Source organism: Hydrogenovibrio kuenenii DSM 12350, assembly GCF_000526715.1.
Taxonomy (GTDB): domain Bacteria; phylum Pseudomonadota; class Gammaproteobacteria; order Thiomicrospirales; family Thiomicrospiraceae; genus Hydrogenovibrio; species Hydrogenovibrio kuenenii.
Window position 1 is genome coordinate 519,044 of sequence record NZ_JAGP01000001.1, and the last position, 115,343, is coordinate 634,386.

Below are 115,343 nucleotides of genomic sequence, written 5' to 3' on the forward strand. Positions count from 1 at the left end.
CACGTTTTACCTCTCCTTGGAGTAAGGAATGTTCTGTGGATGTCTGGCGCTGTCGGTTTGAACCAGCGCCAGATGAAAGTGTTACCTCTGTGCCTATTAGGTTGACACTACAGTAACTAAGCTGAGTAGATAGATAAGGGCGATAGAACCAAATGTTAGGATAAGCCCCCATAAAATTGCTTTTAGACCGTTCATAATCTACTCCTTTCCTGCAGGATGCTTAGGCATCAGGTTTGCATAGTACTCTGCCAAGCCTTGGATTTCCGCATCGGTCAGATCATGTGTGAACTGCGCCATACCGGCATTGATATCATTACTGCGCTTATTATGCTTGTAGGCCTGCATGGTGCGGATGAAATAAGAGTGTACCTGTCCGGCCAGTGCGGGAGTAATACCTCGCCCCTCGGCATGTACGCCATGACAAGAAGCACATGGTGTAATCATGCGAGACACATCTCCCTTGGTCACTAGCTTTTTGATATTGGCTGGCGGTACATAGGTACCACTTGGGGCAGGTAGTTTTTGCGCAGCATAGTAAACCGCCAAATCCGCCATGTCTTGCTTGGACATCGGCGTTGTAGCAGCATGCATCACGCTAGACTTACCATTACCTTCATTACGCAAGCCAGACTGATAATCCAGTAGCGCTTTGTAGGTGTAGTCCACGGTATTACCCGCTAAATTGGGTGCGTTGCGTGCAGGTGCAATGCCTTGCTCACCATGACAGGTAATACACAAGCCATAACTGTGCAGCTTTTCACCGCGGGCATAATCGCCCTTAGGCATGTCTTTAGCCGTTTTGTCCCAAGAAATATTACTCCAGGCTTCAGCAGTCGGCATGCTATGCCCACTTGCTAAAGCGGTTGAGCTAATGGAAACAAGGCTTACTAGTAATAATTTTTTCATTCTTTTTCTCCTTGTATCCCTATCAACTAAAGATGTCTTTACGGAAAGTACGCTGCCAGTTTTTCGCAACTTCTGCGCGAATATGACGGTAGTACGGATTTTCCGTTGGATCGGACATGACGTAGCTTTCTTCATAGGCATGATGATTACCCGCGTAACGGAAAGTTTCCGCAACGGTCATCCCCCAGTCGTCAGCCGCCATGGCGACACAGTTGTTAGTGATGAAAGGCGTGCCAATTTCCTTGCCGGTCAATTCGGCTTGAATCGCTTTGGTGACAACCTTGGCTTGGTTACTGGCGATATACCCTGTTTTCGGCATAGGGTCTGCAGCAGCCGAATCCCCGATGATATAAACGTCTTTATCACGTTTGGTCGAGAAGTCTTGTGAGTTGAACGGTGCCCAATCACCTTTAGCTAAACCATTCATGCGCACGAAAGAGCCGGCCATTTCCGGTGGAATGATGTTGATGACATCCCCTTTATGCACCTGACCATCCGCAGTTGTAAGTGTGCGGTTTTTAGTGTCCAGCTTGGTGACGTGACCGCCCGCCTTTTTTGGAACCCATTCGATACGTGCATCAGCTGTGCCCAAGCCGTGTTCTTTTTTCCAGTAATCCAGATAGACGTCATGGAAGATGAAGTCGTCTTTGGAATCCAGAATAATCACCTTGGCTGTTGGGTTGGTTTCTTTCAACTTATTGGCGACGAAGGATGCGCGCTCATAAGGCGCCGGCGGACAACGGTAAGGGTCAACCGGTGAAGATATCAACACGGTTCCACCTTGTGGCAAGGCATTGATTTGATCTCTTAGCGTCAAGGTCTGTGGGCCTGCATGCCAAGCGGCAGGGAAGTCACCTTCCGCCAGCTGCTTGCTATAGCCTTCAACCGCACCGTACTTGAAATCCGGGCCAGGTGAAACGATCAGTTTGTCATAAGACAAAACGTCACCTTTTGCCAGTTTCAGTTTTTTATTCGCATAGTCGATTTCCGTTGCACGGTCTTGAATCACATTCACTGCATAACGTGACTTCAGGGTGTTGTAGTCAACCGTTAGCGTTTCAAGCGTATCAAAACCTGCAACCACTTCATTACTGCCAGGGCAGAAAATGTATTTTGGCTCCGGCTCGACAATGGTGATGCGTACATCAGGGTTTAATAAACGCATGTACTTAGCAGAAGCTGCACCACCGACACCGCCACCAACGATAACGATATGAGCACTCTGTTTTGCGAAAGCCAAGCTGGATGCGCCCATTAAGCCGGTGCTCAAAGCACCCGCGCCGAAGAGTTTGATCAGATCGCGTCGTGTAATCTTATTCATGGCTGTTCTCCTTGGTATTCGCTTTGATCGAAGCGTTCCAGTCAGGACGCGTCCATTCTTCTGGCTTCTGTTTGGCAAAGAAATCTGCCATGGCTTCGATTTCTTGATCCGAGAAAACATGCGCCACATCGTGCATTACGATGGATGGAAATTTGTTTGCACGATAATCCTTCATCAGTTTGATGAATTTGGCTTTGTCCATGCCTGCCAGTGGTGGCATAGCTTCGTTAAACTCTGCACCTTTGGTGCCGTGACAAGCCGAGCAGTTGTCGCCCAACATGTCACCGGAAGGCATTGGATACTCCGAACGCAGCTTGTCGTTTTCTTCTGCCGTGATTCCGCCTGAAATGGCGAAGCTAGCAGGTGCTTGCAGCATGCAGGTCAGACCGGTAATGGCACTTATTAATAATAATTTTTTCATAATCCGTTCCTTTTCCTATCTTGCCCAAATATAGAAGCCAACAACAAAGAACTGTAGTACCCATAGAACCACGATCCAGATAGATAGGGTTCCCAGTCTGTTGACGAATGCGCTAGGTGTGTAAACTCCAACGGTTTGACCTGCTTTCCATGCAATGGTTAGGAAGTAAGACAAAACCACACCACCCACGATTGCAAAAGTCAGGAAGAATAGACCAGTGGAATACCAATCGAAGACGATTTTGTAATCCCAGAAGTCGTAGTGGAAGAAGCCGTTTAGGATGTCGTAGCGCAGCATCTCACGGGAAATGGCAACCACTAAGCCGATAACCAAAGCCATTGGCAGTGCCATGTAACTACAAAATCTTGCTTCACCATTTAGGCGGATTTGTGCCCAAATCGCGTAGAAGATAACCGCTACGCCACCGGCAATGCCCCAGAAAGAGGTTGCAAAGTTCCTTGCTGTTTCTGGCAAAGTCATCATCCAACCAACATAAAGTAGGGTGGAAATCACAGAACCGACTTTGATCCATTTTTTACCAACTTCAGCAGCCCAGTTGAGGTAAGCCATATCTGCGTCTTCACGAACTGACTTGAAGCGACGGTAAGTCACCAACATGCCACCGGCAACCGGAATCGACAAACTGATAAAGAAGGCATAACGCCATAGGTTCCACTCGTGTAGCTTGTCACCGCTGTAGTCCAACATGCCGTTTTTCTGCAAGTACCAAGACTTCCACAACTCAGGGTGAAGGATTTGCGAGGTCAAACTGTGCATGATGAAGCCAACCACTAACATCAGTGCCAAGCTTGTCAACATAGACCAGCGTGCTTTAGGGGTAGCTGTTTTGTCTTTGTTGGCGCCGTTGACGAAGTAGTAGTAATACATTGCCCAGTAGCCCAAGATCAGCAATACGATAAAGCCGATAACCCAGTCTGCCGACAGCACGTTAGAGGTGTACCAATGTGGATCGTAAACCACCTGCACAAATAGCAGTGGCGCAACCCCGACCACGATGGCGACCGATACCGAGACCTTGGCGACTTCTAGCATGGCAGAGCCTAGGCGACGCCAGTAAGCGTTTTGGCTAAAAGCACCGACTAAAGTAATGACTGAGGTACCCAGCATCAGTTGCACGAACAAAATGTGCAACGCAAATGTCAGTACGCTTAACCCGACAAAAATGATTGGGTAGGTTGGCAGCCCGGCAGGGTTACGCAACGCATACATCAAATCGGTAATTTGAGTGACTTGAGAAGCATCCATTATTTAACCTCCTGTGTCATTGCAACTTTGCTTTCAGCCTGTTTTTCGGCATAGGCATGATTGCGGTCTTTGATTTCTTGTTGAATTGCTGCATCAACCGCTTTTTCACCACCTTTTTTGTTCATAACCAAGAAGGCAGACAACGCTTTGACTTCTGAATCCAGCATTGGCATTTTTGGCATGTAAGCGATATTGCCTGTTGTCAAAACACCCTTGACGTATTTTTCCATACGCGCTTCGGTGATATTGTCGGGAATATAGCGATGCAAAGGGCGAATCCCTGTTTTGCTAGGTGAGTGACAGTTAGAGCAATACACCATGGCAATAAACTTACCTGCCTGGATTTTGTTTCCGTCGTTGACCGTACGTAGATTGTCAGGTGTAAATGGATGTGCTTTCAAAATTCCTTCTTTTTCCAATAATGGAATTTGAGACTTGATACCCATACCAGGAACGTCACGACCAATCACTTGGTTCGAGTAAACATATTGACCCGCAACCCAAGGTTTACGCATCGATTCACGAGCGGTTTCTTCAGGCCACAAACCGGCCACCAGAATCACCACCGCCATGCCGCCAGCAAAAGCCTGTACCAGTACTTGTGGACGAATCATGGTCAAGATAAAGTAAGCCAAAGTCCCTGCCAACACCGCGATAATGCTTGGTTGGAAGTAGCTTGGTAAACGGTTTTCCATGACCAAAAGCGCTTGGTCGGGAACGGCTTTTAAATATAACTGGAAGAGTGCCGCACCGATGATGGTTGAAATAATCCCTAACCAACCCAGTTTGCGCGCCATTTCTTTTTTGAATGCCGGATCTTTGATGCCTGCAACAACGATACCCCCCACGACGGCTGTCATGGTGAACATGAATGCCATACGCATCGCCATTTGGATAAAGGTGTTTGTGCCATAGAAGCCGTTCAGATAACCGCCATCTTGGAACCAAGCTTCTTTACCTGGCAACATCATGAATGACAGGATACCGACGATAATCAGCATCGTTGCCAAGGACGCGACCCCGAAAATGACCGAGATTTTCATGTGGGTGCGTTTATCGACCTTGCCGACCAAATAGACGATCATATAGACACCAACCACCTCGATGACGAAGAACACCCATTCGGTTGCCCACTTCCAAACAAAGGAGTGAATCAAAGCTCCGATACCGTTCGGGCTGGCAACTGTAGTTGAGTACCAAATACCCGGCCCAGTGATAGAACCTGCCACATAGGTGAATACCAATAAAAACAAACCATACTTCTTAACGAAGTCCAGTAAGTCTTCACGGTCTTCACGGTAAGCTTTATGCGAGAGATAGGCGAAGAGGAGTGCAGCACCAACCGAAGTATGAGAAGCGAGAACATGGAAGGTTGCGATAAAGGCGACCACCCATCCCGATCCTACAGTTGGTTCGTACCAAGTTGGATACAAACTGATCAAGTCCATAATATTTTCCTTATATTAATACGTATTAATACGTTGTTTTGATCGGCATTTCTTATTATGCGTGTTTGGATTGTAGTGACTATGGAAAATGAATGGTATTCAAAAGATTTTATTTATACAGGTATAGAAAAATTTATACCTAAGTGTTCTAGTAGGTAGTTTTGGGTATTATCTAATTGAAATATAAGTGTTTTCTTATTATCTTTAAAAGGTTTGTGTTTTGTGTGAATGAGAAAATTACTAAGAAAAATTGTTGGTTTTTGTAAAAGATTGGGCGATTTCGATCAAATTGTCATCTGGGTCATGGATATAAACCGATAATATTTTACCTTGTGCACCAGTCCGTTCTATTGGCCCTTCGATGATTTTAACTTGGTTTGCGGCAAGCGTATCAATGATTTGCTGCATGGGTGTTTGACTAAGAAAACATAGGTCTGCTGAGCCGGGCGTAGGGAGTTTTGCCCGAGGTAAGATGTTATCGGAAGTTTGGTGTAAATTGATTTTTTGATTGCCGAAGTGAAGGGCAAAACGACCTTTGGCAAATTCAACCGCTTCAAACCCGAGAATATCACGATAAAATGCCAAGCTGGCCTCCAGATTGGAAACAGTCAGCACAAGATGATCGAGTTGTTGTATTTGTATCGCCATACTCTACAATAGCTTTGTAAATATCATTCATTATGTTAATCAATTAAGCCCTAGGAAACCAGCTTGAACTTGTCACCAAATTGTTTGCATATCACGGTCAATAGTCGATTAACGCAATTCTTGAAATCCTCATTCATTGCGCAGCAAGCGGAAAGGCGAGCTGGTGACCAGTCGATCAAAGTTGCGCTTACGCCTCAGGTGATGACTTGGATACAATGGTGGCAGACTTGGCAAGACGCTTTACTACTACGTGGTGAAGTGTCACTTGAGGCCTTGCCGAAAAAAGTGATTTCCGATTTTGAAGCACAAAATCTTTGGCATTCGTTATTGGAAGACGCTTGTGTGGAAGAAGGTCTGTTATTGCTCAATAAAGCGCAAACAGCTAAACAACTGCATCAGGCATGGCTTTACGATCATGAATATTTGTATGGACAGTTGGGGCAAGAAGATGTTCCCGATGCGCTGTTTTCAGACCTTTATTTAACCGAAGAAACACAACTCTATATTCATCTTAAACAACGTTACTTGGCAGTTTTGCAGCAACGTCAGTTGTGGGACTCAGCCTTGTTGATGCAGTATCGTTTGGATTGGTTTGATTCGATTGAACAAGCTCCTATGGACATCAAGCTGCAAGGGTTTGATATTGAACATTTGGATGATTTGCCGCCTTATATGAAACATTGGATTCAACTGGTTCGAGCCAAGGGTGGTCAAGTCGAGATGGCTGAAACAGAACCATCCATGACAGCGCCCCAGCAGCTTTATCGCGCGATGGATGAGGTGGATGAAGCGCAGCAAGCGGCAGCGTGGGCTTATGAACAATATCAAAATCTTTCGAGAGAAATTCAGGCACCTCGCATCGCCATCGTCGCCCCAGATATTTCGACAGTAGAGCCAGCACTCACTTGGGCGTTGGATGAACAACTGTTATTGCAAGAAGCCGAGCCTTTAAAGCTGTTTCAACCGCAGGCGACACCGTCTAAATTTTACAATGTTTCCTTGGGGCGCTCTTTGGCCGATGTGCCTCTGGTCAAAAATGCGCTTCAGGTATTAGAGTTTGCCATCAGCGCATCGTGCAAGGCAGGCGATGCCGCCAAGTTTGAGTATAACCAGGTTTCCGAATGGCTGATTTCACCCTATACGCCTGGCGATTTTGTTGAACGCCAGGCACTGGACTTTCGTTTGCGCACTTGGCAATGGGCGAAGCTGTCGCTTAATGAATTGCTCAAGGCGTTACAACCACCTGATGCTGTTAATGAAGCTGATGCGGATGCAGGGCCGGCAAAAAGTTTCGTTTATCCCCCAAAAGGTTTATTGAAAGCATTAAAGGCCATGGCCCAGTCTGGCAGATTTTTAAATCGACAAGCAGGCAAAGCTCTGAGCGCACAGGCGTTTTACGAGTTTGCCATCGAGGTGCTTGAAGCATCCGATTGGGCAACGACTTCAGCCGATGGCGCGTTGAACAGCGTTGAGTTTCAACAAAAACTGGCATTTTTAAAAGCGCTCTATCTATTTTCCGACCAACTTGTCCTGACGTCAAAACATGGGTCAAACCAGCTAGCGGCAACTGAATGGCTAGTACGATTGCGCCAATTTGTCGCAGAACAATTGCATCAGCCAGAATCAGTAAGCGATGCGCCGATTCAGGTCATTGGGATGTTGGAAGCCGGTGGGCAGCATTTTGATGCGCTTTGGGTCATGGGGATGACTGCCAATGCCTGGCCGCGGGAAGCCAAGCCCAACCCGTTTTTACCGATAGCGCTGCAACGTGAATACCAGCTTCCTCGTGCCGATGTCGCCCGGGAGTTGCGCTATGCCCAACGCTTGACCGAACGACTTGCGACATCCGCTCAACAAGTGGTTTGGTCTTATGCGCAACAGTCAGAAGGGCAGTTGAATCTCATCAGCCCTCTGGTTGAAAGTTATTTGCAAAAACAGCCGGAAGAATCGATGGAGTATGCCCCATTGCCTTACCAGTCTTTGGCTGAGGTGATGTTTTTAGAGAGAACGCCTGTCGAAATGGTTTTGGATAATAAGGCGCCAGCCGTTACGCCTGGTGACAAGGTGCCGGGCGGTTCAGCGATTTTAACCGCGCAGCAGAAATGCCCGTTAATGGCATTTTTCGATTATCGTCTCGGTGCCAAGTATCAATTGGAAACGGTTGAACAAGGCATGCAAAGCAATCATTTGGGAACGCTGGTGCATCAAGTGCTGGAGTGGTTTTGGCAAGAAGTGAAAAACCAATCAGCGCTGATCAGGTTAAGCGACGAACAACTCAAGCAAAAGCTTGATGACTTGTTGCAACAGGCGATGCAGACAATGGATCAGCATTTCAATGAGCACTATTTGGCTCTTGAGAAAAAGCGAATCGGTCACTTGTTGTTTGAATGGCTGCAGTTGGAGAAACAACGCCCGGCTTTCGAAGTGGTCGCTTTTGAACAGGCGGTGGAACTGGATTTGGCAGGCATAAAGCTGTCAATCAAGATTGACCGAATCGATCAATTGGAAACCGATGGCATCGGTCAGCCTCCGGTTTTTATTTTGGATTATAAAACCGGAAAAGCGACGATTAACGATTTGCTAAAGGTGCCTTTGGAAGCCCCACAGCTAGCGATTTATCTACATGCATTTGATGAAGGATTGCCCATGGAACAGGCAGAGGTGAAAGGTTTGGGCTATGGTATGATTCACAGTGATGATGGCGTCAAGTTTTCAGTTGTCGCTGAAAATGAAGCTTTCTTGCCAAATAAAAAGGCGACGAACTTTGAAGCACTCGCTGACAAGGTAGGCGAGTTTGAAGGAGCCAGTTGGGAAGCGTTTCTGCAACACTTGAAAGCGTCTGTTTTGGCGTTGGCAACGTCTGTCCAGCAAGGAAATGCAGACATGCTATTTGCTAAGCCTACTGATGTGCAATACGCTGCCAGTCTATTGGCATTGAGGTTGCCAGAAGCTCAAGCACTATTAGCGGATGGATAGGTAAAAATGTCATTCAATCCGATCGCAGACATCGTTATAATGAAATTTTGTACGGGTGCATTCCCCTTTTTTTAATAAGAGAAAACATTGAGTTCGCATAACGCTGCCCTTTATGAGGTTTATTATCAGGATCTGCCCGATAGCGAGGTAGAGAAGGATATTGTCTTTTCAATTGAAGAGGCGCAAGAGGCTGTACTCAATTTTTACAACGACTGTATTAAAAAATATCTTGCTGATGTGGTCGAACCCTTAATCTCTTATGGTGAAGTGGCACTGTTACAAAATCAATATGCCAGACAACTAAAGGGAAAAGCCTGGTTTGTCGCGGTGCAAGATCATGCGGCTTCAGGAGAAAGTGAACGACAGGACGCTTCTAGTGAATCCGCTAGTTCAGCAGAGAGCTTTGTTCCTTCAAGCGCACAGGCTGCCTATGCTTTAGCCGATGATGTCAGCCCCAACTTTTTTACTGCGCTAACGCAAAACTTGAAAGAAAACCTGATGAAAAAACGGGTTATCTTGACCGATAGCGAAATCCATCAAATTGTTTCAGACGCACTTTGGCGCGATGTAGCTGAAGCATCCCGTATGATGCAAAGTGAAGCCAGTTTGCGAAGTTACGCCGCTGCCGACCCAGACGTGTATTTGATTTTGGTCAAAGATGACGATGCGGCCGTTTACTTCGGTACGGAATATATCGATGCGGCTGACCAAGCCAATAATGACGACCTACAGGAAATTATCAACACAGCACAGATGCTGTCTGAAAAGTACCAAACCCAAGTCATCACCCATCATTTTATGGATATGCCGACCAATTGGAGTTGGGCAACAGTGGAGACGATCTTGAAGTCTAGCGGGATCATGCCCAGCGAAAAGCCGAATCTACTGACTGTATTGCATGATATTGAATCTTTACGCCTGTCAATCAACTCTCAAGCCGAGGTTTTAGGGTTTGAGTACCACCAGGAAGCTTTTGATGCCTATGTCAACCGCGGTGATGCTTCGCAAGCGGTTTTTAGCATTGATGTTAAACACTTTTCAGAACACGATCAGTTCAATTTGACGGTAGAAGAGGTTGTGAAGGCTGTCGAAATTGAACCCAATCGTTGGATTTGTGGTGATTTACTCTCTACTGAGCTGATGATTAACCCACGTAAATATTTCAATACCTCAGTTTACAACTTGGTTAGGTAATCGCTTTACGTAACTCGTTAAGTTGGTCATCGGATAGGTTTAGTACTTGTTGACTGCGCTCAATCATCTCTTTCAGTTCTGGTGTCATATACACTTGAAATACTTGTTCGCTGACCAGGCCGTTTGCCAGTTGAATCAAGGCAACCAACTGCTTTAATTCTGGGTTGCGGATGCTGTCAAGATTCGGCTCATGATGGAGAATCATGGTTTTCTTGAAAGGGGTATCCAATTCCCACTCATCTGCAACTAAAACCCCCACCAAGCCGTGAGAAGTTCGATAGGTATCAAGTTCAGCTTGGTTGGTTGAAAAAGGGGAAGACAAGCTTTTGGCAAAAATGTTTTCATAATTAGGGTCAAGTTTAGTCATCATGATCGCCCCAATGTTGTGGAATAATCCCAGTAGATAGGCCCCGTCGCCAGTGGTGACGCCCGTCATTTTGGCAATTTCCGCACAGGCTTCCGCTACTTTTATACTATGTTTGATGAGCTGTTTGTGGCCGAAATTTTCTAACCCTAGTTTCAGAGAAATGGCCGTCACTAGGTTTCTTAAGCGTCTAACCCCCAAAATATCAATCGCATCATGAATGGTGTGAATAACACGATAGTTTTTGCCATGCATGGACGGTAGGTTGGCGGCTTGGACAATTTCACCGGCTAAAATCGCGTTCTGACCAATGATATGCGCCATTTCCTGAGCGTTTGGAAACTCTTGCTCAGCAAGCAGTTGTCTAAGTTTTAAGACTTCCCTTGGGATGGAGATTTTTTCGGTTTTGTTAAGAAGTACACGTGCTTGAACCAGTTGATCTTTAAGTTCCATTAAGATTACCTGTGTATGGCTGTAAATGTATTCGTTTAGTGTTTTTTTTAGTTCGAATACATGAGTCTGCTATGATAGTTTTCACCGCCCTTAGCGAGAGTAAATCTAGTAATGATTATAGTCAAATTCCTTACAGAGTGGATATTTTTACGATGAGTATATCGGTTTTGCAGCATTTACAACCGGACACAGCGTTGGACGATGGGCAAGCACGTTTTGATGCGATTCAGCCACAGCATTCTTTTATCGTGCAAGCGCCAGCGGGTTCTGGAAAAACCGCTTTGCTCACCCAGCGTTTTTTGGCGCTACTTTCGCAAGTAGAGGCACCAGAACAGATTGTTGCCATGACTTTTACCAAGAAAGCTGCTGCCGAGATGCAAGAGCGTATTTATCATGCGCTGCAAGCTTCACAACACCCTTTGAAAGCTGATGCCGGCATCTATGAAAAAAACACTTGGTTGTTGGCGCAAGCCGCTTTGCAAAATAGTGAAAAACAGCAGTGGCAGTTGCTGGAAAACCCACAAAGATTGCGTATTCGTACCTTGGATTCTATGAACAGCGCCCTGGTGCAACAAATGCCGTTGCTGTCGAGATTTGGCGCTTCGGTATCCGTGATTACGGATGCCGAGGTTTTATATCGTCAAGCCGCTCGCGATGCGTTGAACGATCCTGATGCGGCTAAAGCCAGTATCACACTGATTGAAAAGGTAAACGGCAACCTTGGCCGCGCGGAGAATTTGTTGGTTTCGATGCTGAAAAAGCGTGATCAATGGATGCCATTATTGGCTGAGCTCGGCAATCTACAGGATAAATCACTGTTCGACCATGCCCTCAACAGGCTGGTGGTGTCGGAATTTGCCGCTTGGCATGCTGTGTTGAAACCACAGCTATCCTTATTGAAAGAGGCTTGTTCCATTTTGCTTTCCGTTGAGGAGGGTAATCGACCAGAGGGAAGTGAATGGTCTTTGTTGTCCTCGTTCGATATTGAGCAAAATCTGCCAGGCAGGGGGGCGTTGGATAATCAGCTTAATGCGTGGAAGCAGCTGGCAAATGCTTTGCTGACAGCAAGCGGCACCTTTAGAGCGCGTTTGACCAAAAAAGAGGGTTTTCCAAACGCTTCGGCAGAACAAAAAGATATCAAGGAGCAAATGTCTGAGGTTTTGTCTAGCTTGGCGGAGCAGGATGCGAGCGGACAATGTGCGCAGAGTTTAGCCGCGATTCGTGGGTTGCCATCGGCTGAATATACTGAAGATCAGTGGCAAGGTATTGTCGACTTGATGACGTTGCTGAAAACCGCGGCAGCTTATTTGAAAATCGGCTTTTCTCATGCCGGACAAACGGATTTTATCGAAGTGGCGCAAGCGGCTTCAGAAGCGTTGGGCGAGGAAGAACAACCGACTGATCTGGCGCAGCGCTTAGATTATCAAATTAAACACTTGTTGATCGATGAGTTTCAGGATACATCGGTTAGTCAGTTTAAATTTCTGAAAAAATTAATTGCCGGTTGGCAGGTCGATGATCAACACAGCTTGTTTATCGTTGGTGATCCCATGCAGTCAATTTATCGTTTCCGTGAAGCCGAAGTGGGTAATTTTTTGGAGGTTTGGTCGGGGCGCTTGGGGCAAGTGAGTTTGGCATGCCGACATTTGACTGTGAATTTCCGTTCAGATCAAGCGGTAGTTGATTGGGTGAATGACGTTTTCCCAAGCGTATTGCCAGCACAAAATCAAATTGAGCGCGGAGCGGTTTGTTATAGCCCGTCATTGGCGAAAAAAGAATCGGACGCTTTCAGTCAGGTGGTCACCCATTGGGCAATCAATCGCAATGATGAGCAAGAGTTGGTTGAGGTGGTTGACCTCATTAAAAAACGGGTGGGGGAGTTGGAGCCAGCAGAGTCAATCGGCATTCTCGGGCGTTCTCGTGGGCACTTAATGCCGATTGCGCGTACGCTAAAACAGCAAGGAATAGGGTTTAGAGCAGTAGAGTTGGAGACGCTTAGTGAGCGCCAGGAAATACAGGATGCGCAAGCACTGACACGGGCGTTATTGCACTTGTCGGATCGGCCTGCTTGGTTGGCGCTCTTGCGAAGCCCTATTGTCGGATTGAGCTTGTCGGACTTGTATGCTTTGCTGGGGGACGCAAAAAGTTTCAAACAACCTGTTTTGCAGCGATTGAATGATGCCGCGCTGGTGGCGACCTTATCGGACGAAGGGCAAAAACGTTTGGCGCATGCATTGCCCATTTTGTTGCGAGCGGTTTCGCAAGTGGGATATTTGGCGTGGTCTCGATTGATTAGAGAAACTTGGTTGGCGCTGGGGATGGCGCAATCTGTCGAATCTGAAACGGCTTTGCAGAACGTCAATGCTTATTGGCAAATGTTGCAAGATTTGGAAGCAGACTCGACGGAACCTTTGACATTTGAACGCTTGCAGTCAGCGGTGGATAATTTGTTTGCTGCGCCAGATGCTTCAGAAGGTGCTCAGACTGTTGAGTTGATGACCATGCATAAATCGAAAGGGCTGGAGTTTGATACGGTCATTTTGCCAGGGTTAGGCAAGGCGACGCGTGGCGATGAAAAGCCGCTAATGACTTGGTTGAACTTTAAGGACGAGCAGCAAGACTATTTGGTGATGGCGCCGTTGGATCAAAAAGGGCAAAGTACGTCAGATTTGGTTGGTTTTATCCAACGGTTTGAGGCTGAGAAGCAAGGCTATGAATTGGGGCGCTTGCTTTACGTAGCCGCCACGCGAGCCAAAACGCAATTGCACCTGTTTGCCAGTGTTGCGGTTGGTGAAACTAAGTTAATCAAAATCGAAGAAGGTAAAGCAGAGTTGTTGCCAGCAGAGAAATCGCTTTTAAGTGGTCTGTGGCAGAGCCAAAAACAAGCCTTTGATAAGCTGTTGAAAGACTATGTTTTTGAACAAGAAGCATTGGAAGAGGAAGTTGTTGCGCCTAAAGTAAGCCGTATGCCTTTGCAAGGATTGGTGAGTTTAGAAAATTGGTGGCAAAAACAGTTGGCAAAAGAAAGTATGACGTTGGTTACAGGAGATCTGATAACCAAGCCGCCAGCAAAATATTCAGCAACTGATAAAGCACAAATGGCAATATCCGAATCTGACGCTATGATGATTACGGCAATTGGCAATTTAGTGCATGCAGTGCTGGAGCAATGGGCGCAAACAGGTGCTTTGTTGCAGCAAGATTCAGTTAAGAAGTTTGAAGGACAAGCAGGTTATTACCGTTACTGGTTGGCTCAACAAGGTTTAACGGGCGAACAATTAAATACAGCGGTTGAGCGTGTAAATACTTCATTGAAGAATGTGTTACAAAGTTCAAAGTTAAACTGGGCGCTTAATCCTAAACATACAGAGTCGGCAACAGAATTGGCGCTCAGTTCTTTTGGTTTGGCTTTTGAGGAAGTGGACGATATTGAAGCAAGGGATAACGTAGAAACCTTTGGCGCAACACAACATCACATTGTCGATCGTACGTTTGTGGATGAGCAAGGTGTGCGTTGGATTATTGATTATAAAACTAGCTACTGGCATGATCAAATGAGTGTTTCTAGAAAGGATTTTGTTCAAAGTAAAGTCGATGAGTATCGCTCTCAACTGGAACGCTACGGGAAGTTGTTTTCTCAGATAGAACAACGCCCGCAAAAGCATGTTTTGTACTTTACCTATCTTGATGAGTGGGTTGAAGTTGCTGAAACTGCTTAAGAATAAAATAAGGAAACAGCATGAGTGATTTATCGAAAACACAAGAACAGATTCTAAGGCATCACGGTGGGGATGGCGCGTTTGCCAGGCAGCGTATCACCGAAACCTACGAGCGCAGACACGATGATGAGTTCTGGCATTTTTGGCAAGAAAAAGTGGCCAAAAACTACCAGGCAGGGGATGGCATTCTAGATATGGGCGCCGGTATTGGACAGTTTGTACAAGATTGCGCGCAACGTTATCCAGATGCACAAGTTTATGGAATTGAAGCGGCACCTTATATGTTGGAAGAACCTCTGGCTTTACCACAAAATGCTGAGATTCTGATTGATGACTTAAACGACCCCAAATCGAATATTGCCGAAAATTCGTTGTCTATGGTGATGGCAAATATGGTTGTTCATGAACTGGTTCAGCCAATCAAAATGTTTCGCGCAGCTTACCAATGGTTAAAGCCGGGTGGTCGTTTGTGTATTATCGATTTGGTAAGACAGCCTTTATCTGATTATCTTGAAAGACGTTACCCGGGAACAGCACTTTGGGATGAAGAAACGACTGTTGAAGACTTGGAAGATGCGTTTGAGCACTTTTTGGAGCACAACCGTTATCATGCCGACGACATCGAATTTATGCTAACGGCAGGCGGTTTTAAAGTGATAGAAAAATCGTTACAGCGTAATGGACGCTTTGTTTGGCTTGTGGTTGAAAAATAGACCATGAAAGTCTATTACCCCAGCCTGGCAGATTTTGGGTTGCTAGGCTTTTTGTCAATTAAATGGAATGGAATATGGCTGTAATCGGCAATTATTTTCAAGTTAAAGAGTTTTTCAAAACTAACAACAAACTTAATCAAGTGTTTGCGTACTTAGACGATGCGTTGGATCCAACATCGGAAGTTCATCAACGTATTTTCTCAAGTAAAGAACCAAGAGTACAAAAAAACGATATTGATGGCGAATGTTTTGCAATGGAGCAGGTTTACATGACTAAAGAGCGCGAGAGCTGCTTCTTTGAGTCTCATAAGAAGTATGTAGACTTTCAATTGATCTTATCAGGTTGCGAGCAAATGGAAGTAATCGATATTCGTCACTTGTCCTTCAAAAACTTTGAAGAAGATAAAGATTTTATTTCTTATGAAGACAGTACAAAAGCATCAAAGATTGTTATGCAACACGAGGATTTATCAGTTTACTTTCCTAATGACGCACATTTGGGGTTAGCGTTTTTTGAAACCAAACAATTGGTTTATAAAACGGTGGTTAAAGTACCTGTTGAATATTTTAGGTAGGTTTGTAATGTCCTCATTTTTAGCAACAATTTTTTGTAGAATTTAAGCTGCCTAGTAGCCTCGGAGGAGTTATTTTTACAGCAGAATTCGGACATTCATTGTTATATCCAAAGTAAATATTCTAGTGAATTTCGTCCTAAAAATCGAATGAAGTTACCCCAGCCTGGCAGATTTTGATGGCACGATTTTTAGTCGAGCCAAAAGGCGTTTTGAATCCAGTTGGGTGAGGTTTGCTCAGCAATAAAACTCAGTGTGTCAAATCGCATGGCATGATTTTGATATTCTGGATTCTTTTGTAGAAAGGTTTGGGCACAGAGAATGATTTTTCGCTGTTTGCTTTTATCGACAGCTTCTTCCGGCTGACCATAATTTGTTGTCTTTCTGTGTTTAACTTCAACAAACACCAAAATGATTTCTTCATTTTTGTGATTGCTAGTGTCTTTGTCTAAACAAATCAGATCAATCTCACCGCCTTTACAGCGATAGTTTTGATTGATGATTTGCAGTTGTTGAGACTGAAGGTAGGTAGCCGCATCCTGTTCTTTTTTCTGGCCGATAATTTTACTGAGTAATCCCAATGTTATAGCCAGATAAGCGTTTAAGGTGCAGGTGTCGTGTTAATCAAGAGATTATCGGAGTCTGTGGTAGGTGGTTGTGGTAAGTCGATATATTGATCGGTATTGGTATCAGTGTCTGCAAGTGGCACGACCTGACCTTTTGAATTGTATTTTGCCCACGACATTTTGTAATCAAATTGATTGCCTAGTTTGCTCAGTTTTCCCATCATGCCACCATTTAAGCAAATAGCTGGCCCTAAGCGGTATTTTTGTGTTGCTAAAGTGAAACTGTCCCAGCCATAGGCTTCAAGTGTGGAGCTAAGAGCGGTGGGTTCTAGTGTTGCTTTTAGGGTAGGGAAGATGACGTTAGACAAATCTTTATTTGGCGCTGTTTTGTCGAGATTAATCGGCGTGAGTTTTGAGGAACCATAAACGGGAAGTTTGAGTTCAAAAAAAGCAAACTGAGGTTTGAAAACAGCAACTTGTCTTGCATTACCCAAGAGGACGATGGCGTTTAAGTCTTTTCGAGTACGAGGGGTAAAAGAGAGGTGTTCTTTAAATAACCATTGAAGGTTGTTTTTTCTAGCTTGGCTATTGGTTTCGTTGATAACGCTTCCCAAAGCTTCACGTAATTTTGGGTGTTTAGCAGGGTAGCTTTTTAGACTAAGTCTATGGCCAGGTGTTTGTTGCCAATAGTCCGCAATTTGCACAGCTAAGCTGCTGTCTGCTGAGGTAGTGCTGGTTAAAATAGCAATGCTCTTATAGTGCTTTTTACAGAGTTTGGTCGCAATTTGCAGGGCTTCACTATTTGAAATGAAATTGAAGTGTTGCATGCCAAAAGCATCATTAAGGGCAATAACAGAGTTGTCGCCACCAATCGCATTGAGTTTTTTGGTTAGGATTTCAATGTTTTCTTTTTGTAATGGTCCGATAATGACATCAGCACCGTTTTGCTTTGCCGATTGATAAGTGGATAGAATTTGATTGGGTTCGCTCGGATTAAAGCGGGTGTTGTAAAAAGTGAGTTTAATGCCCGGTGCTTGAGTCAGTTGATTGCGGATAATGCCGTCACGGATTTGCATGGCAATGTTTTTATAAGGCCCTGTTAAGGGTAAAAATACCGCAACCTGGTGGACTTGGTTTGGTTTTAGTAGGTTTGTGCTTATGGCTTGATTTAAGTGTTGATTAAAAAGCGCAGTCGGGTTGAAACGCTTCAAGTCTGCTAAAGCAGGTTTTTGCCAAATGGGGTGTAATTCTGTTGTCTTTACAAAGGCAAGCCAGTCTTTTAGTTCTGGGGACGAATTATCGTCGATATCTAGCTTGTCTTTTTCTGATTGTGGCAAATCTTTGAGCGTTTGCCAGATTTGATATTCAATCGCCAATTGGTTATCTGGCGTTGTATCTGACCAAAGCAGTTGGCTAAGTTCTAAATAATTGTTCCAGGATTTTGCTTGTTTAGCTTCGCGTATTTCATCCTGTAATACTTGGCTAGCTGTTTTTTTTGCCGGACCAGTTTCCGTGCGCGGAGACTCAAGAATTGACTTTTGTTGGGTAACAGGCGTCGAGCTACAGGATGTTAAAAGGTTAGCGGTGGTTCCAAGTAATAAAAGCGTGATAAAAAGTTTGCCGAGGAATCTAGTCATGGCAATTAAGCGCTTTAGAAAGGTGGGAAGTGATAAAATCCGCTGAAACATGTGGTTAAGATGACCGTTTAAAATGATGCAAAAAATGAATGAAGTCATTATACATAAAAGCAAATCAGAAGTGCGATAGGGAAAAGCGTTAAATGAGCGGAAAATTATTTATTGTTGCAACACCTATAGGAAACTTGAAGGATATTACCCTTAGAGCGCTGGAAATATTGGAGACAGTCGATTGGATTGCTTGTGAAGATACGCGACATTCCAGAAGGTTGTTACAGCATTTTGGTATAAATAAACCCTTAGTTAGTTTGCATGATCACAATGAGCAGCATAAAAAACTGGAGTTGATTGCAAAGTTGCAAGCTGGAGAAAAAGGCGCGTTGATTTCCGATGCGGGTACACCTTTGATTAGTGATCCCGGGTATCATTTGGTTTCATACCTACGAGAAAATGACGTTGCAGTAGAACCCGTTCCTGGGCCATCCGCATTAGTGACAGCTCTGAGTGCGGCAGGCATGCCAACGGATCGTTTTACATTTGAAGGCTTTTTACCAGCCAAAGAACAAAAGCGTTTGAATGCTTTGCAAATACTACAAAATGAAACAAGAACCATGATTTTTTATGAGTCGCCTCATCGATTGATGGATTCTTTGAGTTCTATGGCATCTATATTCGGTGTAGAAAGAAAGGTTACTGTTGCTAAAGAGCTGACTAAGCAGTTTGAACGCTTTGTTTCTGGCAATTTTGAGGAAGTTGTTGAGCAGTTTGAAATGAATTCTGATTGGGTGCGTGGTGAGTTTGTCGTAATCGTTTCTGGCGATAGCGGGGTAGTTTCTGAGCAAGAAGATTATGATGGGCTTGTTAAAATTTTGTTGTCACAGAATCTTCCTGTAAAGCAAATATCTGAAATTGTTGGGGAATTTTATTCTGTGCCCAAAAAGGCTGTTTATCAACGGGTTTTGTCATTGAAATAATAGTGTCATTGAACTATTGTATTATCTCTTGTCTTATTTAAGGGTTGAATGGCTTGTGCATAGTGCGCCAACATTAAGAATAAAACCAGTTAAGATTTTTGATAAAATGCCAAAATAAGACATGAAAAAAAATAAAAAAAATGACAGACTGCTTGGGTTATAAGAATTAAATGTGTGGAATTGTTGGCGGAGTCGCCGAAAGAAATGTTGTTCCTATCCTTTTAGAAGGGCTTAGACGCCTCGAATATAGAGGGTATGATTCATCTGGTATTGCATTGTTAAATGCTTCCGACTCGGTAGGTTGTCAAATTCAACGCCTTAGAGCTGTTGGGAAAATTAAAGAACTCGATTCTAAAATCCAACAAAGTGCCTTGTTTGATGGTCAAGTTGGTATTGCTCACACTCGTTGGGCAACTCATGGTATCCCTTCCGAAAATAACGCACACCCTCATGTTTGTAATAATGAAGTTGCTGTTGTTCATAATGGCATTATTGAAAATTACCATTTATTAAAAGACGTCCAGTTGGCAGAGGGTTACCGCTTTACCTCTGAAACAGATACTGAAGTGGTTGCTCATGCAGTGCATCATGAGCTCAAAACCTCTCATTCTTTATTGATAGCAGTTCAGCAGGCGATTACACATTTTGAAGGCGCTTATGCGTTGGGTGTGATCAGTCCTGAGTTCCCTGATACGCTTATAGCGGCAAGAAAAGGCAGTCCTTTGGTGATCGGTGTGGGGATAGGTGAGTTTTTTATTGCCTCGGATGTTTCCGCTTTGTTGCCTGTTACTCAGAACTTCATGTTTCTTGAGGATGGCGATGTCGCAGAGTTAACTCGACATGGCGTGAAGATTTTTAATCAAGATGGTCAGGTGGTTGAGAGAGAGGTGAAGCAGTCATCTTTGAATATGCATTCAGTTGAGCTGGGTGAGCATCGTCACTATATGCATAAAGAGATTTTTGAGCAGCCACAGGCGGTTATCGATACGCTTGAAGGGCGTATTTCGCAAGAGCATGTTTTGCCTTCTGCTTTTGGTTATCAAGCCGAATCTACTTTTAAATCGATTAAACAAGTTCAAGTTATTGCTTGTGGCACCAGTTATCACGCAGGAATGGTGTCAAAGTATTGGTTTGAAGATATTATTGGCTTGCCTTGTTCCGTTGAGGTGGCAAGTGAATATCGTTACCGAAATCCGGTGGTTCAAGAAAATACATTGTTTGTCACGATTAGTCAGTCCGGTGAAACGGCTGATACCTTAGCCGCACTTCAGCAAATTAAGCGATTTGCCAAAGAAAAGAATGTTTCAACGCTCACCATTTGTAATGTTCCTGAATCTAGTCTAACGCGTGAATCTGATTTAACGTTCCTAACACATGCCGGTCCAGAGATTGGTGTGGCTTCTACCAAAGCGTTTACCACTCAGTTGGTTGCACTCTCATTGCTGGTTACTGTTATTGGTAAGGTTCAACAGCGAATTTCAGAGGAGCGAGAAACAATTATTGTTAAAGGTCTGCAAAAACTTCCAGGTCTAATTAGCAATGCGCTTGCACATGAAGAAAGAATCACTGAGATTGCAAAAACCTTTGCTGATAAAGAGAATGCCTTGTTTTTGGGGCGAGGAACCATGTACCCGATCGCTATGGAAGGTGCTCTTAAATTAAAAGAGATTAGCTATATTCATGCCGAGGCTTACCCCGCAGGAGAGCTTAAGCATGGTCCACTTGCCTTGATTGATGAAAATATTCCGGTTATTGCTATTGCGCCTCATGATGATTTGCTGGAAAAGCTCAAGTCAAACTTACAGGAAGTGAAAGCACGTGGTGGGCAAATGATCATCTTTGAAGATGAGCAATCTAATATAGGCTCTGAAGATCAATTGATGGTTGTAAAGTCGACAAAAAATGTTGGGCGTATTACTGCGCCAATTACCTTTAATATCCCATTGCAGTTGTTGGCTTATCATGTAGCCTTGATTAAGGGGACTGATGTGGATCAGCCTAGGAATTTAGCAAAATCAGTGACAGTTGAATAAATGAGTATGAAAGTAAAAACGGTAGAGGGAAAAGAGTTTTCTTCGGTTCAAGGTGTGGCTTTATTGGATTCAGCAATAAATGCAGGGTTGATTTTTGAGTATAGTTGTAAGAATGGGCAGTGTGGCGTCTGCAAAACAGCACTATTGGAAGGAGAGGTTAAGGAGTTAAAGCCGCAGCTTTCCCTTACTCAACAGGACTGTGAGAAAGGAATGGTTTTGAGTTGCTGTTGTGAGCCTGTTTCAGATGTGTTGATTGATGCTGAAGATTTGAGTGCGTTACACGGAATAGAAGTTAAAACCCTTCCCGCAAGAATTAATGCTATTGAGCAAAAGTCTGCGGGTATAGTGAAAGTTAAGTTGAGGCTACCACCTTCAGCAGATTTTCAATTTTTAGAAGGGCAGTATATTGATGTAATTGGTCCAAATGGTGTTCAGAGAAGTTATTCTGTTGCAAGTACGTCAGCGAATAAGGAGATCGCACTTTTAATTAAAAAAGTTGAAGGTGGGGTTTTGAGTGAGTATTGGTTTGAGGTTGCTAAAGAAAACGATTTGGTTCGCATAGAGGGGCCAAAAGGGACGTTTTTTGTAAGGGATGTAAATAAGCCGCTATTGTTTTTGGGGACAGGTACAGGGATTGCCCCAATTATTTCGATGTTGAAACGCTTGAATGAAGATAAAAGTTTTGTGCAAAAATTTCCGATATATGTGTTTTGGGGTAATAGGCATGTAGAAGATTTTGTTTGGAAACCTGTGTTGAAAAAGCTTAATGTTGAATTTTATCAAGTTTTATCTCGTTCTGATGAGGTTTGGGATAAATCGGTAGGTTATGTTCAAGATGTGGCTTTAGGTACAGTGCCTAGTATAAAAGAATTTCATGTGTATGCTTGTGGGTCAAACCAGATGATTCAGAATGCTAGGGAGCTGTTTTGTGGTGCAGGGTTGTTGGAAAAGAACTTTTTTTCGGATGCATTTGTACAAAGTTATTAATTTTTAAGAAAGTATGGGATGAATTGAATGAAAGCAGTGATTTTGGCCGGTGGGTTAGGAACCCGCTTGAGTGAAGAGACAAGTGTACGACCTAAGCCTATGGTGGAAATCGGCGGAAAGCCTATTTTGTGGCATATTATGAAGATGTACTCATCACATGGGATTAATGACTTTGTAATTTGCTGTGGATATAAGGGGTATGTAATTAAGGAGTATTTTGCGAACTATTTTTTACATCAGTCTGATGTGACATTTTGTATGAAAGAAAATCGAATGGATGTTCATGAAAAGCGCGCAGAGCCTTGGACTGTAACCCTTGTTGATACGGGGGATAGTTCCATGACAGGTGGAAGGCTTGGAAGAGTGGCAGATTATATTAAAGATGATGAAGCTTTTTGTTTTACATACGGCGATGGTGTTTCTGACGTAAATATTTCAGCATTGGTTGAATTTCATAAATCTCACGGAAAACAAGCTACGTTAACGGCGACTTACCCTCCTGGGCGTTTTGGGGCGTTAGATATTCAAAATCACCAAATTAAACAGTTTAAAGAGAAGCCTAAAGGTGATGGTGCAATGATTAATGGTGGTTTTTTTGTGCTTACCCCAAAGGTGTTGGAGCGAATCACGGGTGATGATTGTGTGTGGGAGCAAAAACCCTTAATGAGTCTTGCTGAGGAAGGAGAGTTGATGGCGTTTGAGCATGAAGGTTTTTGGCAGCCAATGGATACTCTTCGTGACAAAACTTATTTAGAAGAGCTTTGGGATTCCAAACAAGCACCTTGGAAAAGTTGGGAAGACTAGAGCCATGGTTGATCAGAGTTTTTGGCAAGGGAAAAAAGTATTTCTAACCGGTCATACTGGCTTTAAGGGGAGTTGGATGTCCCTTTGGTTGGCTGAGATGGGAGCGATAGTAAAAGGTTATGCATTGAGCCCGCCAACTAGTCCCAGTTTATTTCAAGAAGCCAAGATCTCCGGAAAAATAGATTCGCAGATTGGAGATATTAGAGATTTTGATGCACTCAAAGCAAGTATGTACGGTTTTAATCCCGATATCCTCATTCATATGGCTGCTCAACCCCTTGTAAGGTTGTCTTATAAAGAGCCTCTCGAGACCTATGATGTCAATGTTATGGGAACGGCTAAGGTACTTGAGGCAGCAAGAAGTTGTGAAAATCTTAAAGCAATAGTTAGTGTTACCACCGATAAGTGTTATGAAAACAAAGAGTGGGTTTGGGGGTATCGTGAGGATGAGCCAATGGGAGGGTTTGATCCATATAGTAGCTCAAAAGGTTGTGCAGAGCTTGTTACTTCAGCATATCGACGTTCGTTTTTGCAGTCTGAAAATGTAGGGCTAGCTTCGGCTCGGGCAGGTAATGTTATTGGGGGTGGTGATTGGGCAGAAGATAGATTGATTCCTGATATTCTACGTGCCTTTGAGAAAAATAATGCTGTAGTTGTTCGTAACCCTAAATCAACGCGTCCATGGCAGCATGTTCTTGAGCCATTGTCAGGGTATTTGGTACTGGCTCAAAACCTTTATCAAAATCCAGATAAGTATGCTGAAGGCTGGAATTTTGGTCCTAATGAGGAAGATGCAAAACCTGTTGATTGGATTTTAGACAAAATATCAGCGCTTTGGCCTGACTCTGAATGGAAGTTAGATGAAGGTGATCACCCGCATGAAGCAGGTTATTTAAAGCTGGATATTTCAAAAGCCAAGTCTTACCTGTATTGGCAACCTACTTGGCGTCTGGAGCAAACTTTAGAGCGGATTGTTAGATGGCACAAAGCATGGTTAAGTGAAGAAGATATGCAGCATGTGTGTTTAGAAGAAATTAATGATTACATGAGAGATATGAATAATGCAAACCACTGAATCAATTAGAAGCGAAATTTCTGAGTTAGTAAAGAAATATGCTGAACTACAGTACGCTGAAAAACCATTTGAGCCAGGAAAGTCGGTTGTGCCGCCCTCAGGAAAAGTCATTGGTGAACTGGAGCTTCAATATATGGTTGAAGCATCGTTAGATGGTTGGTTGACTACAGGGCGTTTTAACGAACAATTTGAAAAAGAATTGGCAGAATTTATTGGGGTGAACCACCTTATTACGGTTAACTCAGGTTCTTCAGCAAATTTGGTTGCCTTTGCAGCATTAACATCACCTAAATTAGGTAATAGGGCTGTTAAGAAAGGGGATGAGGTTATCGGGGTTGCTGCAGGATTTCCAACAACTGTTAACCCCATAGTTCAATTCGGTGCTATTCCTGTTTTTGTGGATGTAGATATTAAAACTCATAATGTGAATGCGGACTTGATTGAGGCTGCCATTACACCTAAAACCAAAGCAATTATGTTGGCTCATACTCTTGGTAACCCATTTGATATAGCCAAAGTAAAAGCAATATGTGAAAAGCATAATTTATGGCTGGTTGAAGATTGTTGTGATGCATTGGGTGCAAAGTATGATGGTCAGCATGTCGGGACATTTGGTGATATTGCAACTTGTAGTTTCTATCCTGCCCACCATATAACAATGGGTGAGGGAGGGGCGGTTTTTACTAAAAATCCACAGTTGATTGCGATTGCTGAATCATTTAGGGATTGGGGTAGAGACTGTTATTGCAAGCCTGGATGTGATAACACCTGCGGTACTAGATTTAATATGCAGCTAGGGGATCTTCCGCAGGGGTATGATCATAAATATACCTACTCTCACCTAGGCTATAACTTAAAAATTTCAGATATGCAAGCCGCTTGTGGATTAGCTCAGTTAAAGCGATTGCCTGAATTTATAGAAAAGCGCAATACTAATTTTGATTATCTGAAAAAGCGCTTAGCTTCTGTAACTGATTTTATCGAGCTAACAGAGCCAACAGAGGGGTCTAATCCTTCATGGTTTGGTTTTCCAGTTACGGTTAAAGAGTCAACGGGAATTAATCGCGTTGACTTAACAAAATATCTGGATCAACAGAAAATTGGAACAAGATTGTTGTTTGCTGGAAATTTAATTCGACAGCCATACTTTAAAGATATTGAGTATAGGGTCGTTGGAGATTTGACTAATACAGATGAAACGATGAATCAAACACTTTGGCTTGGTATTTATCCGGGTTTAGGAAAAGAGCAGCTGGATTATATAGCTGAAAAACTAGAAGAGTTTTTTGGTGTGAATTTCTAATTGAGCAATAGTTGGAATTATGCATATTATTTTTGATTTGGATGGGACTCTGATTGATAGCAGGCAGGGGATTTTAAATACGTTGGATGTTGTAAGTCAAAAGGTTATAGGATCAAAATTTCAGTGCAATGTGTCTCAAATAGGCCCTCCTATTGCGGAAATGCTGAAGTTGTTTTTTCCAGATGTTTCAGGTAAGGATATGAATCTTGCTCTTACTGAGTTTAGAGGACACTACGATAGTCAAGGTTGGTCAGAATATAAGCTATATGATGATATAAAGTCTGTTTTAAATAAATTGAAAAAGAAAGGCTATAAACTTTCGGTTGCAACTAATAAGCCGAAAATTCCAACCTGTAAAATTTTGAAAGACGCTGGGATCGAAAAAATGTTTGAAAATATTTTATGTTTTGATGCTGACAAGTATTTATCAAAGTCTTCTATGGTGACTGAAATTATTTGTGCTGGTAGAGATTCATATGTCATGGTGGGAGACTCGTATGATGACGGTAAGGCTGCTAAGGAAAATGGAATTAAATTTGTTTATTGTAGTTATGGTTTTGGTCTGGCAGAAGATTATGCCGCGAGAATTCAAAGCTTTAGCGAGCTGTTAGAGGTGGTGTAAATGAAGAAAGATTCAGTAATTTTTGACTGTACGATTAGGGAAGCTGGCTACCAGACAGGGTGGCATTTTGATAAGAAATTTGTTATTGAATGGTACCAGTTACTTTTGGCTTCGAAAATAGATTATATGGAATTAGGTTTCTTTCATGATCAGAAGCATGATCCGGGTCGAGGGATTTATCGATATTGTTCTCAAAGAAACCAGGAAATTAAGGATGTTCTTGAGCGGATAAAAAGTAGAACTAAGCTGTCATCTATGCTTGACTTGCAAAGACCACTTTCAGAAATCCTGCCACAGGAAGACACAATTATCGATACAATAAGGATAATTAATAGGTCACACGAAAATGATTTTAACGCATTAGCTAAAAAAGTTGAGGAGCTTAGTAATAAAGGTTACGAAGTTTGCATTAATTATACGAGTTCTGGCTATAACACAAGAGAAATGAATAGAGATTTTCTACAATTTTCGAAGGATTCTGGTGTTTCAGCTGTCTATTTTGCAGACACAGAAAGTGTGTTTACTGAAGATTATGTAAAAGAGCTAATTGAAGAGTGTGATGCTCTTGATGTGACAAATTATGGATTGCATTTTCATGATAAGAGAGGTTTAGCAAAAGACCTGATGACAATGTCATATGAGATGGGGTGCAGAAAATTCGATTCAACATTACTTGGATTCGGTGGGAAGTGGCATGATTGGAACTTAACATCAGAATTTATATTTGAGTTTTTTGAAATAAAACCTGATCCTGTTGAGTTTAATAATAGAAGAAGAGACTTGGTTCAGCAAATTATTAAATACAAACAATATGATACAACAGTTATTGAAGACTAATTTTTATGAATGTTTTGATAACCGGTGGTAATGGTGGGATAGGTTCTGCTATTAAAGAAGTTTTTTTAGATAATCAAGCTAACATATTTTCTCCTAGTAGCAAGGAAGTTGATCTTGTTTCCGAAGATTCTATTTACCGTTACCTTGAAAAATTGCCCGAGATTGATGTTTTTATACATTGTGCAGGGATAAATGAACCTGTTCCGTTTTTAAGTTTAGTAAAAGATTCTCTCAATGATACTTTGTCTGTAAATGTTCTTTCTGCCGTCGAAATTTCTCAGTATATGCTTACAAAAATGAAAAAAAGAAAGTTTGGAAGAATGGTTTACGTTTCATCGCTTTGGTCAACTCTTGGCAGAGAAGGTAGATCCTCTTATTCTATGAGTAAAGCAGCCTTGGACGCACTGATGAGAAATATTGCTGTCGAATTTGGTAAATACGATATTTTAATTAATTCTGTTGTCCCAGGATTTGTAGATACTCCCTTGACTAGGAAAAACTTGAGTCAAGAACGTATTAATGAAATTACAAATAATACGCCAATTAATAAACTTGTTTCAGCTGAAGAAATTGCTCAGATAACTTATTTTTTGTGCAGAAAGGAAAATCAGTCAATTACAGGACAGTCTATTTTTGTTGATGGTGGATATTCTATTTTAGGTTAAAAAGGTGTTTGAAGAATGAATACAATTGCGATTAATTCGGGCGAAAAGAATTATGAAGTTACAGTTTTAAATCAGAAAAGTTTACAAAGTGAATTTGATGGGATCGCTAATAAATATAGAAAATTGGTAATTTTAGTTGATGCCAATATTAAGGCTTTATATCCTGATATTGTAGATTATGAAAAATATGATTATCTGGTGCTGGATGCGACTGAAGAACAAAAAAGTTTTCACAACTTAGATTTGGTATTTGATTTTTATCAAAAAATTGGTATGCAGAAAAAAGATGTTGTAATAGCACTAGGCGGTGGAATTATTCAGGATATAGTTTCCTTAACAACAAAAATTTATTGGAGAGGCATTGATCACTATCTTGTTCCGACAACTTTGTTATCTATGGCAGATAGTTCAATAGGAGCTAAATGTGGTATTAATTATAGAGACAAAAAGAACCAGATAGCAGTTTTTTATTCACCTTCTGGTGTTATTCAAAATCTGGAGTTTTTGAACACACTCAAAGATGAAGATATTGTTTCTGGTGTTGGAGAGATTGTTAAGCTTTTAATTACTAGTAGTGAAGAAGATTTTATTTTTCTTGAAAATAACATTCTTGATGCTTTAAAAGATCGGTCAAGATTTGCAGAACTTATCATTAGAAGTTTGTTATCGAAGAAAGCTGTTATTGAAGAAGATGAGTATGAATCAGACTTAAGACGTGTGTTGAACTATGGACATACTCTAGGGCATGCTGTCGAGTCTTTAAGTAATTATGCAATTCCTCACGGTGTGGCTGTTTTATGGGGTATGGATATCATGAATTATGTTGCCAAACAAAGAGGGTATATGCCGGAAACTTTATATCAAAGAATAAATCACTTGATTGTAAGCATCTACGATATTTCAAAAATAACAGTTGGTGATTATGAAAAATTACTAAATTTAGTGAAAAGTGATAAGAAGGTTGAAGGCAGTAAAATTAATATTGTATACCCAGAAGCTCTTGGCAGATTAGTTATTAAACCAATCGAAATTGACAATAATTTTTTGCAAAATATTAAAGAATATTATGGTGAGTAACTGTCTTGTACATCGGAGTTGATTTAGGTGTTAGCTTCATTAAATTTGCTTTATTTGATGAAGACACAATTTTAAGTGTAAAGCGAGTTCCAGCACCAACTTCTAAGCATCAAGTAGGTTATTTGCATGAAACGGATGCAGAGCTTTTTTTTGAATTAGTTAAGTCAAATTTAGATGATTTTGCAAGCCGTTATGAATCCATAAAAGGAATTCTGTTTTCTACTCAAATGCATGGGGTTGTTTTGTTTAATAAGCAGAACCGTATAGCTTCAAGTTATATAAGTTGGAAAGATCGACGAAGTGAACATTTTTATGTTGGTGGTGGCAGTGCGTTAGAGCATTTGTCTAAAATAATCCCCTTAACTTCACTAAAGAAAACGGGAATGCCTCTTCGTTCGGGTTTGCCCTCAGTTAATTTGTTTGTAATAAATCGACAGGACAGTGAACTGGCCAAAAATAAGACTTTTGGAACCATTGCTGATTATGTTGTATGCAAATTGACTGAATCAGATATGGCAACAAGTTTAAGTAATGCGGCTGGGACAGGCTTATTTAACCTTGAAATAAATGATTGGAATTATGAATTAATAGAATTGCTTGGCCTTGAATTTGACTTGCCAGACGTAATGTATGGGCTGAATCAGCCTATTGGTCAGTATAAGGGGGTTGATGTTTTTTCTCCGATAGGGGATCAACAAGCTGCCCTTTATGGATTAGAGCAAAACCTGGATAGAAAAGCTGTTAGCAATATAGCGACAGGAAGTCAGGCTACAGTAGTGAGTTCCAAATTAATCATGAGTAGTGGTTTTCAGACCCGACCATTTATTGATGACTCATATCTATTTACAATCCCATTTATACCCGCAGGAAGAGTGCTAAACTCTCTAGTTGTGTTTTTTCAGAGTATTTCAAATGAGCTTTTCCAAGAAAATTTTTCATATGATCAAATTTGGAATTATTTTTCAAAATATATCAATTCCATTGAAGAAAACTCAAGCTTAGATTCTGAAAAGGAATTTTTGAAAGTAGATACAGACTTGATAGGCAGTTTCAGCTCTGATGGGGGTAGCATCAAAAATATTACAGAGAATAATTTTCATTTGAACGCTCTGGTGAAAGCCTTTTTATTTGATATCGTTGAAAATCACATCAAAGCGATTGAACAGCTAAAAGAAACTGGTGTCATAGAATCAATTTTACTGTCAGGTGGAATACCTTCAAAGCTGAATTTAATAGTTCGCATGTTTCAATTAAATCAGGATTTGCCAGTTTATTTACCAGAAGTCAAAGAGGATGCGTTAAACGGGTTAAGGTTGCTGGTAAAAAATAAAGTAAGAAGTTGGTAAATTAAATTTTTAGATTATTCAGTGTTATTGCTGTGAGGATTACTAAATGCGATTAAGCGATTATGTAGCGGATTTTTTTGTAAAGAAGGGGTGTGAGCATGTATTCATGGTTACCGGTGGTGGAGCCATGCATTTGAATGATTCACTTGGGAAATCCGATTTGACGTGTGTTTTTAATCACCATGAACAAGCATGTGCAATTGCTGCTGAAGGATATTATAGAGTTTCTAATAAAGTTCCATTAGTAAATGTTACTTCTGGGCCTGGTGGAACAAATGCTATTACGGGTGTTTATGGGGCATGGGTTGACTCAGCTTCAATGATTGTCATCTCTGGTCAGGTGAAACGTGAAACAATGGTGGGATATTATCCTGATTTGAATTTAAGACAACTTGGTGACCAAGAGTTAGATATTATTCCGCTTGTTGATAGCATAACGAAGTATGCCGTTACCGTATGGGATAAAAATCAAATTAGATATGTTTTAGAAAAAGCTTGGTTTGAGGTAACAAATGGAAGGCCTGGACCAGTTTGGATAGATATTCCTCTCGATATTCAAGGTGCTCAAATCGACCCTGAAACCTTAGTGGGATTTGAGGTTGTGCAGCATAAAAATGCTCAAACTAAACAGAGATTAGTAACACAGGCAAAAGAAGTTTTTTCAAAAATTAAAAACTCAAAAAGACCATTATTATATTTGGGTACAGGTGTACATATCTCAGGGCAAAAAGAAAATGTTTTGAACTTCAGTCGCAAACACAATATACCTGTTGTTACCGCATGGAATAATAATGATTTAGTACCGGATTCTCACCCTTGCTATGTCGGAAGGCCGGGTACTGTAGGTGATAGAGCAGGAAATTTCGCAGTACAGGCAAGTGACTGCTTAGTTGTTCTAGGGTCTAGATTAAATATTCGGCAAATTAGTTATAACTGGGAAAATTTTGCTCCGAATGCACATGTTATTATGGTCGATATAGATTCAAATGAACTATTTAAGCCTACATTAAATGTAGATTTCCCGATTAATGCAGATTTGAAAAATTTTATGGCATGTTTACCCGGTGGAGAACAGCCCATAGGTAATGAAGAGTGGTTGAATTGGTGTATTGAAAGAAGGGATAAATACAAAATGGCAAATGAAGAGCACTTGCCAGAAAAATCGAATGCAGTTAACCCATATCGCTTCATGCATGAGTTATCAAAATATCTTTCTGAAGATCAAATAACAATAACAGGTGATGGAACTGCTTGTGTTGCAAGTTTCCAAGCTATGCAGGTGAAAGAGAATCAAAGATTGTTCACCAATTCAGGATGCGCATCAATGGGGTACGATGTGCCTGCATCAATTGGAGCATACTATGCTTCAAACCGCACGGTAAATTGCCTTGCAGGTGATGGGAGTATTATGATGAACATCCAAGAGTTGGCGACTATAGCTGGAAACAAAATACCAATAAAGATCTTTGTTTTAAATAACAATGGATACCATTCAATTAGGCAGACACAAAATAATTATTTTCCCTCTGGGAAAATGGGATTTCAGCCAGATAATGGCGTTAAACTACCGGACTTTGAGAAAATTGCGTATGGTTATTCTTTACCCTATTTTGCAGTCAAAGAGCTGGGAGCTGTTGAGCAGGTTTACAAAGAAATTCAAAGGTGTGAAGGCCCTGTGCTATGTGAGGTCTTTCTCGATGTTGAACAAGAGTTTATGCCGAAGCTTTCTTCGAGAAAACTAGAGGATGGAACAATGGTGTCTGCTACATTAGAGGATATGTATCCATTTTTGCCGGAAGATGAAATGCTAAAGAATAGAGTCTAATAAAAAAATGTCGAGTTTACTGATAATTGGGGGTACGGGTTTTTTCGGTAAATCCATTTTGGATGGATTTAATAGGGGGTTGCTCGGCAAGTGGAATATACAGAAAATTATTGTAATGGCCAGAAATCCGGGAAAGCTTAAGAGCGAAGCTCCTGAATTATTGTCAGACAAAGTTGAACTGTTTTCGGCAGATATAGCTAAAGTTGATTCCCTGCCAGATGCGGACTATGTTATTCATGCTGCGGCGTCGACAGATGCCTCAAAATATCTTTCACAAGGTGAAGAAGAAAGAAAGAATATCATTTCAGCAGCACTTAATTATTGTAGGTTAGCACCGATTTTCCATAAAAACAGCAAAATAGTTTTTTGCAGCTCAGGTGCAGTTTATGGTCAGCAACCTTCTGGTGTAGGTTTTTTGGAAGAGAATATGGACTTTGGTGATGCAGAAAACCTGGCAGAAAACAAAAAAGCCTACGCTTACGCGAAGAGGGATTCAGAGAAAGCTTTTCAATCTTTAGCAGTTGATAACAATATGAATGTAAGTGTAGCTAGGTGTTTTGCTTTTGTGGGCAAATACCTTCCAAGAGATCAACATTTCGCAATCGGAAATTTTATTGCTGATACTTTGAAAGGCCAGTCTATTCAAGTCAAAGCACCCCACTTAGTATATCGTAGCTATATGTATTCAGATGATTTGGTTGAATGGCTAATGACATTGTGTGGAAGTGGGAATCAAAACTGTCCAATTTACAATGTTGGTTCTGATATTTCTATAGAATTAAGAGATTTAGCAAACTTACTTGCTGATATATCAGGAAGAGAACATATCAGTTATGTGAAAACATCTGACTATATAGATAGATATGTCCCATCTGTTGATTTAGCTAAGCATTCTCTTGGTGTTTCGTTGAGGACTGACCTAAGAACTGCGTTGAGTCAAATTCTAAAAAATGAAATATTATAGGGTGTGACTTATGTTGGATGAGCAAAGCAAAAGCAAGACATTTCTCATCACTGGGGGGGCAGGCTTTATTGGTTCTGCAGTTGTTCGACATTTAATTGAGCAGACTTCAAATATAGTTATTAATGTTGATAAACTAACCTATGCGGGTAATTTGGCATCACTTGAACCCATAAGCTCAAATGATCGTTATTTTTTTGAAAAAGTAGATATTTGTGATGCTAGTGAGATAAAGCGCATTCTGTCTGATTATCAGCCGGATATTATTATGCACCTTGCGGCAGAGTCACACGTTGATCGTTCTATTGATGGTCCTGGTGAATTTATACAAACCAATGTGGTTGGGACATATACCTTGTTGGAGCAGGCGCGTTATTATTTCAATCAACTTTCGGAGCACCGGCAAAAAGCTTTTAGGTTTCATCATGTATCAACAGATGAAGTATATGGGGATCTTCCTCATCCTGAAGATGTTGATGGAGAGCTGTTACCACTTTTTACCGAAAGCTCTGCTTATGCACCCAGTTCACCATATAGTGCTAGTAAAGCTAGTTCAGACCACCTAGTTAGAGCTTGGTTTCGAACTTATGGGTTACCTACATTGGTTACCAATTGTTCAAACAATTATGGACCTTTTCATTTTCCTGAAAAATTAATTCCGTTGATGATTCTTAATGCTCTTCAGGGAAAAGCATTGCCAGTATATGGTAATGGTAATCAGATTCGAGACTGGCTCTATGTTGAAGATCATGCTCAAGCGTTGGTTTTAGTGGCTACATCGGGCAAAGTTGGCGAAACTTATAATATTGGCGGCAATAATGAAAAACAAAATATAGAAGTGGTAAATGCCATTTGTGATATTTTGGAAGAGTTGGCTCCGGAAATTCCGTTTTCGAAAGCCTCTGGGAATAAGGGAGGATACAGGTCTCTTATAACGACAGTAGCAGATAGACCAGGACACGATATGCGTTATGCAATAGATGCTAGCAAGATTGCTAGAGAGCTAGGGTGGCAACCTAAAGAAACCTTTGAAAGTGGGCTGAAAAAAACGATATGTTGGTATCTAAATAATCAGTCGTGGTGTAACAAGGTCCTGGGCAGTGGTAATCTAGGGGAACGCCTAGGAAAGAAAGTATGAAAGGCATTATTTTAGCAGGCGGGTCTGGAACAAGGCTTTATCCTATAACCAGAGGTGTGTCTAAGCAATTACTACCTATTTACGATAAACCAATGATTTATTATCCATTGTCGGTGCTAATGTTGGCAGGCATTCAAGATGTCCTGATTATTACAACGCCAGAAGATCATGAGAGTTTTGTTAGAGTGCTGGGAGGTGGTAGTGATTTTGGTGTTAATCTGAATTATGCAATTCAACCTAAACCTGAAGGACTGGCTCAAGCTTTTACCATTGGTGAAGAATTTATTGGCAATGATAGTGTTTGTCTAATTTTGGGTGATAATATTTTTTGGGGGCAAGGATTTACCTCGGTTTTGAAAAAAGCTGTTGCTCGAGATAGTGGGGCGACGGTATTTGGCTATCAAGTAAATGACCCTGAAAGATTTGGGGTGGTAGCATTTGATAAAGACTATAAAGCAACAAGTATTGAAGAAAAGCCTGAATCACCGAAATCCAATTATGCCGTTACGGGATTGTATTTTTATGATAATGATGTGGTAGAAATTGCCAAAGACGTTAAGCCCTCTCCTAGAGGAGAGCTTGAGATTACATCAATTAATCAGAGGTATCTTGGAGACGGGAAACTTAATGTAGAACTACTTGGTAGAGGGTTTGCATGGTTGGATACAGGGACGCATGAAAGCTTGTTAGAAGCGGCTCTTTTTGTTGAGACAATCGAAAAACGACAAGGCTACAAAATTGCATGCCTTGAAGAAATAGCTTGGCGAAATGGATGGCTCACAGAAGAAAAATTGATGCAGACAGCAAGATCTCTGTCAAAAAACGGATATGGTCGTTATTTAGAAAAGTTAATTTTCTAATTTTGTCAATCATAGAGCCTATTGCTATGTATGATAGACATTTAGTGGGTATGTTTTTGTTTTCTATGTTTTATAGTTTTGTGTATTTCTAAGGTGGATTTGTGGGTTTTCAAAAATTGAAGTTGGGGTTTATTGGTGGAGGAATTAATTCTGCCGTAGGGGAAGTTCACAAGATTGCGGCTCAAATGGATGGGCGTTTTGAGTTGGTTGCGGGGTGTTTTAGCCAAGACTCCAATATAAATAATGAAACGGCTGAGCAGTGGGGTGTTTGTAAAACCAGAATTTATTCCAATTGGTGTGAGCTGCTTAACAGCGAGTGTGGAAAAATAGATGCAGTTGTTATACTTACGCCAACTCCTCTCCATAAAGATGCAATAGATACAGCATTGGATATGAATATTCCTGTTATTTGCGAAAAAGCATTGGTAAGCAGCTCACATGAAGCTAGTCAAATAGTTCAAAAAGTGAATGACACACAAGGCTTTTTGGCGGTTACCTACAATTACACTGGCTACCCAATGATACGGGAATTGAAAGAAATGCTGAAAAATGGAACCATTGGGAAAATAGAGCAGGTTCATATTGAGATGCCTCAGGAAGGTTTTTTGAGGGTGGGCAAAAATGGTGAGCCGATCACTCACCAAGGGTGGAGAATGAAAGATGGAAGTATTCCTACATTGTCTCTAGACTTGGGAGTGCATTTACATCATTTAGTAGATTTCTTAACCTCAGAAAAACCTGTAGAAGTGGTTTCAAGAACGAATCATTATGGAACACACCATCAAGTTGTTGATAACACTGTGTGTATAATCAATTACACAAATAATCTTTTATGCAATATGTGGTTTAGTAAATCCGCATTAGGATGCAGAAATGGACTGAAAATCAGGATGTTTGGTGATTGTGGATCATTAGAGTGGGTTCAGTTAAACCCCGAAAATTTGATTTTAAACGATAACAAAGGTCAGACGGTGATAATTGACAGGTCTTCTGCTCAAGTAAATGTAGCAGATCTGAAGAAATATAACCGATTTAAACCTGGTCATCCCTCAGGTTTTATAGAAGCTTTTGCAAACTATTATTATGACGTTGCAGATGCTATAACGAGCTATAGAGGGAAAAGAGACCCAAAGTCAGAATATGTGTTTGGTGCGGACTTAGCATACGAGGGGCTCAAATTTTTAGAGGCAGTTGAAATCTCGGCAAAGAGTAGAACTTGGTCCAAGGTTGTTTTTTAAGCTATACAACAAAGAGTTGTTGGTTCATGAAGAAAAGGTAAAATGCGGTGAAATTCTCAGTAATAATTCCAGTGTATAACGGGGCTGGGCACATTGAAGCTTGTGTTCAAAGTATTTACTTTCAACAGAGAAAAGACTGTTTTCAAGTAGAGATTCTCGTTGTCGATGACTGTTCCACCGATTCTACTCAAGATGTCTTAAGTGAATTACAAAAGAAATACGACATATCTGCTTTTAAGACGGAAAAAAACGGTGGCCCCGGTGCTGCAAGAAATTTAGGACTATCAAAAGCTACTGGTGATTGGGTGCTTTTCCTAGATTCTGATGACACTATGACAGATAGGGCGTTATCAGATTTATCGGATTTCATTTCGAACTCAGATAGAAAGTTCGATGCGGTTAGTTTTAATTGGAAGTTTGATGAAGGTTCTTCTCAAATCCCAGTTAACAGAGGTGGTCGAACAGACTTAAATAGTGTACAAAAAACTAAGCAAGAAAGGATAAAAGACTTCCTCTCCTTTGGAATGGATGGTTCGGTTATCTATACCTCGATGCAAAGGGAGTTTCTTGAAAAGAATTTAATTAGGTTTAAGGCGGGGTTGCATGAAGATGTCGACTTCATCTTCTTGGTTTATTTTTTTGCTGAGAACATAGGGGTGTTAGACATGCCTCTGTATGTTAAAAACAATCGCAAAGATTCCATAATAAACTCAATTTCAATAGATCACCTTAAAGGGTATTTTAGAGCGTTCAATGATATTTATTCTTTTTTGAAGTCAAATGATTCCTTAACAAAAATAGAAAAGGAAAGTGGCTTCAAAGGGCTGATTGGTTTGGTAGCTACTAGAGTTCGCGATATTTGTAACTACGAGCCTGATGATGTTCATGCTTATGATATGTTGCATTTTTTGTATAAAGAGCACCTTAAAATAATTGAATCTTATTTTGAAGGTGTTGCCAAGCCACATTTAATTACAAAGTATGGCCGAATCTACAAAGCTTTCCTTAAGTTTTCTAGAAATGAAAGTTTTGATAAGGATGGCGTACAAGAACTCAGACGCTTTATGACTGACATAGCTCCTAAAAGCTGGAGTTGCTATGATTTACATAGTTCAATATTTCTTGGTCCGGATGAAGTTAGAGCATGTTGTAAAAGATTTTTTGTAGATAACGAGAAGAAGGGGGATGTGGTTCTTTTAAAGCCACCATCGTACTCCTTTTCTGAGTTTACAGCAGAGAATATTTTGAAGCAGAAAAGGGATTTGTACTTTCGGATAAATAAAGATGAAGCACCTGAATGCTCTGGCTGCCCTTTTTTAGAGTTTAAAGATTGGGGGCATGCGCCGACCTTGGATGTCGAGCACATCTCTTTTGAATATCACTCAGTTTGTAACATGAAATGCTCTTATTGCAGTGATACATACTATGGGGGCAAGAAGGTTCAATATGATATTGAGGGCTTGGTAGATGGTTTAATTTCATCGCAAAAAATGGATGCATGCAATTCTATCGTTTGGGGTGGCGGAGAGCCAACAGCCGATAAGATGTTCCCTACATTATTAAGCAAGATGGCAAATGCTTTTCCAAAAGTTAGGCAGCGGGTAATTACTAATGCGACTCGCCATCTTGAAGTTGTTGCGAATTTAATTGAAAAGGATCAGGTGACGATTACGACAAGTATCGATGCCGGAAGTGAAGCAGTATTTCAGCAAGTCAGAGATAGTAAGAAGTTTCATTTGGTTTTGCAGAATCTTCAGAAGTACGCCCAAAATAAACCTGAAAATATAACCGTCAAATATATTGTGCTTGATGAAAATAACAGTTTTGAAGAAATACAATCATTTGTCAGTTTAGTTCATGAGTATGGTCTTGTAGGATGTAACTTTCACATTAGTTATGACTTCAACAAAGAGAAAGTTGATCAGAAATCAATGTTTGCAGTTGTGGCTTTATATGCACTACTGAAAAAACTAGGGGCTAGGCTGATATTCTTTGATGATTTGCTAAGACATAGGTTGGATAATATGTCGAAGGATCAGTATGTCAGTGTACGAGCTTTTTTAAGTGAGTTGGGGCATGGAGATGCCATTGCAGACTACAATGATTTTCATGAGATAATTATATGGGGGGCGGGTACGCAAACCAAAGAGCTGTTAATGAAGTCATTATTCTTAAAGAATGTTAATGTAGCTTATATAGTTGATGATACGCCTTCAAAAATAGGTACTTCTTTCGGTGGATATCCTGTGTATTCATCTAAAAAAATTCTTGAAGATGATTTGCCAGTTTTAATTTCTGCAGTTCAAGGGTCGCCAAAAATACTCAGCAAGTTCAGCGAAATGCAGTTGGATGAGAAAAGGCTTATCAAAGGTCTGATTCTGTAGTCAGTATTGAAATGATGAAAAAGAAAATATTGGTTTTGGGGGGCGGGCATGCTGATATCCCAATAATTAAACAGGCTCAGAAACGGGGCTATTTTGTAATTACAACTGGAAATAGACCAGGTGACTTGGGTCATCAGTTTTCAGACAAATATATTCAAGCCGATTTCTCGAATCCCGAAGAAATGTTAAAGGTAGCGGAAATGGAAGAGGTAACAGCTCTATGTCCATCTGCAAATGACTTTTCATTTCTTTCTTGCGCTTATGTTTCGAAGAAACTTGAAATAGGAAATTTTGATTCCTTGGAAACAGCAAGAATTATTCATCACAAAGATTTATTTAGGCAGTTTGCTATAAAAAATAAATATAGTGTACCAATTGCGGTTTCAGCAAACACAATTTCAGAAGCTCACTCGAAAGTTTCAGAGTTATCTTTTCCTGTGATCATTAAGCCTGTAGATTTAAGTGGAGGAAAAGGCGTGTCCGTCATTCATGAAATTTCTGAATTGAATGAGGCAATGGAGTTTGCTCTTAGTTCATCACGAGCTCAAAGAGTTGTTATTGAAGAGTTTGTTGAGGGTACTAATCACGGCTTTACGTGTATTATAAAAAACAGAAAGGTTGTTTTTTATTTTTACGATAACGAGCATTACTATATCAATAAATATTTAGTGTCAGGTGCATCTGCACCCGCTGATATTCCTGAACAAACTATTAGTCAACTTATCAATGAGGTAGAAAGACTAGCAGAAGAACTTTGTTTGGTTGATGGATTGGTTCATGTGCAATTCATTTTAAAAGAAGAAAGAGCATATGTTTTAGAAGTGTGTCGACGCCCACCAGGAGACTTGTATGTGGAATTAGTTAAAAAGGCTACGGGTGGGAACTATCCTGATTGGATATTGTCAGGTTATTTAGGTGAAGACTTCAATTCGATATCGTCTATGCCTGTTACGAAGTGTATTACTCGTCATTGCATTATGTCTGATAGACCAGGAAAAATAACGGAAGTAACCATTGATCCAAAGATACAGGATAAAGTTATTGATAGTATGTTTTGGTGGAAGTCTGGCGAAAACATTGCTGATGAAAAGGTCTATAAAGCCGGTATTGTTTTTATTGAATATGACTCTATTGCTGAGATGGAAGAGTTATTGCCAAGGTTGAATAAGCTCATTAGGATTCGTGTTTGTGATTAAGTTTAATGTTCCGCCATTCACAGGAAAAGAACAAGAGTATGTGATAGAGGCAATCAATAGCCAGAAACTATGCGGTGATGGAGAATTTTCTCGACGTTGCCAGGGCTGGTTTGAAGAGAGGTTCAGTTTTAAAAAAACCTTGCTTACACCATCTTGTACCCATGCTTTGGAAATGGCCGCTTTGTTATTGGATGTTGGTCCTGAAGATGAAGTGATTTTGCCAAGCTTTACTTTTGTCAGTACAGCGAATGCATTTGTGCTGCGTGGAGCATCCATTGTGTATGTCGATATTTGTCCTAAGACTATGAATATCAATCCAGAAATGATAGAGGCTGCAATTACTGATAAAACCAAGGCAATTGTTGTTGTACATTATGGCGGGGTTGCATGTGATATGGACCGTATCATGGTTCTGGCTGAAGAAAAGGGTGTATATGTAGTTGAAGATGCTGCTCAAGCTATGATGTGCTCATATAAAGGAAAGTTTTTAGGTGGCATCGGTCACTTGGCGGCATTTAGTTTTCACGAAACAAAAAATTACACTAGCGGTGGAGAAGGCGGCCTTCTTGTCATTAATGATGATCGGTTTATAGAGCGGTCAGAGATTATTCGTGAAAAAGGTACCAATAGAAAACAATTTTTTCGAGGTCAGGTAGATAAATACACCTGGGTTGACATCGGCAGTAGTTATTTGCCCTCTGAACTCCAAGCAGCATTCTTATTAGCTCAGCTAGAGTCTGCTGATGAAATTAATGATAACAGGTTAAACATTTGGAAGGGTTATTACTCTTCGCTCGAAAGACTTCAAGAATCAGGGCTGTTGGAGTTGCCGTTGATTCCAGAAGGTTGTGCGCATAATGCACATCTCTTTTATTTGAAACTTGAAGATATGGAACAGCGTAGTAACTTTATACAGTTTATGGCTTCAAATAATATTACTACCCCCTTTCATTATGTACCTTTGCATAGTTCACCGGCAGGATCTAGGTTTGGCCGTTTTCATGGTGTAGATAGATTTACCACAAGTGAAAGCAATCGGTTGGTCAGGTTGCCAATGTATTTTGGTTTAAGACAAGAAGATTTGGAAACAGTGGTAGATTCTGTAGGTCATTTTTTTAATTCTTAGTGTATTTTTTATGCGTTTATCAATTGTAGCGACTCTTTATTGTTCATCCAGTTATATAGCTGAATTTTGTAGCCGAGTAAAAGATACAGCTACAAAATTAGTTGATGATGACTATGAAATCATATTAGTTAACGATGGCTCTCCAGATAATAGTTTGGAAATAGCAGTGGAAATGTCCAAAAATGACGGGCATATCAGAGTTGTAGACCTCTCAAGAAATTTTGGGCATCACAAGGCGATGATGACCGGCTTGATGCATGCAACAGGTCAGAAAGTATTTCTGATTGACAGCGATCTTGAAGAAGAGCCTGAGTGGCTGTTAGTGTTTGATGAAATACTGCAAGCAGAAGATTGTGATGTCGTCTATGGTGTTCAAAAACAAAGAAAGGGAAACTTTTTTGAGCAGTGGGGCGGGAAAATATTTTATAAGCTCTTTAATTTTTTGACAGGATTGCAGCTGCCAACGAAAGGCATAACAACTGCACGGTTAATGAAAAGGGCATATGTTAAAGCATTAGTGCAGCACCAAGAAAGAACAATCAGTATTGGTGGACTTTTTCAAATTACAGGGTTTCAGCAAAGAGCGGAAGAAGTTGTAAAGCACTCCAGAAGCGAGAGCACCTACACGTTGAGAAAGAAAATGGCTTTGGCAATTGACTCCATAGCATCGTTCAGTAACTTACCTTTGTTGATGGTGTTTTATCTGGGGTTGATTGTGTCGTTTATTGCTCTTGTAATAATTGTGTACTTTATTGCTCTGTGGCTGTTCTTTGATAATCCGGTCCAAGGTTGGACATCGTTGATTGCATCTATTTGGCTTTTGGGGGGGATGATAATTTCTTCAATAGGTATGTTGGGTATTTATTTGTCAAAGATGTTTATCGAGGTTAAGCAACGCCCTTATACTATCGTCAGACGAATTTTTGTCCATGGAAAAGCCATTGATTTCTTAGAGGAATAGTGAGGAAGATGTTAGAAAATGCAAGTCAAGTTCGGTTAATGTTTTTACAGCTATATAGATACGGTTTAATAGGTATAGCATTAAATGCTAGTGGTTATACTGTTTATTTAATGTTGACAAATATTGTTGGAATTCAGCCTTTAGTAGTCGTTTCCATTCTTTATCCCTCTTCACTTTTATTAAGTTTTTTCTTTAACAAAAACTATACTTTTTCATATAAAGGTAGACTCTGGCCCTCTAGTAAACGCTATTTAATTGCACAGACGCTAGGTTTTTTGTTGAACTTAGGTATGATTTACATTTTTGTTGATTATTTGGGCTATCCGCATGAGTATGTGCAGCTTATGGCTATTTTTGTAGTAGCACTGTTTTTGTTTGTTATGATGCGTCATTTTGTATATAAGAATTGATATGGGGAGCTTGTTGAATGAAGTTATGTCTTAAATGTGGTGAGAAATATGAGTCAACTTTACTAAAATGCCCAGCTTGTAATTTTGAATATAAATTTATTGACGGTTTTGAGGCTTATGCTGAAAAGTTTGCTGAGGATGGTGGTGGCTTTGAGGCAGATTCTTTTGACCACTTAGCTCAAGTTGAAGAGGATAGTTTTTGGTTTAGATCAAGAAACCGGATTCTGGTTTGGATGTTGAAAAAATATTGCACCAATATGAGTTCTTATTTAGAGGTGGGATGTGGAACCGGATATGTATTGAGAGCAATCAAAGAAGCATTCCCCAATGTTAAAACTTATGGAAGTGAAATATTCATTGCAGGTCTTAAGCAAGCAAAAAATAGGTTGTCAGATACTACATTATTTCAGATGGATGCAAGAAAAATCCCTTATTATGAAGAGTTTAATGTAATAGGTGCATTTGACGTAGTCGAGCATATAAAAGAGGATAAGGCTGTATTTCAGCAAATGTATCAAGCTTTGAAGCCCGGAGGGTTTGTTATCTTAACGGTGCCTCAACATCCATTGCTTTGGAGTCAGATGGATGTGCTAGCTTGTCATGAAAGACGTTATACGAGGAATGAACTGCAAGAAAAGTTAAAACAAGGGGGGTTCAAAATAGTTAGAACAACGTCATTTGTTACTTTTCTATTGCCAATGATGATGATAAGAATAACTAAAAAAAACCGGAAAGTGGAGGTTGGAGAGGAGCTTTCTTTACCGCCAATCCTTGATAAGATTCTTGAAATGGTAATGAAAGTAGAATTATTTTTTATTAAAGCCGGAGTTAACTTTCCTGTTGGGGGGTCTCGGTTGGTTTTGGCTCAAAAGCTTTGAAATAGAGGGTCTATGGAAGACTATATTGATAACAAAGAAAGTGTTGATTTTGCCCGTTTGTACAAAGATTTTAAATCGCAATACAAACTGATTTCAGTTGTTACTTTAGTAGTAATATTAATTGGAATGTCTTATTTGGTACAACTGCCAAATCTCTATGGAGCGAAAGCAGTCGTTCAGGTGATGACTGTAATAAAAGGAGCAAAAACCACTGAAAAACAAATTTCTTCTCAGGGGGACGTTCCATATAATGAGATAGAAAAAGCTTTGAAAACAAAAGAGATTTTAGATGCAATTGTACCCGCAACCATTAAGGTTGACCCTAAGAAAGTTGAGGGGATATTGTATATAACTGCAACAGCGCAGACGCCTGATAAAGCTAAAGAAAAGGTTAGAAAAGCGTTTGAAGTAATAAATGAACGTTACCAGAAGATATATTCCCGACTTGAAAAACATGGCTTTGAAATTGTATCTCCAACGGAGTTGGTTGGGCCAATTGATGTCTCAAGAAAGCCTGTGTCTCCGAATAAACCAATTATTATTACAGCTACAGTGGTTATAGGCATGCTATTAGGTTTATTTCTCGCTTACCTCCGCATTTTAATTATAAAAAATGATTGAAAACCTCATAGGTATTGACTAAATGAAAACCAGCTATCCTCAAGCCTATACACTTGATTCAGTGTGGTTACCTTTTATTCTTGTAACCTTTTTATTTATGGTAAACGCGTTATTCAATTCCCTTGCAGTATCGTACGGAGTTACAAATTACCAATTGACTTCAATGATGTTTCTTCCAGCGGATATTCATGCTGATTTAGTCAAATATGCGATGTCATTTTCACCCTATAATTCAGGCTTAGATGTGGCAAGCTGGGATGCTATTTATAAAAATTATTATCAATACAACCCTTATAGGCCTGATAATCAGCCTAATGTAACTGGTCTGCCTTTTTACGTCACGATAGCACTCTTTTTTAATAAGATAATTTTCCATTTTTCGCCTGCTGCGGCAGTTAAAGTTTTTTATGTCTTGGTAGCATCCAGTGTTTTTGTTTTTAACTACGTTTTTATTAGAGAGTGGAGAAAAGCTTTAGTAGTCTCTTTATTGATGTTGGCGAGTTATCCAGTTTTGTTTATGTTGACTCGAGGTCATATATTTTCTTTTGTCGGATCCATGCTTTTAATGTCTTTTTTTGTATTACTTTTGAATCCAAAGTATTGGAAATGGACTGTTCTTAGCTTTAGTTTGTTGATTAATATCCGACTGAATGGGATTATTTTTTCTGCATTGTTTCTTGTGTATGGCGTTAAAAAAGGCGCTAAGTATTTAATTTTGGCAATTGCGCTCGCATTTTTTGAATGGGTGCTTGTAGGTGAGTTGGTTCGTCATTTCATAGCCAAATTTGAGATATTTAATTTTTTTACAAGCGTTTCCTCGTACGTTCAAAATTATGTTTATGGAAACGGAGGAAGTCAGTATAACAATTCATTCTATGGTGGAGTGAGGTGGTTTTATAGCATTTTTAATATAGCCCTTTCTTTGGATACTTTAAAACAGTTAAATTTGGGAATAATGCTGGCAACTGGAATGCTTGGACTTTTTTCAATGGCTTTGTATTGGAAGCGAAAAATTAAATTGGTGCATTTTTTCTTCGTTATCTCAGCTTTGTATGTACTTGGAACTCCTATTTTTACAACATATCACATGCTCTTTTTGTTTGGTTTCTTGTTGATTTATTTTAGAAGTACAATGAGTCTTTCAACCGAAGACTTCATTATTCTTTTTGCCATTATTTTTGTGTTGTCTCCCAAAGGCTATTTCTACATAAACAATGTGTCCATTGAAACACTCTTAAATCCACTGGTTTTGTTTGTCAGTTTGTGTGGGGTTTTGTTGTTATCCCTCCGTAATGGGCCCAGAAGCGTAGAAGGATAACAATGCTTCGCATGAAAACGAATGAAATAAGAATCTATACCGCTTTTTACATCTTGGCATTTTGTTATATAGGGTATTTCTTCCTTTCTAATTCTTACCTTCCAGCGCCTTTTTTTTATAATAGAAATGACCTGTTTATGGACTTTTTTAATGTCCTTAGATGGTCCGATGACCCAGGAAGGTACTACGTATGGGGCTCGATTTATCCGCCTTTTTCTTTTCTGTTGGCGAAATTATTGTCAGTATTCATGCCGGTGGATGTGTTTTCTAATGCATTAGTGTACAGAGATTATGCCTGGAAAGTGTTTGTGCTAACTCTTATTCCTCTGGTAAGTGTGATTTTCCTCAAGGATTTCATAAGACTATCTAAAAATTATCGTTACGCTTTAGCGATAATTTTTTTATCGGCACCTATGCTATATGCTTTGGAGAGAGGTAATTTAATAATTTTTTGTTATTTTTTTCTAGTGATTGCTTTTCTTAATTACAGAAACAACTTATTGTTTTCATTGTTTTTTGCGTTAGCGATTTCACTTAAAATATATTTGATTGCATTGGTGTTTGTTCTGTTTTTAATGAAAGATTTCTGGAAGATATTCCTTTCACTTTTTTTCTTTATTGTGGTGAACCAGATTTCAGCAACCATTATTGATGCTCCAGATTGGTATTCTCTTTTATCAAACATCTTTTCGTTTTCATCAGGCGATCGATACTATGAGTGGGCCTATTTCTCATATTCATTCAAGGGTTTACTCGCAGCAGCACATTACAAAATGGGAGTTAGTACGAGCATTGTAGCTACCAATTTTTCTCAGCTGTTGGAGATTGTAAACTGGACGTTCCAGGTGTTGGTTCTGAGTATTTACGCACTTGCTGTCGCGTTATTTACCTACGGCTCGGCTAATCAGCGCAGAGAACTAGCCGCATACCTGTCATTATTGCTACTGATGTTGATAATGATGATTGTCTCTAATGCAGGTGGATATGTTTTCGTTCTTTTATTTGTTTTTATAAAACTACTTGTGGAGACAAAGGCATCACGTTTTTTATTATTTTTAGCAGTCCTTCCGACAAGCTTTATTTTGGTTGATACAGGAAATATCTATGATACTGTTTCTGTTCTGTCTCAGTCAGAGGTTTATTTTGGTAGGGTACTTTATATCGGTATGGTTTTAAGGCCAGTAGCATTCTTTCTTCTTTATTTAGTTATATTCATCAATTTCTATAATAAGGTGCGTGAGTTGAGTTTGAAGCCAGACCGAAGATTTTTAGCGTTCAACCAAGTTTAATGTTCTAAAGTAAACTGTCTATTACTGTAAATAGAAAGAGAGGGTAATGTGAAAGGTCAAAGTTTGTTTTTTGGGAAAAGAAGCTTCTATGAACAAGGTTTGTTACCTTTTTTATTAGTTCTCATCCATAGTCTATACCTGTATATTTTTCTATATTTCCCCATCTCTGAAGATACGGGTTTTTATGGCTTTTTGGCTAAATCAATAGCTAATGGAGCTATACTGCACACAGATATTCCCGTGGCAACCAATGGAATTAGTATTTACCTAATGGCTGGGCTTATGAAGGTGTTTGGTCCATCACTTGAGTTGGTTAGACTCTACTATTGGGCCTTCTATATAGGTGTAACTCTGTTGCTTTACTTTATTATAAAAAAAGAGAGTGGTTACCCCTTCTTGGCTTTTATTTTGGCATCTGTAGCGACTCTGCTTTTATATTCTCCCCAAGTAACCTTAGACTTGGGCAGGACGCCAATTGTCGTTTCATTATTTTTAGTATTATTGTTTATACATGTATGGTTCTCAGAAATTCGTTATAGAACTTTATACGGAGGGGTATTGCTGGGGTTGGCCGCCATTAACCGAGAACCATTTATTTTTATTCTTTTGGCAGTCTTTGTTTATTTTTTAAGCCAGGTTTATAGGAATCAAATTAAGTGGAAAGAATTAATTGGTTTTTCATTAGCAGCAGCGTTAGCGCTATCAATAAATGCGATTTTACTTACCGCATATGGCAATTGGTCTACGTACTTTTTTGATATGCTTCACTCAGGTGCGGGGTTTCGGTATTCTGGAGGTCTACTTTCTTTAGAGCGTTTAGAGCAAAATTTACACCGTTTAACATCGGGTTATTACGCATATCCATATAACCTTTTTCAATATTATCCTATAGTAGTACTGGGCCTAACATCATACTTTTTTAAGACTGAGAGCAATTTAATTAATTTTATAAAATATATTGTTTTACCGGCTTTTGTTGTAGTTGAAATTATCATTAATAAGACTGCATCCTATAGCATTCAGCCTATAATTGTTTGTCTAACCGTGTTAAGTAGTTTGTCAATTGTTAATATCTTTAAGAAGTTTGAGAGCTATATAAATAATTTTGCTGGAGCACGAAAGAATTCGTTATTGTTTGTGGATTGGTTATTGTTAGTTGGATTGTTAGTCTTTATTTTTGTGCTACCAAGTGTTGCATTCATGTACAAAGGGTACAAGTTGTATTACTTCCCTTCGGTTCTACTGAAAACTGGCGCTGCAATGGATGCAACTCCTAAAAGGTTGTTAGCAGTGACTAATAGGATACATCACAGAACAGTTTCAACTTTTAGTCAGTATCCTTTTTTATTTTTATCTAATACAAATTATAGACCTAAAATGCCTTATGCCGAAGACCTTACTATGCCATATAATATGGGGCGTCCAGAGCTACGAACAAGCCAATTGAATATGTTGAGAAAGAATCCTCCAGATTTGTATGTAGACAAGTCGGGGGGGAAGGACTTTCTTTCAAAATGGACTGACCTTGGTGGTATTGTAGCCAATGAATATATTTTGATTGCTTATTTTTTTAGGCCAAAAGACGTGTTTGAGCAATATAGGGAAAGGATTTTTCTGAGTAAAAAATTGTTCAAGAAAACATTTTTTAAAATGAGTCAGAGCAATGGTGTCGCGAATGAGATGCTCGTTAATCATTCCAATAGCTCGACAATCTTTAAGGTTACACCAGTAGCAGGTCGTAAATGCTTAGGCGGTTTATCAGTTGTCAGCGGGGTGAATCATGTTCAATATGATTATAATTATTTTAAAGACTCAGATGATGGTGTTTATATCTTTGTGCAACCCAATGCTCAATTCAAAATTTACAATTCACAATTAGGTTGCAACCAGTTTAAGGTTGAAGGGTTCCAACAAAAATAATTTAGGAATAAGTATTGTGGTGAGTAATATATTTGATAAAAGAATAATAAGTTTTATTTTAGTTGGGATTCTTAATACAATTTTTGGTTATTCGTTATTTTCATATTTCATATATTTAGGGATTTACTATCCAATATCTGTTTTATTAGCAACGATTCTTGGAGTCTTGTTTAACTTTAAGACAATTGGTAGGCTGGTCTTTGGACATAGAGATCATTCTAGGATATTTCATTTTATTGCAGTATATACCGTTATATATGTTATTAACGTACTCGGTTTATGGGGAATGGAGCAATATGGTCTTTATAATAAGTATATTGCTGGAGCGATTTTGTTGATCCCTTTAGCTTTGCTATCTTTTGTTTTAAATAAAAAATATGTTTTTAATCAGGTAAATGTGTGAAAAAAATTAGTATTGTTACCGCGTGTTACAACGAGGAAGAAAATGTTGAAGAGCTTATTGATCGTGTAAGAATAGTGATGTCAACTGACTTATCCAACTACGATTATGAGCACATATTCATTGATAATGCGTCAGAAGATAATACCGTTGCCCTATTAAAAGAGCAGTCGCAATCGGATGGACGTATAAAAATAATTGTGAATTCGAGAAATTTTGGGCATGTAAGGTCACCGAGCTATGCTTTACTTCATGCGGACGGTGATGCAGTTATTTCCTTGGTGGCAGATTTGCAAGATCCGCCGGAGATGTTACCTGAATTTGTGCAAAAATGGGAAGAAGGTTACGATTTGGTTTTAGCTATTAAAGCTGATAGCGAAGAGCGCGGTTTAATGTTTAAAGTTCGTGAAGCCTATTATAAGTTATTGTTCCGTTTATCAGAGGTCCCCATTTTCAAAAATTTTACAGGATTTGGGTTGTTTGATCGAAAGGTCATTAAAGCACTTAAGCAAATGAACGACCCATATCCTTTTTTCAGGGGGATGTTGGCTGAAGCAGGTTTTAAAGTCTATAAGCTGCCATATGCACAGCCTATGAGAGCAAGAGGGATTACAAAGAATAATTTTTATAGCTTATATGATATGGGAATATTGGGAATTATCAGTAATTCTAAAGTTCCATTGAGATTAGCGATATTTACAGGTGCTGTCGCAGCTTTTTTGAGCCTAATTATTGGGTTTATTTATGGCGTTTTGAAGTTGGTTTACTGGGATGAAATGTCGTTGGGAATTGCGCCACTTATGATCCTTGTTTCTTTTATGTTTTCAGTTATGCTGTTCTTCATAGGTATTATTGGTGAATATATTGGCGCTATTTATACTCAAGTTTTGAATAGGCCATTGGTTTTTGTCAAGGAAAGAATCAACTTTGATAATGAAGAGTGAGGCGTTTTGAATACCTCACGAAGTACAATCTCAGTTTTATTTTCTCAAAGTGCCACTATGTTATATGGTGGATCACTTCTAGTTTTTGTTCCTCTCAATTTAACGGAATATGGCCAAGGAATTTGGTTTACCCTTATGGCGCTAGGCGCAATGAGTCGCCTAGCGGATATGGGGTTTTTACAGCTGGTATTGACTTTTTCCGGCCACGCAAAGGTTAACAGCGGGCATAGTAAAGAAGAGGTTACAGCTTTTACTCAGGCATGGAGAAACAAGGTTATACGACTAGTTTTTCCGCTCATTTTTTTCATTGGGTCGGCAATCTTATTGACACAGCATGTCCATAAGACAGCTATTCTGGTTTGGTTTGCCTATATTGCGTCCTTGGCATTTTTTTTCTACCTTAATTATTTCCTATCCTATATAGAGGGTGAAGGAGATGTGGCTTTTGCTCATTTCTCAAGGGGGTTGGTTTATATCATTTCCTTTGTTGTTACTTCGGCCGGGTTGCTCTATCTAAAGGGGGTTGAAGCACTGGCCTTAGGGATGTTTACTGGTGTTTTGATTGTTTTAATTGGAATTAAATGGGTCCGGCCCTGTGTGTTTGTTTTTATTCCTCCTGGCCAAGAGATGAACGTTTCTCAGTTAAAGGAAGAGTTTTTGCCTTTGTTTAGAAGAACATCTATGAGTTGGACAGGGGGGTATTTAGGCACTCATGCTATTGTGCCATTGGTATACATGATTGCAGGGCCTGTTGCCTCAGGGTTTGCAGGTATGACGTTGAATGTATTTATAGCATTACAAAATTTTTCAAATGTCTTCTTGGTTTCAATTATTCCTAAGGTTGTCGGAAGTGTGGCAGAAGGCACGAAGGGTTTTGCTTCAATGACCGTGAAAAAAAGTTGGATCAAGTCTATTGCCATATTCTATCTAATGTCTTTGGTTTTACTCGTGTCGATAAAAATATTCCCAAATTTCTTTATTTTCCAAAGGTTGCTGACAGATATTAACTTGCTATTTTTAGCGGTTGGTTTCGGTCTTCAGATATCTGTTTATGCCGTTGCAATCTACATAAGAGCACATAAGTCAGAGCCGTTTGGCGTTATGTCAATTGTTTCCAGCACAATTGGTTTGATTGTTTTATGGGGGGGGGTAAATACTAGTTTTAATGAATGGTATTTCATTGGATATCTAGCGTCTTCTTTGGTCGCTGCATTATGGGCGGTAAAAATTTTAAATACATGGAGGCATAAAGTTGAGTGATTTATTAGCCATTTGTATTCCGACTTATAATCGAGCAGATAAGCTAGAGAAAAGCTTAGCGTATCACGCGCCTAAGTTAGCAAAGTATGGGATTCCTATCTATATTAGCGACAATGCAAGTGAAGATGGAACACAAGATGTCGTTAGTCAATATTCAGAGAAATATGGAAATATTTTCTACCACAGAAATTACTCTAATTTGGGACCTGATAAGAACTTTGAACTAGTCCTGAAGTTGCCAGAAAATGCTAAGTATGCTTGGTTATTGGGTGATGATGATTATTTGATTTTTGAGCATTTTGATGCGTTAGTTGAAAAGTTGAAGCAATCAAGCAGTCAGCTTGTGGTGGTTAATACCAGAAATCAAGTGTTTGAAAAGCTGGACAGTAAGTATTCGGATATTAATAAGTTGTTACGAGACTTATCATGGCATATGACGTTTATAAGTTCACTGATTTTTAGTCAAGATGCTGTCCAAAAGGCAGAGTTTCGCAGTTACTATGATGCCGGTTTTGTTCATGTAGACAGTGTGTTTAAGTATTTAGCTAGTTGTGATTCTATATCGGTTTTGTGGAATGAAGAAGAGATGGTTACAACTTTGCGTGTTGATGACGAGTTACCAAGTTGGTATTCAAGAATGCTAGAAATTTTTGGAGAGAATTGGGTTAATACTATTTTTTCTTTACCACTTGAATATTCAGCTGAATCTAAAATTATTGCTGTCAAGGCGCTTTGGCAAAAATCGGGAATTGTTAGTATTAAAGGGGTGTTAGTCTTGAGGGGTTTGGGACAGTTGTCAATTAGAGACTATGAGAAATACAAGAAAGTTTTAGAATTTCTTATTGGAGCTAAGCGTTGGTGGGTTTGGTTAATTTGTTTAATGCCAGTATCCATAATATCTCCGGTAATTACTGTATTGTATAAGCGCTATGTTCAAAGGCGAATTAATGAAACTCAAATTTTTTTGGAAAACGTAAACATTGATAATGAATAAACAAAAGATCTTAATTGTCGGGGCTGGGCTTTCCGGCGTGGTCATCGCAAGACTTCTAGGCGAAGCTGGTTATAAAGTGTCTGTTGTTGATGCTAGGAGCCATATAGCCGGTAACTGCCATTCAGCGAGAGATGAAGAAACAGGTGTCATGGTGCATAAATATGGGCCACATATTTTTCATACAAATAATGAAGAGGTATGGCGTTTTGTTAAAAATTTTGCAGAATTTATGCCTTATATAAACAGGGTGAAGTCAACGGTAAACGATAAGGTTTATTCGTTACCGATCAATTTGCATACCATCAATCAGTTTTTTGAAAAAGCATTGTCGCCAAAAGAAGCGGTGGAATTTATCGAGCAGTTAGGCGACAGATCGATTGATAACCCTCAAACCTTTGAAGAGCAAGCTTTGAGATTTGTGGGTAAGGATTTGTATGAAGCCTTTTTCAAAGGCTACACCAAAAAACAGTGGGGGTTAGAGCCCTCGCTTTTACCCGCGAGTATTTTAAAGCGGTTGCCGGTGAGATTTAATTATGATGACAACTACTTTAACCATAAGTTTCAAGGGATGCCAAAAGATGGGTACACCGATCTGGTTGAAAACATTTTAAAGCATCCCAATATTGAAGTTAGTTTGAGTTGTAAAATTAATCGTGATGATATTAAAGAATATCATCATGTTTTCTACAGCGGAGCTCTTGATGAGTGGTTTGGTTATCAAGAGGGCAGGTTGGGGTATCGGACGCTAGATTTTGAAGAAATTCGAGAGGAAGGTGATTTTCAAGGGTGTGCTGTCATGAACTATGGTGATGAAAATGTGCCGTTTACCCGTATTGCAGAACATAAGTATTTTTCTCCCTGGGAAGAGCATGATAAGACGGTTGCGTTTAGAGAATATAGTCGTGAGTGTGGAGAAAAAGATATACCTTACTACCCAATACGTTTGGTAGGTGAGCAAAGTATGCTACGAAGATATGTTGAACTTGCGAAAAAAGAAAAAAATATTTCATTTATAGGTCGACTTGGAACTTATCGATATTTAGATATGGATGTGACTATTGAAGAAGCTATGCGTGCAGCAAGGGCTTTTCTTGCAGCTCGTGAGCAAGGGCAAAGAGTGCCTGTTTTTTTTGTTGAGCCAATATAATGAAGAATCAATCAATCAAAATTATGGTGGCTTCTCATAAGGATTATGAGTTTCCAGAAGATAAGGGATATTTTCCTGTTCAAGTCGGTAAGGCGTTAAGTAAAGCCGATTATGACGTTGTCGGCGATGAAACGGGAGATAATATTTCATTATTGAACAAATCATTCTGCGAGTTGACTGGGCTGTATTGGTTATGGAAAAACCAAGAGGCAGATATTTTCGGCTTGGTTCACTACAGAAGGTACTTTAAACCGATTTTAGACAGAAGTTTAAAGGTCAAAAATTTAAGTATTGCATCTTCACTTGACCTTGCCACATTAATGGAAAGCTTTGATGTAATCGTACCTAGGCGTCGTTGTTATTTTATCGAAACTATTAGATCTCATTATGAAAAGGCGCATTATATAAGTGATGTGAACGTTCTTGAGGAAGTGATTAGTCAGGAAGCTCCTGAATATCTTCAGGCATTTGAAAAAGTGTTTCAATCGAGGTGTTTGTCTTTGTATAACATGTTCTTAATGGATAAAAAGCATTTTAATGAATATGCGGAGTGGTTATTTAATTTGCTTTTCAAACTGGAAAAAAGGATTCCTTATAAAGAGTATGGGCCATATCAAACAAGAGTCTTTGGTTTTCTTGCTGAAAGGTTGTTCAATGTTTGGTTAGAAAATAATAAAGCTTATTTGAAAATAAAGAGGCTTCCGGTTGTAAATTTGGAAGGGGAAAATCTGTTTTTGAAGGCTTGGGGGTTGATGCGCAGAAGAGTTCTAGGTGAAAAGCTTTCATAAAGTAGTGTCAGTTATTTTTCTTTTTTACCTTGTGAAACTACTGCTGATAAGTGAACAGCATAATGGGATCGCAGTGTGAGTTGTCTTTGTAAAGTACTCTATGGTAAGTAGACCGATAAAACAGTATGAAGTTTTATATTTGTTTAGAAGCAAAATTTGCAGCTCCAAGAAGCGGAGCTTCTTCATTATCAACGAGGCGAATAGGGATATGTTCGATCGAATGTGAAAGCCTTCCTTTGTCAAGAAAGCCTTCCATGAAAATACCGGATTCAAGGGCGGGACGAATTTTTTTTGCAATGCCGCCTGCGATATAAATTCCCCCAAATGGCAGAGCTTTTAGTGCCAAATTGCCAGCTTCAGCTCCATAAATTCGGCAGAAAAGTTTCATGACTTCGGTGCACAGTGGGTCTTCATTATGTAAGCCAGCATGGCTAATAACAGCATTTCTATCTTCTTGTTTCATTCGTTCTTCTAGGGGGGGATTTACTGGAGCGAAATTAATGCTTTTAAGAAAGTCATAGAGATTTCCAAATCCATCACCAGATAGAATCCTATCCATACTGACATGCCCTTTAAAACGGTTTCGTAAGAATGCGATTAATTGATCTTCTAAAGGTGTTTGAGGCGCAAAATCGCAATGCCCTCCTTCACTTGGCATTGTGTGGTATTCGCGGCCGTCAAAAAATACGGTAACTTCGCCTAGTCCTGTTCCCGCCGCGATAACCGAAAAGTGTCCGGATTTCTCTTGAGCATTAGGGTTTAGGCTGTGGAAATGATTAAGGGTTAAAATTCCATAAGCAGTTGCTTCCAAGTCATTCAAAAGATGCACATTTGGAATTTGAAATTCATTGGAAATTTCGATGGCGTTTATAATCCACGGTAGTTTGGTTGTCATACAGCGTTGATCAAGGACCGGTCCAGCAACTCCAAAGGTTGCGGTGATAACTTTATCTGCTAGCGAGCTATGCTCGCTGATGAAGTTTTTAAGTAAGCTGTTGAAATTCGTATAGCTATTACTTGGATAGCTTTTTTTGCAGAGTTCTTCAAGTTTGCCGTTATTTTGACTTTTGAAAATAGCCAATAGTGTTTTGGTGCCACCAATATCACCTGCTAAAATTAGAGACATTGTTGTATTCCTTGGTTGTCAATTTTTATTAGTTTTATTTTTAAATTAGCTGGCGTTTTTATTTATAAAGCCTTTGAGCACGGTCAAAATAATGATTTTAATATCAAGCCAGAGTGACCAGTTGTTTATATAATGGAGGTCGAACTCGACGCGTTTTTCGAGGGAAGTATCTCCACGCCATCCGTTAATTTGTGCCCAGCCCGTGATGCCTGCTTTTACCATGTGTTTCTGCATATAACGAGGTATTTCTTTCTTAAATTGTTCTACAAAAATGTCTCGTTCTGGCCTAGGGCCAACAATTGACATATCGCCTTTTAAGACGTTTAAAAATTGTGGGAGTTCGTCAAGGCTTGTTGAGCGGATGAATTGGCCAAATTTAGTATTTGCCTTATCTTTTGCTCCGCCCCATTTAATGCCGTTCTGTTCTACATCAACAGGCATAGAACGGAATTTTAACATTTGAAAGTTTTTGCCATTCCACCCTACTCTTGTTTGACGATAGAAAATAGGACCTGTTGAAGATAGTTTCACGCCAATGGCAATTAGAATCATAATGGGAGAGATGAGTATTAAAATCAATGAAGACAGGATGATATCTTCAGCACGTTTAATCACTCGTGAAGAGTTCGAGTTTAAAGGTGTGTCATAGACACTTACGACAGGCAGCCCTTTAATGTCCGTCCATTTTGCATGCACTAAGTCAAATGTGAAAAGATCTGGAATGTATTTGACTGCGACAGTGGTTTCGGTTAGGTCGTTCAACAGTTGTTTGATTTTATTTTCTGCTCTTAATGGAAGACACAGATATACTTCATCAAATTCTAAGTTTTTTGCATCATCGCACAGCTTATCTGTTGTTCCGATAACCGGAAAGTTGTTGATATTAGAATCCAAGACTTCTTTTTTGTCGTCATAAAAGCCAATTATTTGGTAACCTAGCCACTTATTTTCGTGTATTACCTGAGAAAGGTGGGTTCCTATTTTTCCAGCGCCAACAATGGCGATTCGTTTGCTATTTTTTCCCTGTTTTCTTATGTGGCTCAAAGCGATTCTGAAAAAAAGGCGATAAAGGATAAATGTGGCTGGAGTCATTACCGCCCATATCAGTAAAACTCCCCTTGAATAATTGCTTGAATCTTTGAATAAGAAAGCTAATACGACTAAGAAAACCCATGTCATTAACCATGCATTTAATGTCGTTTGTACATTAGTGATGACTGGTCTCTCTCTCCAAGAATCATATAACCCTAGCATTTGTGCAGAAGTGATAAATATGAACCCACCAAGTATCCCTAATAATGCATAGCGATCCTGCCAAGGCACATTGTATAAATGCATGCTCGCTAAAAGTATTATGAATGGTACAAAGATATCAATTGCTCTGTGGAGCCAAGCTAAGTATGAAGTGTATGTTTTTATTTTGTATTCCATATAAAGATAGTAAAGACTCTAAAACTTCTAGTAAGCGGTTTTGAATTGGGTATTATATGTGTAAATTTTATGTTCCAGTAATTGTAACGCGATAAAAATTTATTTAAGTGATTTTAGTATGAAAATTTTGATTGTTGGCGGTGCCGGCTATATTGGCTCTCATATGTGTAAGATGCTTGTGCACTCCGGTAGTGAGATTATTGTTTTGGATAATTTGAGCACAGGCTTTCAAGAGATGGTGAAGTATGGGGAGTTTGTTCAGGGAGATTTAGCGAATCAAGAGTTACTTGACAGTTTATTAATGAAAAATGAGTTTGATGGAGTTATACATTTTGCAGCTAATAGTTTGGTTGGAGAGTCAATGTCAAATCCTTCCAAGTATTACCAAAACAATGTTGGTAATACGCTTAATTTGCTGGATGCAATGGTTCGTCATGATGTAAAAAACTTTATATTTTCTTCTACAGCTGCAACATTTGGTGAGCCTGAATATTCTCCAATAGATGAGAGGCACCCACAAAAACCGATTAATCCTTATGGTGCAAGCAAACTAATGGTTGAGCGTATTTTGCAAGATTACGCTAATGCATATGGTTTAAATTCGGTTAGTTTGCGCTACTTTAATGCCTGTGGAGCTGATCCAGAAGGAGAAATGGGTGAGTGCCATGACCCTGAAACCCATTTAATCCCGCTTATCTTGCAAGCAGCATCGGGTCGAAGAAAGTGTATTACAGTTTTTGGTCGTGACTACGCAACTGGCGATGGCACTTGTGTCCGAGACTATATACATATCAATGATTTATGTTCAGCGCATGCTTTGGCATTAGATATGATTGTTTCGGGTAAAAAAGATGGAGCTTTGGCGTATAACTTAGGAAATGGTCACGGTTTTTCGGTGCAGCAAGTGATTGATGTAGTGAAAAAAGTTGTGGCAGAAGATGGCTGTAACTTAGTAGTTGAAGAAGGTGAGCGCCGTGCCGGTGACCCAGCTGTGTTGGTGGCAGACTCTTCTTTGGCAAGACAAACATTAGGTTGGCAGCCGAAGTATGGCGATTTAGAAACCATTGTGCGCCATGCTTGGGCGTGGGAGAAAACTTTTGTTTGATTTTAAGACCCCTTGAATTTATAGTGGCATTTCGTATTTTAGTACGTAATATTTTATATGGATTAAGGAGGTGAAGATGTTTAAGTTTTTAACTCTACTGTTTGGTTTGATGTTTTCAGCGATTGTTTATGCGTCACCAGTGAATATCAATAAGGCATCAGCAGAGAAAATTGCTTCTAGTTTAACTGGGGTTGGTTCGAAAAAAGCAGAGGCGATTGTCGCTTATCGAAAAGCTCATGGCGACTTTAAACATGTCGCAGACTTGACTCATGTAAAAGGCATTGGGGTGAAAACTCTGGCAAAGAATGAACAGGATATTCTTTTAAAAGATGCTGATGAAAAATAATTTGTTAGTGCTGGTTTGTCACATAAGGAGGCTGTGCCTCCTTTTTGTTTTTATGATGGCAGGTAATGTTTTAGTGACGCCTGCTATGGCGCAGGTCAAACCGCCTAAAGTACTTTTGTTAAAAGTTTATCAATCTAACCAGGATATTATTGGCTGGTTGATGAGTGAAAAGTTGGATGGTGTTCGCGGTGTTTGGGATGGGCATCAGTTGCACTTTCGTAGTGGCAGAATGATTCATGCGCCAAAATGGTTTGTGGAGCAATTACCGCCATTTGCAGTTGATGGTGAGCTTTGGACTAAACGCAATGACTTTTCCAATATTTCATCTATTGTCAGGCAGAAGTTGCCTGATGAGCGCTGGCACCAGATTACCTACAATATTTTTGAGGTGCCGAACCAACGAGGTGGTTTAGAGGCCCGTTTGGAGGTGTTAAGGCATTATTTGCAAAACCATCCTTCAAGTGTGATCCGAATTATTCCGCAAACACGAATTGATTCTATGCAGCAATTTAAAAGCCGGTTGGATGAGGTTTTGGCTTTGAAAGGGGAGGGCTTAGTTGTAAGGCGTGGTAATGTGTCTTATGAAGTCGGGCGCTCAGCAGATGCTTTAAAAGTGAAGCCTTTTAAGGATGATGAATGTAATGTAATTGGCTATAAGTCTGGAGCTGGCAAATATCAGGGCGAAGTGGGATCTATTCATTGTCGTTTAAAAAGTGGGCGTGAATTTTATATTGGTTCAGGTTTGAAAGATCGTGATAGGGAATCGCCACCGAGAATTGGTGAGCAGATTACGTTTAAATATCAAAAATTAACGGCAAATGGCTTGCCTCGACATCCGGTGTTTTTAAGGGTGAGGCCTAGCGAGTAAAATCTGCCAGGCTGGGGTGTAATTACAGCAACCCAGCCTGGTAGATTTTGGTGTTTTAGAATGAGAATTTTTCTGAAAATTCCGCGTTGATTAAGTGTGGAATGACTGTTTCAAACATGGTTTCAGTTTCCCACTCGGTTTCACTAACGCGTGTTAATACTTGGCAGGTCATTGCTGGCGCATTACCTATAGTGACAACAAGGCGTCCACCAAGGTTTAGTTTATTTTTGTAGGCTTCAGGTAGCACTGCTACGGCACCTGTTAAAACGATAATGTCGTAAGTTTTACCATCATCCCAGTTGTGACTGGCATCGCCGATCAAAAACTCGATATTATCAAAGTTTTGCAGACGCTCTTTAGCCGTAGCTTGTAAGCTCGGGAAAATTTCTACGGTGGTGACCTTGTTGGCAATTGCAGCCATGAGCGCTGTCATATAGCCAGAGCCTGTACCCACTTCTAAAACAGTCTCATCTTCTTCGATATCTAAGGCTTGGAGCATGCGACCTTCAATTCTTGGTGGTAGCATAGTTTGCTCTTCACCAATTGGAAGCTCAAGGTCAGAGTAGGCTAGTGCCTGTTGTGCTTCTGAAACGAATTCATGGCGAGGAATGGCCATGAATAAATCAAGCACTTTAGGGTCTAAGACATCCCATGGACGAATTTGTTGTTCCACCATATTGAAGCGTGCTTGTTCTAAATTCATAGTGCCTACCTGAATGTGAAATGTTGTCATCATCAACGGCTTTTTGGGTCGCCATTGACTATTATTTTGGTTTCAAATTTTGTTTTCGATTAATAAATCGGCAGGGAATTATAACGGATTTTTATAAGAAAGCCTAGAGAATGGCAAAGCACCTATTCCGGTAATCTATAGAAAGCATGGATTTATAAGGTTGGAGTTGATGCAAAATCCATGTTTTGAGGTGGATGAAGTATGGTAAAATTACTCGGTTCAATTAAGAGGTCTGATATCTCGCTTATTAGACGTGTTTTCAATCAGACAATCCACTTAATGTTTTATTTTAACGATTAAAGAGTAAGAGTTTAGACATGCCAATCATTACCTTGCCAGATGGTTCAAAAAGAGAATTTCCCGAAGCTGTATCTGTGATGCAAATCGCTACGGATATTGGAACGGGATTGGCTAAGGCAACGGTAGCAGGGCGTGTGAATGGTGAGCTGAAAGATGCTTGTGACTTGATTACAGAAGATGCTGATGTGCAAATCATTACTTTAAAGGATGAAGATGGTGTGCATATTATGCGCCATACTTGCGCGCATCTTTTGGGTCATGCATTAAAGCAACTTTATCCTAACGTTAAAATGGCAATTGGTCCGGTCATTGAAAACGGCTTTTATTATGACGTTGATATGGAAGAACGTATTTCTTCTGAAGATCTGGCAAAGATCGAGCAGCGTATGAAAGAGCTGGCGAAAACTAAGTATGAGGTCGTTAAGAAAATGACGCCTCGTGCTGAAGCGCTAGAGATTTTCAAAAGCCGTGACGAAGACTATAAGGTCGAATTGATTGAAGATATGCCGAATGAAACAGAGTTCGGTTTTTACCATCATCAAGAATATATTGATATGTGCCGTGGTCCTCACTTGCCAAATATGGGCTTTGTTAAGGCGTTTAAGCTGACGCACGTTGCTGGTGCATACTGGCGCGGTGACTCTGATAATAAAATGTTACAGCGCATCTATGGCGTTGCCTTCCCGAGTAAAGAAGAATTAAAAGAATACTTGGTTATGATGGAAGAGGCGGAAAAGCGTGACCATCGTAAGCTTGGTAAGCTACTGGATTTATTCCATGTTGATGAGTTGGCGCCGGGTATGGCGTTTTGGCATCCGAAAGGAACTACTTTATATAAAGTAGTTGAAGACTATATGCGTCAGCAGTTGAACGAAAGTGGCTATCAAGAAATTCGTACGCCTTTGATTATGGATCGTTCCCTGTGGGAAAAATCCGGTCACTGGGATAAGTTTAAAGACAATATGTTCACCACGGAAACAGAGAACCGTGATTATGCCGTTAAGCCGATGAATTGCCCTGGGCATATTCAAGTGTTCAATCGCGACCTAAGCAGTTACCGCGACTTGCCAATTCGCTTGGCGGAATTTGGTTTGGTACACCGTAATGAACCATCTGGAACCTTGCATGGTTTGATGCGTGTGCGCTCCTTTACTCAGGATGATGCGCATATCTTCTGTACACCGGAACAAATCAAAGATGAAGTTCAGGCTTGTATTGATTTGGTGTTCAATACTTATGCAGATTTCGGGTTTGATAATATTCAGGTTAAATTTTCTACGCGCCCAGAGCAACGCGTCGGTTCTGACGAAGTTTGGGATATGGCAGAGACGGCTTTAGAGCAGACGCTTAAAGATGCTGAGCTGGAATATGCCTTGCAGCCAGGAGAAGGGGCTTTTTACGGGCCGAAAATCGAATTCCAGCTTAAGGATTGTATCGGTCGTGTGTGGCAGTGTGGAACGATTCAATTGGATTTTTCCATGACGCAAGCAGAGCGTTTGAACGCCGTTTATGTTGGCGCAGACAACGAAAAACATCATCCAGTAATGATTCACCGAGCCATTCTTGGTTCGCTTGAACGCTTTGTTGGAATTTTGGTAGAACATTACGAAGGAAAATTCCCAACTTGGTTGGCACCAGTGCAATTAGTAATTGCCTCAATTTCTGAAGTACATAACGATTATGTCGTCGATTTTGCAAAAAAATTGAAAAAACATGGGTTTAGAGTGCAAACAGACTTGAGAAATGAGAAGGTTGGGTTTAAAATTCGCGAGCACACTTTACAACGTGTCCCTTATATTTTAGTTGTAGGGGATCAAGAAAAAGAAGGTGGTACCGTTAACGTACGTGCCCGAGGCGGAAATAACCTCGGTAGTTTCGATTTTGAGCAATTGCTTCAAATGTTATCGGACGACATCGCTAATCTTGGTAGAGTCGTGGAATAATTTGGTAATTAAGAGGATAAAACCATCGCAGTTAGAAGAGGACGTGGTAAGCCACAACAAGTAGAGGCACCAAAAGATAGAATCAATGAAGCTATCACGGTTGCTGAAGTACGTTTAATTGATGCAGACGGCGAGCAAAAAGGCGTCGTTTCAACGGCAGATGCCCTTGCGGCTGCGAAAGAGGTAGAGCTAGATTTAGTTGAAATCTCTGCAAAATCCTCCCCACCAGTGTGTCGAATCATGGATTATGGTAAATATCACTACCAGAAACAGAAGAAGGCACACGAAGCGAAGAAAAAACAAAAACAAATTCAGGTTAAGGAAGTTAAATTCCGACCTGGTACGGATATTGGCGATTATCAGGTTAAGCTACGTAACGTAGTTAAGTTTTTAGATAATGGCGACCGTGTAAAAGTAACTATTTGGTTCCGTGGGCGTGAAATTACGCACAAAGAACTCGGTATGGATATGCTTGAACGTATACGTGAAGACCTAAAAGAAGTCGCAACGGTAGAGCAAATGCCTAAGATGGAAGGTCGTTCATTGCAAATGATGATTGCACCGACTAAAAAAACCATCGTCTGATTTATTAAAGAACATTTCTTGAAATTTTATTTTAAGAGAGGCTGGTTCGAGCCATTAATCGAGTCAAGAATACAATAGCCGGGGTGAGGTTTACCTCATTACTGGTGCAGCTCATTCAGTGCTGTTAATTGTAAAAAAGGGCTTTCGGCAATGAAAGCAGATCGAAAACTGATGAATACCGACTTTAAAGGTTAAGCTTTTAAATCGCTATTCTTTTATGGAGTTTTAGCAATGCCTAAGATGAAAACCAATAAAAGTGCTCAAAAGCGCTTTAAAAAAACCGGTTCTGGCGGTTTTAAATGCAAACAAGCGCATCTTCGTCATATCTTGACCAAGAAATCAACTAAGCGTAAACGTCAACTTCGTGCTGCAAGCATGATTCATGATAGAGATGTGGCAATGGTTCGCCGCATGCTTCCATACGCTTAAGGAGATTGACAGATGGCAAGAGTTAAAAGAGGCGTAATTGCACGCAGAAGACATAACAAAGTACTAAAAGCCGCTAAAGGTTATTATGGTGCACGTCGCAAAGTATTTCGCGTTGCGAAGCAAGCTGTAATCAAAGCAGGTCAATATGCTTATCGTGACCGTCGTCAGAAAAAACGTCAATTCCGTCGTTTATGGATTGCGCGTATTAACGCTGCAGCTCGTTTGAACGGAATGACTTACAGCCGCTTTATTTCTGGTTTGAATAAAGCCGAAATCGCGGTTGACCGTAAAGTATTGTCAGACATCGCTATTCATGATGCGGCCGCTTTCTCTGCAATTGTAGAAAAAGCTAAAGCAGCTTTAGCGTAAGCTTTACTGAACGATTGAAAGGGGACTTTATGTCCCCTTTTTTTCTCATTTTTTATACCGGGATTTAATGGCTAAATGCTGTGATATTTGTTAAGGCGCTATGATTTGTGTCTGGCTTCAAAGTATTTATCCATAAAATTCTAAAACCAATCGGCTCAGGTCGCATCGGTGTTTATTCATTTTTTTTGCCACTCGATCAGTGATGGAAAAATCTAAATAAGGAACTTTGCGTTCATGCAACAACAACTGCAAGACATTATTTCAAAAGCGAAAGATGCTGTGGCATCCGTTACAGAACTTGCTTCGCTCGACGAAATTCGCGTTCAGTATCTCGGAAAAAAAGGCGAACTGACGTCTATGATGAAACAGCTTGGCACACTTTCTCCTGAAGAGAAGCCTAAAGCTGGGCAAATGATTAATGAAGCAAAACAAGCAGTGCAGAAATTTTTGTCTGAAAAGAAAGCTTCTATAGAAGCAGCTATTTTGGCAGAACAACTAGCTTCAGAATCTATCGATGTCACCCTGCCTGGTAGAAACTCTCAGTTGGGCGGTTTGCACCCTGTAACGCGTACTTTGCGTCGCATTGAAAATATTTTTGCTAAAGCAGGGTTTGATGTCGAAACAGGACCGGAAATCGAAGATGACTGGCATAATTTCGAAGCGCTAAATATTCCTGAAACACACCCAGCTCGTGCAATGCACGATACTTTTTATTTTGATGCGCAAACCGTGTTGAGAACCCATACATCAGGGGTTCAAATCCGAACTATGGAAGATAAACCTGTGCCTATGCGTATTATTGCGCCAGGTCGTGTTTATCGTTGTGATTCCGATCAAACGCACACGCCGATGTTCCATCAAGTAGAAGGTTTGATCGTCGAAGAAAACGCAAGCTTTGCGCAGTTAAGAACCTTGATTATCGAGTTTTTAAGACAATTCTTTGAGGATGAGAACTTAAAAGTACGTTTCCGTCCATCTTATTTTCCATTTACCGAGCCATCAGCTGAGGTTGATATTGCCACTAACCTATTTGGTGATGGCCGTTGGATTGAAGTGTTGGGCTGCGGTATGGTGCACCCAAAAGTATTGAATAACGTGAATGTCGATTCAGAAAAATATACCGGCCTTGCATTTGGTCTTGGGGTAGAGCGTTTGGCTATGTTGCGTTACGGCGTAACGGATTTACGTCAGTTCTTTGAAAACGATGTCCGTTTCCTTCAGCAGTTTAAGTAATTGCAAAACTTAGCGATCAGAATTGAATTTGAGATAAAAGATGAAAATTAGTGAAAGTTGGTTAAGAGAGTGGGTTAACCCGAATTGGGATACAGAAACCTTGGCAGAAGAGCTAAGTTTGGCTGGCCTCGAGGTAGATGAAGTTTGTTTGGTTGCGCCTGAGTTTTCAAATGTGGTGGTTGGTCACGTGCTTTCTGTTGAGAAGCATCCTGATGCAGACAAATTGAATGTAACGCAAGTGGATGTCGGTGAAGCTGAAACAGTCCAGATCGTTTGTGGCGCTAAAAATGTTGTTGCAGGCATGAAAGCTTGTTGCGCTAAAGTCGGTGCGGTTTTGCCAGGTGATTTTAAGATCAAAAAAGCGAAGTTACGTGGTGTGCCATCTCATGGCATGTTATGCGGCGCAACGGAAATTGGTTTGCCTGATGATGGGGTTGATGGTCTTCATGTGCTGCCACTAGATGCGCCTATTGGTATGAATATTCGTGAATATCTTGATTTAAATGATGCCATTATTGATGTTGATTTAACACCAAATCGTGCAGATTGTTTAAGTGTTGAAGGGATCGCACGTGATGTGACAGCAATCAGTGGTGCTGAAATAAAAGTGCCATTTGAGCTGGAGCCTATGGCTACTTCTGGTGCATGTAACCAAGAAATTACTGTTGAAGAAACTGACGCTTGTCCTAAGTATCTTGGTTGTTTGGTTACTGGCTACAATGCCCAAGCACAAACACCCGATTGGATGAAAACACGTTTAGAGCGTTGTGGTCTTGCCCCAAAAAGCTTAACGGTGGATATTACCAATTATATTTTGCTTGAGTTAGGTCAGCCAATGCATGCATTTGATGCGGATAAGTTGCAAGGCTCTGTCCAAGTACGAATGGCAAAAGAGGGCGAAAAGCTTACAACGCTAGATGAAAAAGAATTAATTCTACAAAGCAACACTTTGGTGATCGCGGATGATTCCGGTGCTATTGCTCTAGCAGGGATTATGGGCGGGTTAGCGACTGCCGTGTCCGATGACACGACTTCTGTATTCTTTGAATGCGCTCATTTTGCGCCTTTAGCGATTACTGGACGTGCTCGCCAATATGGTTTACATACAGATTCTTCACATCGTTTTGAGCGTGGTGTCGATGCTTTCTTGCCAGAGCGTGCATTGAATCGTGCCTTACAGCTCTTTACCGAAATTGCAGGTGGAGATGTTTCAGATATTAAATCTGTGGTAGCCGAGTCGTCACTACATAAACCTCAACCAATTCAATTGCGTCCAGAGCGTATTGAAAAATTATTGGGTGTGGCATTGCCAAATGAAGAAGTCGAAGCGATTTTTACTCGACTGAATTTCACGATTGAAGCAAACAATGACGGTTGGTTAATGACCGCACCGACTTATCGTTTTGATATGGAAATTGAAGCGGATTTGATTGAAGAAGTTGGGCGTGTGTATGGCTACAATAATCTGCCAGAAATAGAAGTCAATGCGCCGATGCGTTTGCCGAAACTTGAAGAGCAAGAACAGGAAATGCATCTTATTCGCCAAGTATTAGTGAATAAAGGCTATCAAGAAGCAATTACATATAGCTTCGTTGAAGAACAATATCAAAAAACGCTTTTCCCAGAGCAGCAAGCCATTTGTTTGAAAAACCCTATTTCGGATGACATGAAGGCCATGCGCGTTTCGCTATTGCCAAGTTTGTTGACTACGACTGCATATAACCAAAATCGCCAACAAAACCGTCTGCGTTTATTTGAAACAGGGTTGGTGTTTTTAAGTGAAGATGCATCTATTGAAAAACTACAACAAGTGCCTATGATTGGTGGTGTGATCGTAGGTGGAATCTCTTCTGCTGGTTGGGCAGAAGAAGACAGAGCGGTAGACTTCTATGATATGAAAGCGCATGTCGAAAGTTTATTAGCGCTGAGTCATGTAAGTGATAAAGTTAAATTTGTGGCCAAAGCCTTGCCTATCTATCACCCTGGACAGTCCGCTGTGATGATAATGGATGGGCAAGAAATCGGTTCTATTGGTCAGTTGCATCCATCACATGTAAAAGTTGCTGATGTATCTGGCAAAGTATTTATGTTTGAGATGCGTCTTGATACTATTTTGACCACCAAAGTCCCTCAAGCGAAGCAGCTTTCTAAATTCCCAGTTGTACAACGTGATTTGGCTTTTGTTGTAGCTCAAGGTTTGCCTGTACAAGACTTGTTGGATGCGCTCCATGAAGTTTCTTCTGAGATAGTGCAGTCAATTGAAGTGTTTGATTTGTACCAGGGCCCTGGTGTTGGTGAAGATCAAAAGTCAATTGCATTGACAATTAAGCTGCAGCATCAGGATAGAACGCTTCAAGATGAAGAAGTTGATGCGCTAATGCAACAAATGATTGAAGCGGCGAAGCAAAAAGCGAACGCTGAATTAAGATAACCATTTTTGATGAAATAACTAAGAAGGTAAGGTTTATGGCATTAACAAAAGCGGAACTTGCCCAAACATTAACAGATACGTTTGGTTTTAATAAACGCGAATCAAAAGAATTGGTTGAGCAGTTTTATTCTGAGATGGCGACTGTTCTAGTAAAAGGTGAGCAGATTAAGCTTTCTGGTTTCGGTAACTTTGAACTTAGAGATAAAACTGCCCGTCCAGGTCGTAACCCTAGAACGGGTGAAGATGTTCCCATTTCTGCAAGAAGAGTGGTAACATTTAAACCAGGTCAAAAATTACGAGCTCGTATCGACAACTATGGTAAAGACTAAGTCGGGAGAAAATCCCAAGCAATTGGAAATAGAGCTTCCAGATAAAAAGTACTTTACCATTGGTGAAGTCAGTGAGTTGTGCGATTTAAAACCGCACGTACTTCGTTATTGGGAGCAAGTTTTTCCGCAACTTGAGCCGAGTAAACGACGTGGCCGTCGTTACTATCAGCGTCGTGAGCTTGAGCTGGTGCTAGAGATAAAAACCCTTTTACATGATCAAGGGTTTACCATTCCAGGAGCGAAAGCACGGTTAAATCGTGCTGAAGTTCCGACTGATGTGAACTTTGATAACGAAGCAGATCATCAAGCTTATCAAAGCCTTTTAAATATGAAGTCAGATCTTAGAGCTTTTTTAGATCATATTCGTCAAACCTATTAATTCCCATGCTTGAGTCAGGCTACGGCTAAGCCATTCTCGTTGTAAATTCTTTTATACTTCATTTATCCTTGATTCAGGATTATTTTTGTCACTCCCTATGTGTTGTTTAGCCTTATCTATCTAGGTGGGTATAAAGATTTATAAGAAACAAACGGATATCGTTATAATGAGAAAAGTATAATTTTGACGATTATTAAAATGAGGAGAAGGGTTTGGATCCTGTTCTTGCGTATGTCGTAAAACTTTTGGTGGGGTTGTCTGGATTGATGCGCCCTTATTTGTCAGAAATAGGCTTGTCGATGGCTGCAACTTTGTTGGTCATTTATGGCAATGACATTAGTTTGTTTGTTAAAAGTCAAATAGGGTCGCTTAAGTACTTTCTGCGTTTAACCTTGTTTGTGGTGTTTTGTGCGGTTGGTTATGGTTTGATTACCGCTTACCTGACACCAGTATTGGTAGGTTGGTTGGCACATATTAGTAATGTGTGGTTCGGCCTTTCAATTATTGCAATATATTATGCTATTGGTCTTCTCGCGCAGAAGAAGGGCTTGATTTAAAAAAAATGAGATTGAGTGTTCCTCGTTTAACTTTCTGAGAGTGGTTTGTCGTAATCGATGGCTGTTACAAACCAAACTTTAGTGCCTTCTGGAGTCTGAACCACCACTTCATCATCGATTGTTTTTTGTAAACAAGCTCGTGCCATAGGTGCATCAATCGAGATGTACTTAGGGTGGTGGTATATTTCTTCTGGGCCCACGATTCTGAATTCTAAACTTTCATCTGCTGTATTTTCTAGTGCCACCCAAGCGCCAAAAAAAATTTTATGCCTGTCTTTAGGTATGTCATCAATGACTTTAATTTCTTCAAGTGTTTTTCTTAAAAACCGCACCCTACGGTCTATTTCACGAAGCCTACGTTTGTTGTATTGATAATCAGCATTTTCCGACCGGTCTCCTAAGCCAGCCGCCCAAGTAACAATTTTAGTAACCTGAGGTCTTTCTACTTTCCAAAGTTGATCAGCTTCTTGTAACAGTTTTTCATAACCTGCTCGAGTAATTAGTTTTGTTTTCATTCAGCCTCTAAAGTGGGAAAACGGGGTGTTAGTTTTTTATAAGAGTATCTTGCTGAGACAGCGTTAGATTATTTTAACGTGCGGTGATTAAAAAGTGGATAAAAGTAAATTGATTATAAATGTAAAAAAATTACATATTATTATTGACGGGGAAGGTTGGTTGTTTTATGATGATCCTGAAATGTAAAAAAGTTACATTTGCTTTTATAAGGAGAACAAAGATGAAAGCATTTATGAAAATTTCCCAAATGTCTAAAAAAGTAATTGTTTTGAGTGTTGCTAGCCTACTTCCAATGGCAGCTTTTGCTGATACGGAAGAGCAATTGCATGCTCAAGAGCAAAAAATGGAAATGGTTCAACATCAATTAGAAAGAGCTGAGCAAGCTCAGGAACAAAATCAAAAGCTTGAGCGTGTAGAGCAAATGCAAAACCGCATGAGTCAGATGTCGGATCAAATGCAGAAAGCAGAATCGATGCAGGAGCGAGCGCAAGAAATGGCGGAACATGCTAATCGATCTGAGCAAATGCAAGAGCGAGCGCAGGAAATGGCTGAACATGCCAATCGATCTGAGCAAATGCAAGAACGTACCCAAGAAATGTCTGAGCATGTTAATCGTTCACAGCAGATGCAACAGAAGTCTGATGACATGAGCGAAAAAGCGGAGCGCTCAAACGAAATGCAAGAAAAAGCAACAAATATGAATGAAAAAATGGGTGATCCTGCATTGATACAAAACAAAATGCGTATTATGAATCAAAATCAAAATCAAAATACCAATTTGCAATCAATGCCTACACCTACACCTACACCTACACCTACACCAGCTCCGGCACCTGCGGCACAATAATTATAAGCTGCAGTAGCAACTCGATTAAACTATTGGTAAGTCGAGTTGCTAGAATATACTCAAGTCTGAAAATAAGGGTTTTAACGTGAAAAAATATATAAAATTAATGCTTTTCGCAGCCGCTATTTTGGCATCATTCTCGGCTAGCGCTGAAGATTCGGCCGTGAGTACAAAAATTTCAAGTGGGTTGTTTTATTCTTCTGGTCAAAGTCAAACGACTGGTAGTGCGGATTCCACACTTTATTCGATACCTTTAATGTTGTCTTTTAGAGGACAACGAGTGCATGCTGGCTTTTCAACATCCTATATGGATATTACCAGTCGATATCCAAGTACTGGAACTAGTTCAAAGGTATCAGGAATGGGGGATTTAACCTTTAGCTTGGGTTATGATTTAACAGACCAACCATCATGGACAGTTACCGTGAAACACAAGTTTGCAACGGGTGATAAAAGCAAAGGGTTATCAACAGGTAAAGATGACAACTATTTACAATTAGATTATTTTTCAGCGATAGGGCAAAGAAGCTCATTTTTTGCAACAGCAGGTTATAAGTTTGTAGGTAAAGTTGCGGGCGCAAGAATGAAAGATAGCGCATATGGCTCTGTTGGTGCGGGATACTTTTTCCCTTCTAAAACAAGCGTTGGCTTATCTTTGGATTATCTCCAATCTTCTTATGCAAGTCTGAAAGATCAAACGGGTGTCTCTGTATTTGTTGGAAAAAGTTTAAGTAAACAATGGAGCATTTCTGCATTTGGGTCTTATGATAATACAAGCACTCAAAGCATGGGGCTGACTTTCACAAGAAAATTTTGATTATGTTTTGCAACCTTCATGTTAGTTGTAAAACATAATTTCTAATTCTTAGTGGTTATCAAAAGTTAACTAAAAGAAAACATAAAATAAGGGTAACTAAAATTACCGAGTAATGATGGAATCGAATTTACTGAATAAAAAAGAACTGCTGTTTGCTAAAGCATTGGTATTGATATTAAAGCCTCTAGTCAAAATTTTGATTAGCCATAATATTACCTATGTTGGCGTTCAATCTCTATTGAAACGTGCTTATGTGCAAGTTGCTGAAGCAGACTTTGGCTTGCCTAATAAAAAGCAAACGGATAGTCGCATCAGTTTATTGACGGGAATTCATCGTGGCGATGTGAAACGCATTCGGCAAGCATCAGATGAGCAACCTTTTGAAAAAGAAATGAAAGCCAGTTTGGGTGCACAGCTAATGGCCGTTTGGCTTTCTCATCCACATTATAGTGATGAAGATGGCAATCCTCTTCCATTGTTTAAGACGGAACAAGATGGCGTTCCATCATTTGAAAATTTGGTGCTCTCCGTATCAAAAGATAAACATCCACGTTCGGTGCTTGATGACTGGTTAGCTCAAGGCATTGTTTGCATTACCGACGATGGACAAATTCAGTTAAGAGAAAAAGGCTATGTTCCTGAAGATGATTTTGAAGAGAAATTGTTTTTTGCAGGAAAAAATATCAGTAATCATTTAGCTGTTGTGGCCTCTAATCTAGAAAAAAAATCCCCACCTATGTTCGATAGAGCGATTTATTATCGTGAGCTCTCGGAAGATTCCGTTGTTCAACTTGAGCGAATTGCTAAGCAAAAAATGATGGCGGTTCTGATAGAAATGAATCAGCTAGCAAGTGAGTTGCAAGTCCAAGATGAAAAACAAAATAAGCCTAGTGGACAAATACATTTAGGTGCGTACTTTTATAAAGAATTTAAAGACATGGAAAAAGACGATGATAATTAATTTTTCATTTCGATTTATTTTCTATGGAAAACCTTTTGAGGTATACCTGTGAGAGCCACTCGTTTTTCTAAAATACTAGCAGTCTTGTCAGTTCTGCTATTGGTTAGCTCTTGTGCTCAGACTAGACCTGATTCGACTTATTTAGCGTCAAATACCTCAGGATTTGGTGGTACAGGCAAATATTTAGATCCTACGAGTGGGTTTGGAGGTACTGGGAAATCTTCTTCAGGGTTTGGTGGTACAGGCATTATCGGAACGATTACCGAGTTTGGCAGTATATGGGTAAATGGCATTGAGATAGCCTATGGTAAAAACACGCAGGTGACTTCAAACCTAAGAACTCATGATGGGTTAAAACTTGGTCAACAGGTTGTGCTCCAAACTGAACCGAACAAAAATAAAACATTTACACGAAAAATCGAAGTTTTCTATCCTGTTGCCGGAAAAATTACAAAGGTAAACGGAGGTTCGATAGAAATATCGGGTCATTACAAAGTGACTATTAACAAAGATACCTTTATGGATAAAGGCTTGTCATTGTCCAAAGGTAATTACATCGCAGTGAATGGTTATCAAGTAGCCGAAAATAATTGGGTAGGTACCCGATTAAACTTGAACCCTGGACATAAAAGCTTGTATCAGGTTGTGCCAAAAGCATTACAACTAAATCAAGTTAATAGATGGATTATTGAAAGTGGCCATGGGCAGCTGAAGCAATACGCTGCTCAATTGAAAGTGACTGTAAACTCGGCTAAGGAAAGTCTCAATAATCGTGTTGTCTTAGAGGTAATGAATCAAAACGGAAACATGAAACTTGAGTCAATGGAGAGTTATCACGAACATCTTCGCATGCAAAACCTAAAAGAAATGCGCTCAAAAGAAAGAGGAGTTCCCATTGATGACTCCTCAAAAATGCGCGATGGTCAAGATTTTAAAAGGATAGAAAAACCTGACGTTAATGAACAATATCGTGAAATGAGAAAAGAAGCGGATGATCTTAATACGTTAAAAACGAACCGAGCGCTTTCTCAAGATCAGAAAGAACAGATGTTTCAGCAGCAGCATGAACAAATAGAATTGCAGCATGAGCAACAGCATATCATGAGAATGCAACAAGAGCAGCAGCAAGAGTTTAAGCAGATACAAGAGCAACAAAAGCAAATTTATCAACAAATGGAAGATTTGAAACAGATTCAAAGATCCGAAGGTGATTGATATTTGATGGCATTTTGGTGCAGAGAGAGTTTTATTTGAAGCAAAGGTGCTTGCTCTTTAAAATGAATTTCGAGGTAGATGCGGGATCTGTTATTAACCATGTACATTGGCTGAAAGTTTGCTAGGAAATGCTAACGCAATTATACTTGGAAGCAAACAGATGAAACGCAGTCTAGCTACAAAAGTGGCTGAGCAAAAATTAAATGAGGATACGCACATGGGTTGGATTATTAAAGATCATTATGAAGATGAATACGATTTTGAAATGGATCGAATGAATCTTGAATCTTTAGATATTACGGCTTTTTCTTGTCCCAAACTACGCATTATCGAAGTTCCTGTCGATGAAAACGATGTTGACAAAATTGAACAGGTCTATGGCGTTTTATTCCCAGGACTGTTTGAAGACGTTACAGAAATGATGCATTCCGAGCACCGCGACCCCTACAAAGTACAATGCTTTTATAAGGTCAGAAAATCTGACTCGCATGACTTATCTTCCTCATAACCAGTTCTACTAAAAGTGCTTAAGCTGTTTTTTTTAAGAAAAGAACGGCTTGAACATATCTATTTCTAGATAACAAACCTATAATATGATTTTATTTTTAGCAAGTAAAATCGCGTAGGTTTTGGCCGTGAGTGGCCTAGAAATAACAATAATTCGTTAAAAAAATATTATATAAGGAAGTGTTTAAGTGATCGACTTTCCAAAAGTTAAGGGTCGAACTGCTATTCAAAGTTTGATTGTCTATTTAATTTTCTTTGGTTTGATGTTGCTGTTCGGGCTGGGTATGTTTTCGGTGCTCGAAAAACAGCGACATAATGGTTTTGTGACCATGAAACACCAAATTGACGATAAGAATCAGCTTTTTGAAAATATAGAGTCGGAGTTAGGGTATGGAGGGTTTATCCATAACTTTAAAAACTTAGTGATTCGAGGGGAAAGCGATTACCGAACGCAAAGCTACAGTAAAAAAGTAAAAGAAAATTTAGAAAACCTTTTCAAAAATATCAATGCATTTCGTCAGTTGCCGGGTTTAGAACCTGTTGAAACTGATGCTCTCAACCAAATAGAGAAAATGATTAAAAGCTATCAGGATAAGTTGGCAATAATCAATCAAATGTATCAGGACGGAAAGTCAGTTTTCGAAATTGACCATGCGGTTGTTGTTGATGATAGAGACGCTTTGTTAGCGCTAGAAAGCTTGCAAAAAGAATTAACTGCGGCTGAACTTGAAAAAATTAGTTCTTTTAATCAGGAAGCAGCAAATAAAGAAATGTTTTCATTGCTTGCTCTGTTTGTGATTATGTTTTTGATGAATCTACTCGGCTTTGAATACTTAATTCGCAGACCTCTTATCAAGCCTTTGGTTTACCTGCGATCAGATATAAAAACAGTCTGTGAAAATAATTGTGAAATAGACTCTGATAAAAAAGTAGCAACACACGGTGCTCGTGAAGTTAAGGAGTTGAGTCGCTATATTAATTGGATGTTAGATCGAATCAGTAACCATGTCGATTATATGAGTCGTATTCGGACAATTGTTGATCAGAGTACTTCTAATGTCATGATGGCTGATGAAGATCTTATCATCACCTATATGAATCAATCCATGGTGAATACGTTAAAGAAAGTAGAACCGGATATTCAGAAGTTGTTACCACACTTTTCAACTGAAAAACTGGTGGGACAAAATATAGATATTTTTCATGTTCACCCAGAGCATCAGAGAAAGTTATTAGCAAATCTAAAAGAAACCTACGTTGCGAACTTAACATTGGGCGAGTTGCACCTGGAAATTATTGTTAACCCTATTTGGAATGAACAGGGCGAACGTATAGGGTTTGCAACTGAATGGAAAGACGTAACGGAATCTGTCAATCTTGAACGCATGCAAGTAGCCGTTGAAACTAATCTGAAAACCATGGTAGAAATGGCTGCAAAGGGGCATATCGGCGCACAAATTGATGTGTCACAGTTGGGTGGATTTATCCGTGATTTGGGTGAGCAAATTAACCATATGTCTAAAGCCATTCATGATGCTAACGTCAATATTTCATCAGTGATTCATAAGTTGGCGGAAAGTGATCTTACCCCAAGAGTTCAGGGGCACTATGAGGCAGATCTTGGCGATATGAAGGACGCCATTAACCAGTCAATGGATAATCTGTCTCGTGTGATGGGGCAGGTAAATTCTTCAATTGCAGATATTGCCAATGATGTTCGCGATATGTCTGGTCAAAATGCCGATCTTTCGAGTCGAATTCAACAGCAGGCGGCATCCATTCAAGAAACAGCAGCTACAATGGAAGAGATGACTTCTGCTGTTCGCAATAATGCTCAAAATGCCAAAGAAGCCAATGATTTAACCTTGAAGGCGAGTCATAAGACCAATGAAGGTGCTGAGGTCATGAAACAGACCATTCAGGCAATGACTGGCATCAAAGAGTCGAGTGATCAGATCGAACAGATTATTGGTTTGATTGATTCAATTGCTTTCCAGACTAACCTGTTGGCCTTGAATGCTGCGGTTGAAGCGGCAAGAGCAGGTGAGCATGGTCGTGGTTTCGCAGTGGTGGCGGGTGAAGTTCGTAGTTTGGCTGGTAAGTCTGCTGATGCCGCTAAAGAAATCAAGCAATTGATTGATCGCTCTGTTGCCCAAGTTCAAGATGGAACTCACCTTGCAGAGCAATCAGGACAGGCTCTAAGTGAAATTAGTCAGGCAATGACCCAAGTAACGGAAATGGTTGGAGAGATTGCCACCTCATCGATTGAGCAGTCACAAGGTATTGAGCAGCTGAATCAAGCAATTGTTTCTCTCGATAAGAATACGCAGGAAAATGCACACCTAGTTGAATTGTCTGCTTCCAGCGCGGAATCTATTGCACACAAAGCTTCTGGGCTGGTGGAACAGATGAAGCAATTCAAAATCTCAAAAGAATTCCAGCAAGTGGACCCGGTTCAAGTTCAAGCGACTTCGCAACCAAAAATAATGGGAGAAGTTAAAAAGCCATTGGCTCAGGACAAGCTTGAAACAATTAAACCTAAACCAATGCAGAAAGCAGAGAGCTCAGAGTCAGCTCAAAAACAGCTTGATTCTAGCGATAACTGGGAAGATTTCTAAATAGTTACTTATTTTTAGCTGAAAAATTAAGCCGTCAATTGACGGCTTTTTTTATGGTTAAAATCTACCAGGCTGGGGGGAGGAGTTGTTGATAGTTTTCTTGCTTGAAAAACTTAAAAAAATGGCTTGTTCAAACAGTCTTCGGTTGTCTTCAGAAGAAGCAGCTTAAAGCGTTTGGTTAGTAAAGCTTCAATTTAGGTTTAATCCGTTTTTCAATCAAACTACTGACGATAATCCAAAAGGTTTTCCAGTAACCATGTAGGGCGAGTTGGTGCTGCCTATATAGGCTTGCATAAGCCCAATGCGCAAGCCCTCCTTCAATTAACCAGTGTTTATGGAAAAGCTGATCCAGCAAGCTACCGAATGTTTGGAAACGGCCAAGGGAAACCAGCGCGCCATGATCGCAATAGCGGAATTTTTTAGGAGGCTGCTTCTTCAATTGTCTAATAATATTTTTAGCGCAGAAAGCCGCCATTTGGTGTGCTGCTTGTGCAGTGGGCGGCACGGGTCGCTCTGCATGGTCGGGTTTTAGAAAGGCACAATCTCCAATCGCATAGATAGCGTCTTCTCCTATAGCATGGAGCGTTTCCTCTACTTCTATCTGGTGAATACGATTGGTGATAAGCTGCAGTTCGGATAAAAAAGCGGGGGCTTTAATGCCTGCTGCCCAGACTAATAGGTCTGCATGAATATCGCTTTCAGAAGTGTGAAGGGTGTAGGATGATACGCCCTTAACATTCCGGTTCACGCAAATGTTGACGCCGAGGTCAGTTAAGGTTTTTCCTGCCTTAGTTGCAATGCCTTCATCTAAAGCTGGCAAGATCCTTGGTGCGGCTTCTATGAGGGTGACTTGAAGGCTTTGGTGGTGGATTTTGTCAACACCGAATTGTTCCAGCCTATCCACCGCGTTATACAATTCAGCTGAAAGCTCCACACCTGTCGCTCCAGCACCCACGATAGCGATACTGACGTTTTCTCCATCATGAGCGGTTTCTGAAAACTGTAAGAACCGGTTGAGAAAAGAGAGGTGAAAGTCTTCGGCTTCTTCCTTATTGTCAAGTTTGAAACAATTTTCATGCACACCTTCTATGCCGAAGTCATTGCATTTAGCTCCGAGTGCGATGACTAGAATGTCGTAATCAATCTTTCTTGGCTTAAGGATTTGTTTGCCATGGTGGTCAAATAGCGGGGCTAGACTAATTTGTTTGTGAGTTTTATCGAGGCCATCCATTGCACCCAGGCGGAAGTAGTAATGATTCTCCGAGGAATGCGCACGGTAGCTGAGTGCTTCCATACCCGTATCAAGTGAGCCAGCAACCACTTCATGTAGTAAAGGTTTCCATAGATGCACTCGATTGGGGTCAATCAAGGTGATTTGGGCTTGGTGATTTTTGCCTAGCTTGTGCCCCAAAGTGGTTGCAAGTTCTAAGCCTCCTGCTCCGCCACCGACTATGACGATTTTGGGGATTGAAACAGAGTCTTGCATTGCATATCTCCCTGCATGGCTATTGCCGATTTACCGAGTTATTGACTCATACAATCGACATTCTGTATTCCATACTATAGCGAGATTCTGTAAGCAAATAAATGACTTAATGCAGAATTTGTGTGATTGAGTCGTCATTGCATCAAAAAGAGGGAGTTAAATCCCTGTCATGACCAAAGCAATGACATCATTGTCATAACCATCACCATTTTTATATTCTCGGTAGCCTTCGCTCACTTTATAGCCCACTAAGTAAGGTACTTCATCCCATAGCCAGTAGATAGTGTCATTTTGACCATTATCAGCAGTCAAAATCTCGCTGGGTAAATCTAATGTTTCACCAATTTGATGTTTTTCGTTGGTTGAGGCAATAATCATTCCTCGTCTATCGACAAAGAAACTAAAAGTGGTTTTATTGATTTGTTGATTAAGATATTTTGGTTCGGTTTCTTTTAGCATGGCTTCAAATTGAGGCTTGCTGTCGAACACAAGTGCAATACCACCAACATTTCGGTTCACGTTTTCCCAGTCTTTAACTGCTGCATGATAGATATAGGTATATTCATCGCCATATAGGTTTGTGTTATGGAAGTCTGAAACGACATACGATTGAGTATCTTCTAACGACAAGCATCGAGAAGTATCGTTTGGTCGTGGAATAATGGTATCGATTAAGTGTCCTTCAACAGGATTAGATACCGCGAGGATTCGCCCTCGCTGATCGTAAAGCATGATATTTGTATAAACAGTGTAGAGCTTATTGATGTAGCCGAGAATATCAGTCAACTTTCGTGTTTCTGCTTCGGTAATTTCTTGTGTTTGGTTATAACGTGACAGTATCTGACGGAAAGAACTGTTTAACGCCCACCAACGACAGTCATTGGCACGTTCGTAGAGGTTTCTGTCCATTACTTCAACACCAAGTGTTGCGCTAAAAGCAGCTTTACCCTGAATGGTCTTAACCAGTACATGGTGGATATGGTGGATAAAACTGTTGAAGATCTCTTGAATATCAATGCTGATATTTTGAAAGCTATCAAGGACCGGCAAAAAGGCTTTAACATCTCGTTTTAATGACAAAATTTTACCGTTTAATATAACAATGAGCAGTAGAGTACTGACTTTTAGGTTGGTTTCTTCCAGGTCACGTAGGTAAAGAGGTGAGTCAGACGGAATGGTTACATCGATTTCATGGCCATCTGTTTTGTCGGCAAAGGCCACATTGTTTGGAACCTGAACGAACCCCAGCCATGGAAGACCGTAATAACCTTGATAACCATGTGTTTTGGTTGCATATTGAAGTTTGTCTCCAGAGCGTTCTGGACTACTAAAAACATGGGGGTCAACTTGTTTCGTGTTGCGTTTTGTTTTGTCAGAGCTGTTACATGAAATCGCTTTACCTTGATCATCAAGAAGCATGATTTCATAGCCTTGTTGCCCTTGAGACAGGGTTTTATAGATTCGTTCCATTTCATCTTGGAAGTTAAAACTCAAACATAGCACACCAACCGTTTCAATTTGTCCATTCACATTGGCTTCGATTTTCTTGGCGTAAATATGACTGTCTGCTTTGTTTGGAAACAGGTCTGAGCGTCGATAAATTTCTACATATTCTTCTTTGGTGGTGATGGCTTCATGGATGATTGGATCACGACTATGTGTAACGGGATTATTTAAATCTAGCTTGGCTTTGACATCTCCATTTACTGAAACCAGCAGTACATCATCGTAAACCGTGTATTTTGCAACATATTCAATGATTCGCTCGTGAATGAATTCCTTGTCTTCATCTGTCACATTAGGTTTAACCATAAAGTCGACCAGATCATCATCTGTTGCTAAGAAGCCAACGTCAGCAGTACGCTCGAATAGGTTTCGAATCAAAATATCGATGGCAGCCTGTGCTTTAAGCATGATTTCACTGTTAGCCTGGTTTAAGTAACGGCCAATCAGTTCTTTAATCATGGTGTCTCGGAGGTTTTGAAACTCTTTTTGTGTTTCAACAATTGATAATAATAGTTGCGGGTCAATGTTCTCATTGTTGATTTTCCCGACCATGGCAACAGTAGTCCACCATAGATCCTGGTGCTCTAATTCGTTTAAGTAGCGTTTCACTTCAGGAAGGAATTGCGTAAATTGTTTATGATCTTCTGATTTGTTTTGCGCTGACATATTTTTAAACCACTGTGTCTATATAAGAATATTATTAATATCTTTTATGGTCTAGCAATGGTAGTTCCAACTTGTGTAAATATTTAAAATACAGGAAGTTAATGAGTTTGATGGGTAAAAGTTCGAATGGACATTTAGCGTGTGAAATTGGTAAATTTGGTGCACTGTTGCCCTATTGAGGGATTTAAATAAAGAAGATACAGTTTGTCGCGGAATGGTTTATTAAAAATTTTAATTATAATGATAGGTCGATTTTGGGTTCGTTTAGTGGCAACTCAGTGCTACAGTATCTATTAGGATTTTTAATAACAAAAGCTGTGTGTCGTTATTCGTACATATCGCATGGAGGGGTATTGTGATAAAGCGTTCATTAAAAGCAAAAGTAACGTTTATTTCTATTATTGTTGGTGTCATAGTCGCATCAGTCGTTGGTTTTGTGATGTATATAATGCTTGTTAAGCCCGTAGAGTCCCAAGTGCAGCAAAAGTTGCTGGATAAGGTTCAGGTGTTTATAGATCACCAAATAGAACAAAAATCACAGGTTGGTATCGCGGGTGCATCTGCAATCAGCTTGTCTTCCAATATCATTTCCGCTTTGCAAGTCGAAGACAGAGACTCATTATTGCCGTTCTTCAAAGGCATTAAATCCGGCTATGCAAAGAAAACCGTTTATAAAAACATCGGTGTACAGCTGATTACGTTTGATGGGCGTTCTTTATTAAAATCTTGGGATTTAGACAGTTATGGGCAAAACGTCTCTAACAGTCCAATCATACAAAGAGCCATGAAAGAAAAACAAGCGTTCGGTGCATTGGCAATAGGGGACAAGGGTGTTGGGATTATATCTGTGTCACCCATTTATGATGGCGATGAATTCAGTGGTCTAATTACATTTGTGCAAGGGTTGGCATCTGTAGCGAAAAACTTTAGAAAAGTTGAGCATGGTGAGTGGGTGCTTTTGGCCGATCGTCGTTACATAAAAGATCATTACGGCAAAATGCCAGTTGTTGAAAACAACGAAGCAATCGATAAAAACTATATATTGGCAAACAACCGTTGGTTCTCAAAAGACACTGTTAATGAACTAAAGCGCGTTTATAAGCCGGTTGATGGTAAGAAAATCGAATTTTATCTAAAAGATAATTATGTTGTGATGGACCTACCGGCTTATGACAGTAATGGCGATGTTATGGGGCGTCATATGTTTATGCTGCCATCATCGTTCTACTTTGACCCGATGAACAAAGCAAAAGATGCCGCATGGATGTCACTTGCAGGCGTAATGTTGGGTATCTTTATCCTAGCAGTAATATTGGTGATGGCAATCAATCGTATGGTTGTAACTCCTTTAGCCAAGATGCAAAAAACCACTGACGATATTATGAAAACAGGTGATTTTTCTATTCGTGCAGATGTTTCCAGTGAGGATGAGGTGGGTAGAACTGCACTCGCTGTTAATGAATTGCTCGCACAGGTCGGTGAGGCTCTAAGAGAGTCAAACTCAACCATTACTGCGATTGCAGCAGGAGACTTCTCACAGCGTATTGAAGGTGACTATAAAGGTGACTTATTGAATCTGAAAGATGGTATGAATCAGAGTTTGGATAATATTGCCGATGTTATCAAACAGATTGCAACAGTCATGGATGAAATGAAGCGCGGTAATTTCGATATCCAATTGCAAAATACGGCTTCTGGCGAATATCACCGAATCATTGATAGTGCGCAACAAACTATGACCGTTACTAATAGTATTATTGCTGATGTGAACCAAGTAATGGATCAAATGAGTGGTGGTAACTTCAGTCAGCGTGTAGAGGCAGATGCTCAAGGAGAGTTAAAACGATTAAAAGATCGTATTAACACATCGTTGGACTCGCTTAACAAAGCAATGCAGGACATTACAAGAATCGTTGTGGCACAAAGTGAAGGCGATTTAACGCAATTAATTGACACCAATTACCCTGGTGAATTGGGACGTCTGTCTGATGCGGTGAATCAATCAGTTGAAAAGCTATCGGTTATTGTTGGTCAGGTGATAGAGGCTTCGGATGTTGTCAATACTGCTTCAGAAGAAGTGGCGCAAGGAGCGTTAGATTTGAGTTCACGTGTACAGCGCCAGGCAGCTGCACTTGAGCAGACTTCTGCTTCAATGGAAGAAATGAATGCTGCAGTACAGAACAACTCGGATAATGCGAGTGAAGCTGCGATTGTTGTGCAAAAAGTACAATCGGGTTCTACAGAAGCAAATGAAGTTATGCATCAAACCATTGAAGCCATGAATGCTATTCAAGAATCAAGTCATAAGATTTCTGAAATAGTTACTCTGATTGATGGTATTGCCTTCCAGACCAATCTGTTGGCGTTAAATGCGGCTGTTGAAGCCGCGCGTGCAGGTGAACATGGTCGTGGCTTTGCTGTAGTTGCCGGAGAAGTTCGTAGTCTTGCACAGAAGTCAGCGGATGCAGCTAAGGACATCACATCTTTAATCAACGAAAGTGTCGATCGAATTAATCAAGGTACTAAGTTGGCGACTGAGTCTGGAGATGTGTTACAGGGTATTACTGAGGAAGTGAATAATATTGCCAAAATGATGGGACAAATCGCTCAGGCTTCAGAAGAGCAGGCCAAAGGTGTTGAGCAAGTGCATCAGGCAATGAACGATTTGGATTCTGCAACACAGCAAAATGCGGCTTTGGTTGAAGAAACATCAGCGGCAGCGGAAAGTATGAGTGAACAGGCAGTTAGCTTGAGTCAAAATATTGCGTTCTTTAAAACCAATAGAACGCATCATTCTCAGCCGCCAGCGGCTAAAAAATTATCGGCAGGAGATAAAAAGCCAGCAAGTGTAACAAAGTTAGAAGCTAAGCCTGCTTCAACAGCCGCCTCACAAGCGAAACCTGCAACGAAGGAAGCGCCTAAATCGGAAGAAAAACGAGCTAATGACAAACCCGCATCGGAAAAAATCGTTTCACCTTTGCAAGGCAAGTCAAAGAGTGCAGATGATGAATGGGAAGACTTCTAAGTCAGTCTTTTCATTTGAGGGATAAAAAAACGGCAAGCTTTTTAGCTTGCCGTTTTTGTTTAAAGCGATTGGTTATTGTTATTTTGTTTGCTCTTCATCAGGAACAAATTTCAGAACATTGCCATTGATACAATAACGTTTATGTGTTGGTGGCGGGCCATCATTAAACACATGACCTAAATGGATACCTGAGCTGGCGCTTATAACCTCTGTACGCTTCATGCCGTGGGAATCATCTTCGCGTTCCTCAACAGCCCCTTTGACAGGATTAAAGAAACTAGGCCACCCCGTACCACTGTTGAATTTTGTATCACTACGGAACAGGGCTGCACCTGTAATAGGGTCAACATAAGTGCCGGGACGTTTTTCATCTAAATGAGACCCTGTAAAGGCCCATTCGGTTCCTTTGTGAAAAGCGATTTTTCGCTGTTCGGGTGTGAGTAGACGAAAACCAAGCCATTTCCAGAATCGGTCTTTATCACCGCTATACCCTGTGTAGCGTGACACTTCTTTGCCATGTTCGAAAAAGACAATGGTCGGTGTGGCAAACAAGGGTTTTTCCAATGTCCAGCCTTTTGGCGGGTTAGGGTTTAAAGTGGTGATAACCGGAACATCCGCTTTCCAGCTATTTAGAATCTCTTTGGTGAAGAGTTTGCAGTAAGGGCAGTCTTCGGCTTCAAACACAATCAATTGCTTGTCCATATGCAACTTAGAAGCATCTAAAATAGGGTGTCCTGATGGCTTGTTGGTTGATCCCGGGTAGGCAACACCTGTTCCTCCAAGCCCACAATAGCCATTAGGGTTCTTTTTCAAATAATCCTGATGGTAATCTTCCGCCTTGATGTAATTGTGTAGTGGTGCGATTTCCGTGGTGATTTTGCCATAGCCTGCTTTGGTTAGGGCAGCCTGGTAGATTTTCTTAGTTTCTTCGGCAATAGCCTTTTGATCTGGTTCTGTATAGTAAATGACGCTACGGTAGTTGGTGCCGATGTCGTTGCCTTGTCGATTTCCTTGCGTTGGGTCGTGATTTTCCCAGAATTTGATAAGAACGGTTTTTAGACTAACGACAGCAGGGTTAAAGGTTACTTTCACCACTTCAGCATGGTTGCGTGCGTGAGATTTTCCCATTTCAATTTCACGCTCAAGCCCAAGTACATCGTAGTACCCAGCATGTTTCGCATCACCACCAGCATAGCCAACTTCTACATGAGTGACCCCTGGGATTTCGCCCATGCGTTTTTCTGCCCCCCAAAAACATCCCATACCTACAACAATCGTTTCGGTTTTCATAGGTGTTTCTTTAGCGGCGACGACATCACCCATTGCTTGTGTAGTGTTCATTTGTTTCTCCTGTGCACAGCCTTGTACCGAAAAGAATAACATGCTCACTAGCGCAAACCAAAAGGTTGACCAGATTCGAGAGCGTTGAAATTTCGTTGCCATAAGTTTCATCCATTTTTTGTGAGTCTTATTGTAATAGACCGAGTAGAGGTGAATATCTTCCACAGGAACCTGAGTGGTCACAGTTTAGTCATGTTTTGCACATAAACATACTCATATTTGTTTTATATATTGCTCAATATTTTGGCTATTCAGCCGATAATCTTATGCGAAACAGTGGTCATTTAGAACCGCAAAAAAATATAAAAATATCACTTTAGACCAGAAAACAAAGTGAATCCGCTATCAAGGGAAAGCGCAACTTAATAGAGTTGTGATAAGTCAACGATAAGTGGAGCACATAATATGATTATATCTTCTTCCCAGGTGTCTCTGGGGCACGCACAGTCTGACAGCACTAAGCTGACACAAAGAACCCGAACCGATATCTCGCACGCGGATACTACAAGCAACGAGGGCAGGTTGGTAATGGTAGCTTCGTCAAAAAATACTTACGATTACTCGCAATACAATCGAACAAAAATCAATGCACAAAGTGAGATTCGACAGGGTGATGACTCACAGCAATATACCTTGAGTCAGGTTACAGAAAAGCTTAGCCAAGCAAGTTTAAGTGCAGATAATGCGCAAATAGCACTTCAAAAAGCATTTCCTTCTGGACCAGCGACGGAGATGAGTTTGAGTGGCGAAGTCGCGTTTAATTTTACACATCAAATTCATTACCAACAGGAGAGTAATAGCTTTTTGAGCTCTCATGGCACAGTGACTTTAGCAGATGGGCGGGAGGTAGATTTTGCACTCACACTTAGTCAGCAACAAAGTACACAAGTCGATGCACAAACTCAGGTTGAGTTTGGTTTAACAAAACTGAAAGACCCTTTAGTCATTAATTTCGGTAGCGATACTGTGCAACTGCAAGACACCAGTTTTGCATTCGATATGCAAGCCAATGGCAAAACAGGAAAATATGCTTCTCTTGGAAAGGGAAGTGGTTATCTTACCTTTGATGCCAATGGCGATGGCAAGGTGACGGATGGTTCTGAATTGTTTGGTACGAAAACCGGTAATGCTTACGGTGAACTTGCGCAATACGATGATGATCACAATGGCTGGATAGACGAAAATGATGCCATTTTTAAACGTTTGAAATTATGGCAAAATCAGGCTGATCCAAACGCAACTCTTACGTTAACCGAAGCAGGGGTTGGTGCGATTTATCTGGGCAATGCTAATTATGCACAGGAGTTACGAGGTTCTCAGGGAGAGTTATTAGGTAAAACCAAGCAAGCAGGGGTTGTGCTGATGGAAAATGGGCAAGTGAAAACGTCTCAGGCGATTGATTTAGCTGAGCTTCCGAAGGATAGGGCGTTAAAGACGATAGAAAATAGTCGAGCATTTAAGCAGCTGCAAAAAATGGCTGATGATTTCAATCATATGCAGCAAGCTCGTCAATCTATGAAAAATAGCTTTAAGTTATCCAACTCATTCAATGCACACTTTGGTTGGTCTATTTCGCGACGAACTGAGGAAACGGAAAAACCTAAAACCCTGTTTGAGCAATTGCAGGAATATATTGAAAAAGAGATCGAAGCACGCAAAAAACTACTAGACTGGTTGGAGTCTAGTTATAACATCAAAGGCCATGCTTAACCGGATTTTTAGCATTAATGGTCTGACCTTTGTAGTGCCTTTAGATCCGTCAACACGATCCGAACGTGTTCTTTAGGGTCTACGTCAGTATAGATTTTTGCGATGCGTCCTTCTGGATTAATAATGAAAGTATGACGCTTCGCGAATTTCATCACAATCAAATCAAGTAAAGAATCATACTGTTTTGCCACAAGGCCATTCTTGTCTGCTAAAAGGTCAAACGGTAGTTTGTGTTTAGTTTGAAACTCTTTATGTGAACTCACCGAGTCAACCGATACGCCAAGTATGGTTGCTTTTTGTGCAATGAGTTTATTGATATTGTCACGAAAACTACAAGCTTCTGTCGTACAGCCCGGCGTTTCATCTTTGGGGTAAAAGTAAAGTATCACCCAGTGCCCTTTAAACTGAGATAAGGTCACCGTTTTGTCGTGTTGATTTTTCAATGAAAAATCTGGTGCCATCTCACCAACCTGTAATGTCTGAGCTTGAGCGGTATGAAAATAAGCAGCAGAAGCAAGCGCCAGTAATAGAAAAGTGTAAACAAAATATGGTTTCGGTAGTGACATGACGTTACCCTTGTGATGATATATAACACTATACTAATTCAAATCTACATTAGAAAACACCTGATAAAGCAGAGGTTTTTAATTGTGGTGTGTGTTCTAAGTCAAAGGGAGCAAAGATGCATTTTCCTAGATTAAAGATTGCCGTATCCGACTGTTTAAGAGGCACAGAATGTCGTTATAACGGTGGTCATGCACAGGATGATTTCGTTAATCACCATTTAGCAAAATACGCGGATTTTTATCCTTTCTGTCCTGAAGCCGCTGTAATAGGTACGCCTCGAGAAACCATTCGTTTGGTGGAAGAGCAACAAGGCGTACGCGTTAAAGGACACAAAAGTGCAACCGACTACACAGAAGGCCTTAAAGCTTACGGCGATAAAATGGTACCTAAATTATTAGGAATGCATCTTGATGCCGCTGTGGTGAAATCAAAATCACCTAGTTGTGGGATAGAACGCATTAAAGTTTATCAACCCAATGGTGAATGGCATGGCTCTAAAGACCCTATGACATCTGGATTATTTACAGGGCAGTTAAGAGAGCAAGCGCCTTATTTGGCGATAGAAGATGAAGGGCGCTTGCAAGATGCATGGTTGAGAGAGAACTTTATGCTGCATGCTTTTACTTCCGCTCGTTGGCGAGAACTATTAGAAGCGACCCCCAGCCTGGCAGATTTTCAGATTTTTCACCGAGATCATAAATACCTATTCATGTCTAAAAGTGAAGTGATTTACCGAGAGATGGGACCCTTGGTTGCCAATACAAGAGCTGATAATTTAGAGGATCAACTTCAAGCTTACCAAGAAAAAATGTTTGAACTGCTAGCACATCGTTCCACCAAAGGGCAGGTAAGAAATGTGTTAGATCATGTTTATGGTTATTTTAAAGAGCAGATCAGTGCTGATGAGAAAGATCATTATCAGCAGACGGTACAGGAATTCATTCAGGGGGTTATTCCATTGATTGCCGTGATAAAGGTGCTGGAGCAATTTTTGAATCACTATGGTTCCGATTACCTGTCCACCCAAGTGTTTTTCCACCCCTATCCTGCGGACCTCGCTTTGAGATCGGAAGTATCGGCTTTTAGGTAGCGACTGTTTCGATGAGTTATATTTGGGGACGGATTCAAAACATATGCTTGTTTTTGCCCAAATAAACTGGTCAAATGAAATCAACAATACAATATAGGGTAAAGGATTGTGGATGAAATCACCCTTTCAAATGAAGTGACTTTCAGTGAAGAACTGAAGGAAATCTATCACTATCTTCACAGTAAATACCCTGCTATCGAGCGAGTGGCTGTCGCCCTTTATGAACCAAGTACCGATATTCTTATCACCTTTGCCTACACAGGTGAGTACGACACGCCTTTATCCATGTATGATTTTCAATTTTCCCAATCAGAATCTTTGAATAAAGTAAGGCAGAGCCGGCTTCCTAGAATCGTGGATGATATTGATTTGTATGAACCTAACAGTAGAGTTCATACCGACCAAATTCGTAAAGCGGGCTTCAAATCCAGTTATACCTACCCGATGTTCAACGGAAATAATTTTCTGGGGATGATTTTTTTTAATTCAAAACAGAAATCGGCATTCACCGACGAGATGGTTTATGACATCGAGTTGGTCTGTCCATTACTGACCGTGATGGTCGCAAATGAAAAACGGGTAGAAAATCTCTTACTTGCCACGGTGCATACAACTCTGGAACTGAGCAAGGAAAGAGACCCAGAAACACAAGAACACATGGCTCGTGTGGCTCATTATGCAAGAATTATCGCTAAAGAGGTAGCGCCGGATTATGGGTATGATGATGAATTCGTAGAGCACGTATTCATGTTTGCACCATTGCATGACATCGGCAAAATTTCCATTCCGGATGAAATTTTAAGGAAGCCCGGTAAGTTGACGGATGAGGAATTTGATTTCATGAAGGTGCACACGACAAAAGGGTCAGATTTGGCAGGCCTTTTGTTGAAAAATTTTGACTTGGAAAATATAAAGTTCGCGCCCATGATTAAGAACGTTATCCGGTATCATCATGAAAAAGTCGATGGCAGCGGTTATCCGGACGGTCTGAAGGGCGATGAAATTCCTTTGGAATCTAAGATTGTGGCGGTTGCAGATATTTTCGACGCTTTGACCACCGTAAGACCCTATAAACAGGCTTGGTCAAATGCGGCCGCGTTTGCGGAGTTAGAGGAAATGGCAAATCAAGGTTTGCTGGACAAAACCTGCGTTGAAGCTCTGGTTGAACACAAAGAAAAGGTCTGTGAGATACAAGAGACACTCGCAGACCCTAAGATAAGCTGACCTAAGCTTTATATACCTGCTATTTAGACCTGATGAAGTTGACCATTTTCTCGACAGCTTCTTCCCATTGCAAAATCCAGACAAGAGTGCGATGCACCATCGACTTCGTAAAGATGGGTGCTTTTGTGTTGCTTCAACACGGCTAGAATTACTTATCTACTTAGGTTTTCTTAAACCCCTATCCCGCAGGTTTAGCCCTCAGATCAAAAGTCGATGCTTTTAGATAGTTGTTTTTACAGACTTTTGTATTAGAATGTGAATATAACATTATAAAGATAAGGGTTATTTTATGTTCTCACTTACGGAGTCTAAGAGTCAATCTTTTGGTGAACAGTTATCTTGGGTTCGTAGTTATTTGAATCAAAGGCTAAGCTTTATTCATCGTATTGGCGTTGCTTTGTATGATGAAACGACTGGAAGTTTAAAGACTTTTGCTTTTTCAGGTGATGAAGCAGAGAACCTAACCTTTTACGAATATAAGTTGTCGAATTCGGAGTCATTAAGAAAGCTTAAGGAAACCCGACAGCCTCGAATTGTACAGGATATAACTGCTTTTAGCTCTAATGGTCGAGAACACACTGAAAGCATAAGAAAAGCGGGTTATAAATCCAGTTATATTGTCCCTATTTATGATGCAGAAAAGTTTATTGGAATGGTCTCTTTTAATTCTAAAGAAAAAGACTATTTTCAAGATGACGTGATTATAGCTCTTAAGTTGGCGGTGAATTTTATTAGCCTATTGATGACCAATCTTAAACGTACGCAACATACACTAGAAGCCACTATCCAAACAACGCTTGAATTAACGCATGAAAAAGACCCTGAAACACGGGAGCATGTTAGTCGAGTTGCATACTATGCACGCCATATAGCTAAGGGCGTAGCAAGCAAATATCAACTCAATGATGAGTTTATAGAGTACGTTTTCATGTTTTCACCTTTGCATGATATCGGTAAAATTTCGATACCAGATGATATTCTTCGAAAACCTGGAAAATTAACCGTTGAAGAGTTTGAAGTGATGAAGACGCACACGATCAAAGGTTATGACTTAAGTAAAACAATGTTAAAAAATTATGGCCTTGAAAAAATAAAGCAAGCTGGCGTAATCAAAAATATCATACGATCTCATCACGAGAAGTTAGATGGCTCTGGTTATCCAGATGGTCTTAAAGAAAAAGAGATTCCTACAGAGGCGAAAATCGTTGCAGTAGCGGATATTTTTGATGCGTTAACGACGGTTCGACCTTATAAATTGTCTTGGAGTAATGAGGAAGCTTTTGAAGAGTTGCTTCGTATGTCAAACAAAGGGTTATTGTGTCAAAGTTGTGTTCAAGCGTTGATAGAGGAAGAAGAGTCAATTCAAGAGATTCAAACGTTACTGGCCGATAAACGGCCAGCATGATAATTTTAGTTAGTCTTTTTGGATGAAAGAGACCATTTTCTCAACCGCATCCTCTCCCGCGAAATCACGGTAAAAGTGCGTGGCACCATCAATTACATCAAGATGAATGTTTGCATGCTTTTGTAAAACAGGTTTCATTCTCTCAGGCAAATCTTTCACGACAGTATCATCCGTCCCTGCAAAAACCAAAACGGGTTTTTTGATCTTCGGCAGTAAATGAACCGTGTCCATATTCGGATTAAAATCATAGTAGCTTGCAAAACTAGCAGCTGTTACTTTGGCATCTTCACAATAGACTAAATCAGTATGAGGCATCACTTCATTGCCTTTACCTGCTTTAACCAGTTTATCGGCTTTAGCGACTTCTTTGGTCAAGTCTTTGTGGAAACGTTGTTTATACTCAGCAATTTCACTTTTCTTTGACCAAAGTTGCGGTGCAAATAGCACGACGTGTTTAATATTCGCATCTGCATTGTGTTCTGATGCATACCAAGCTGTTTGGTTGCCACCGCGAGAGTGGCCAGCAAGCGTGATGTTGTGAACGCCTTGCTTTTCAAGCCACTTGACCCATGCTCCAATTTCTTTCATCGCATCAGTATGCTTATGAGTGTGGATTCGGTCACAGGAAATCATCGCGTTATCATGGCGATCATTCACATTGAAGCTTAAGTTGATAGTGAGGATGTTGATGCCTGAATCCGGCAAGTAGTTCTTTAGCGTGTTGGCTGTGCTGTAGTTATTATTCATCCATGTACCATGAGTGAAAAGTACCACACCATCTTTCAGAGTTTTACCATCAGCTAAAAGTAACTCTCCGTTCAAAGTTAATTCTCCAAACGGAATTTTAACTTCTTTAGCAAATGCCGAATGAGACAAACTAAACATTAATAGAAAAGCATATATTACCGTCTTCATTGCACACCTCGTTGATAGGTTAATTACTTTAATCACTTTTGCAAGTGAAGCAAAAGTAGTAAAAGATTTATACCTTAAATTTTAAAATAACACTAGCTAATAAAGAGGCTTCTTGCTTAAGCTTCTGAGCTGTTTCTGAGGTAATTTCAACCACGGTTGCATTTTGTTGTGTATCTTGGTCAAGACTGCTGACAGCAATATTAATCTGCTGTACGCCATCGGCCTGTTCTTTGGCAGAAGCATTTACTTGCTGAATGGTCTGACTCAAGGAATTAACGCCCTGACTGATTTGTTGTAACTCGGTTACCGAAGATTGCATTAACGCTTCACCCTTATCAACCTCTTCAGTTGTTTTTGTGATGAGGGTCGAAATTTCTTTTGCAGCATCAGCAGATTTTTGGGCTAGGCTACGGACTTCACCTGCTACAACTGCAAAGCCTCTTCCATGCTCACCTGCACGGGCAGCTTCAACGGCTGCATTCAGTGCTAGTAAATTGGTTTGGAAGGCAATTGAGTCAATCAATGCAACAATATTTGTAATATTGTGTGACATATTCTTGATTTCATTCATTGCTTTAGCCGTTTCGTTAATAACCACCTCTCCCTGATTAGCTTGCTTATGTGCGACAGAAGCATTTTTGAAAGCATCTTCAGTGAGTTCAGTGGCATTTTGTACCGTTGCTGTGATTTGTTCTAATGCGGCCGCAGTTTCTTCTAAAGATGCCGCTTGTTGTTGTACGCGCTCAGAGAGCTGACTACTAGATTGACTGAGTTCAAGAGCATTTTGGTCTACAGATAATGAAACCTGCTGGATTTGTTGAATAATCTGAGCCATTTCCTCAATACTTTTGTTGATAGAGTTTTTGAGGGTTTCATAAGAACCTTGATAGTTTCCTGAGACACGTTGTGTCAGATCACCTTCAGTTTGTGCGTACATCACTTGGTTGATTTCATCAAATGTTGATTGAATTTCGGAAATAGAAGAGTTGATGCTCTCGATTAAGCGTTTAATCATTCCTTTTGCTGATGGACAGTCGATATGTTGAGAGAAATCTCCTTTAACCAATCCGTCAATTGCCTTCATAGTTTGTGTAAAAGATTGATCAAGCGTTTCCATTGCCATATCGACTTTTTCTCTAAAAGATTGTGGCACGTCCTGGCTTAATCGGACATTGAATTCACCTTGTGTGATAGCTGTCATCACTTTATCCAGTTCATTTGTCATCATGGAAACTGAACTTGTGGCTGTATTGGTTCCATGTTGTAGAGAAAGTAGATTTCCCTTGGTATTCTCTTCAATGGATTGGCTAAAGTCACCATTACTGACAGCAGATAACACTTGGTTTACTTCTTGGATGGTTTTTTCCATGCTCGCAAGTAAGTGGTTGTAAGTTTGTGCCAGTAAAGCAAATTCGTCTGAACCATTTATATTGGCTCGAATAGAGAAGTCTCCATCTTCCTCTACAGACTTCATTGAATTTAATAAGTTTTGCACTGCGCGTTGCACACTGACGATAATGAAGTACATCATGCTTAAAACAATCAATAGGCTAAGTATTATCGCCGCAGAAGCAAACCATACGGATTGTAATGCAGAGTCGTAAAGGTTATCAGCCATTTGAGTACCATTTGTCAGTAAACTGGATTGGAAACCATCCATTTTTTCCAGTACGGACTTAATGATTTGCTGCCATTCTTCAGCATTGGCGTCAATGTTAGTTGCGTTTAAGTTGTTTAGCGCTAGTGTCTCAAATTGATTCATGCTTTTAAATGCAGGCGAGCTTAACATTTGGGATAAGTTCGTCAGCTCAGCATGTGTAGCATATTGTTTAAATCCACTCAAATAAGCGGACTTTTTGAAGTAAGCTTGGTTGAACTTAAAGCCTAGTAATTTAGTGAAATGGGCGCGAGATAAAACATTATTAAATACTGCACCTTCAACGCCAACAGTCTGTTTGGCGAACATAAAGTAATAAAGACTATTCAGTGAGGAAGATAGACCATGGTCAGGTGTGTTGTTGGCATAAATTGAAATAATTTTTAACAGTACACTATCCAGTTTTGAAAAAAACTTTCCGCCTTTCTTTGTTTTTAAGTTATCGATTAGTTCATATATGTTTGTCAAATTTTGGTAATTGGTCGCAATGGTCTTTTTTTGTTTTTCAATTTGTTTGAGCAGAGCAGGAGATTTAATCTTTTGTGACACTTGGTTTAAAGATGTCATGAATTGACTATAGGCTTCATGCGATTTTTTTCGCTGAGAAACCAGTTCAGAGGCATATTTTTTTCCCTTTGAACCCATATAGCCTGCAGTATATGTTCTTTCAAGTTGTAAGCTTTTAATGAGTTTGTTGAGTACGAGTGTGTTGTTGAATAAGACTTGGCTTTCTTGGCTTTGTGTCAGTAGTTCTAGGTTTTTTGACAGATATTGCCCTGAGAAAAAAAGGCTGGTTGCTAAGGGGATAAAAGCCAATAGTAATAATTTGGACTTAATCGTCAGTCTATTTAACACGTCGAACTCCTTTGAACGATATTTTGTATTTTTTATAATTTTTATCTGTAAATGATAATGGATATTGAGAGGGTTCTTGTTATTTCGTTTATCGTTTTATTTAATAAGTAGTGCGGAAAATTCTATAGAAAAAAAGGGAATATTTCGGCGGGTAAAAACGTTGGTAACTAGGAAGGTAGTAATATTTCGTACAGCCTTTTTTGATAAGCCGAGGTTTTATCTTATTGGGTTGTACGACCTTTTTAAACTACCTCTTTATTTCTTCCTATTCCTCTGCCTTTAGGTTACTCGATATTTGTTAAGGAAAAATTAAGTTTGGTTTAATTTTTCTTCTGTAAGTTTTAATAGAGAAAGAACTTATTTAATTGCTTTTAAGCTTCCGACTCTATTTTTGTGTTCTTGTTGGCTTGCCGGCAAGTTAATAATGGGAGAAGGGTAGGTTTTCCCAAGAATGATATGCTTTTCCAAGCATTCATCCTTATATTCCCATGGTTGATGAATGGCTTTGTTAGAGAGGGGCGCAACTTCCGGTAGCCAGTGGCGCAAGTATGTGCCATCAGCATCAAACTTTATACTTTGCCTCACAGGATTGAAGAGTCTGTAATAGGGGGCGGCATCCACACCACAACCAGCAACCCATTGCCAACCCATGGCATTGTTTGCAGGGTCAGCATCCAATAAAGTTTCATCAAACCATTTTTGACCAATCAACCAATGGAGATTAAGGTTTTTTGTTAAGAAGGATGCAACCAGCATACGAACTCTGTTATGCATTGTACCTGTTTCCCACAGCTCTCTCATACCCGCATCTATAATTGGTATACCTGTTAAACCTTGTTGCCAAGCTTTAATTGCGATGACACTTTCTTCGTCAGCTTCATTATTCCAAGGCATTTGTATATATTTCGATTGAAAAGGTTGGGTTTGGGTGTGAGGAAACCAAAAAAGCAAATGTCTGGCAAACTCTTTCCATATCAGTTGGCGTAACCAAGCTTGAGAAACCTCCCTCTTATTGGGGAGCTCTAGTAAAAAACTTTGAGTTTCAAAATAAAGCTGCCTTGCAGGTAAGTGGCCAAAATGCAAATAAGGTGACAGTCTTGATGTGGCATCATGTGCAGGATAATCTCTTAGCTCGTTATATTCGCTTATTTTATGCAGTAGAAAATCATTAAAAATCTGCCAGGCTGGGGTCTCCCCAATTTGCCAGTGAGTTAGGAGTTTTTTAGCCCAAGCGGTTTGAGATATCTGTTTAAGATCTGCTGGTAGTGTCGCATGGATTTTAGGCGGCAGTAGCAACTTGCTAAGGTTGTTTTGTTGAGTTGTGTCTAAAGGTTCAAGGCGATGAATTTGCTTCATTAATGTTTTGTAGAAAGGCGTAAACACCAAATAGGGTTTGCCCTGTAGGTTATGTATTTGGTCGGGTGCAAACCAGAACTCGGAAAAAGATGGTTTGAGTTTTACTTTGTTGCGTTGGCAGACTGACAAAGCAAGGTTTCGTTGGCTAGTGAATGGTTCTCCGACTTGAAAGCAATAGTAGACTTTTTGGATGTTTTCTTGGCGCAATAAAGTTTCAAATATGGTTTCAAAACTTCCTGATAATATCCATATATCAGCGCCTAGTTTTTGATAATCCGCTTTGAGTTGCTCTAGTGCCATAGTTAACCAAACTGTATTGGCATCACCAATGGTTTGGGCTTTGTCGTGAAAGTAAGCGACGATGACTTCATCCGCTTCGCAGAGCGCATTTTGAAGCGACTCTAAGTAGTCGATGCGGAATTCACGTTGTATCCAAACAAGAGCTTTCATAGAAAATATAGTTTTTTAATTTCTTATGATAACATGTACTTAAATTCTTCCATAAATGCTGGGTATCAATATTTGAGCGCACCTGCTATGCGAACTACTTTTCTACGTCTATTTTTAACAAGCCTATTTGTCTTGGTGCTTTCGTCTTGTTCGGCGCCGCCAGAAAAGCTAAGAATTTCCGCAACCACTTGGGTTGGTTACTCTCCTTTATTCTATGCTAAAGCGAAAGGCTGGCTTGATCCTCTTAATATCAAATTACTGCATGTAGTTTCACTTAGTGAAAATATGTACTTATATCAAGCGGGTAATGCCGATGCCTATGTTGGTACGCAGTATGAATACAATGTGATGCATAACAAAAAACCAAATTTAACCGCCGTGATGATGTTTGACCGTTCAAACGGTGGTGACCTCATATTGAGTAATAGAACGATTGATGAACTGAAAGCGGCCACCCAACCTATTAAAGTCTATTTGGAAATGGATTCCATTAATCGTACGTTGATAGATGACTTTATGGCCAAATATGGTTTAGAGAAGTCGCGCTTCAATTTTATTAATGAAGATCAAGCAACCATTTCTACCGTTAAGCTTAAGCAAAATACAAGTCCGACAATGATCGTAACTTACACGCCATATAACCTTTCTTTAGAAAAGAAAGGGTTTAAAGAAATTGCCTCTACCCGAGATAACTTGGATATATTTGTGGTTGATGCGCTCTTTACGACCAAGGACGTTTTGAACAAACATCGGAAACAATTCCAAGGATTAAAAAAGGCGGTTGCTCGTGCTGTAAAAGCTTTGCATGATAATCCGAATGAATTTTATCAGACCATTAAGCCTTATTTGCTGGAGTTAAGTTATCAAGATTTTGTAGCTTCACTTAAGGATATTGAATGGATTAATGATTCTTTGACGCGAGCATTAAAGCAGCGCTTAAAACAGTCGCATTACCCGATTGATCATTTATTGTGAGAAGTGTTGTGAAATTAAGGGCGCAAGTCAACATTAAACAATTTGTGGTTTTGATAGTAGTACTGATGTTGGTGGTGTTTTACACCGTATCCTATGACTATTACTCGTCGCAAAGGGAACAAACCGCTAAAGCAATTTTAAAAAACCTTAAAGACGATATGTCTGAAATCAGTTATGTCTTGTCGAAAAACATAGAAAATGAGGACGCTTTAAAAGGCGAACGAGCAATTCTTGATAGAGCAGCCGCCAATAATGATTTCGTTCAGTCAATTATGGTTTTTGATAACTCTAAACTGTTGATGACAACAGATCCTAATCATCGAACATTACCTAATAATAATCTCAGTGTTTTTAATGCTGGAATGGAATTTTCATATAAATATTTGAACGATAGCAAAAGTTTTGAAGGGAAAATACGGTTTTATCAAAACGGTAATTTAAAACTTTTAAGATTGATATTCTTGCTCGATAAGAGTGAGATTTCACGTTATGTCACTTATAACAAAAATAAATTTCTTCTCTATCATGGCGTTATCGGTACCTTACTTGCACTGATACTCTTTGCTATTTTGTTTGTTTTTATCTCTAGACCTTTAGAAAAACTTAAAGCGTATTTGACCGATGGAAAAAATATTGACCGTCCACTTCGTTTGTTTGAGTTGGATCTGATTCGAGCCAAAATGATAGAGGCATTTGAACGTTTGGAAACAGAGCAGAAACAACTTTTCTGGTTGTCTAGAAAAGATGCATTAACAGGCTTGCCAAATCGTAATGCACTTAAATGAGCATTTAGAAAAAATGATTAAGGAATCGGATCAAAAGCAAGAAGCATTTGCCTTTTTGTTTCTTGATTTGGATTTGTTTAAAACTGTCAATGATTCTCTTGGACACCACATAGGGGACGAGCTGCTGAAAAAAGTGGGTAGACTCCTTGAAAATAATTTAGAGGATGATGATTTTGTTGCTCGTGTTGGTGGTGATGAGTTTATCTTGCTATTGCATAACTATGATCATGCGTCTCATGTAATAGAAACCATTGAGCGTATGCAAAGTCAGCTGTCTCGTCCTTTCCAAATTCAAGAGCATACTATCAATATTTCTAGCAGTGTAGGTGTTGCGTTTTACCCGCATGATGGTAAGGACTTTATTCGACTCATGCAATGTTCAGATATTGCCATGTATGAGGCCAAAAAGAAGGGGCGAGCACAATACTATTTTTATACGGATGAATTGAATCAGCAGGTACAAAAAACTATCTCGCTTGAAAAGGAAATGAGTCAAGCTCTAAAAAATGGTCATTTTGAACTTTATTATCAACCTAAAGTTGATATGCGTAGCAATCGAATCCTAGGCGCAGAAGCACTAATCCGGTGGATAAAACCTGATGGGACCTTGATTCCACCTATTGAATTTATCCCATTGGCAGAAGAAAATGGGTTTATTGTCGAGTTGGGCCAATGGATTCTAGAACAAGGGGTTAAACAACTCTATGATTGGCAGCAGCGTGGACTAGATATTAACCTATCAATCAATATTGCAACCAAGCAGTTGATTGCGGATAGTTTTGAGCAAGAGTTCAGGCACTTGTTACAAACTTATCCAGTTGAGCCAAGCAAATTAGATATAGAAATCACAGAATACCTGTTTTTTGAACAGAGTCAGCAAAACTATCAGGTTTTAAAAAACATACAGACACTTGGTGTGACGGTTTCATTAGATGATTTCGGTACAGGGTATTCTTCATTGTCTTACCTTAAAAAATTCCCGATCAATTGCCTGAAGATCGATAAATCTTTTGTTGATGACTACAGCAGTAAACAGGGGGCTGTGTTTATTGAAACCATCGTTAAAATGGCCAAAAGCCTCAATATGACCGTTGTCGCCGAAGGCGTGGAAACTATCAGTCAGCTAGAGTATTTAAAACAAGTTGGTTGTGATATTTATCAAGGGTACTACTGTTCTCGGCCTCTGCCTGAAACAGATTTTTATCATTTCTTGGATGTGCATCATACAGAAACCAGTATTTCACAAGAAGCGTGATGGTGCTTAAATACCTTGTTTTTATTGGTTTTTTGTTTTTCATTAAATGAAAAGCAAACGACTTGAAGTTGTCTTTCAAAAGGTAGCTTTTAGGCGCTTTTAGACAGCTTGGTTTTTAACTCTTTGATCACATCATTAAATGTGATATTTTTGTTAAAAAGGGGTTGCAGAGAACGATATTTTCTCTATAATACGCTCCATCAAACGAAGAACTCAACGCCTAAGGGTAAGTTGAGAAACGACTTTCCAACCCCCTCTAAGGAAGTTGAAAAGCAAAAAGCTATTCCCGATTAGTTCAGTTGGTAGAACACCGGACTGTTAATCCGTATGTCGCTGGTTCGAGTCCAGCATCGGGAGCCACATTCTAAAGCCAGATATTTCAAACACTTACGAGTGAATGAAGTCTGGCTTTTTTATTGTTTCAAATTTTTAGTTGTAGTGCAAATTTCACTATTTAGCTTTGAAAAAAATATCTTTTTGTACTGGATTGGTCACTAGGTCTGCAAGTGTGAATTGTTCAGCATATTCAAGATATTTACTTTGAGCCTGATCTAAGAACTTTCTGAGTTCGCAGCTTTGGTTGATTCTACAAACTGGAACATCGCAGTTAACGGGCTTAAGTGTGACTTCCATTAATTCAATGACCTGCCTCAGGTTTATCTCATTTTTATTTTTGCCTAGTTTGATTCCGCCAGTAGGGCCACGAACGGATTGGATGAACCCATGATTTACCAGTTTCTGAACCACTTTCATCAAATGACTTTTTGAAATATCAAAGGTCTCGGATATGGCTTGTATGGTAGCCAGTTTTTCATCATTTTGTGAGCCGAGGTAAATCAGTACGCGGAAAGCGTAATCTGTCTGTTTGGTCAGTTGCATGAAATAGTGCCGTCCTGAATTTAAACTTTTATTGTGTTTGACATTCTACATTAGATTCATCTAATATGCATCTTTATAAAGATTCAAAATAGATGAATCTTTATAAAGTTCACATAAAAAACAGGAAATTCAATTATGTTGTCAGACCAAATCATCCAAACAATAAAAGAAACTGCTCCAGTATTGGCTGAGCAAGGCGTACAAATTACAGATATTTTTTATACGAAATTGTTTGCCAATCATCCTGAGCTAAAAAATATTTTTAATATGGCAAATCAAGCACAAGGTGAGCAATCGAAGGCACTTGCGGAGTCGGTTTTTATGTATGCGAGTTATATAGACCAATTGGATTACCTGACACCGATGGTAAAGCGCATTGCGCATAAGCACGCAAGTTTGCATATTCTCCCAGAGCATTACCCGATAGTTGGAAAATATCTTTTGGAGTCCATCAAGGAGTATTTAGGGTTAGGTGACAATGATCCCATTCTTGAAGCCTGGGCAGTTGCTTATGATGCTTTGGCGTGTATTTTCATTGATGTTGAAGAGCAAATTTATGCGGAGAATGAAAATAAGTTGGGGGGCTGGAGAGGGTTTAAGCCATTTTTAATAGACCAGATTGTCGAAGAAGCGGAAGGCGTAAAATCCTTTTATTTGTTGCCAGAGGATAAAGAGTTGGTTTCTTTTAAAGCTGGACAATATGTCGGGGTTAAGACTAAGCCTGCGAATGATGGGTATGATGAAATTCGTCAATATTCGCTTTCAAATGCACCAGGAGATGATTTTTATCGTATTACGGTTAAAGCAGAGAATATGAGTAGCAATCCGGGTGTTGTCTCAAATTATTTACATTCTGCTGACGTTGGCGATGCTGTTTGGCTACAACCTCCAACTGGAGATTTTGTTTTAAAGGAAAGTTTTCGCAGCAAAGTGTTTATTGCTGGCGGTGTAGGGATTACGCCTGTTTTAAGCATGCTGCTAAATGAACTGAGGTATTTTGATAGTGAGCAGATCACTTTTATTCAATGTTGTAGAGATAAAAAACACCATATTATGGAAAAGGAGCTCAGAACGCTTCAAGAAAACTATGGTTTTAAATATTACGTTGCCTATGAATCTGATGAAAGTGGCGATCATCAGGGGTATTTGACCAAGCATATTCTGAGTGAATGGCTGCCTGAAAATGAGGCGGATGTTTATTTCTGTGGGCCGAAAAGCTTTATGTCAGAGGTGAATAAACTTTGTATGGCGTTGGGGTATGAAGAGGATCAACTACACTATGAAGTCTTTGGCCCAACGACCAAGTTGAGTTGATAGACTTTCCCTGCTTTTTAATGAAGCCACTTTTAGGTGGCTTCACTTTGTAATGCTAGGTTTTCTCTCCCATTGACCGTTTTCTTTGCTGATTTCATATTTAGCCCAGTTAGCGAATTGTGTCTTGGTTAGGCATTCACTGGCAGTTTTATCTTTTCCTGTAATTTCTTTGAAAATAATGAGCTCTTTTTTGACGTCTTCGTCAATGACCTGTCGGACTGCCCATTCACTTCCAGGCTCGCCGTTACTATAGTAGCTGCCTAGCTTAATTTCATTCTTGTTCATTCGACTCAAATTGGCACTTAGATTGATCAATGCGAAAATTCTTTTCAAGTCATATTCGTTTATATCCACAAAGGAATCGATTTTCTTGAGGGCGTTGATGAAATCCTCATGATTAAAAAAATGTTCCTGATAATCTAGTTCAACATTTCTTTTTTGATTGAGAAATGCTGGGTATCTACGCCATTTGAAAAATGAATTGAATAACATGGCGATGATGAAAATGGATAGGGTGTTCAAAAGTACTGGGGTCATGATGAAGCTATAACCAAGTGAATGAACACTTTTGGTCGCCAGAACAGTGATCATTGCGGTTGCTCCTCCAGGAGGGTGGATACACTTGAAATAATACATCCCGAGAATGGAAAGCCCCACTGCGGAAGCAATGGCGATGACTTGATCAGAAATGAGCAAGGCACTCGTTACGCCAATGATGGCGGAAATTAAGTTTCCACCAATTAAGGGCCAAGGCTGTGAAAGTGGACCATGAGGTACAGCGAATAAAAGGACTGCAGATGCCCCCATTGATGGAATTAGCAGCCAGAAAGCGTCTTGTCCTAAAAAATATCTACTGATGATGGTGATGGCTAGAATAGAGATAAAGCCACCGATTGCGGAAATGAATTTTTCATGATGGCTAACAGGCTGTTGTTCCCAGCCTGCGAAATCAGAGAGTATGTTGAAGAGGTTTTTCATAGGGTTAAAGAATGGTTTCAATTGTTCAAGGCAAGTATGTACTTGCCTTGAGCGATAGGTTTGATGTTATCGTGGAAGTTCTAATCCGGCTTTTATTTTTTCCAGTGCACGGGTGATTTCCCCTTTGTTTGTGTGCCAGATGGCGCCACTACTGAGCACAAAGGTCACAACTAAGGTGATAAGCATGAGATTGCCAGATAAATATAGAAATACCATCATGCCGATATTGCCCATGTTTGGATCAGTCGTCATGTAGTTGGAGATGCCATAGCCAGTTAAGAATATCGTTCCACAGACCAGATAAGCGATAAATACAATTTTATTGTGTCTGATTGCCAATGACCAATTTGCAACGATATACCAATGAGACTGAGCATGTTTTTTGATTTCGGTAAGTAATGATTTCCAATAAAAATATTGAAATAGCATAATGCTGATGGAGATAACTGGAATTAGCCAAAACCAGTGAATCAGATTGAGTTCAAATAGAATAACAACGGCAAATAGATGAACCAGAATAATGTTCATGTTGAAAATGTTATGTGGCGTTCTAGCCCGTCTTTTTTGGTTATAATCAAAGGCGTGTTGTGACATAAGGCGACTCCTGATTTAAGATGTATTTAAGATGCATCTTAAATGAAAAGAAACTAGAAGTCTATAAGATATATATAAGATACATTTTATGCAGTTAACAAAATATACTGATTACGCTTTGCGGGTGCTGATGTTTTTGGCGATTCAAGAAGATAGAACTGAGAAAATACAGATTCAAACCATTGCAGATAAGTTTGGTATTCCCAAAAATCATTTAATTAAGGTTGTGCACCGATTGGGTCAGGAGGGTTTTATCAGCACGGTAAAAGGAAAGGGAGGCGGCATTTTCTTGTGTCGGGCACCTTCGACGATTACGGTAGGGCAGGTGGTCCGCCGTTTGGAAATGACTTTAAACCCTGTTAACTGTGATGAACCCATGTGTTGTATTAAGGAGGTTTGTTTGCTTAAACCAGTGTTAAATGAAGCGATGGAAGCTTTTTTAACGACTCTGGATAACTATAGTCTGTCGGATATTACCCGCAATGATCGGCCGTTATCGAACCTGTTGCATACAGGAGGCACGGAGAACTTTTTTAAGTAACCTGATTAGGTTTTGAGTTTAACGTATTTAAAAAGCTAGGCCTCATCAATGCGATGAGGCCTGATCCAGTTTAGATTGAAAGTATTAGTTACCCATCATCATGTTTTCATAAGCATCTTTGAGCTCTTCTTTTTGCTCTTTGGTAAGGACTTTTCTCATTTTTTCTTGCATTTTCAATCGCTGTACAAAGGCTTCTTTTTTGCGAGCAGAAAGGTTGTCGTAAGCCTTACCGATCATTTTATAATCACGTTTGTCAGTACGCATCGCTTTCCATAAAGCGGTTCTGGCTTTCCACATTTTGCGCATGATTGGCTGCATGTCTTTCATTGCATCAGAACGAATTTTTTGCATTTGCTTCATTTGTTCGTCACTCAGGTTGATCATGCCCATGCCTTGACCTCGCATACCATAGCCCATGCCAAAGCCACCCATCATGCTCATACCGTAACCTCCCATCATTCCTGGAGCATATCCATTGCGCATGTGGTAGCCATTTCCATACCCCATGCCTTGACCATTCATCATGCCTGGGCTGTAGCCACCGCCCATCATGCTCATGCCACCATAACCCATCGGTGGATAGTTGTGATCATCAGCCTGTGCAATTGTAAAAGGTGAGGATAAAGTGAATGTCAGTAAGAGTGCTTTAATTATTGTTTTCATTTTGTAATCCTTTATAACTATAAAAAAAATTAAATAGACAAAATACGACTTACCTCGCGAGCTGACCTCCTGTCGTTGCGGTGTTAAAAATAGAAAACGATTTTGAAGCAAGACTTTGAATGTATATGTTGTTGTCAAAGACTCTATGTTGTTGATTGTTAATCTTTTTATTGTTTATGTCAAACAGTTGGTTATAGGGTTTTGTGTAATTTAACTGAAAGGTTTAAATCAATAATGTCTTCATAATGAATTAAGTTTCAATTGGTATTCTGAGTGATGATGTTGATGTTATATACTATGTTCGTTGATTGTGTGTTGTGGCAATCAAGGAAGACGATAGAGTAAAGGATATTGATGAACGATTTTTCAGGTGAACGTACACCTCTTAATACATTTCTTGGGCTAGCGCCGTTTTTACGCTTAAGCTTAGAGGGACAAGACTTACTTCCTCTATCGCAAAAAATATTTGAGAAATTAGAAGAACATTCTGCAAACGCCGATTTGTTGATGAATTTATCGATGATTATGCAGATTCTCGGTGGTGAAGAACTGGGACTAGATATCCAGAAACAGGCGCTTCTTTTAAAACGAACATACCGAATTCCTCCAGCTATTCAACCTGCAAAATACAGGTTGCTATTGTTTATGGTTCCAGGTGTTGTATCCGAGAACACACCTCTTGATTGCTTACTGGAAGGGGAAGCCGTTGAGCTGATTTTCTATTTTCTCGATGATAAAGAACCTTGGTTTTTAGAAGATATTCCCGAACATGATATTGCGATGGTTGGTGTTTGTGCGTCTGAACAGAATGGGCCTGCACTGGAAGCTTTAACAAAAAAGTTAGCGGGATGGGATAAACCAGTTCTCAACCTTCCTGAGTTTATAGGTAATACCTACAGAACCCGTGCCAGTGAATTGTTACAGGATGTTCCTGGTATTGAGATCCCTATGACTTTTCTAGTTGAAAAGCCTGTATTAACAGGTTTGGTCGCTAATAAAGATCGGCTAGCAGATAGTTTTGAAGGCGTAAGGTTCCCTATTATTATTAGACCTCGCGATTCACATGCAGGTCGTGATTTGGAAAAAATGAATGACCTAGATGCTTTGGCGGATTATTTACAGGCTGTGGATTGTGATGAGTTCTTTATCTCCAATTTTATTGACTACAGTGATGAAAAAGGGAACTTTAGTAAATACAGGGTGGTATTGATTGAAGGTGATGCCTATATCTGTCATAAAGCCATTTCTACGCATTGGATGATTCATTATGTGAATGCTGGCATGCTGGAAGAGCAAGATAAGCGTGATGATGAAGCCAAAAGCATGTTGCATTTTGATGAGTTTATTGGTCGTCATAAAGATGCGCTAAGCGCTATTTATGAAAAAACGGGATTGGATTATCTTGGTATTGATTGTGCTGAAACGATGGATGGACAGCTTTTAATATTTGAAATTGATCATGTTATGGTGGTTCACGGTATGGATCCGGTAGATATGTTTGCATATAAATTAGAGCCTATCCAAAAGATTAAAGATGCGTTCAATCAAATGGTGGACGATAAAATAACTGCAGGCTCTTAGTTTAAATGGCTCTTCTGTCTAACTTAATATGTAAACTTATATGAAAAACTTGAATGAATTAAACTTCTCCGCGGGTCCTGGTGCTTTACCTCAAAGCGTTCTTGATCAAGTTCAACAGTCCATTATTGCATTACCAGAAACCGGCATGTCTGTTTTAGGGATGAGTCACCGTTCAGCTTGGTTTCTTTCAGTTCTAGAAGAAGCTGAGGCGAATGTTCGTGAGCTATTGGGTATTGATGACGAGTTTCATGTGCTCTTTTTACAAGGGGGCGCAACTCAGCAGTTCTCAATGATTCCAATCACTTTGTTGCGAGGTTCAGGGCTGGAAGCGGAATATCTGCAAACAGGTTACTGGGGACAAAAGGCCGTTGCAGAAGCGAAAAAAGAAGGGAAAGTAAAGGTGCTATGGTCGGGAGAAGATGCAGGCTATCATCGTTTGCCGGATGATGAAGAGCTTACTTTTTCTAAGGATGCGGCTTATTTTCATTATGTTTCAAACGAAACGGTTGAAGGTCTACAGTTTCACAGAGTTTTAGGTCATGACAGTGTTCCGAGAGTTTGTGATATGTCATCTGACTTCTTGTCACGGCCTATTGAAGCGAATCGTTTTTCAATTATCTATGCACATGCCCAGAAAAACATTGGACCTGCAGGTGTGACGGTTGTTCTTATTAAAAAATCTGTTTTGGATAGTGCAAGAGAACAGGGCAATTTGCCATCATTTCTAGATTATAGAAACCAAGTTTCTGCACATTCTAATTACAACACGCCACCCGTATTCGCTATCTATGTCACGCTTTTAGTAACCCGTTGGATTAAAGATGAAGTCGGTGGCTTGAAAAACATGGAAGCAATCAATCGTAAAAAAGCAGAATTGTTGTACCAGGCCATTGATGGTAGTGACGGGTTTTATACCGGCTGGGCGCGACAAGAAGATCGCTCCTTGATGAACGTGGCGTTTAATTTAGCTACGCAGGAGTTAGAGCAAAGCTTTTTGCAGGCCGCAGGCGAAGCCGGTTTTTCAGGTTTAGATGGACACCGTTCTTTAGGTGGCGTCAGGGCTTCTATCTATAATGGTTTAACGATATCTGCAGCAGAACAGTTAGTAGACTTTATGTCATCCTTTCAGCAGGCACACCGTTAACTTTGTGATGCACTCATGATTTAGTTTGGTGCAAATCTGTTTTTTTGTTGAACAATATTCTTGATTTAATCTTATTAAACCATTGATTTATAAGTATTTTTTCTTTTGGTATGCAGGTTGCTTATTACGAATATAGTAAATCGTAATAAAATACTGATAAACCAAGAGAAAGCACTATGGCAATCTTCCCTAAGACTTGGACAACACCTAGAACAGAGCTTGATAAAAAATCTAAACTTTGGCTGACTTTTGCGAGTTTTGCCATTCCGCTTTTGCTTTGGAGTTTAGTCAGCTATGTTCCTTTTATATGGCACCCTCAAATTCAAGTAACGCATCCTGGTGATGTAAGTTATTTCCGAGTTGGCACTTTAGTCAATAAGGATGTTTTTAATCGTGAAGTTGAAAAACGTTTGGCGATTAAGAATGAAAACCCTGTAAAAATTCCACAAGGCATACCAGCCAACCCTGTTTACTTGCCCGCTCCAGATCAGGTTGCTAAGGCAATGTATACGGCATTTACCACGCCGCCTAAGCGCTATAACGAACCTTGGTTGCACGAAAGTCTTTGGCACTCAATTCAAATTATTTTCTGGGGATTTTTCTGGTCGATGGTGTTTGGCGTGCCGCTTGGTATTTTGGCGGGAACCTATCATTCTGCATCACGATTAATTGAACCCTTTACCGAGTTTTTCCGTTATTTGCCAGCACCTGCGTTTGGAGCGCTAGCAGTTGCAATTTTGGGTATTTATGACGCACCGAAAATTGCCATTATCTTTATAGGTACTTTCTTTCAAATGGTGCTGATTGTTGCTACCACGACGCGTAAGTTGAATATGGCTTTAGTAGAAGCAGCATTAACGCTGGGCTGTAAAGGTGGTTCGTTGATTCGTCGAGTCATCTTGCCGGGTGTCTTGCCTGATTTGTTCCGTGACATGCGTATTCTGCTAGGTTGGGCATGGACGTATCTGATCGTTGCGGAATTGATTGGAACCAGCTCGGGGATTACCTTTTTTATCACGCAACAAGCACGCTATAAGAACTTTGACAATGTGTTCGCGGCGATATTGATGATCAGTATTTTTGGTATTGTGACCGACATGATCTTAGCAAAACTTGGTAAACGTTTGTTCCCTTGGAATAATTCAAATTAAGCAATTCTGGAGTAATTAATGACTAATACGACACACACTTCACCAGACAAGCACCCATTGGATGAATGGATAACGCCGGAAATTGCAGAAAGAAATGAGCGCATTGAGCAGCGCCCCGTTTCGCTTGAGTTGAAAGAGCTGCACAAATCGTTTGAACATAAGGGCAACGTCAATAAAGTTTTGGATGGCATTGATTTTAGTGTTTTTAAGCGTGAATTTATTTGTGTGGTTGGACCATCAGGTTGTGGTAAGTCGACCTTGGCAAGACTGATTTCAGGTTTGGAGCAAAAGGAAAGCGGGCAGATTCTAGTTGATGGTCAAGATGTTGTTGAGCCCGGGCCAGATCGTGGCATGGTGTTTCAGGGCTATTCGTTATTTCCTTGGATGTCGGTAAAACAAAATGTGATGTTTGGTTTAACTGAATCGGGTATGGCGAAAAGCACAGCAGAAACAGAAGCCTTGCAATGGATTGATTTGGTTGGTTTGTCTAAGTTTGCCGATGCTTATCCTCACCAGCTGTCAGGCGGTATGAAACAACGTGTTGCTATCGTGAGAGCGTTGGCAAATCAACCGAAAATTTTGTTGATGGATGAGCCTTTTGCGGCACTAGACCCGAAAAACCGTTTGAAAATGCAGCAGTATTTATTGGAAATATGGCGCAATATCGACATTACCATTTTCTTTATTACGCATGATTTGGATGAAGCGATTTATCTTGCAGACCGTATCTTAGTTTTGGATGCCAATCCTGGGCGTGTTCGAGAAGTGGTGAAGGTGCCTTTACCTAGACCGAGAGAAGACGATACCTTGTTAAGCCCAGCCTTCTTAGCAACCAAAGAATATTTAGAAACGCTTGTGCACCCGCCTGAAGTGGAAGAAGACACTTCAATGGAAGATAAGCTTAGTATGGTGCGCATGGTTCCTGTTAACGCAGAAGTTCCGGATATTTATTGATATGGCACAACAACCTAAAAACACAAACAGCTTAGTAAGGACCAGTGCTTCATTGCCAGCGAAGGTGCTTGAAGATTTAGATCAACTGGTTGTCGATCGGGGTTTTCAGAATCGCTCGGCACTGTTGGCGGAAATGATTCAAAAAGAAGTTGCTTCCTATCGCCAAAACTACACCAACGAGGTTATGGCAGGTACGCTGACTTTGGTTTATGACCACACGATTTCTGGCTTACAGCAAAAATTAAATCACTTGAAGCATCAAAATGTTGCCGAGATTATTTCCTCTACGCAGATCCAGTTAATGGATCAATATACATTAGAGGTGAACTTGATGCAGGGACCTGCACAAGACTTGAAACGTATCGGTGATGAAATGTTATCTAACCGCGGTGTAAAAACCGGAAATTTATATTTAACCCATTCTGCTTTGCCACCCATTTATACCCGGGTGAAAGACACAACACAGGAGAAGTCGAATGACTGAAAACAATCTATCAAAATCTGCCAGGCTGGGTGATTTGATTTGGCGTGAAAACCTACCGGGTGGCGCCCATTGGTCAGGCGTGATTCGCCGTGGCACCGTTTTGAGAATCATGGATGTTGAGGGCGGTGCAAACGTTTCCATGCTGATGAACAACATCGAAGTGAAAAACGAACGCTATAACATGCCGGATACCTTGAAAGCACAGAAAACCGCTTTTCTAACCACTCCGAATATGTGCTTTAGCGATATGGGACGCGTCATGTGTTCCATTATTGGCGATAGCTGCGGTTGGCACGACACCATTGGCGGTATTTCTAATGCACGCATGGTCGAGAAAAAGTTCGGTGTGAAGACTTATCAAGAAGCGCACAATGATTATTACAAAAGCGGGTTTGATAGCTTGATCAACGAGCTGGAAAAATGGGGCTTGGGTGTTAGTGACATCATGCCTAACATTAACTGGTTCAGTAAAGTTCGCGTGGAAGAAAGTGGTGCGATGACCTTTGTGGAAGGCAACTCAAAAGCGGGCGATACGGTCGATTTACGTTTTGAGATGGACTGTATTGTCAGTTTAGCTACGGCTCAACACCCATTGGATCCGAATACAGCGTATGACCCAAAACCGATTGAACTAAGCGTCTTCAAAGCCATGCCAGTAGAGAATGACGACCCATGTCGTTTGCATAGAGCAGAAAACGAGCGCGCTTACTACAACACCAAAGTTTATTATGGAGAAAACCCAAATGGCTAATGTGATGCAGACAGAAACTTTTGACGATAGCCGTATCGTTTACCGAGAAGTGGTTGAGGCAGGTAAACCTTGGATGCACGAAGTAAAAGCGGGGCAGTTTTTCCGTATTGTCGACTTGGAAGGTAACCAAGCAGTAGACACTTTATTCTATAACGCGAAAGACCATTCAGAACGCTATTCAGCAGCGGATACCATTCGTGAACAAGGCAATATTTACTTGACGACTGGTAGTGTGTTGCAATCTAATTTTATTAACCCGATGTTGACGATTGTTGATGATACCTGTGGTCGTCACGATACCATTGGCGGTGCGTGTTCAGCTGAAAGTAACACAGTGCGTTATGCGATTGAGAAACGTCATATGCACTCTTGCCGTGATTCCTTCTTGATGGCGTTGAACACGTGCGATTGCCATGCCGACCATCCGATGACAAAAGGAGATTTGGCGAGCAACATTAATTTCTTTATGAATGTACCGGTATCACCAGACGGGCATTTGGATTTTGATGATGGTATTTCAGCGCCAGGGCGTTATGTCGAAATGCAGGCGCATATGGACGTGCTTGTGTTGGTGTCGAACTGTCCGCAATTGAACAACCCATGTAATGGTTATAACCCGACGCCTGTAGAAATGGTGATTTGGGAATAACTAAACAGTCAATGACGACTAATTAAAGAGTAAAGCCGGCTGGGACGACCCAGTTGAAGATGGTAGCTTCAGAACGATCTGAAAAAGGAAAACCTATGTTTAATAAAGTGCTGATTGCAAACCGCGGTGCCATCGCTACGCGTATTATTCGCACCCTGAAAAAAATGAATATCACTTCTGTTGTTTTGGCATCGGATGCTGACCGAGCATCGTTGCATGTAAAAGAAGCCGATGAAGTCATTTTTCTTAAAGGCAACGCAGCGACAGAAACTTATTTGAATGTTCCGTTGATTCTTGAGCGAGCAAAAGCATTGGGGGTGGAAGCGATACACCCTGGTTATGGTTTCTTGAGTGAAAACGCCAGCTTTGCGGAAGATTGTGAACACATGGGAATCCGTTTTATCGGGCCGTCACCAAAGCATATTCGAGAGTTTGGTTTAAAGCACACAGCCCGTGAATTGGCGATTGAGGCAAAAGTGCCTTTGCTACCAGGTTCAGACCTGTTGGAAACTGTAGAAGAGGCTCTAAAAGAAGCGGATCGTATCGGTTATCCCGTAATGTTGAAAAGTACCGCGGGCGGTGGCGGTATTGGGATGCAGAAATGTGATTCGGCAGAGGTGTTGTCGGAAGCATTTGAGCAGGTCGCACGTCTGAGTCAGAACTCATTCGGTCAAGCCGGTATTTTCCTAGAGAAGTTTGTTGTTAACGCCCGTCATATCGAAATCCAGATTTTCGGTGATGGTAAAGGCAAGGTCGTTTCGCTTGGCGAGCGTGATTGTTCATTGCAACGTCGTAACCAAAAGGTGGTGGAAGAAACGCCTGCGGTCGGCATTAGCCGAGATATGGTTGCTGAAATGGAAGCCCATGCGGTGCGTTTGGGAGAGTTGGTCAGTTACCAATCTGCCGGTACGGTTGAGTATGTTTATGATGCCGATGCCAATCAATATTATTTCTTGGAAGTAAACACGCGTTTGCAGGTAGAGCACGGTATTACCGAGGCAGTTCGTAATGTCGATTTAGTCGAATGGATGGTGCAAGTCGCCTTTGACCAAAATCTGCCAGGCGGGGGTAAGGTTAACCCAGCAACAGGACATGCCATCGAAGTACGTGTTTATGCCGAAGACCCATTTAAAAACTTCCAGCCAAGTTCCGGTAAATTGACGGGTTGGGATATGCCAACTGATTGCCGAGTGGATACCTGGTGTTCCAAAGGTCAGGAAGTCAGCTCTTTCTATGATCCTATGCTGGCGAAAATCATCGTTACAGGGAAAGACCGAAACGATGCAGTTAGTAAGTTGAACATGGCATTGAAATCAACGCGTATTTACGGTTTTGAAACCAATGTGTTTTACTTGGAGGCCTTAAGCGAATCGCCAGATTTCATCAAAGCAAAAAACTTATATACGCAATTTCTCAATAGTTTTAGCCATGACCCTTATACGGTAGAAGTGACCAATCCTGGTACTCACTCCATGTTGGTGAGCTATCCTGGGCGTGTCGGTTTTTGGGATATTGGTGTTCCGCCTTCGGGGCCGATGGATGCTTTATCGCATCGTCTTGCAAACCGTTGTTTGAACAACCCCGAAGATGCTGCGACTATTGAAATGACCGTGTCGGGCATCAGCCTGAAGTTTGACCGTGATACGGTGATCTGCGTCACTGGAGCAGACATTCAACCGACTTTAGATAAAGAGCCGATTCCACAATGGCAGGCGGTTCATGTTAAAGCGGGTCAACAATTTAAATCGAAAGTCATCAAAGAAACCGGGCAAAGAGCTTACTTGGCCGTGTTAGGTGGATTTGATGTGCCGGATTATATGGGCAGTAAAACCACTTTCTCGCTAGGTGGGTTTGGTGGACATGGCGGTCGTCTATTACGTGCAGGGGATGTATTACGTTTATCCCGCCATAGTGTTCAGGATGCCGTATTGAATGACTTACCGAAAGGTTTAATTCCAAAATTGGATAACCGTGTCGAGATTGCGGTGATTTACGGGCCACAGGGCGCACCGGATTTCTTTACCGATGAAGATATAGACACCTTCTTTTCAACCGATTGGGAAGTGCATTACAACTCGAGCCGCACCGGGATTCGCCTGATCGGGCCAAAACCCAAGTGGGCGCGAACAGATGGTGGTGAAGCCGGACTGCATCCATCGAATATTCACGATAATCCTTATGCGATTGGTGCTATCGACTTCACGGGTGATATGCCGGTTATCCTGGCGCAAGATGGCCCTAGTTTGGGCGGTTTCGTTTGCCCGGCAACCATTATCGAAGCAGAGCAATGGAAAATGGGGCAATTGCGTCCAGGTGATAAAGTTCGCTTTAGACCCGTTTCGATTGAGATGGCTGAAGAAGAGCTTAAAGCTCAAGAAGCCGCTTTAGCAGGATTGACGGACTGGATGTTGGCCGATACAAAATTTCTGGCTTCGCCAACAGAGCAATCATGTCTTGCACTAGAAATTTCTTCAGATGAACATGAGTTTGGTGTCAAATATCGCCGCTCAGGTGATAGTCATGTGTTGATTGAGTACGGTGCAATGGAGCTGGATTTGGCACTGCGTTTCCGTATTCAAGTGTTGGTAGAGAAGTTGAAAACACTGAAAGATGAAGACCCAGCCTGGCAGTTTTTACGTGATTTGACGCCAGGGATTCGTTCACTACAAGTTCACTATGATCCGAAAAAAGTTTCTCAGAATCATTTGATTCAAATGCTGAAAGCACTGGAAGATGAGATTTCTTCAGCAAAAGATTTAACGGTGAAAAGCCGTGTTGTTCGTCTGCCTTTGTCTTGGGATGATCCAAGCACGCGTTTGGCGATTGAAAAATACATGACAACTGTGCGTCCAGATGCGCCTTGGTGTCCAAGTAATATTGAGTTTATTCGTCGTATCAATGGATTGGATTCGATTGAAGATGTGAAGCGTATTGTGTTCGATGCCAAATATTTGGTCATGGGCTTGGGAGATGTTTATCTAGGAGCTCCAGTGGCGACACCTTTGGACCCTCGTCACCGCTTGGTTACCACTAAATACAATCCAGCTCGTACCTGGACACCAGAAAATGCCGTTGGTATCGGCGGCGCCTATATGTGTGTCTACGGTATGGAAGGCCCAGGTGGTTATCAGTTTGTCGGGCGTACCATCCAGATGTGGAATGCCTATTTCAATACGCCATTTTTCCAGCAAGGAAAACCTTGGCTGTTGGATTTCTTCGACCAGATTCAATTTTATCCAGTCAGCGAAGAAGAGTTGGCCAAGGCGAGAAATGATTTCCCGCTTGGGCGCTATGACATTGAAATCGAGGAAACGACTTTATCTTTAAGCGCGTATCAAGGGTTCTTAGCAGAAGAAGCCGATAGCATCCAAACTTTCCAAACTAAGCAACAAGCTGCTTTTGAAGCAGAGCGTCAGCGTTGGGAGGAAACCGGACAAGCGAATTTCGAGTCTAACGCTGCGCAAGAAGAAGTGCTGGGTGAGACGCCAATAGAAATTCCTGAAGGCTTTGAAGCCGCCATGTCACCGATTACCGGTAGTGCTTGGAAAATTACGGTTAAACCAGGCGACAGAGTCGAGGAAGGGGGTGTGATTGCCATTCTGGAAACGATGAAAATTGAGATTCCCGTTGAAGCAGAGTGCGATGGCACCGTGGCAGAAATTTTGGTGAATGAAGGTGACCTGATTCAAAACGGGCAGGCGTTAATGATTTTGGAGGTAGGTGAGGAATGAGTACTCAAAGAGACTTACGTATTTCATCGTTGAAGCAGCTTTATGCTTCCGGCGAGCTGTCGCCTCGTGAGCTTATGTCTGAGCTTGTGAAAGAAGCGCAAGGTTATAGCAATCATAATATTTTTATCCATTTATTGTCTGAAGCTGAGCTAGACCCTTATTTGTCGAAACTGGAAGCCAGTGAACCAAATAGTTTGCCGTTGTGGGGCGTTCCGTTTGTCATTAAAGATAATATCGATTTGGCGGGTATTCCAACTACTGCGGCTTGCCCTGAGTACGCTTATGTACCTGAATCTTCGGCAACGGTGGTTCAGTTGTTGATTGATGCTGGAGCGATTCCTTTGGGTAAAGCCAATATGGACCAGTTCGCAACCGGCTTAGTCGGCACGCGTTCGCCTTATGGTGTGTGTCACAACTCGTTTGATTTCGATATGATTTCTGGCGGTTCAAGTTCTGGTTCGGCAGTTTCTGTGGCATTAAACCTATGTAGTTTTTCTTTGGGAACTGACACGGCAGGCTCTGGTCGTGTGCCGGCTGCATTCAACAACTTGATTGGATTAAAGCCTTCTAAAGGACTGTTAAGTACCAAAGGTGTTGTGCCAGCGGTTCGCTCTCAAGATGTGGTGAGCGTGTTTGCGCTGAATTCGCAAGATGCCTATGACGTATTTGAAGTGGCAGCACAAGCTGACGATGAAGATGAGTTCAGTCGTGATGAAATGGCGTTGATGCCACCAGCTTGGGGCGCGCGTCCGGTATTTGGGATTCCTACTGCGGAGACTTTGGAGTTTGCGGGTGATAAGCAAGCTGAGAAGCATTTTTACGATTCAATCGCTACATTGAAAAAACAAGGCTATGAAGTTAAAGAAATCGACTTTCAGCCTTGGTTGGACACTGCAAAACTACTCTATGAAGGTGCTTGGGTTGCTGAACGCTATGTCGCGATTGCTGACTTTATGGAAACGCATGAAGAGGTAATGGATCCGAGTGTTGGAAGCATTATCGCTGGGGCGAGAAGCTTGAGTGCAGCAGATGCATACAAAGGCAGTTATGCTCTACAGAAAGCACAGAAGTTAACCGAGTTTTTGTGGGGTGAGATTGATTGCATGATTACACCAACCACACCGACCATTTACTCTATTGAGCAGATGCAGAAAGAACCGATTAAGCTCAATTCAATGTTGGGAACTTACACTAATTTCATGAACCTGTTGGATTATGCTGCTTTGGCAATGCCGACTGGATTCAGAGAAGACAGTTTGCCAGCAGGTCTGACTATGTTTGCACCAGCAGGTTCTGATCGTTTGTTGATGCAACTTGCCGATAAATTGCACGGTCAATTCGTGCAAACATCAGGAGCGAAGCAAACCCCTGTGACGGAAAGGAATTCATCACACTTCGTTAATCCGCATAGCATTTCGCTGGCGGTGGTTGGAGCGCATTTGACGGGCTTTCCTTTGAATTGGCAGTTAACTGAGCGCGGTGCAAAATTGTTGCAGACCACGCAAACAGCAGCAAAATATAATTTTTACGAACTCTCTGAAAGACCAATTCTAAAGCCAGGTCTAGTGAAAAATGAAGCAACAGGCTTTAGCATTGAAGTAGAAGTATGGGCGATGCCTAAGCAGCATTTAGGCTCTTTTCTGGCATTGATTCCATCACCGTTGGGTTTGGGTAAGGTTGAGTTGGTTGATGGTTCGCAAGTGGTCGGTTTTATTTGTGAGCCTTATGGTATAGAAGGTGCCAAGAGTATCAGCCAAACCGGTGGTTGGCGCAACTGGATGTCGGAAAGAGATCATTAACTTTCCACTTTAGCTAAGGCTCCAGACTTTTGTAATTACCTTGGAGAAAGTCTGGAATCTTGGTTTAATTTTGTTTCAAAGCTTGTTTTCTTTGCTGTGTTTTGTACAATCAAAACATCTAATCTTTTAATTTAAGTATTTAAATTTCAAACGTTTTTTATCCTGATGACGATATTTGGGGTAGAACAAACAGTCTTTTTTAAATCGCATCAATCGATGATGTGTGTCTGTGTGCGTGCCATGATGGCGTAAGTCGTGCATCGAAACTATGAACCGTCAAAGCCTTGAATAAGGGAGGAATAGGATTCTATGCCTGAGACAGGGAAGTTGTACATTGCGTTAATCAGTGTGCATGGTTTGATTCGTGGAAAAAATCTTGAGTTGGGGCGAGATGCTGATACCGGCGGGCAAACACTCTATGTGCTTGAACTTGCTCAGGCTTTAGCCAAACATCCTGCTGTTGGCCGTGTGGATTTGTTTACCCGTAAAGTGGTAGATGATGATGTTTCAAAAGACTATGCCGTACCTCGTGAAAAACTGCCTAATCATTTGCAAATAGTTCGGATTGAAGCCGGCCCAAACCAGTATGTGCAAAAAGAACAGCTTTGGGACTACCTAGACGCTTTTACCGA

General features: G+C 40.4%; 100 protein-coding genes and 1 tRNA gene (2 of these 101 running past the window's edge). 76 read left to right on the forward strand and 25 right to left on the reverse strand.

Going from position 1 to position 115,343, the window contains the following annotated elements:
* The 7 genes from N745_RS0102420 to N745_RS0102450 form a co-directional block, all read right to left on the reverse strand.
* A protein-coding gene (locus N745_RS0102420) for a NifB/NifX family molybdenum-iron cluster-binding protein (RefSeq protein ID WP_024850546.1) crosses the window boundary here: on the reverse strand, positions 1 to 3 show its 5' portion. The gene continues 333 nt to the left of window position 1, outside the view; the window shows 3 of its 336 coding nt (coding positions 1-3); it begins with the start codon at positions 1 to 3; its stop codon lies beyond the left edge, outside the window.
* Positions 4 to 198: 195 nt separating this feature from the next.
* Complete coding sequence (locus N745_RS0102425) at positions 199 to 906, reverse strand: c-type cytochrome (protein WP_024850547.1); 708 nt, start codon at positions 904 to 906, stop codon at positions 199 to 201.
* Positions 907 to 928: 22 nt separating this feature from the next.
* Entirely contained in the window at positions 929 to 2,227 is a 1,299-nt protein-coding gene (locus N745_RS0102430; protein ID WP_024850548.1) for an FAD-dependent oxidoreductase, read from the reverse strand.
* A complete protein-coding gene (locus tag N745_RS12630) occupies positions 2,220 to 2,603 on the reverse strand; it encodes a c-type cytochrome (protein ID WP_157833735.1) in 384 nt (127 codons plus the stop codon). Before N745_RS12630 ends, N745_RS0102430 begins: the two co-directional genes overlap by 8 nt.
* 60 nt (positions 2,604 to 2,663) lie before the next feature.
* Positions 2,664 to 3,914 (reverse strand): hypothetical protein, encoded by a 1,251-nt coding sequence (locus tag N745_RS0102440; RefSeq protein WP_024850550.1) that lies wholly within the window; start codon positions 3,912 to 3,914, stop codon positions 2,664 to 2,666.
* Entirely contained in the window at positions 3,914 to 5,362 is a 1,449-nt protein-coding gene (locus N745_RS0102445; RefSeq protein WP_024850551.1) for a cytochrome c, read from the reverse strand. Before N745_RS0102445 ends, N745_RS0102440 begins: the two co-directional genes overlap by 1 nt.
* A 240-nt stretch (positions 5,363 to 5,602) precedes the next feature.
* Positions 5,603 to 6,010, reverse strand: coding sequence for a VOC family protein (locus tag N745_RS0102450; RefSeq protein ID WP_245595652.1), 408 nt, complete (start codon positions 6,008 to 6,010; stop codon positions 5,603 to 5,605).
* 63 nt (positions 6,011 to 6,073) lie between these two features.
* Here N745_RS0102450 and N745_RS0102455 point away from each other — a divergent pair, with 63 nt between their 5' ends.
* Positions 6,074 to 8,986: a PD-(D/E)XK nuclease family protein gene (locus N745_RS0102455; RefSeq protein WP_024850553.1), complete on the forward strand. Its 2,913-nt coding sequence runs from the start codon at positions 6,074 to 6,076 to the stop codon at positions 8,984 to 8,986.
* 87 nt (positions 8,987 to 9,073) lie between these two features.
* Positions 9,074 to 10,180: a hypothetical protein gene (locus N745_RS0102460; RefSeq protein ID WP_024850554.1), complete on the forward strand. Its 1,107-nt coding sequence runs from the start codon at positions 9,074 to 9,076 to the stop codon at positions 10,178 to 10,180.
* Here N745_RS0102460 and N745_RS0102465 read toward each other — a convergent pair.
* On the reverse strand, positions 10,173 to 10,997 hold the full coding sequence (locus N745_RS0102465) for an HDOD domain-containing protein (RefSeq protein ID WP_024850555.1): 825 nt from the start codon (positions 10,995 to 10,997) through the stop codon (positions 10,173 to 10,175). The genes N745_RS0102460 and N745_RS0102465 overlap by 8 nt on opposite strands.
* Positions 10,998 to 11,149: 152 nt before the next feature.
* On the opposite strand from N745_RS0102465, the gene N745_RS0102470 reads away from it, so the two are divergent.
* The 3 genes from N745_RS0102470 (at position 11,150) to N745_RS11610 (ending at position 16,004) form a co-directional block, all read left to right on the forward strand.
* Entirely contained in the window at positions 11,150 to 14,716 is a 3,567-nt protein-coding gene (locus N745_RS0102470) for a UvrD-helicase domain-containing protein (protein ID WP_024850556.1), read from the forward strand.
* Positions 14,717 to 14,736: 20 nt separating this feature from the next.
* Positions 14,737 to 15,429, forward strand: a complete 693-nt coding sequence (locus N745_RS0102475) for a class I SAM-dependent methyltransferase (protein ID WP_024850557.1) — start codon at positions 14,737 to 14,739, stop codon at positions 15,427 to 15,429.
* 74 nt (positions 15,430 to 15,503) lie between these two features.
* On the forward strand, positions 15,504 to 16,004 hold the full coding sequence (locus N745_RS11610; protein WP_024850558.1) for a YhcH/YjgK/YiaL family protein: 501 nt from the start codon (positions 15,504 to 15,506) through the stop codon (positions 16,002 to 16,004).
* A 188-nt stretch (positions 16,005 to 16,192) separates the two neighbouring features.
* Here the strand turns inward: N745_RS11610 and N745_RS0102485 are convergent, their stop codons facing one another.
* On the reverse strand, positions 16,193 to 16,582 hold the full coding sequence (locus N745_RS0102485; RefSeq protein WP_024850559.1) for a YraN family protein: 390 nt from the start codon (positions 16,580 to 16,582) through the stop codon (positions 16,193 to 16,195).
* A 20-nt stretch (positions 16,583 to 16,602) separates the two neighbouring features.
* Positions 16,603 to 18,204: a penicillin-binding protein activator gene (locus tag N745_RS0102490; protein WP_024850560.1), complete on the reverse strand. Its 1,602-nt coding sequence runs from the start codon at positions 18,202 to 18,204 to the stop codon at positions 16,603 to 16,605.
* Positions 18,205 to 18,347: 143 nt separating this feature from the next.
* Between N745_RS0102490 and rsmI the strand changes: the two genes are divergently transcribed.
* The 32 genes from rsmI to N745_RS0102650 all read left to right on the forward strand — a co-directional run bounded on the left by rsmI (position 18,348) and on the right by N745_RS0102650 (position 53,585).
* Positions 18,348 to 19,178, forward strand: a complete 831-nt coding sequence (gene rsmI / locus N745_RS0102495) for a 16S rRNA (cytidine(1402)-2'-O)-methyltransferase (protein WP_024850561.1) — start codon at positions 18,348 to 18,350, stop codon at positions 19,176 to 19,178.
* 170 nt (positions 19,179 to 19,348) lie between these two features.
* Positions 19,349 to 21,211 (forward strand): glutamine--fructose-6-phosphate transaminase (isomerizing), encoded by a 1,863-nt coding sequence (gene glmS, locus N745_RS0102500; RefSeq protein WP_024850562.1) that lies wholly within the window; start codon positions 19,349 to 19,351, stop codon positions 21,209 to 21,211.
* A complete protein-coding gene (locus N745_RS0102505; protein ID WP_024850563.1) occupies positions 21,212 to 22,198 on the forward strand; it encodes an FAD-binding oxidoreductase in 987 nt (328 codons plus the stop codon).
* Between the two features lie 27 nt (positions 22,199 to 22,225).
* Positions 22,226 to 23,002, forward strand: coding sequence for a glucose-1-phosphate cytidylyltransferase (gene rfbF / locus N745_RS0102510; RefSeq protein ID WP_024850564.1), 777 nt, complete (start codon positions 22,226 to 22,228; stop codon positions 23,000 to 23,002).
* A gap of 4 nt (positions 23,003 to 23,006) precedes the next feature.
* Positions 23,007 to 24,077 (forward strand): CDP-glucose 4,6-dehydratase, encoded by a 1,071-nt coding sequence (rfbG, locus tag N745_RS0102515; protein ID WP_024850565.1) that lies wholly within the window; start codon positions 23,007 to 23,009, stop codon positions 24,075 to 24,077.
* The gene (rfbH, locus tag N745_RS0102520) at positions 24,064 to 25,380 is read left to right on the forward strand and encodes a lipopolysaccharide biosynthesis protein RfbH (RefSeq protein ID WP_024850566.1); all 1,317 of its coding nucleotides are present in this window, start codon (positions 24,064 to 24,066) and stop codon (positions 25,378 to 25,380) included. The genes rfbG and rfbH overlap by 14 nt, the downstream gene beginning before the upstream one ends.
* Positions 25,381 to 25,399: 19 nt before the next feature.
* A complete protein-coding gene (locus tag N745_RS0102525) occupies positions 25,400 to 26,002 on the forward strand; it encodes an HAD family hydrolase (protein ID WP_024850567.1) in 603 nt (200 codons plus the stop codon).
* Positions 26,003 to 26,839: a beta/alpha barrel domain-containing protein gene (locus tag N745_RS0102530; RefSeq protein ID WP_024850568.1), complete on the forward strand. Its 837-nt coding sequence runs from the start codon at positions 26,003 to 26,005 to the stop codon at positions 26,837 to 26,839.
* 5 nt (positions 26,840 to 26,844) lie between these two features.
* Positions 26,845 to 27,504, forward strand: coding sequence for an SDR family NAD(P)-dependent oxidoreductase (locus tag N745_RS0102535; protein ID WP_024850569.1), 660 nt, complete (start codon positions 26,845 to 26,847; stop codon positions 27,502 to 27,504).
* Positions 27,505 to 27,519: 15 nt separating this feature from the next.
* On the forward strand, positions 27,520 to 28,581 hold the full coding sequence (locus N745_RS11615; RefSeq protein WP_024850570.1) for a 3-dehydroquinate synthase: 1,062 nt from the start codon (positions 27,520 to 27,522) through the stop codon (positions 28,579 to 28,581).
* A 5-nt stretch (positions 28,582 to 28,586) separates the two neighbouring features.
* Positions 28,587 to 29,927, forward strand: coding sequence for a sedoheptulokinase (locus tag N745_RS0102545; protein ID WP_024850571.1), 1,341 nt, complete (start codon positions 28,587 to 28,589; stop codon positions 29,925 to 29,927).
* A gap of 46 nt (positions 29,928 to 29,973) precedes the next feature.
* The gene (locus tag N745_RS0102550; RefSeq protein WP_024850572.1) at positions 29,974 to 31,752 is read left to right on the forward strand and encodes a thiamine pyrophosphate-binding protein; all 1,779 of its coding nucleotides are present in this window, start codon (positions 29,974 to 29,976) and stop codon (positions 31,750 to 31,752) included.
* Between the two features lie 7 nt (positions 31,753 to 31,759).
* The gene (locus N745_RS0102555; protein ID WP_024850573.1) at positions 31,760 to 32,716 is read left to right on the forward strand and encodes an NAD-dependent epimerase/dehydratase family protein; all 957 of its coding nucleotides are present in this window, start codon (positions 31,760 to 31,762) and stop codon (positions 32,714 to 32,716) included.
* 10 nt (positions 32,717 to 32,726) lie between these two features.
* Entirely contained in the window at positions 32,727 to 33,851 is a 1,125-nt protein-coding gene (gene rfbB, locus N745_RS0102560) for a dTDP-glucose 4,6-dehydratase (protein ID WP_024850574.1), read from the forward strand.
* Positions 33,848 to 34,711: a glucose-1-phosphate thymidylyltransferase RfbA gene (gene rfbA / locus N745_RS0102565; RefSeq protein WP_024850575.1), complete on the forward strand. Its 864-nt coding sequence runs from the start codon at positions 33,848 to 33,850 to the stop codon at positions 34,709 to 34,711. The genes rfbB and rfbA overlap by 4 nt, the downstream gene beginning before the upstream one ends.
* Before the next feature lie 101 nt (positions 34,712 to 34,812).
* Positions 34,813 to 35,949, forward strand: coding sequence for a Gfo/Idh/MocA family protein (locus N745_RS0102570; protein WP_024850576.1), 1,137 nt, complete (start codon positions 34,813 to 34,815; stop codon positions 35,947 to 35,949).
* Positions 35,950 to 35,996: 47 nt separating this feature from the next.
* Complete coding sequence (locus N745_RS12200; RefSeq protein ID WP_024850577.1) at positions 35,997 to 38,333, forward strand: glycosyltransferase; 2,337 nt, start codon at positions 35,997 to 35,999, stop codon at positions 38,331 to 38,333.
* A gap of 11 nt (positions 38,334 to 38,344) precedes the next feature.
* Positions 38,345 to 39,529, forward strand: a complete 1,185-nt coding sequence (locus N745_RS0102580) for an ATP-grasp domain-containing protein (protein WP_038070582.1) — start codon at positions 38,345 to 38,347, stop codon at positions 39,527 to 39,529.
* Positions 39,522 to 40,655, forward strand: a complete 1,134-nt coding sequence (rffA, locus tag N745_RS0102585; RefSeq protein WP_024850579.1) for a dTDP-4-amino-4,6-dideoxygalactose transaminase — start codon at positions 39,522 to 39,524, stop codon at positions 40,653 to 40,655. Before N745_RS0102580 ends, rffA begins: the two co-directional genes overlap by 8 nt.
* A gap of 10 nt (positions 40,656 to 40,665) precedes the next feature.
* Positions 40,666 to 41,616 carry a glycosyltransferase family 2 protein gene (locus N745_RS0102590; protein ID WP_024850580.1) on the forward strand — a complete coding sequence of 317 codons (951 nt, stop codon included), beginning with the start codon at positions 40,666 to 40,668 and terminating at the stop codon, positions 41,614 to 41,616.
* Between the two features lie 8 nt (positions 41,617 to 41,624).
* Positions 41,625 to 42,026, forward strand: coding sequence for a GtrA family protein (locus N745_RS0102595; protein WP_024850581.1), 402 nt, complete (start codon positions 41,625 to 41,627; stop codon positions 42,024 to 42,026).
* Between the two features lie 17 nt (positions 42,027 to 42,043).
* On the forward strand, positions 42,044 to 42,904 hold the full coding sequence (locus N745_RS0102600) for a methyltransferase domain-containing protein (RefSeq protein ID WP_024850582.1): 861 nt from the start codon (positions 42,044 to 42,046) through the stop codon (positions 42,902 to 42,904).
* Between the two features lie 12 nt (positions 42,905 to 42,916).
* The gene (locus N745_RS0102605; protein ID WP_024850583.1) at positions 42,917 to 43,525 is read left to right on the forward strand and encodes a Wzz/FepE/Etk N-terminal domain-containing protein; all 609 of its coding nucleotides are present in this window, start codon (positions 42,917 to 42,919) and stop codon (positions 43,523 to 43,525) included.
* A gap of 22 nt (positions 43,526 to 43,547) precedes the next feature.
* Positions 43,548 to 44,843 (forward strand): hypothetical protein, encoded by a 1,296-nt coding sequence (locus N745_RS0102610; protein WP_024850584.1) that lies wholly within the window; start codon positions 43,548 to 43,550, stop codon positions 44,841 to 44,843.
* A gap of 11 nt (positions 44,844 to 44,854) precedes the next feature.
* Positions 44,855 to 46,132 (forward strand): glycosyltransferase 87 family protein, encoded by a 1,278-nt coding sequence (locus tag N745_RS0102615; RefSeq protein ID WP_157833736.1) that lies wholly within the window; start codon positions 44,855 to 44,857, stop codon positions 46,130 to 46,132.
* Between the two features lie 48 nt (positions 46,133 to 46,180).
* Positions 46,181 to 48,052, forward strand: coding sequence for an ArnT family glycosyltransferase (locus N745_RS0102620; RefSeq protein ID WP_024850586.1), 1,872 nt, complete (start codon positions 46,181 to 46,183; stop codon positions 48,050 to 48,052).
* Between the two features lie 16 nt (positions 48,053 to 48,068).
* Positions 48,069 to 48,455 (forward strand): GtrA family protein, encoded by a 387-nt coding sequence (locus tag N745_RS0102625; RefSeq protein WP_024850587.1) that lies wholly within the window; start codon positions 48,069 to 48,071, stop codon positions 48,453 to 48,455.
* Complete coding sequence (locus N745_RS0102630; protein WP_024850588.1) at positions 48,452 to 49,396, forward strand: glycosyltransferase family 2 protein; 945 nt, start codon at positions 48,452 to 48,454, stop codon at positions 49,394 to 49,396. Before N745_RS0102625 ends, N745_RS0102630 begins: the two co-directional genes overlap by 4 nt.
* A 57-nt stretch (positions 49,397 to 49,453) precedes the next feature.
* Positions 49,454 to 50,656 carry a hypothetical protein gene (locus N745_RS0102635; RefSeq protein WP_024850589.1) on the forward strand — a complete coding sequence of 401 codons (1,203 nt, stop codon included), beginning with the start codon at positions 49,454 to 49,456 and terminating at the stop codon, positions 50,654 to 50,656.
* Positions 50,649 to 51,650, forward strand: a complete 1,002-nt coding sequence (locus tag N745_RS0102640; protein ID WP_024850590.1) for a glycosyltransferase family 2 protein — start codon at positions 50,649 to 50,651, stop codon at positions 51,648 to 51,650. Before N745_RS0102635 ends, N745_RS0102640 begins: the two co-directional genes overlap by 8 nt.
* A complete protein-coding gene (gene glf, locus N745_RS0102645) occupies positions 51,643 to 52,797 on the forward strand; it encodes a UDP-galactopyranose mutase (protein WP_024850591.1) in 1,155 nt (384 codons plus the stop codon). The genes N745_RS0102640 and glf overlap by 8 nt, the downstream gene beginning before the upstream one ends.
* A complete protein-coding gene (locus tag N745_RS0102650) occupies positions 52,797 to 53,585 on the forward strand; it encodes a DUF4422 domain-containing protein (RefSeq protein WP_024850592.1) in 789 nt (262 codons plus the stop codon). The genes glf and N745_RS0102650 overlap by 1 nt, the downstream gene beginning before the upstream one ends.
* 133 nt (positions 53,586 to 53,718) lie before the next feature.
* Here N745_RS0102650 and glk read toward each other — a convergent pair whose 3' ends face one another.
* Both glk and N745_RS0102660 read right to left on the reverse strand, forming a co-directional pair.
* A complete protein-coding gene (glk, locus tag N745_RS0102655) occupies positions 53,719 to 54,711 on the reverse strand; it encodes a glucokinase (protein ID WP_024850593.1) in 993 nt (330 codons plus the stop codon).
* Positions 54,712 to 54,756: 45 nt separating this feature from the next.
* Positions 54,757 to 56,142 carry an undecaprenyl-phosphate glucose phosphotransferase gene (locus N745_RS0102660; RefSeq protein WP_024850594.1) on the reverse strand — a complete coding sequence of 462 codons (1,386 nt, stop codon included), beginning with the start codon at positions 56,140 to 56,142 and terminating at the stop codon, positions 54,757 to 54,759.
* A gap of 118 nt (positions 56,143 to 56,260) precedes the next feature.
* Here N745_RS0102660 and galE point away from each other — a divergent pair, with 118 nt between their 5' ends.
* The 3 genes from galE to N745_RS0102675 all read left to right on the forward strand — a co-directional run bounded on the left by galE (position 56,261) and on the right by N745_RS0102675 (position 58,461).
* Positions 56,261 to 57,247: a UDP-glucose 4-epimerase GalE gene (gene galE, locus N745_RS0102665; RefSeq protein ID WP_024850595.1), complete on the forward strand. Its 987-nt coding sequence runs from the start codon at positions 56,261 to 56,263 to the stop codon at positions 57,245 to 57,247.
* A 76-nt stretch (positions 57,248 to 57,323) separates the two neighbouring features.
* Positions 57,324 to 57,593, forward strand: a complete 270-nt coding sequence (locus N745_RS0102670; protein WP_024850596.1) for a ComEA family DNA-binding protein — start codon at positions 57,324 to 57,326, stop codon at positions 57,591 to 57,593.
* Positions 57,583 to 58,461 carry a DNA ligase gene (locus tag N745_RS0102675; RefSeq protein ID WP_245595654.1) on the forward strand — a complete coding sequence of 293 codons (879 nt, stop codon included), beginning with the start codon at positions 57,583 to 57,585 and terminating at the stop codon, positions 58,459 to 58,461. The genes N745_RS0102670 and N745_RS0102675 overlap by 11 nt, the downstream gene beginning before the upstream one ends.
* A 55-nt stretch (positions 58,462 to 58,516) precedes the next feature.
* Here N745_RS0102675 and N745_RS0102680 read toward each other — a convergent pair whose 3' ends face one another.
* A complete protein-coding gene (locus N745_RS0102680; RefSeq protein WP_024850598.1) occupies positions 58,517 to 59,164 on the reverse strand; it encodes a protein-L-isoaspartate O-methyltransferase family protein in 648 nt (215 codons plus the stop codon).
* A 347-nt stretch (positions 59,165 to 59,511) separates the two neighbouring features.
* On the opposite strand from N745_RS0102680, the gene thrS reads away from it, so the two are divergent.
* The 9 genes from thrS (at position 59,512) to N745_RS0102725 (ending at position 67,749) form a co-directional block, all read left to right on the forward strand.
* Positions 59,512 to 61,437, forward strand: a complete 1,926-nt coding sequence (thrS, locus tag N745_RS0102685) for a threonine--tRNA ligase (protein ID WP_024850599.1) — start codon at positions 59,512 to 59,514, stop codon at positions 61,435 to 61,437.
* A gap of 24 nt (positions 61,438 to 61,461) precedes the next feature.
* Positions 61,462 to 62,022, forward strand: coding sequence for a translation initiation factor IF-3 (gene infC / locus N745_RS11625; RefSeq protein WP_084657283.1), 561 nt, complete (start codon positions 61,462 to 61,464; stop codon positions 62,020 to 62,022).
* Positions 62,023 to 62,253: 231 nt separating this feature from the next.
* Positions 62,254 to 62,451, forward strand: coding sequence for a 50S ribosomal protein L35 (gene rpmI, locus N745_RS0102695; protein ID WP_024850601.1), 198 nt, complete (start codon positions 62,254 to 62,256; stop codon positions 62,449 to 62,451).
* Between the two features lie 12 nt (positions 62,452 to 62,463).
* On the forward strand, positions 62,464 to 62,820 hold the full coding sequence (rplT, locus tag N745_RS0102700; protein WP_024850602.1) for a 50S ribosomal protein L20: 357 nt from the start codon (positions 62,464 to 62,466) through the stop codon (positions 62,818 to 62,820).
* A gap of 234 nt (positions 62,821 to 63,054) precedes the next feature.
* Positions 63,055 to 64,053 carry a phenylalanine--tRNA ligase subunit alpha gene (gene pheS / locus N745_RS0102705; RefSeq protein ID WP_024850603.1) on the forward strand — a complete coding sequence of 333 codons (999 nt, stop codon included), beginning with the start codon at positions 63,055 to 63,057 and terminating at the stop codon, positions 64,051 to 64,053.
* 40 nt (positions 64,054 to 64,093) lie between these two features.
* On the forward strand, positions 64,094 to 66,484 hold the full coding sequence (gene pheT, locus N745_RS0102710; protein ID WP_024850604.1) for a phenylalanine--tRNA ligase subunit beta: 2,391 nt from the start codon (positions 64,094 to 64,096) through the stop codon (positions 66,482 to 66,484).
* A gap of 35 nt (positions 66,485 to 66,519) precedes the next feature.
* Positions 66,520 to 66,813, forward strand: coding sequence for an integration host factor subunit alpha (locus N745_RS0102715; protein WP_024850605.1), 294 nt, complete (start codon positions 66,520 to 66,522; stop codon positions 66,811 to 66,813).
* Positions 66,800 to 67,192, forward strand: a complete 393-nt coding sequence (locus N745_RS0102720) for a MerR family transcriptional regulator (protein ID WP_024850606.1) — start codon at positions 66,800 to 66,802, stop codon at positions 67,190 to 67,192. Before N745_RS0102715 ends, N745_RS0102720 begins: the two co-directional genes overlap by 14 nt.
* Before the next feature lie 212 nt (positions 67,193 to 67,404).
* Entirely contained in the window at positions 67,405 to 67,749 is a 345-nt protein-coding gene (locus N745_RS0102725) for a DUF3392 domain-containing protein (protein WP_024850607.1), read from the forward strand.
* 26 nt (positions 67,750 to 67,775) lie between these two features.
* Here the strand turns inward: N745_RS0102725 and greB are convergent, their stop codons facing one another.
* The gene (greB, locus tag N745_RS0102730; RefSeq protein ID WP_024850608.1) at positions 67,776 to 68,264 is read right to left on the reverse strand and encodes a transcription elongation factor GreB; all 489 of its coding nucleotides are present in this window, start codon (positions 68,262 to 68,264) and stop codon (positions 67,776 to 67,778) included.
* 221 nt (positions 68,265 to 68,485) lie between these two features.
* On the opposite strand from greB, the gene N745_RS0102740 reads away from it, so the two are divergent.
* The 6 genes from N745_RS0102740 (at position 68,486) to N745_RS11630 (ending at position 75,230) form a co-directional block, all read left to right on the forward strand.
* Positions 68,486 to 69,112 carry a hypothetical protein gene (locus N745_RS0102740; RefSeq protein ID WP_024850609.1) on the forward strand — a complete coding sequence of 209 codons (627 nt, stop codon included), beginning with the start codon at positions 68,486 to 68,488 and terminating at the stop codon, positions 69,110 to 69,112.
* A gap of 85 nt (positions 69,113 to 69,197) precedes the next feature.
* A complete protein-coding gene (locus N745_RS0102745) occupies positions 69,198 to 69,929 on the forward strand; it encodes a hypothetical protein (RefSeq protein WP_024850610.1) in 732 nt (243 codons plus the stop codon).
* Between the two features lie 112 nt (positions 69,930 to 70,041).
* Positions 70,042 to 70,890, forward strand: coding sequence for a DUF6502 family protein (locus N745_RS0102750; protein ID WP_024850611.1), 849 nt, complete (start codon positions 70,042 to 70,044; stop codon positions 70,888 to 70,890).
* A 48-nt stretch (positions 70,891 to 70,938) separates the two neighbouring features.
* A complete protein-coding gene (locus N745_RS0102755; protein ID WP_024850612.1) occupies positions 70,939 to 72,105 on the forward strand; it encodes a DUF5666 domain-containing protein in 1,167 nt (388 codons plus the stop codon).
* A gap of 160 nt (positions 72,106 to 72,265) precedes the next feature.
* Complete coding sequence (locus N745_RS0102760; RefSeq protein ID WP_245595655.1) at positions 72,266 to 72,613, forward strand: hypothetical protein; 348 nt, start codon at positions 72,266 to 72,268, stop codon at positions 72,611 to 72,613.
* Between the two features lie 187 nt (positions 72,614 to 72,800).
* The gene (locus tag N745_RS11630) at positions 72,801 to 75,230 is read left to right on the forward strand and encodes a methyl-accepting chemotaxis protein (RefSeq protein ID WP_024850614.1); all 2,430 of its coding nucleotides are present in this window, start codon (positions 72,801 to 72,803) and stop codon (positions 75,228 to 75,230) included.
* A gap of 178 nt (positions 75,231 to 75,408) precedes the next feature.
* Here N745_RS11630 and N745_RS0102770 read toward each other — a convergent pair whose 3' ends face one another.
* Complete coding sequence (locus tag N745_RS0102770; protein WP_024850615.1) at positions 75,409 to 76,716, reverse strand: NAD(P)/FAD-dependent oxidoreductase; 1,308 nt, start codon at positions 76,714 to 76,716, stop codon at positions 75,409 to 75,411.
* 156 nt (positions 76,717 to 76,872) lie between these two features.
* Positions 76,873 to 78,888 (reverse strand): cache domain-containing protein, encoded by a 2,016-nt coding sequence (locus N745_RS0102775; RefSeq protein ID WP_024850616.1) that lies wholly within the window; start codon positions 78,886 to 78,888, stop codon positions 76,873 to 76,875.
* 355 nt (positions 78,889 to 79,243) lie between these two features.
* Between N745_RS0102775 and N745_RS11635 the strand changes: the two genes are divergently transcribed.
* Positions 79,244 to 81,913 carry a methyl-accepting chemotaxis protein gene (locus N745_RS11635; protein ID WP_024850617.1) on the forward strand — a complete coding sequence of 890 codons (2,670 nt, stop codon included), beginning with the start codon at positions 79,244 to 79,246 and terminating at the stop codon, positions 81,911 to 81,913.
* A gap of 78 nt (positions 81,914 to 81,991) precedes the next feature.
* Here the strand turns inward: N745_RS11635 and msrA are convergent, their stop codons facing one another.
* Positions 81,992 to 83,254: a peptide-methionine (S)-S-oxide reductase MsrA gene (gene msrA / locus N745_RS0102785; RefSeq protein ID WP_038070915.1), complete on the reverse strand. Its 1,263-nt coding sequence runs from the start codon at positions 83,252 to 83,254 to the stop codon at positions 81,992 to 81,994.
* A 405-nt stretch (positions 83,255 to 83,659) separates the two neighbouring features.
* Here msrA and N745_RS12205 point away from each other — a divergent pair, with 405 nt between their 5' ends.
* On the forward strand, positions 83,660 to 84,964 hold the full coding sequence (locus tag N745_RS12205; RefSeq protein WP_157833737.1) for a hypothetical protein: 1,305 nt from the start codon (positions 83,660 to 83,662) through the stop codon (positions 84,962 to 84,964).
* Positions 84,965 to 84,978: 14 nt separating this feature from the next.
* Here N745_RS12205 and N745_RS0102795 read toward each other — a convergent pair whose 3' ends face one another.
* Positions 84,979 to 85,530 carry a peroxiredoxin gene (locus N745_RS0102795; RefSeq protein ID WP_024850620.1) on the reverse strand — a complete coding sequence of 184 codons (552 nt, stop codon included), beginning with the start codon at positions 85,528 to 85,530 and terminating at the stop codon, positions 84,979 to 84,981.
* A gap of 116 nt (positions 85,531 to 85,646) precedes the next feature.
* Between N745_RS0102795 and N745_RS0102800 the strand changes: the two genes are divergently transcribed.
* The 3 genes from N745_RS0102800 (at position 85,647) to N745_RS0102810 (ending at position 89,250) form a co-directional block, all read left to right on the forward strand.
* On the forward strand, positions 85,647 to 86,621 hold the full coding sequence (locus N745_RS0102800; RefSeq protein WP_024850621.1) for a YbgA family protein: 975 nt from the start codon (positions 85,647 to 85,649) through the stop codon (positions 86,619 to 86,621).
* Positions 86,622 to 86,729: 108 nt separating this feature from the next.
* Positions 86,730 to 87,845: an HD domain-containing phosphohydrolase gene (locus N745_RS0102805; RefSeq protein WP_024850622.1), complete on the forward strand. Its 1,116-nt coding sequence runs from the start codon at positions 86,730 to 86,732 to the stop codon at positions 87,843 to 87,845.
* A gap of 289 nt (positions 87,846 to 88,134) precedes the next feature.
* Positions 88,135 to 89,250, forward strand: coding sequence for an HD domain-containing phosphohydrolase (locus N745_RS0102810; protein WP_024850623.1), 1,116 nt, complete (start codon positions 88,135 to 88,137; stop codon positions 89,248 to 89,250).
* A 9-nt stretch (positions 89,251 to 89,259) separates the two neighbouring features.
* Here N745_RS0102810 and N745_RS0102815 read toward each other — a convergent pair whose 3' ends face one another.
* From N745_RS0102815 to N745_RS0102825, 3 genes are all read right to left on the reverse strand, one after another.
* Positions 89,260 to 90,165, reverse strand: a complete 906-nt coding sequence (locus N745_RS0102815) for an alpha/beta hydrolase (protein WP_038070585.1) — start codon at positions 90,163 to 90,165, stop codon at positions 89,260 to 89,262.
* A gap of 67 nt (positions 90,166 to 90,232) precedes the next feature.
* Positions 90,233 to 92,677, reverse strand: coding sequence for a methyl-accepting chemotaxis protein (locus tag N745_RS0102820; RefSeq protein WP_024850625.1), 2,445 nt, complete (start codon positions 92,675 to 92,677; stop codon positions 90,233 to 90,235).
* Positions 92,678 to 93,034: 357 nt separating this feature from the next.
* Entirely contained in the window at positions 93,035 to 94,483 is a 1,449-nt protein-coding gene (locus N745_RS0102825; protein WP_024850626.1) for a cryptochrome/photolyase family protein, read from the reverse strand.
* An 87-nt stretch (positions 94,484 to 94,570) separates the two neighbouring features.
* On the opposite strand from N745_RS0102825, the gene N745_RS0102830 reads away from it, so the two are divergent.
* From N745_RS0102830 to N745_RS0102840, 4 genes are all read left to right on the forward strand, one after another.
* On the forward strand, positions 94,571 to 95,458 hold the full coding sequence (locus tag N745_RS0102830; RefSeq protein ID WP_157833738.1) for an ABC transporter substrate-binding protein: 888 nt from the start codon (positions 94,571 to 94,573) through the stop codon (positions 95,456 to 95,458).
* 8 nt (positions 95,459 to 95,466) lie between these two features.
* Complete coding sequence (locus N745_RS12210) at positions 95,467 to 96,243, forward strand: hypothetical protein (RefSeq protein WP_157833739.1); 777 nt, start codon at positions 95,467 to 95,469, stop codon at positions 96,241 to 96,243.
* Positions 96,244 to 96,256: 13 nt separating this feature from the next.
* Positions 96,257 to 97,498 carry a putative bifunctional diguanylate cyclase/phosphodiesterase gene (locus N745_RS11645; RefSeq protein WP_169729904.1) on the forward strand — a complete coding sequence of 414 codons (1,242 nt, stop codon included), beginning with the start codon at positions 96,257 to 96,259 and terminating at the stop codon, positions 97,496 to 97,498.
* Between the two features lie 284 nt (positions 97,499 to 97,782).
* A tRNA-Asn gene (locus tag N745_RS0102840) sits at positions 97,783 to 97,858 on the forward strand.
* 90 nt (positions 97,859 to 97,948) lie between these two features.
* Here N745_RS0102840 and N745_RS0102845 read toward each other — a convergent pair.
* Positions 97,949 to 98,377 (reverse strand): RrF2 family transcriptional regulator, encoded by a 429-nt coding sequence (locus N745_RS0102845; protein ID WP_024850628.1) that lies wholly within the window; start codon positions 98,375 to 98,377, stop codon positions 97,949 to 97,951.
* Positions 98,378 to 98,512: 135 nt separating this feature from the next.
* Here N745_RS0102845 and hmpA point away from each other — a divergent pair, with 135 nt between their 5' ends.
* Entirely contained in the window at positions 98,513 to 99,691 is a 1,179-nt protein-coding gene (hmpA, locus tag N745_RS0102850; protein WP_024850629.1) for an NO-inducible flavohemoprotein, read from the forward strand.
* Between the two features lie 42 nt (positions 99,692 to 99,733).
* Here hmpA and N745_RS0102855 read toward each other — a convergent pair whose 3' ends face one another.
* Complete coding sequence (locus N745_RS0102855) at positions 99,734 to 100,669, reverse strand: HPP family protein (protein WP_024850630.1); 936 nt, start codon at positions 100,667 to 100,669, stop codon at positions 99,734 to 99,736.
* Positions 100,670 to 100,735: 66 nt separating this feature from the next.
* The gene (locus tag N745_RS0102860) at positions 100,736 to 101,263 is read right to left on the reverse strand and encodes a hypothetical protein (RefSeq protein WP_024850631.1); all 528 of its coding nucleotides are present in this window, start codon (positions 101,261 to 101,263) and stop codon (positions 100,736 to 100,738) included.
* Between the two features lie 88 nt (positions 101,264 to 101,351).
* Here N745_RS0102860 and N745_RS0102865 point away from each other — a divergent pair, with 88 nt between their 5' ends.
* Positions 101,352 to 101,804, forward strand: a complete 453-nt coding sequence (locus N745_RS0102865) for an Rrf2 family transcriptional regulator (RefSeq protein WP_024850632.1) — start codon at positions 101,352 to 101,354, stop codon at positions 101,802 to 101,804.
* A gap of 84 nt (positions 101,805 to 101,888) precedes the next feature.
* On the opposite strand, the gene N745_RS12215 is transcribed toward N745_RS0102865, so the two are convergent.
* On the reverse strand, positions 101,889 to 102,467 hold the full coding sequence (locus N745_RS12215) for a Spy/CpxP family protein refolding chaperone (RefSeq protein ID WP_024850633.1): 579 nt from the start codon (positions 102,465 to 102,467) through the stop codon (positions 101,889 to 101,891).
* Between the two features lie 354 nt (positions 102,468 to 102,821).
* On the opposite strand from N745_RS12215, the gene N745_RS0102875 reads away from it, so the two are divergent.
* The 10 genes from N745_RS0102875 to N745_RS0102920 all read left to right on the forward strand — a co-directional run.
* On the forward strand, positions 102,822 to 104,048 hold the full coding sequence (locus N745_RS0102875; protein ID WP_024850634.1) for an ATP-grasp domain-containing protein: 1,227 nt from the start codon (positions 102,822 to 102,824) through the stop codon (positions 104,046 to 104,048).
* Between the two features lie 40 nt (positions 104,049 to 104,088).
* The gene (locus N745_RS0102880; protein WP_024850635.1) at positions 104,089 to 105,192 is read left to right on the forward strand and encodes a phosphoserine transaminase; all 1,104 of its coding nucleotides are present in this window, start codon (positions 104,089 to 104,091) and stop codon (positions 105,190 to 105,192) included.
* 176 nt (positions 105,193 to 105,368) lie between these two features.
* Positions 105,369 to 106,343, forward strand: a complete 975-nt coding sequence (locus N745_RS0102885; protein WP_024850636.1) for an ABC transporter permease — start codon at positions 105,369 to 105,371, stop codon at positions 106,341 to 106,343.
* 18 nt (positions 106,344 to 106,361) lie between these two features.
* Positions 106,362 to 107,297 (forward strand): ABC transporter ATP-binding protein, encoded by a 936-nt coding sequence (locus N745_RS0102890; protein ID WP_024850637.1) that lies wholly within the window; start codon positions 106,362 to 106,364, stop codon positions 107,295 to 107,297.
* Position 107,298: 1 nt separating this feature from the next.
* The gene (locus N745_RS0102895) at positions 107,299 to 107,781 is read left to right on the forward strand and encodes a CopG family ribbon-helix-helix protein (protein WP_024850638.1); all 483 of its coding nucleotides are present in this window, start codon (positions 107,299 to 107,301) and stop codon (positions 107,779 to 107,781) included.
* A complete protein-coding gene (locus N745_RS0102900; RefSeq protein WP_024850639.1) occupies positions 107,774 to 108,532 on the forward strand; it encodes an urea amidolyase associated protein UAAP1 in 759 nt (252 codons plus the stop codon). The genes N745_RS0102895 and N745_RS0102900 overlap by 8 nt, the downstream gene beginning before the upstream one ends.
* On the forward strand, positions 108,525 to 109,181 hold the full coding sequence (locus N745_RS0102905) for an urea amidolyase associated protein UAAP2 (protein WP_024850640.1): 657 nt from the start codon (positions 108,525 to 108,527) through the stop codon (positions 109,179 to 109,181). Before N745_RS0102900 ends, N745_RS0102905 begins: the two co-directional genes overlap by 8 nt.
* 95 nt (positions 109,182 to 109,276) lie before the next feature.
* Positions 109,277 to 112,912, forward strand: a complete 3,636-nt coding sequence (uca, locus tag N745_RS0102910; RefSeq protein ID WP_024850641.1) for an urea carboxylase — start codon at positions 109,277 to 109,279, stop codon at positions 112,910 to 112,912.
* Positions 112,909 to 114,711, forward strand: a complete 1,803-nt coding sequence (gene atzF / locus N745_RS0102915) for an allophanate hydrolase (protein WP_024850642.1) — start codon at positions 112,909 to 112,911, stop codon at positions 114,709 to 114,711. Before uca ends, atzF begins: the two co-directional genes overlap by 4 nt.
* A 309-nt stretch (positions 114,712 to 115,020) precedes the next feature.
* On the forward strand, positions 115,021 to 115,343 hold the beginning of the coding sequence (locus N745_RS0102920; protein WP_024850643.1) for an HAD family hydrolase. The gene runs 1,867 nt beyond the window's last position; 323 of the gene's 2,190 nt are visible here — the first part of the coding sequence; it begins with the start codon at positions 115,021 to 115,023; its stop codon lies beyond the right edge, outside the window.

Excerpts from the sequence above, each read along its gene's own strand:
- N745_RS0102425 (WP_024850547.1), bottom strand. The coding sequence starts at position 906 with ATGAAAAAATTATTACTAGTAAGCCTTGTTTCCATTAGCTCAACCGCT.
- N745_RS0102430 (WP_024850548.1), bottom strand. The coding sequence starts at position 2,227 with ATGAATAAGATTACACGACGCGATCTGATCAAACTCTTCGGCGCGGGT.
- N745_RS12630 (WP_157833735.1), bottom strand. The coding sequence starts at position 2,603 with ATGCTGCAAGCACCTGCTAGCTTCGCCATTTCAGGCGGAATCACGGCA.
- N745_RS0102440 (WP_024850550.1), bottom strand. The coding sequence starts at position 3,914 with ATGGATGCTTCTCAAGTCACTCAAATTACCGATTTGATGTATGCGTTG.
- N745_RS0102445 (WP_024850551.1), bottom strand. The coding sequence starts at position 5,362 with ATGGACTTGATCAGTTTGTATCCAACTTGGTACGAACCAACTGTAGGA.
- N745_RS0102450 (WP_245595652.1), bottom strand. The coding sequence starts at position 6,010 with ATGGCGATACAAATACAACAACTCGATCATCTTGTGCTGACTGTTTCC.
- N745_RS0102465 (WP_024850555.1), bottom strand. The coding sequence starts at position 10,997 with ATGGAACTTAAAGATCAACTGGTTCAAGCACGTGTACTTCTTAACAAA.
- N745_RS0102470 (WP_024850556.1), top strand. The coding sequence starts at position 11,150 with ATGAGTATATCGGTTTTGCAGCATTTACAACCGGACACAGCGTTGGAC.
- N745_RS0102475 (WP_024850557.1), top strand. The coding sequence starts at position 14,737 with ATGAGTGATTTATCGAAAACACAAGAACAGATTCTAAGGCATCACGGT.
- N745_RS11610 (WP_024850558.1), top strand. The coding sequence starts at position 15,504 with ATGGCTGTAATCGGCAATTATTTTCAAGTTAAAGAGTTTTTCAAAACT.
- N745_RS0102490 (WP_024850560.1), bottom strand. The coding sequence starts at position 18,204 with ATGACTAGATTCCTCGGCAAACTTTTTATCACGCTTTTATTACTTGGA.
- rsmI (WP_024850561.1), top strand. The coding sequence starts at position 18,348 with ATGAGCGGAAAATTATTTATTGTTGCAACACCTATAGGAAACTTGAAG.
- glmS (WP_024850562.1), top strand. The coding sequence starts at position 19,349 with ATGTGTGGAATTGTTGGCGGAGTCGCCGAAAGAAATGTTGTTCCTATC.
- N745_RS0102505 (WP_024850563.1), top strand. The coding sequence starts at position 21,212 with ATGAGTATGAAAGTAAAAACGGTAGAGGGAAAAGAGTTTTCTTCGGTT.
- rfbF (WP_024850564.1), top strand. The coding sequence starts at position 22,226 with ATGAAAGCAGTGATTTTGGCCGGTGGGTTAGGAACCCGCTTGAGTGAA.
- rfbG (WP_024850565.1), top strand. The coding sequence starts at position 23,007 with ATGGTTGATCAGAGTTTTTGGCAAGGGAAAAAAGTATTTCTAACCGGT.
- rfbH (WP_024850566.1), top strand. The coding sequence starts at position 24,064 with ATGCAAACCACTGAATCAATTAGAAGCGAAATTTCTGAGTTAGTAAAG.
- N745_RS0102525 (WP_024850567.1), top strand. The coding sequence starts at position 25,400 with ATGCATATTATTTTTGATTTGGATGGGACTCTGATTGATAGCAGGCAG.
- N745_RS0102530 (WP_024850568.1), top strand. The coding sequence starts at position 26,003 with ATGAAGAAAGATTCAGTAATTTTTGACTGTACGATTAGGGAAGCTGGC.
- N745_RS0102535 (WP_024850569.1), top strand. The coding sequence starts at position 26,845 with ATGAATGTTTTGATAACCGGTGGTAATGGTGGGATAGGTTCTGCTATT.
- N745_RS11615 (WP_024850570.1), top strand. The coding sequence starts at position 27,520 with ATGAATACAATTGCGATTAATTCGGGCGAAAAGAATTATGAAGTTACA.
- N745_RS0102550 (WP_024850572.1), top strand. The coding sequence starts at position 29,974 with ATGCGATTAAGCGATTATGTAGCGGATTTTTTTGTAAAGAAGGGGTGT.
- N745_RS0102555 (WP_024850573.1), top strand. The coding sequence starts at position 31,760 with ATGTCGAGTTTACTGATAATTGGGGGTACGGGTTTTTTCGGTAAATCC.
- rfbB (WP_024850574.1), top strand. The coding sequence starts at position 32,727 with ATGTTGGATGAGCAAAGCAAAAGCAAGACATTTCTCATCACTGGGGGG.
- rfbA (WP_024850575.1), top strand. The coding sequence starts at position 33,848 with ATGAAAGGCATTATTTTAGCAGGCGGGTCTGGAACAAGGCTTTATCCT.
- N745_RS0102580 (WP_038070582.1), top strand. The coding sequence starts at position 38,345 with ATGATGAAAAAGAAAATATTGGTTTTGGGGGGCGGGCATGCTGATATC.
- N745_RS0102590 (WP_024850580.1), top strand. The coding sequence starts at position 40,666 with ATGCGTTTATCAATTGTAGCGACTCTTTATTGTTCATCCAGTTATATA.
- N745_RS0102595 (WP_024850581.1), top strand. The coding sequence starts at position 41,625 with ATGTTAGAAAATGCAAGTCAAGTTCGGTTAATGTTTTTACAGCTATAT.
- N745_RS0102600 (WP_024850582.1), top strand. The coding sequence starts at position 42,044 with ATGAAGTTATGTCTTAAATGTGGTGAGAAATATGAGTCAACTTTACTA.
- N745_RS0102605 (WP_024850583.1), top strand. The coding sequence starts at position 42,917 with ATGGAAGACTATATTGATAACAAAGAAAGTGTTGATTTTGCCCGTTTG.
- N745_RS0102610 (WP_024850584.1), top strand. The coding sequence starts at position 43,548 with ATGAAAACCAGCTATCCTCAAGCCTATACACTTGATTCAGTGTGGTTA.
- N745_RS0102615 (WP_157833736.1), top strand. The coding sequence starts at position 44,855 with ATGAAAACGAATGAAATAAGAATCTATACCGCTTTTTACATCTTGGCA.
- N745_RS0102635 (WP_024850589.1), top strand. The coding sequence starts at position 49,454 with ATGTTATATGGTGGATCACTTCTAGTTTTTGTTCCTCTCAATTTAACG.
- glf (WP_024850591.1), top strand. The coding sequence starts at position 51,643 with ATGAATAAACAAAAGATCTTAATTGTCGGGGCTGGGCTTTCCGGCGTG.
- N745_RS0102650 (WP_024850592.1), top strand. The coding sequence starts at position 52,797 with ATGAAGAATCAATCAATCAAAATTATGGTGGCTTCTCATAAGGATTAT.
- glk (WP_024850593.1), bottom strand. The coding sequence starts at position 54,711 with ATGTCTCTAATTTTAGCAGGTGATATTGGTGGCACCAAAACACTATTG.
- N745_RS0102660 (WP_024850594.1), bottom strand. The coding sequence starts at position 56,142 with ATGGAATACAAAATAAAAACATACACTTCATACTTAGCTTGGCTCCAC.
- galE (WP_024850595.1), top strand. The coding sequence starts at position 56,261 with ATGAAAATTTTGATTGTTGGCGGTGCCGGCTATATTGGCTCTCATATG.
- N745_RS0102670 (WP_024850596.1), top strand. The coding sequence starts at position 57,324 with ATGTTTAAGTTTTTAACTCTACTGTTTGGTTTGATGTTTTCAGCGATT.
- N745_RS0102675 (WP_245595654.1), top strand. The coding sequence starts at position 57,583 with ATGAAAAATAATTTGTTAGTGCTGGTTTGTCACATAAGGAGGCTGTGC.
- N745_RS0102680 (WP_024850598.1), bottom strand. The coding sequence starts at position 59,164 with ATGAATTTAGAACAAGCACGCTTCAATATGGTGGAACAACAAATTCGT.
- thrS (WP_024850599.1), top strand. The coding sequence starts at position 59,512 with ATGCCAATCATTACCTTGCCAGATGGTTCAAAAAGAGAATTTCCCGAA.
- rpmI (WP_024850601.1), top strand. The coding sequence starts at position 62,254 with ATGCCTAAGATGAAAACCAATAAAAGTGCTCAAAAGCGCTTTAAAAAA.
- rplT (WP_024850602.1), top strand. The coding sequence starts at position 62,464 with ATGGCAAGAGTTAAAAGAGGCGTAATTGCACGCAGAAGACATAACAAA.
- pheS (WP_024850603.1), top strand. The coding sequence starts at position 63,055 with ATGCAACAACAACTGCAAGACATTATTTCAAAAGCGAAAGATGCTGTG.
- pheT (WP_024850604.1), top strand. The coding sequence starts at position 64,094 with ATGAAAATTAGTGAAAGTTGGTTAAGAGAGTGGGTTAACCCGAATTGG.
- N745_RS0102715 (WP_024850605.1), top strand. The coding sequence starts at position 66,520 with ATGGCATTAACAAAAGCGGAACTTGCCCAAACATTAACAGATACGTTT.
- N745_RS0102720 (WP_024850606.1), top strand. The coding sequence starts at position 66,800 with ATGGTAAAGACTAAGTCGGGAGAAAATCCCAAGCAATTGGAAATAGAG.
- greB (WP_024850608.1), bottom strand. The coding sequence starts at position 68,264 with ATGAAAACAAAACTAATTACTCGAGCAGGTTATGAAAAACTGTTACAA.
- N745_RS0102740 (WP_024850609.1), top strand. The coding sequence starts at position 68,486 with ATGAAAGCATTTATGAAAATTTCCCAAATGTCTAAAAAAGTAATTGTT.
- N745_RS0102750 (WP_024850611.1), top strand. The coding sequence starts at position 70,042 with ATGATGGAATCGAATTTACTGAATAAAAAAGAACTGCTGTTTGCTAAA.
- N745_RS0102760 (WP_245595655.1), top strand. The coding sequence starts at position 72,266 with ATGAAACGCAGTCTAGCTACAAAAGTGGCTGAGCAAAAATTAAATGAG.
- N745_RS0102770 (WP_024850615.1), bottom strand. The coding sequence starts at position 76,716 with ATGCAAGACTCTGTTTCAATCCCCAAAATCGTCATAGTCGGTGGCGGA.
- N745_RS0102775 (WP_024850616.1), bottom strand. The coding sequence starts at position 78,888 with ATGTCAGCGCAAAACAAATCAGAAGATCATAAACAATTTACGCAATTC.
- msrA (WP_038070915.1), bottom strand. The coding sequence starts at position 83,254 with ATGAACACTACACAAGCAATGGGTGATGTCGTCGCCGCTAAAGAAACA.
- N745_RS12205 (WP_157833737.1), top strand. The coding sequence starts at position 83,660 with ATGATTATATCTTCTTCCCAGGTGTCTCTGGGGCACGCACAGTCTGAC.
- N745_RS0102795 (WP_024850620.1), bottom strand. The coding sequence starts at position 85,530 with ATGTCACTACCGAAACCATATTTTGTTTACACTTTTCTATTACTGGCG.
- N745_RS0102800 (WP_024850621.1), top strand. The coding sequence starts at position 85,647 with ATGCATTTTCCTAGATTAAAGATTGCCGTATCCGACTGTTTAAGAGGC.
- N745_RS0102810 (WP_024850623.1), top strand. The coding sequence starts at position 88,135 with ATGTTCTCACTTACGGAGTCTAAGAGTCAATCTTTTGGTGAACAGTTA.
- N745_RS0102815 (WP_038070585.1), bottom strand. The coding sequence starts at position 90,165 with ATGAAGACGGTAATATATGCTTTTCTATTAATGTTTAGTTTGTCTCAT.
- N745_RS0102825 (WP_024850626.1), bottom strand. The coding sequence starts at position 94,483 with ATGAAAGCTCTTGTTTGGATACAACGTGAATTCCGCATCGACTACTTA.
- N745_RS0102830 (WP_157833738.1), top strand. The coding sequence starts at position 94,571 with ATGCGAACTACTTTTCTACGTCTATTTTTAACAAGCCTATTTGTCTTG.
- N745_RS11645 (WP_169729904.1), top strand. The coding sequence starts at position 96,257 with ATGATTAAGGAATCGGATCAAAAGCAAGAAGCATTTGCCTTTTTGTTT.
- N745_RS0102845 (WP_024850628.1), bottom strand. The coding sequence starts at position 98,377 with ATGCAACTGACCAAACAGACAGATTACGCTTTCCGCGTACTGATTTAC.
- hmpA (WP_024850629.1), top strand. The coding sequence starts at position 98,513 with ATGTTGTCAGACCAAATCATCCAAACAATAAAAGAAACTGCTCCAGTA.
- N745_RS0102855 (WP_024850630.1), bottom strand. The coding sequence starts at position 100,669 with ATGAAAAACCTCTTCAACATACTCTCTGATTTCGCAGGCTGGGAACAA.
- N745_RS0102860 (WP_024850631.1), bottom strand. The coding sequence starts at position 101,263 with ATGTCACAACACGCCTTTGATTATAACCAAAAAAGACGGGCTAGAACG.
- N745_RS0102865 (WP_024850632.1), top strand. The coding sequence starts at position 101,352 with ATGCAGTTAACAAAATATACTGATTACGCTTTGCGGGTGCTGATGTTT.
- N745_RS12215 (WP_024850633.1), bottom strand. The coding sequence starts at position 102,467 with ATGAAAACAATAATTAAAGCACTCTTACTGACATTCACTTTATCCTCA.
- N745_RS0102875 (WP_024850634.1), top strand. The coding sequence starts at position 102,822 with ATGAACGATTTTTCAGGTGAACGTACACCTCTTAATACATTTCTTGGG.
- N745_RS0102880 (WP_024850635.1), top strand. The coding sequence starts at position 104,089 with ATGAAAAACTTGAATGAATTAAACTTCTCCGCGGGTCCTGGTGCTTTA.
- N745_RS0102885 (WP_024850636.1), top strand. The coding sequence starts at position 105,369 with ATGGCAATCTTCCCTAAGACTTGGACAACACCTAGAACAGAGCTTGAT.
- N745_RS0102890 (WP_024850637.1), top strand. The coding sequence starts at position 106,362 with ATGACTAATACGACACACACTTCACCAGACAAGCACCCATTGGATGAA.
- N745_RS0102895 (WP_024850638.1), top strand. The coding sequence starts at position 107,299 with ATGGCACAACAACCTAAAAACACAAACAGCTTAGTAAGGACCAGTGCT.
- N745_RS0102900 (WP_024850639.1), top strand. The coding sequence starts at position 107,774 with ATGACTGAAAACAATCTATCAAAATCTGCCAGGCTGGGTGATTTGATT.
- N745_RS0102905 (WP_024850640.1), top strand. The coding sequence starts at position 108,525 with ATGGCTAATGTGATGCAGACAGAAACTTTTGACGATAGCCGTATCGTT.
- uca (WP_024850641.1), top strand. The coding sequence starts at position 109,277 with ATGTTTAATAAAGTGCTGATTGCAAACCGCGGTGCCATCGCTACGCGT.
- atzF (WP_024850642.1), top strand. The coding sequence starts at position 112,909 with ATGAGTACTCAAAGAGACTTACGTATTTCATCGTTGAAGCAGCTTTAT.